The organism is Citrobacter sp. RHBSTW-00944, assembly GCF_013615435.1.
GTDB lineage: Bacteria > Pseudomonadota > Gammaproteobacteria > Enterobacterales > Enterobacteriaceae > Citrobacter > Citrobacter braakii.
Map to the genome: position 1 here is coordinate 1,037,690 of NZ_CP055418.1, position 115,343 is coordinate 1,153,032.

General features: G+C 49.4%; 103 protein-coding genes, 3 pseudogenes and 1 CRISPR repeat array (2 of these 107 running past the window's edge). Of the genes and pseudogenes, 58 read left to right on the forward strand and 48 right to left on the reverse strand.

Going from position 1 to position 115,343, the window contains the following annotated elements; all coding sequences use genetic code 11:
* The 3 genes in view from gcvA to rlmM are tightly spaced (at most 18 nt apart) and all read left to right on the forward strand, a layout consistent with a single transcriptional unit that may run on beyond the window.
* Positions 1-260 carry the final stretch of a glycine cleavage system transcriptional regulator GcvA gene (gene gcvA, locus HV334_RS04835; protein ID WP_016154260.1) on the forward strand. It extends 658 nt beyond the left edge of the window, so the window shows 260 of its 918 coding nt (coding positions 659-918); the start codon falls outside the window, past its left edge; its stop codon occupies positions 258-260.
* Positions 261-278: 18 nt separating this feature from the next.
* Positions 279-674 carry a DUF423 domain-containing protein gene (locus HV334_RS04840; protein WP_003034037.1) on the forward strand — a complete coding sequence of 132 codons (396 nt, stop codon included), beginning with the start codon at positions 279-281 and terminating at the stop codon, positions 672-674.
* Entirely contained in the window at positions 667-1,767 is a 1,101-nt protein-coding gene (gene rlmM, locus HV334_RS04845) for a 23S rRNA (cytidine(2498)-2'-O)-methyltransferase RlmM (RefSeq protein ID WP_003034040.1), read from the forward strand. Before HV334_RS04840 ends, rlmM begins: the two co-directional genes overlap by 8 nt.
* A 35-nt stretch (positions 1,768-1,802) precedes the next feature.
* Here the strand turns inward: rlmM and fucR are convergent, their stop codons facing one another.
* The 4 genes from fucR to fucI all read right to left on the reverse strand — a co-directional run bounded on the left by fucR (position 1,803) and on the right by fucI (position 6,306).
* A complete protein-coding gene (fucR, locus tag HV334_RS04850) occupies positions 1,803-2,531 on the reverse strand; it encodes an L-fucose operon activator (RefSeq protein WP_094760837.1) in 729 nt (242 codons plus the stop codon).
* 57 nt (positions 2,532-2,588) lie between these two features.
* Positions 2,589-3,011 (reverse strand): L-fucose mutarotase, encoded by a 423-nt coding sequence (gene fucU / locus HV334_RS04855; RefSeq protein ID WP_019077593.1) that lies wholly within the window; start codon positions 3,009-3,011, stop codon positions 2,589-2,591.
* 1 nt (position 3,012) lies between these two features.
* The gene (fucK, locus tag HV334_RS04860) at positions 3,013-4,431 is read right to left on the reverse strand and encodes an L-fuculokinase (protein ID WP_181221233.1); all 1,419 of its coding nucleotides are present in this window, start codon (positions 4,429-4,431) and stop codon (positions 3,013-3,015) included.
* A 99-nt stretch (positions 4,432-4,530) separates the two neighbouring features.
* Positions 4,531-6,306 carry an L-fucose isomerase gene (gene fucI / locus HV334_RS04865; protein WP_047357907.1) on the reverse strand — a complete coding sequence of 592 codons (1,776 nt, stop codon included), beginning with the start codon at positions 6,304-6,306 and terminating at the stop codon, positions 4,531-4,533.
* Between the two features lie 463 nt (positions 6,307-6,769).
* On the opposite strand from fucI, the gene HV334_RS04870 reads away from it, so the two are divergent.
* The 7 genes from HV334_RS04870 to fucO all read left to right on the forward strand — a co-directional run bounded on the left by HV334_RS04870 (position 6,770) and on the right by fucO (position 14,932).
* Positions 6,770-8,269: a sugar ABC transporter ATP-binding protein gene (locus HV334_RS04870; RefSeq protein ID WP_046276142.1), complete on the forward strand. Its 1,500-nt coding sequence runs from the start codon at positions 6,770-6,772 to the stop codon at positions 8,267-8,269.
* 3 nt (positions 8,270-8,272) lie between these two features.
* Positions 8,273-9,256, forward strand: a complete 984-nt coding sequence (locus HV334_RS04875) for an ABC transporter permease (RefSeq protein ID WP_003034055.1) — start codon at positions 8,273-8,275, stop codon at positions 9,254-9,256.
* Between the two features lie 73 nt (positions 9,257-9,329).
* Positions 9,330-10,280, forward strand: a complete 951-nt coding sequence (locus HV334_RS04880; RefSeq protein WP_016157361.1) for an ABC transporter substrate-binding protein — start codon at positions 9,330-9,332, stop codon at positions 10,278-10,280.
* 53 nt (positions 10,281-10,333) lie between these two features.
* Positions 10,334-11,914: an FGGY-family carbohydrate kinase gene (locus HV334_RS04885; protein WP_047414355.1), complete on the forward strand. Its 1,581-nt coding sequence runs from the start codon at positions 10,334-10,336 to the stop codon at positions 11,912-11,914.
* Between the two features lie 66 nt (positions 11,915-11,980).
* Entirely contained in the window at positions 11,981-12,967 is a 987-nt protein-coding gene (locus HV334_RS04890) for a LacI family DNA-binding transcriptional regulator (protein WP_181221234.1), read from the forward strand.
* 141 nt (positions 12,968-13,108) lie between these two features.
* Positions 13,109-13,756 carry an L-fuculose-phosphate aldolase gene (gene fucA / locus HV334_RS04895; protein WP_003034062.1) on the forward strand — a complete coding sequence of 216 codons (648 nt, stop codon included), beginning with the start codon at positions 13,109-13,111 and terminating at the stop codon, positions 13,754-13,756.
* Positions 13,757-13,783: 27 nt separating this feature from the next.
* Positions 13,784-14,932 (forward strand): lactaldehyde reductase, encoded by a 1,149-nt coding sequence (gene fucO / locus HV334_RS04900; protein WP_181221235.1) that lies wholly within the window; start codon positions 13,784-13,786, stop codon positions 14,930-14,932.
* Between the two features lie 91 nt (positions 14,933-15,023).
* On the opposite strand, the gene xni is transcribed toward fucO, so the two are convergent.
* The 5 genes from xni to queF all read right to left on the reverse strand — a co-directional run bounded on the left by xni (position 15,024) and on the right by queF (position 21,516).
* Complete coding sequence (xni, locus tag HV334_RS04905; RefSeq protein ID WP_181221236.1) at positions 15,024-15,779, reverse strand: flap endonuclease Xni; 756 nt, start codon at positions 15,777-15,779, stop codon at positions 15,024-15,026.
* Positions 15,780-15,916: 137 nt separating this feature from the next.
* Complete coding sequence (locus tag HV334_RS04910) at positions 15,917-17,284, reverse strand: L-serine ammonia-lyase (protein WP_016154248.1); 1,368 nt, start codon at positions 17,282-17,284, stop codon at positions 15,917-15,919.
* Positions 17,285-17,337: 53 nt separating this feature from the next.
* On the reverse strand, positions 17,338-18,627 hold the full coding sequence (locus HV334_RS04915) for an HAAAP family serine/threonine permease (RefSeq protein ID WP_016154247.1): 1,290 nt from the start codon (positions 18,625-18,627) through the stop codon (positions 17,338-17,340).
* Positions 18,628-19,189: 562 nt separating this feature from the next.
* On the reverse strand, positions 19,190-20,554 hold the full coding sequence (gene ppnN / locus HV334_RS04920) for a nucleotide 5'-monophosphate nucleosidase PpnN (protein ID WP_003840366.1): 1,365 nt from the start codon (positions 20,552-20,554) through the stop codon (positions 19,190-19,192).
* A 113-nt stretch (positions 20,555-20,667) separates the two neighbouring features.
* Positions 20,668-21,516, reverse strand: a complete 849-nt coding sequence (gene queF / locus HV334_RS04925; RefSeq protein WP_016154246.1) for an NADPH-dependent 7-cyano-7-deazaguanine reductase QueF — start codon at positions 21,514-21,516, stop codon at positions 20,668-20,670.
* A gap of 68 nt (positions 21,517-21,584) precedes the next feature.
* On the opposite strand from queF, the gene syd reads away from it, so the two are divergent.
* From syd to HV334_RS04965, 8 genes are all read left to right on the forward strand, one after another.
* On the forward strand, positions 21,585-22,130 hold the full coding sequence (gene syd / locus HV334_RS04930; RefSeq protein WP_181221237.1) for a SecY-interacting protein: 546 nt from the start codon (positions 21,585-21,587) through the stop codon (positions 22,128-22,130).
* 631 nt (positions 22,131-22,761) lie between these two features.
* A complete protein-coding gene (locus HV334_RS04935) occupies positions 22,762-23,091 on the forward strand; it encodes a YqcC family protein (protein ID WP_181221238.1) in 330 nt (109 codons plus the stop codon).
* A complete protein-coding gene (gene truC / locus HV334_RS04940) occupies positions 23,091-23,873 on the forward strand; it encodes a tRNA pseudouridine(65) synthase TruC (protein WP_003825671.1) in 783 nt (260 codons plus the stop codon). The genes HV334_RS04935 and truC overlap by 1 nt, the downstream gene beginning before the upstream one ends.
* Before the next feature lie 19 nt (positions 23,874-23,892).
* Positions 23,893-24,342: a flavodoxin gene (locus HV334_RS04945; RefSeq protein ID WP_047499385.1), complete on the forward strand. Its 450-nt coding sequence runs from the start codon at positions 23,893-23,895 to the stop codon at positions 24,340-24,342.
* Positions 24,343-24,707: 365 nt separating this feature from the next.
* A complete protein-coding gene (gene gudP / locus HV334_RS04950; protein ID WP_016154241.1) occupies positions 24,708-26,060 on the forward strand; it encodes a galactarate/glucarate/glycerate transporter GudP in 1,353 nt (450 codons plus the stop codon).
* Positions 26,061-26,062: 2 nt separating this feature from the next.
* Positions 26,063-27,403: an enolase C-terminal domain-like protein gene (locus HV334_RS04955; RefSeq protein ID WP_029139643.1), complete on the forward strand. Its 1,341-nt coding sequence runs from the start codon at positions 26,063-26,065 to the stop codon at positions 27,401-27,403.
* A gap of 20 nt (positions 27,404-27,423) precedes the next feature.
* Positions 27,424-28,764 carry a glucarate dehydratase gene (gudD, locus tag HV334_RS04960; protein ID WP_103284169.1) on the forward strand — a complete coding sequence of 447 codons (1,341 nt, stop codon included), beginning with the start codon at positions 27,424-27,426 and terminating at the stop codon, positions 28,762-28,764.
* 81 nt (positions 28,765-28,845) lie between these two features.
* The gene (locus HV334_RS04965) at positions 28,846-29,988 is read left to right on the forward strand and encodes a glycerate kinase (protein WP_016154238.1); all 1,143 of its coding nucleotides are present in this window, start codon (positions 28,846-28,848) and stop codon (positions 29,986-29,988) included.
* 59 nt (positions 29,989-30,047) lie between these two features.
* Here HV334_RS04965 and barA read toward each other — a convergent pair whose 3' ends face one another.
* Complete coding sequence (gene barA, locus HV334_RS04970) at positions 30,048-32,795, reverse strand: two-component sensor histidine kinase BarA (protein ID WP_181221239.1); 2,748 nt, start codon at positions 32,793-32,795, stop codon at positions 30,048-30,050.
* A gap of 57 nt (positions 32,796-32,852) precedes the next feature.
* Here barA and rlmD point away from each other — a divergent pair, with 57 nt between their 5' ends.
* From rlmD to eno, 5 genes are all read left to right on the forward strand, one after another.
* Positions 32,853-34,151 carry a 23S rRNA (uracil(1939)-C(5))-methyltransferase RlmD gene (gene rlmD / locus HV334_RS04975; RefSeq protein ID WP_181221240.1) on the forward strand — a complete coding sequence of 433 codons (1,299 nt, stop codon included), beginning with the start codon at positions 32,853-32,855 and terminating at the stop codon, positions 34,149-34,151.
* 107 nt (positions 34,152-34,258) lie between these two features.
* The gene (gene relA / locus HV334_RS04980; protein WP_016154235.1) at positions 34,259-36,493 is read left to right on the forward strand and encodes a GTP diphosphokinase; all 2,235 of its coding nucleotides are present in this window, start codon (positions 34,259-34,261) and stop codon (positions 36,491-36,493) included.
* 130 nt (positions 36,494-36,623) lie between these two features.
* The gene (gene mazG, locus HV334_RS04985) at positions 36,624-37,415 is read left to right on the forward strand and encodes a nucleoside triphosphate pyrophosphohydrolase (protein WP_181221241.1); all 792 of its coding nucleotides are present in this window, start codon (positions 36,624-36,626) and stop codon (positions 37,413-37,415) included.
* Positions 37,416-37,639: 224 nt separating this feature from the next.
* On the forward strand, positions 37,640-39,277 hold the full coding sequence (gene pyrG, locus HV334_RS04990; RefSeq protein WP_016154233.1) for a CTP synthase (glutamine hydrolyzing): 1,638 nt from the start codon (positions 37,640-37,642) through the stop codon (positions 39,275-39,277).
* A gap of 87 nt (positions 39,278-39,364) precedes the next feature.
* The gene (eno, locus tag HV334_RS04995) at positions 39,365-40,663 is read left to right on the forward strand and encodes a phosphopyruvate hydratase (protein ID WP_003034129.1); all 1,299 of its coding nucleotides are present in this window, start codon (positions 39,365-39,367) and stop codon (positions 40,661-40,663) included.
* 47 nt (positions 40,664-40,710) lie between these two features.
* Here the strand turns inward: eno and HV334_RS05000 are convergent, their stop codons facing one another.
* The 3 genes from HV334_RS05000 to HV334_RS05010 all read right to left on the reverse strand — a co-directional run bounded on the left by HV334_RS05000 (position 40,711) and on the right by HV334_RS05010 (position 43,176).
* Entirely contained in the window at positions 40,711-41,346 is a 636-nt protein-coding gene (locus tag HV334_RS05000; RefSeq protein ID WP_047499393.1) for a LuxR family transcriptional regulator, read from the reverse strand.
* 249 nt (positions 41,347-41,595) lie between these two features.
* Entirely contained in the window at positions 41,596-42,111 is a 516-nt protein-coding gene (locus tag HV334_RS05005) for a fimbrial protein (RefSeq protein ID WP_153690061.1), read from the reverse strand.
* 39 nt (positions 42,112-42,150) lie between these two features.
* On the reverse strand, positions 42,151-43,176 hold the full coding sequence (locus HV334_RS05010; RefSeq protein ID WP_181221242.1) for a fimbrial protein: 1,026 nt from the start codon (positions 43,174-43,176) through the stop codon (positions 42,151-42,153).
* A 60-nt stretch (positions 43,177-43,236) separates the two neighbouring features.
* Here HV334_RS05010 and HV334_RS05015 point away from each other — a divergent pair.
* A protein-coding gene (locus HV334_RS05015; RefSeq protein WP_095033700.1) for an IS1-like element IS1B family transposase occupies positions 43,237-43,934 on the forward strand; the annotation gives its coding sequence in 2 pieces (ribosomal slippage) (positions 43,237-43,486 and positions 43,486-43,934; 699 coding nt in all).
* An 87-nt stretch (positions 43,935-44,021) separates the two neighbouring features.
* On the opposite strand, the gene HV334_RS05020 is transcribed toward HV334_RS05015, so the two are convergent.
* The 7 genes from HV334_RS05020 to HV334_RS05050 form a co-directional block, all read right to left on the reverse strand.
* Positions 44,022-44,522 carry a fimbrial protein gene (locus HV334_RS05020; RefSeq protein WP_052138005.1) on the reverse strand — a complete coding sequence of 167 codons (501 nt, stop codon included), beginning with the start codon at positions 44,520-44,522 and terminating at the stop codon, positions 44,022-44,024.
* Positions 44,523-44,553: 31 nt separating this feature from the next.
* Positions 44,554-45,090 carry a fimbrial protein gene (locus HV334_RS05025; RefSeq protein WP_047499395.1) on the reverse strand — a complete coding sequence of 179 codons (537 nt, stop codon included), beginning with the start codon at positions 45,088-45,090 and terminating at the stop codon, positions 44,554-44,556.
* Between the two features lie 39 nt (positions 45,091-45,129).
* Positions 45,130-46,098: a fimbrial protein gene (locus HV334_RS05030; protein ID WP_181221243.1), complete on the reverse strand. Its 969-nt coding sequence runs from the start codon at positions 46,096-46,098 to the stop codon at positions 45,130-45,132.
* Between the two features lie 67 nt (positions 46,099-46,165).
* A complete protein-coding gene (locus tag HV334_RS05035) occupies positions 46,166-48,745 on the reverse strand; it encodes a fimbria/pilus outer membrane usher protein (RefSeq protein WP_181221244.1) in 2,580 nt (859 codons plus the stop codon).
* A gap of 59 nt (positions 48,746-48,804) precedes the next feature.
* Positions 48,805-49,482: a fimbria/pilus periplasmic chaperone gene (locus tag HV334_RS05040; protein ID WP_103766733.1), complete on the reverse strand. Its 678-nt coding sequence runs from the start codon at positions 49,480-49,482 to the stop codon at positions 48,805-48,807.
* An 85-nt stretch (positions 49,483-49,567) separates the two neighbouring features.
* Positions 49,568-50,098 (reverse strand): fimbrial protein, encoded by a 531-nt coding sequence (locus tag HV334_RS05045; RefSeq protein ID WP_047499397.1) that lies wholly within the window; start codon positions 50,096-50,098, stop codon positions 49,568-49,570.
* 400 nt (positions 50,099-50,498) lie between these two features.
* Positions 50,499-51,131, reverse strand: coding sequence for a winged helix-turn-helix transcriptional regulator (locus HV334_RS05050; RefSeq protein ID WP_049282606.1), 633 nt, complete (start codon positions 51,129-51,131; stop codon positions 50,499-50,501).
* A gap of 383 nt (positions 51,132-51,514) precedes the next feature.
* Here HV334_RS05050 and HV334_RS05055 point away from each other — a divergent pair, with 383 nt between their 5' ends.
* Positions 51,515-52,171 (forward strand): winged helix-turn-helix transcriptional regulator, encoded by a 657-nt coding sequence (locus HV334_RS05055; RefSeq protein WP_046276166.1) that lies wholly within the window; start codon positions 51,515-51,517, stop codon positions 52,169-52,171.
* Positions 52,172-52,284: 113 nt separating this feature from the next.
* On the forward strand, positions 52,285-52,956 hold the full coding sequence (queE, locus tag HV334_RS05060) for a 7-carboxy-7-deazaguanine synthase QueE (protein ID WP_016154229.1): 672 nt from the start codon (positions 52,285-52,287) through the stop codon (positions 52,954-52,956).
* A 52-nt stretch (positions 52,957-53,008) separates the two neighbouring features.
* Here queE and HV334_RS25230 read toward each other — a convergent pair.
* From HV334_RS25230 to queD, 3 genes and pseudogenes are all read right to left on the reverse strand, one after another.
* Positions 53,009-53,134, reverse strand: a pseudogene (locus HV334_RS25230) (hypothetical protein); the annotation flags it as partial.
* Between the two features lie 119 nt (positions 53,135-53,253).
* Positions 53,254-53,322: pseudogene (locus HV334_RS25235) on the reverse strand (carbohydrate kinase); the annotation flags it as partial.
* 81 nt (positions 53,323-53,403) lie between these two features.
* Positions 53,404-53,766 (reverse strand): 6-carboxytetrahydropterin synthase QueD, encoded by a 363-nt coding sequence (gene queD / locus HV334_RS05065; RefSeq protein ID WP_016154218.1) that lies wholly within the window; start codon positions 53,764-53,766, stop codon positions 53,404-53,406.
* A gap of 305 nt (positions 53,767-54,071) precedes the next feature.
* On the opposite strand from queD, the gene cysJ reads away from it, so the two are divergent.
* The 11 genes from cysJ (at position 54,072) to cas2e (ending at position 67,546) form a co-directional block, all read left to right on the forward strand.
* Positions 54,072-55,871 carry an NADPH-dependent assimilatory sulfite reductase flavoprotein subunit gene (cysJ, locus tag HV334_RS05070; RefSeq protein WP_094760822.1) on the forward strand — a complete coding sequence of 600 codons (1,800 nt, stop codon included), beginning with the start codon at positions 54,072-54,074 and terminating at the stop codon, positions 55,869-55,871.
* Complete coding sequence (gene cysI, locus HV334_RS05075) at positions 55,871-57,583, forward strand: assimilatory sulfite reductase (NADPH) hemoprotein subunit (RefSeq protein WP_181221245.1); 1,713 nt, start codon at positions 55,871-55,873, stop codon at positions 57,581-57,583. The genes cysJ and cysI overlap by 1 nt, the downstream gene beginning before the upstream one ends.
* Before the next feature lie 83 nt (positions 57,584-57,666).
* Positions 57,667-58,401: a phosphoadenosine phosphosulfate reductase gene (gene cysH / locus HV334_RS05080; RefSeq protein WP_103928530.1), complete on the forward strand. Its 735-nt coding sequence runs from the start codon at positions 57,667-57,669 to the stop codon at positions 58,399-58,401.
* Between the two features lie 222 nt (positions 58,402-58,623).
* Positions 58,624-61,284 (forward strand): CRISPR-associated helicase Cas3', encoded by a 2,661-nt coding sequence (cas3, locus tag HV334_RS05085; protein WP_181221246.1) that lies wholly within the window; start codon positions 58,624-58,626, stop codon positions 61,282-61,284.
* 488 nt (positions 61,285-61,772) lie between these two features.
* A complete protein-coding gene (casA, locus tag HV334_RS05090) occupies positions 61,773-63,329 on the forward strand; it encodes a type I-E CRISPR-associated protein Cse1/CasA (protein WP_181221247.1) in 1,557 nt (518 codons plus the stop codon).
* On the forward strand, positions 63,326-63,880 hold the full coding sequence (gene casB / locus HV334_RS05095; protein WP_075847520.1) for a type I-E CRISPR-associated protein Cse2/CasB: 555 nt from the start codon (positions 63,326-63,328) through the stop codon (positions 63,878-63,880). The genes casA and casB overlap by 4 nt, the downstream gene beginning before the upstream one ends.
* Before the next feature lie 12 nt (positions 63,881-63,892).
* Positions 63,893-64,948 (forward strand): type I-E CRISPR-associated protein Cas7/Cse4/CasC, encoded by a 1,056-nt coding sequence (cas7e, locus tag HV334_RS05100; RefSeq protein ID WP_137367382.1) that lies wholly within the window; start codon positions 63,893-63,895, stop codon positions 64,946-64,948.
* Positions 64,949-64,957: 9 nt separating this feature from the next.
* A complete protein-coding gene (cas5e, locus tag HV334_RS05105; protein ID WP_049282613.1) occupies positions 64,958-65,686 on the forward strand; it encodes a type I-E CRISPR-associated protein Cas5/CasD in 729 nt (242 codons plus the stop codon).
* The gene (gene cas6e, locus HV334_RS05110; RefSeq protein ID WP_181221248.1) at positions 65,686-66,336 is read left to right on the forward strand and encodes a type I-E CRISPR-associated protein Cas6/Cse3/CasE; all 651 of its coding nucleotides are present in this window, start codon (positions 65,686-65,688) and stop codon (positions 66,334-66,336) included. The genes cas5e and cas6e overlap by 1 nt, the downstream gene beginning before the upstream one ends.
* Positions 66,333-67,256 carry a type I-E CRISPR-associated endonuclease Cas1e gene (cas1e, locus tag HV334_RS05115; protein ID WP_019077561.1) on the forward strand — a complete coding sequence of 308 codons (924 nt, stop codon included), beginning with the start codon at positions 66,333-66,335 and terminating at the stop codon, positions 67,254-67,256. Before cas6e ends, cas1e begins: the two co-directional genes overlap by 4 nt.
* Positions 67,253-67,546, forward strand: coding sequence for a type I-E CRISPR-associated endoribonuclease Cas2e (gene cas2e, locus HV334_RS05120; protein ID WP_019077560.1), 294 nt, complete (start codon positions 67,253-67,255; stop codon positions 67,544-67,546). Before cas1e ends, cas2e begins: the two co-directional genes overlap by 4 nt.
* Before the next feature lie 96 nt (positions 67,547-67,642).
* Positions 67,643-68,892: a CRISPR direct-repeat array (repeat unit 29 nt; unit sequence GTGTTCCCCGCGCCAGCGGGGATAAACCG).
* Positions 68,893-68,926: 34 nt separating this feature from the next.
* On the opposite strand, the gene HV334_RS05125 is transcribed toward cas2e, so the two are convergent.
* A complete protein-coding gene (locus tag HV334_RS05125) occupies positions 68,927-69,973 on the reverse strand; it encodes an aminopeptidase (RefSeq protein ID WP_019077559.1) in 1,047 nt (348 codons plus the stop codon).
* 254 nt (positions 69,974-70,227) lie between these two features.
* Between HV334_RS05125 and cysD the strand changes: the two genes are divergently transcribed.
* From cysD to HV334_RS05175, 10 genes are all read left to right on the forward strand, one after another.
* A complete protein-coding gene (gene cysD / locus HV334_RS05130; protein ID WP_003034152.1) occupies positions 70,228-71,136 on the forward strand; it encodes a sulfate adenylyltransferase subunit CysD in 909 nt (302 codons plus the stop codon).
* Positions 71,137-71,145: 9 nt separating this feature from the next.
* A complete protein-coding gene (gene cysN / locus HV334_RS05135; protein WP_115190298.1) occupies positions 71,146-72,573 on the forward strand; it encodes a sulfate adenylyltransferase subunit CysN in 1,428 nt (475 codons plus the stop codon).
* The gene (gene cysC, locus HV334_RS05140) at positions 72,573-73,178 is read left to right on the forward strand and encodes an adenylyl-sulfate kinase (RefSeq protein ID WP_181221249.1); all 606 of its coding nucleotides are present in this window, start codon (positions 72,573-72,575) and stop codon (positions 73,176-73,178) included. The genes cysN and cysC overlap by 1 nt, the downstream gene beginning before the upstream one ends.
* A gap of 47 nt (positions 73,179-73,225) precedes the next feature.
* Positions 73,226-73,549 (forward strand): DUF3561 family protein, encoded by a 324-nt coding sequence (locus tag HV334_RS05145; RefSeq protein ID WP_016154211.1) that lies wholly within the window; start codon positions 73,226-73,228, stop codon positions 73,547-73,549.
* A 215-nt stretch (positions 73,550-73,764) separates the two neighbouring features.
* The gene (gene ftsB, locus HV334_RS05150; RefSeq protein WP_003034163.1) at positions 73,765-74,076 is read left to right on the forward strand and encodes a cell division protein FtsB; all 312 of its coding nucleotides are present in this window, start codon (positions 73,765-73,767) and stop codon (positions 74,074-74,076) included.
* Positions 74,077-74,094: 18 nt separating this feature from the next.
* Positions 74,095-74,805, forward strand: coding sequence for a 2-C-methyl-D-erythritol 4-phosphate cytidylyltransferase (gene ispD, locus HV334_RS05155; RefSeq protein ID WP_181221250.1), 711 nt, complete (start codon positions 74,095-74,097; stop codon positions 74,803-74,805).
* The gene (gene ispF, locus HV334_RS05160) at positions 74,805-75,284 is read left to right on the forward strand and encodes a 2-C-methyl-D-erythritol 2,4-cyclodiphosphate synthase (RefSeq protein WP_016154209.1); all 480 of its coding nucleotides are present in this window, start codon (positions 74,805-74,807) and stop codon (positions 75,282-75,284) included. The genes ispD and ispF overlap by 1 nt, the downstream gene beginning before the upstream one ends.
* Entirely contained in the window at positions 75,281-76,330 is a 1,050-nt protein-coding gene (gene truD / locus HV334_RS05165; protein WP_049282617.1) for a tRNA pseudouridine(13) synthase TruD, read from the forward strand. Before ispF ends, truD begins: the two co-directional genes overlap by 4 nt.
* Entirely contained in the window at positions 76,311-77,072 is a 762-nt protein-coding gene (surE, locus tag HV334_RS05170; protein ID WP_047499412.1) for a 5'/3'-nucleotidase SurE, read from the forward strand. The genes truD and surE overlap by 20 nt, the downstream gene beginning before the upstream one ends.
* On the forward strand, positions 77,066-77,692 hold the full coding sequence (locus tag HV334_RS05175) for a protein-L-isoaspartate(D-aspartate) O-methyltransferase (protein ID WP_003034172.1): 627 nt from the start codon (positions 77,066-77,068) through the stop codon (positions 77,690-77,692). The genes surE and HV334_RS05175 overlap by 7 nt, the downstream gene beginning before the upstream one ends.
* A gap of 32 nt (positions 77,693-77,724) precedes the next feature.
* Here the strand turns inward: HV334_RS05175 and HV334_RS25240 are convergent, their stop codons facing one another.
* Positions 77,725-77,952 carry a hypothetical protein gene (locus tag HV334_RS25240; protein WP_225622947.1) on the reverse strand — a complete coding sequence of 76 codons (228 nt, stop codon included), beginning with the start codon at positions 77,950-77,952 and terminating at the stop codon, positions 77,725-77,727.
* On the opposite strand from HV334_RS25240, the gene nlpD reads away from it, so the two are divergent.
* Positions 77,855-78,937, forward strand: a complete 1,083-nt coding sequence (gene nlpD / locus HV334_RS05180) for a murein hydrolase activator NlpD (protein WP_230330220.1) — start codon at positions 77,855-77,857, stop codon at positions 78,935-78,937. The genes HV334_RS25240 and nlpD overlap by 98 nt on opposite strands.
* Positions 78,938-78,999: 62 nt before the next feature.
* Positions 79,000-79,992 (forward strand): RNA polymerase sigma factor RpoS, encoded by a 993-nt coding sequence (rpoS, locus tag HV334_RS05185; protein WP_000081498.1) that lies wholly within the window; start codon positions 79,000-79,002, stop codon positions 79,990-79,992.
* 79 nt (positions 79,993-80,071) lie between these two features.
* Here rpoS and mutS read toward each other — a convergent pair whose 3' ends face one another.
* On the reverse strand, positions 80,072-82,639 hold the full coding sequence (mutS, locus tag HV334_RS05190; RefSeq protein WP_181221857.1) for a DNA mismatch repair protein MutS: 2,568 nt from the start codon (positions 82,637-82,639) through the stop codon (positions 80,072-80,074).
* Between the two features lie 159 nt (positions 82,640-82,798).
* On the opposite strand from mutS, the gene HV334_RS05195 reads away from it, so the two are divergent.
* Together HV334_RS05195 and HV334_RS05200 are read left to right on the forward strand one after the other, a co-directional pair.
* Positions 82,799-84,253: a tyrosine-type recombinase/integrase gene (locus HV334_RS05195; RefSeq protein WP_001530776.1), complete on the forward strand. Its 1,455-nt coding sequence runs from the start codon at positions 82,799-82,801 to the stop codon at positions 84,251-84,253.
* A gap of 11 nt (positions 84,254-84,264) precedes the next feature.
* Positions 84,265-84,840: a hypothetical protein gene (locus tag HV334_RS05200; RefSeq protein ID WP_004114867.1), complete on the forward strand. Its 576-nt coding sequence runs from the start codon at positions 84,265-84,267 to the stop codon at positions 84,838-84,840.
* Positions 84,841-84,929: 89 nt separating this feature from the next.
* Here HV334_RS05200 and HV334_RS05205 read toward each other — a convergent pair whose 3' ends face one another.
* A complete protein-coding gene (locus tag HV334_RS05205; RefSeq protein ID WP_016239675.1) occupies positions 84,930-85,496 on the reverse strand; it encodes a helix-turn-helix domain-containing protein in 567 nt (188 codons plus the stop codon).
* Positions 85,497-86,478: 982 nt separating this feature from the next.
* Between HV334_RS05205 and HV334_RS05210 the strand changes: the two genes are divergently transcribed.
* Entirely contained in the window at positions 86,479-86,904 is a 426-nt protein-coding gene (locus tag HV334_RS05210) for a hypothetical protein (RefSeq protein WP_004114857.1), read from the forward strand.
* A gap of 145 nt (positions 86,905-87,049) precedes the next feature.
* Here the strand turns inward: HV334_RS05210 and HV334_RS05215 are convergent, their stop codons facing one another.
* From HV334_RS05215 to HV334_RS05260, 11 genes are all read right to left on the reverse strand, one after another.
* Positions 87,050-87,370 carry a hypothetical protein gene (locus HV334_RS05215; protein ID WP_000860569.1) on the reverse strand — a complete coding sequence of 107 codons (321 nt, stop codon included), beginning with the start codon at positions 87,368-87,370 and terminating at the stop codon, positions 87,050-87,052.
* Between the two features lie 26 nt (positions 87,371-87,396).
* Positions 87,397-87,783 carry a hypothetical protein gene (locus tag HV334_RS05220; RefSeq protein WP_000713577.1) on the reverse strand — a complete coding sequence of 129 codons (387 nt, stop codon included), beginning with the start codon at positions 87,781-87,783 and terminating at the stop codon, positions 87,397-87,399.
* A 48-nt stretch (positions 87,784-87,831) separates the two neighbouring features.
* Positions 87,832-88,104: a hypothetical protein gene (locus tag HV334_RS05225; protein ID WP_004114852.1), complete on the reverse strand. Its 273-nt coding sequence runs from the start codon at positions 88,102-88,104 to the stop codon at positions 87,832-87,834.
* A gap of 189 nt (positions 88,105-88,293) precedes the next feature.
* Complete coding sequence (locus tag HV334_RS05230; protein WP_060617312.1) at positions 88,294-89,523, reverse strand: relaxase/mobilization nuclease domain-containing protein; 1,230 nt, start codon at positions 89,521-89,523, stop codon at positions 88,294-88,296.
* Positions 89,520-89,924 (reverse strand): hypothetical protein, encoded by a 405-nt coding sequence (locus HV334_RS05235; protein ID WP_001594377.1) that lies wholly within the window; start codon positions 89,922-89,924, stop codon positions 89,520-89,522. The genes HV334_RS05230 and HV334_RS05235 overlap by 4 nt, the downstream gene beginning before the upstream one ends.
* 178 nt (positions 89,925-90,102) lie before the next feature.
* The gene (locus HV334_RS05240) at positions 90,103-91,047 is read right to left on the reverse strand and encodes an ankyrin repeat domain-containing protein (RefSeq protein WP_021554038.1); all 945 of its coding nucleotides are present in this window, start codon (positions 91,045-91,047) and stop codon (positions 90,103-90,105) included.
* Between the two features lie 15 nt (positions 91,048-91,062).
* On the reverse strand, positions 91,063-91,503 hold the full coding sequence (locus HV334_RS25475; protein WP_001044498.1) for a hypothetical protein: 441 nt from the start codon (positions 91,501-91,503) through the stop codon (positions 91,063-91,065).
* 356 nt (positions 91,504-91,859) lie between these two features.
* Positions 91,860-92,846, reverse strand: coding sequence for an ankyrin repeat domain-containing protein (locus tag HV334_RS05245; RefSeq protein WP_073544700.1), 987 nt, complete (start codon positions 92,844-92,846; stop codon positions 91,860-91,862).
* 492 nt (positions 92,847-93,338) lie between these two features.
* Positions 93,339-96,578, reverse strand: coding sequence for a type I restriction endonuclease subunit R (locus tag HV334_RS05250; RefSeq protein ID WP_096862067.1), 3,240 nt, complete (start codon positions 96,576-96,578; stop codon positions 93,339-93,341).
* A 58-nt stretch (positions 96,579-96,636) separates the two neighbouring features.
* Complete coding sequence (locus HV334_RS05255; RefSeq protein WP_132467376.1) at positions 96,637-97,860, reverse strand: restriction endonuclease subunit S; 1,224 nt, start codon at positions 97,858-97,860, stop codon at positions 96,637-96,639.
* Positions 97,857-99,404 (reverse strand): class I SAM-dependent DNA methyltransferase, encoded by a 1,548-nt coding sequence (locus HV334_RS05260; protein WP_096862068.1) that lies wholly within the window; start codon positions 99,402-99,404, stop codon positions 97,857-97,859. The genes HV334_RS05255 and HV334_RS05260 overlap by 4 nt, the downstream gene beginning before the upstream one ends.
* A 256-nt stretch (positions 99,405-99,660) precedes the next feature.
* Here HV334_RS05260 and HV334_RS05265 point away from each other — a divergent pair.
* A pseudogene (locus HV334_RS05265) lies at positions 99,661-99,885 on the forward strand (integrase core domain-containing protein); the annotation flags it as partial.
* A gap of 682 nt (positions 99,886-100,567) precedes the next feature.
* Positions 100,568-100,927, forward strand: a complete 360-nt coding sequence (locus HV334_RS05270) for a hypothetical protein (protein ID WP_004114822.1) — start codon at positions 100,568-100,570, stop codon at positions 100,925-100,927.
* 30 nt (positions 100,928-100,957) lie between these two features.
* On the opposite strand, the gene HV334_RS05275 is transcribed toward HV334_RS05270, so the two are convergent.
* From HV334_RS05275 to HV334_RS25245, 5 genes are all read right to left on the reverse strand, one after another.
* Positions 100,958-101,392 carry a hypothetical protein gene (locus tag HV334_RS05275; protein WP_004114820.1) on the reverse strand — a complete coding sequence of 145 codons (435 nt, stop codon included), beginning with the start codon at positions 101,390-101,392 and terminating at the stop codon, positions 100,958-100,960.
* 898 nt (positions 101,393-102,290) lie between these two features.
* A complete protein-coding gene (locus HV334_RS05280; RefSeq protein ID WP_031275127.1) occupies positions 102,291-102,773 on the reverse strand; it encodes a Mov34/MPN/PAD-1 family protein in 483 nt (160 codons plus the stop codon).
* A complete protein-coding gene (locus HV334_RS05285) occupies positions 102,766-104,640 on the reverse strand; it encodes a ThiF family adenylyltransferase (RefSeq protein ID WP_004114814.1) in 1,875 nt (624 codons plus the stop codon). Before HV334_RS05285 ends, HV334_RS05280 begins: the two co-directional genes overlap by 8 nt.
* On the reverse strand, positions 104,633-105,787 hold the full coding sequence (locus HV334_RS05290) for a hypothetical protein (protein WP_004114812.1): 1,155 nt from the start codon (positions 105,785-105,787) through the stop codon (positions 104,633-104,635). The genes HV334_RS05285 and HV334_RS05290 overlap by 8 nt, the downstream gene beginning before the upstream one ends.
* Positions 105,788-105,803: 16 nt before the next feature.
* On the reverse strand, positions 105,804-106,178 hold the full coding sequence (locus tag HV334_RS25245) for a hypothetical protein (protein ID WP_123912595.1): 375 nt from the start codon (positions 106,176-106,178) through the stop codon (positions 105,804-105,806).
* Between the two features lie 1,226 nt (positions 106,179-107,404).
* Here HV334_RS25245 and HV334_RS05300 point away from each other — a divergent pair.
* From HV334_RS05300 to HV334_RS05310, 3 genes are all read left to right on the forward strand, one after another.
* A protein-coding gene (locus tag HV334_RS05300) for an IS1-like element IS1B family transposase (RefSeq protein WP_095033700.1) occupies positions 107,405-108,102 on the forward strand; the annotation gives its coding sequence in 2 pieces (ribosomal slippage) (positions 107,405-107,654 and positions 107,654-108,102; 699 coding nt in all).
* Positions 108,103-108,179: 77 nt separating this feature from the next.
* Complete coding sequence (locus tag HV334_RS25250) at positions 108,180-108,368, forward strand: helix-turn-helix domain-containing protein (protein WP_256434395.1); 189 nt, start codon at positions 108,180-108,182, stop codon at positions 108,366-108,368.
* 183 nt (positions 108,369-108,551) lie between these two features.
* A complete protein-coding gene (locus HV334_RS05310) occupies positions 108,552-109,394 on the forward strand; it encodes an EAL domain-containing protein (protein ID WP_227021122.1) in 843 nt (280 codons plus the stop codon).
* A 108-nt stretch (positions 109,395-109,502) separates the two neighbouring features.
* Here the strand turns inward: HV334_RS05310 and sitD are convergent, their stop codons facing one another.
* Genes sitD through HV334_RS05330 form a run of 4 tightly spaced genes read right to left on the reverse strand, consistent with a single transcriptional unit; the run spans position 109,503 to position 112,940 of the window.
* On the reverse strand, positions 109,503-110,354 hold the full coding sequence (gene sitD / locus HV334_RS05315; protein WP_049282629.1) for an iron/manganese ABC transporter permease subunit SitD: 852 nt from the start codon (positions 110,352-110,354) through the stop codon (positions 109,503-109,505).
* Entirely contained in the window at positions 110,351-111,208 is an 858-nt protein-coding gene (gene sitC / locus HV334_RS05320; RefSeq protein ID WP_016154199.1) for an iron/manganese ABC transporter permease subunit SitC, read from the reverse strand. The genes sitD and sitC overlap by 4 nt, the downstream gene beginning before the upstream one ends.
* Before the next feature lie 2 nt (positions 111,209-111,210).
* A complete protein-coding gene (gene sitB, locus HV334_RS05325) occupies positions 111,211-112,026 on the reverse strand; it encodes an iron/manganese ABC transporter ATP-binding protein SitB (protein ID WP_019077551.1) in 816 nt (271 codons plus the stop codon).
* Positions 112,023-112,940 carry a metal ABC transporter substrate-binding protein gene (locus HV334_RS05330; protein WP_181221251.1) on the reverse strand — a complete coding sequence of 306 codons (918 nt, stop codon included), beginning with the start codon at positions 112,938-112,940 and terminating at the stop codon, positions 112,023-112,025. Before HV334_RS05330 ends, sitB begins: the two co-directional genes overlap by 4 nt.
* A 188-nt stretch (positions 112,941-113,128) precedes the next feature.
* Between HV334_RS05330 and HV334_RS05335 the strand changes: the two genes are divergently transcribed.
* A complete protein-coding gene (locus HV334_RS05335; RefSeq protein WP_003825888.1) occupies positions 113,129-113,473 on the forward strand; it encodes a nitrous oxide-stimulated promoter family protein in 345 nt (114 codons plus the stop codon).
* A 106-nt stretch (positions 113,474-113,579) separates the two neighbouring features.
* Here the strand turns inward: HV334_RS05335 and flhA are convergent, their stop codons facing one another.
* Positions 113,580-115,343, reverse strand: the 3' portion of a protein-coding gene (flhA, locus tag HV334_RS05340; protein ID WP_137352612.1) for a formate hydrogenlyase transcriptional activator FlhA. 315 nt of this gene lie beyond the right edge of the window; only the last 1,764 of its 2,079 coding nucleotides appear in the window; its start codon lies off the right edge, out of view; the stop codon is at positions 113,580-113,582.

Below are 115,343 nucleotides of genomic sequence, written 5' to 3' on the forward strand. Positions count from 1 at the left end.
TCAGCCATAGCGCCATGGTGCTCCAGGCTGCTATCCATGGACAGGGAATTGCGTTGGCTAATAACGTCATGGCGCAATCCGAAATAGAAGCCGGACGTCTGGTCTGTCCGTTTAATGATGTTCTGGTCAGCAAAAACGCATTTTATCTGGTTTGTCATGACAGTCAGGCAGAACTGGGTAAAATAGCCGCCTTCCGTCAGTGGATTCTGGCGAAAGCGGCCACGGAACAAGAAAAATTCCGCTTTCGTTATGAACAATAATTTACGTAGGGTATTCACATGACCAGCCGTTTTATGCTGATTTTTGCCGCCGTAAGTGGCTTTATCTTTGTGGCGTTGGGCGCCTTTGGGGCACATGTTCTGAGTAAAACCCTCGGTGTCGTTGAGATGGGGTGGATCCAGACTGGCCTCGAGTATCAGGCGTTCCATACGCTGGCTATATTTGGCCTGGCCGTCGCCATGCAGCGGCGTATTAGCATTTGGTTTTACTGGAGTAGCGTGTTTTTGGCATTAGGAACGGTGCTGTTTAGCGGCAGCCTGTATTGCCTCGCGCTCTCTCATTTACGCCTGTGGGCGTTTGTTACCCCCGTCGGCGGTTTCAGCTTCCTTGTGGGCTGGGCGCTGATGTTAGTGGGCGCTATTCGATTGAAACGTAAGGGCGTTAGCCATGAATAAGGTTGTATTGTTGTGTCGCCCAGGTTTTGAAAAAGAGTGCGCCGCAGAAATTACGGATAAAGCAGGACGCCGGGAAATCTTCGGTTTTGCCCGCGTGAAAGACAATGCGGGTTACGTCATCTTCGAATGCTATCAGCAGGACGATGCCGAAAAGTTAGTGAAAGAGTTGCCGTTTAGCTCGCTGATTTTTGCCCGTCAAATGTTTGTGGTGGGCGAACTGCTGCAATATTTACCGCCGGAAGACCGCATTACGCCGATTGTCGGCATGTTGCAGGGCGTGGTAGAGAAAGGCGGCGATCTGCGCGTTGAAGTTGCTGATACCAATGAAAGCAAAGAGTTGGTTAAATTTTGCCGTAAGTTTACCGTACCACTGCGCGCGGCGCTGCGGGAAGCGGGCGTGCTGGCAAAATATGAAACGCCAAAACGTCCGGTGGTTCATGTGTTCTTTATCGCACCAGGCTGTTGCTATACCGGCTATTCCTGGCCTGACAATAACTCACCGTTCTACATGGGCATTCCGCGTCTGAAGTTCCCGGCCGATGCGCCGAGCCGTTCAACACTGAAGCTGGAAGAAGCGCTGCACGTGTTTATTCCTGCCGATGAGTGGGATGAACGTCTGGCTAACGGAATGTATGCGGTGGATTTAGGGGCATGCCCGGGCGGTTGGACCTATCAACTGGTTAAACGCAACATGTGGGTTTACTCCGTGGATAATGGTCCGATGGCGCAAAGCCTGATGGATACCGGACAAGTTACCTGGCTGCGCGAAGACGGATTTAAGTACCGGCCAAATCGCAATAACATTTCGTGGATGGTTTGTGACATGGTGGAAAAGCCCGCGAAGGTTGCCGCCCTGATGGCGCAGTGGCTGGTCAACGGCTGGTGTCGTGAGACTATCTTCAACCTCAAGCTGCCGATGAAAAAACGCTACGAAGAGGTGTCGCAAAACCTGGCTTATATTCAGGCACAGCTTGACGAGCATGGCGTAAATGCCCAGATTCAGGCGCGTCAGCTGTATCATGACCGTGAAGAAGTCACCGTGCACGTCCGTCGCCTGTGGGCTGCTGTTGGTGGTCGTCGCGACGAGCGATAAGGTAAAATTGCAGGCTGGATGAAGGCGTAAATGCCTCATCCGGCCTGCATTGTTTCAATCAGCGGCGTATCTGAAATAATATGCGTCACATCATCCAGATGCCCAATTCGGGCCTCCCCCGAACGATTAAATTTACTTTTATCGATCAGCAATAATGACTGCGCTGCGCGCTTAAGCAGAATGGACTTGAAGTCGGCATTGGTCGCGTTAGAGTCCCAGAGTGCGCCGTCGCTGTCGATCCCTACGCAGGAAAAAATAAACAGATCGATCTCGAGTGGTTTGAGCTGCGAGATGAGCGAGGGGTTAACATAGCAACCGTATTTACGCTCAAGGCGACCGCCGGAGCTGATGAGCTGAAGGTGTTCGCGTTTAGCCAATTCCTGGCAAATGGGCTGGCTGTTGGTAAAGACGTGAATGTTGATGTCCGGTAACTGTCGCGCCAGGTACCAGCACGTTGAGCTGGCGTCCAGGGCTATCACCATACCTTCTTCGATCCATGCCAGCGCTTCGCGGGCAATATTCGCTTTGTGGGCATAGTGGCTTTTGAGTCGCATATGAAACGGGTCGCCGCTGTCCTGATTTTCCCGATGAATCACTTTGGCCCGCCCGTGATTGCGCAGCACTTTTCCCTGGGCTTGTAACTCGCTGAGATCGCGGCGGATGGTCTCTTTGCTGACCTTAAGTTGCAAAGCAAGGGTTTCGGTTGTCAGATTTTTGTGGTTGGTAAGCAGATCTACGATTGCCTGCTGGCGCGCCGCTTTCATGTTCTGATCCTCATCTTATGATGAATGCCCGTAGCTGACGGGCATTCAGACCAGAGATTACGGGGTTACTCCTTTTTTTAATAGAATATTCCCGTACTTTGCCCGCTCTCCTGTGATAACGATCGCAAACGCCTGTTGCGCGCGTTCATAGAAGGCATAGCGGTCAATACGCGTGATGTCCGGGCAGGGGGTTTGCAGTGAAAGCGCCTGACGATAGCGGGCCTCGACGTCAGGATCGAGGGCATCGCCTTCAACAGCCGCCATCATCACCAGCGGTGGGGCATAGCTGTCCAGTTCAAAGAGCGGAATAATCGCCTGTAGCAGGTCGCTGACCAGCAGACCGTCGGCGCGGATAACCTGCGGTCCCATGCTGTGGGCCGGGAAGTGGGCATCGGAAAATATAATCTCATCGCCGTGCCCCATTTCAGCCAGTACCTTCAGCAGGTCGGGCGAAATTAAGGGAGATATTGTTTTGAGCATATTACTCAACTCCTGTTAGTTCGGATTCGGTTTGCGGATAGAAGTAACGGTACTGGTAGCGTACCTGCCCGCGTGCCTGTTCCGGTGAGGCAAATTCCCCAATGCCCGACCACGCAAACATTGCGGCACCTGCCACGGTGGTTTCGGCGTCATCCAGCACTTTGACAGGTATCCCGAGAACATTCGCTTTGATCTGATTCCACAACGCGTTGCGGCTTCCCCCACCAACCAATAGCAGTTCAGTGGCCTGGAAATGACCGATTTTTTCCAGCGTATGGAGGTTTCGCTGCAGCTGTTCTGTCAGTCCTTCCAGCGCGGCGCGATAAAAGTGCCCACGGGTGGTATTGAGCGTAACCCCTTGCCAGCCCGCATTCTGACAGGCCAGCAGGTCGCAGTGCATCTTCACGCCTTCGGCGCCTGCCGGGATGGCCCTGGCTTCGTCAATCAGCGTCTGCCAGGGGGTGTCGGCAGTCCACAGCAGCTTACGCACCCACTCGAGTACACCGGAAGCCAGCCACTGCATGCCGGGGTTATTCAGTCCAGCCTGGCTATCCAGCTCACAAGTGGAACCCGCATATTGGCTGAGCTGGGAGGTATCCACCTGCGCACTGCGCACCATCAGAATTTCCCATGTGCCGGAAGAGAGCACCGGTTCATCTGGTTGGGCTCCAGCGCCAAATAGCGCAAACTGCGTGTCGTGTCCGGCAGAGATGACCGGAATTCCCGCCGTAAGCCCGAGCAGGCTGGCAGCCTCTGGTTGCAAAGCCCCAATCTGTTCGCCTGCTTCAACCAGGCGCGGGAACAGACGGCGCGGTATGCCCGTAGCCTGCAAAATGTCATGACTAAAATCGCGCTGCCGGATGTCCAGCAGCTGGCTGGTGCCCGCCATGGTGATATCTGTAGTGAACTCGCCGGTTAAACGGTGGTTGATAAGCGACGAGATAAACAACCAGGCGTGCGCCTGCTCCAGATATTGCGGATGGTTTTCTTTCAGCCACACCAGTTTATACAGCGTGTTGAAGCTAAATGCGCCGACGCCGGAAATCTCCTGCAATTGCTGCGGTGATATGTAGCGGTGAATATTCTCCATCACCGCTGCGGTGCGTGGGCATTTCCAGCTAATCACCGGATACAGCTGCTTGCCGTTCTTATCAACCAGCGCGCCGTCTACGCCAAAAGTGGTGACGGCGATCCCGCGGACATGGCAGGCGGCCAGTTGCGTGCAGAGGCGCTGACAGCAATCGGCGAAGTGTTGCAAAATTGACTCCAGCGACCATTGATGCCAGGTACTGTTTTCTGTTGCGATGTCACTGGCGTTCGGGGTTGCTGCGCGGGCGACAATCTTTCCCTGTCGGTCAACGGCGATAGCCCGCACGTTGGTCGCGCCACAGTCGAGAACCAGGATAACGTCTTGTTTCATAATCGCTCCCCAAACGTAGCCGGATGGCGCAGCGCTTACCCGGCCTACAAAATTCACCGCGCAGGCCCGGTAAGCTTGCGCCACCGGGCCAGAGTCGCATTAACGCTTATACAGCGGGCCGTAGTTCTGGCAGGCGCGATAATCCTGGCCTTCCATATCCATACCATGGGCTGCCCAGGCTGAAGGGCGGTAAATTTTTTCGTCTTCCACGTTGTGCATACAAACCGGGATACGCAGCATGGCGGCGAGCGTAATAAAGTCCGCGCCCACGTGACCTATCGTCAGTACGCCGTGGTTTGCGCCCCAGTTAGCCATGACGGAATAGACATCGCTGAACGGGCCTTTACCGGTTAAGCGCGGGGCAAACCAGGTGGTTGGCCAGGTGGAGTTGGTGCGCGCATCAAGCTGGTCGTGCATCTCTTTCGGCAATTCCACGCTCCAGCCTTCCGCGATTTGCAGCACCGGGCCCAGGCCTTTGATGATATTGATGCGGGTCATGGTGAACGGCACGCCGCCCTCGGTCAGGAAGCGAGAAGAATAGCCGCCGCCGCGGAAGTATTCGTGAATAGCCGGACACCATTCGGTAGCCGCCAGGCAATCATCCGCCTCTTTCTGTGAGATTTCCCAGTGCGGCTTCATGGTCGGTTTCCCTTCGCCGTCGCGCTGTTTGCAGGAGCCATCCAGCGCTGCCGAGCCGGAGTTAATCAGGTGAATAATACCGTGCTCAGCAAGGCCGGTCAGCGGTTTACCCGTGACACGTTCAACCGCCTCTGGCGACCAGTAGGTGCGCACATCGGCAAAGACCTGCGCTGTGCCGGTGAGTTGATGACCAAACAGCATCGCCACGCCGTTCAGGCTGTCGTTTTCGGTGGCGACAACGAACGGTTCGCGAATGCCGTTCCAGTCAAAGGAGCTGTTGAGCAGTGCTTCGGCGGTATCGCCATTCGGGTATTGATCGGTCCAGTGACGCTGGCCCTGGAAGCCTGCGGCAATCGCGTTGTACCCCAGCGACTCTTCAACCCGACCTTTGTCTGCCAGTTTCTGGTTACCCTGCATCATGTCGCGAATGCACATGGCCATCAGCAGGCTCTCTTTCAGCACCGCACGGCTCTGCTCTGCGTTACGCTTATATTGCTGTGCGTTCTGATCTTCACCGTAGCGGAAGTTTTTATCCGCCCACGCCAGCGCCATTTCCAGCTCAGCTTCGTCATAGATTTTTTGGTCGATGCGACGACGCAGTTCGGTCATATCAACGGGTTGAACCTTCATTCCCAGCCAGGATTCAAAGAAGTTATGATCGACAATCGAGCCAGCAATGCCCATTGAAACGCCGCCTACGGACAGGTAGCTTTTGCCTTTCATACTGGCAACCGCCAGGCCCGCGCGGGCAAAGCGCAGCAATTTTTCTTCGACATCGGCAGGGATCGTGGTGTCACCGGCATCCTGTACGTCATGGCCGTAAATAGAGAAGGCGGGAAGTCCTTTTTGATTATGCGCAGCCAATGCTGCGGCCAGATAAACTGCGCCGGGACGTTCTGTTCCGTTAAAGCCCCAGATAGCTTTCGGGCGCATCGGATCCATGTCGATGGTTTCGCTACCGTAGCACCAGCATGGGGTAACAGTAATCGTCACGCCTACGTTCAGGCTGCTGAATTTTTCTTCACAGGCGGCAGATTCAGCCATCCCGGCAATGCAAGTGTCGGCAATCACACATTCAATTTGTGCACCACAGGCGTGACGAAGTTTCTCTGTGATCAGCGCAGCAGTGGCTTTAGCCATATTCATGGTTTGCTCTTCGAGCGATTCACGAACACCCATACGGCGCCCATCAATCACCGGACGAATTCCAATTTTCGGTAAGCTATTTTTGTTCATTCGAGGTTCCTCATCTCACTTTATGCCGTGCTGCAAAAGCGGATGTTGAACACCACCGTCGCAGTTGGCTGAATAACCCATTTTTGCTAACTCGAGTTAGCTTAGGTATTAGAGAGTTTTTTGCACAACTTTTTTGTTGTGGAACTGTGAGAGGCTTCACGAGAAGTGGTTAAAATTCGATCTGCGTCAAATAAACCAGGACGGGTATTTTCAATAAATTCTTTTTAAATTAATTGGTTGTAATAAATTGTCTGTTCAGCGTCACAGTTTTAAACCAAATGATTTGGCTATTTTGAGTAGCTAAAATAGCTTTAAAAGGCACTTCGCTAACTCGAGTTAGCATAATTGATAAAACGCATATGAACTTATAGGTAGTATTCGCATTAACGGTGACGATGGCTTCCTGGCAACGTTTTGCGCCTGATTCACTGATTGCAGTTTCTGTATATTGAGGAAAGCAGCAATGTCTGAAACATTTTTACAGATGAGTCATATTACGAAACGTTTTCCCGGCGTATTAGCGTTGAGTAATGTGGATTTTGCTTTACGCAAAGGAGAGGTTCATGCGCTGCTGGGTGAGAATGGCGCAGGAAAGTCTACGTTGATGAAGATTTTATCCGGTGTTTATCAGCCTGATGAAGGGGATATTATTTTTGAGGGACAACCTGTTACTTTTGCGAACCCGTTAAGTGCACAAAGCGCAGGTATCACCATCATTCACCAGGAGTTTAACCTTTTCCCTGAACTCACGGTGGAAGAAAATATATTTATTGGCAGGGAGTTTTGCAAAAATAATCGCTGGCGTCTGGATGAAAAACAACAGCGACAGGCAGCTATCGATATTTTGCAAAAATTAAACCTGAATATCTCTCCAGAAACGCTGGTGGCCGATCTGACCGTCGCGCAACAACAAATGGTTGAGATTGCTAAAGCGATATCGGTGAATGCCAAGATTCTTATTATGGATGAACCGACGGCAGCACTGACTGAAACGGAAATTGACAGCTTATTTCAGGTAACTCGTTTGCTGAAAGAACAGGGAACGGGCATTGTTTATATCTCGCACAGATTAGAGGAACTGGCGCTGATCGCCGATCGCGCGACGGTGATGCGGGATGGTCAGTTTATTGCCACTGTGGATTATGATGCGGTTAAAATTAGCGATCTGATTGCCATGATGGTTGGGCGCGATCTTGGCAATATCTATCCTCGCCGCGAACCTTTGGCTCAACGCAAACCGGTGTTGGAAGTAAGCGGTCTGACGCGCAATGGCGTATTGAACAATATTGATTTCACTCTGTATCAGGGCGAAATTTTGGGCTTCGCCGGTCTGATGGGGGCAGGACGTACTGAGCTGGCGCGGGCGATTTTTGGTGCGGATCCCATTGATGGCGGAACCCTCAAGCTGAACGGTAACGTGACGGTAATTAAAGATATTCCTGATGCTATCAAACAGGGTATCAGCTATTTAACCGAGGACAGGAAAAAAGAGGGGCTGGCATTAGGACTGTCCGTTGAGCGCAATATTATGTTGGGCAATTATCCTGAGTATTCCGATCGTTATGGCAACGTGGACAGCAAACGTTGTCAGAAAACCAGCGAAGAACAGGTGAAAGCCCTACGCATTAAAACACCACATTTAGAACAGGCTGCTCTGAATTTAAGTGGTGGTAATCAGCAGAAAATTATTATTGCCAGATGGGTGTGTAAAGACACCGATATTCTCATCTTTGATGAACCCACTCGCGGTATTGATGTGGGTGCCAAACTTGAGATTTATGAATTAATGAATCGACTGGTGGCAAAAGGGAAGTCAATTATCATGATCTCCTCTGAATTACCGGAAGTGCTGGGTATGTGCGATCGCATTTTAGTGATGCGTAATGGACGTATTACCGGGGAGTTAGCTTCTGATGACGCCACACAAGAAAAAATCATGCAATATGCGACGTTAGAGGACTAATTTATGACTATCTCTGTAACCTCTTCAGACAGCAATAATAAGAAAATAAAAATTAACAAAGAACTTTTAATGCGCCTTGCGCCGCTTTTGAGTCTGATTATTTTAGTAATATTTTTTAGCTTTGGTTCGCCATTTTTCTTTAACACTGAAAACATCATGACAATCGCTCTGCAAACTTCAGTGATTGGCATTATGGCGATTGGCGTTACCTTCGTCATTATCACGTCAGGAATCGACCTTTCTCTTGGCTCGGTGGTGGCCTTTTCGGGTGTTGCGGTGGGCATCAGCGCCACGCTGGGATTGCCTCTGCCCGTATGTATTCTGGCCGGGGTGCTGGCCGGTGGATTATGCGGCTATATCAATGGTCTGCTGGTCACCAAAATGACTATCCCACCTTTTATCGCCACGCTGGGCCTGATGATGTCCGTCAGAGGCATCAATATGGTGATGACAGATGGTCGTGCGATTTATTTCGCTGATTACCCCACCTTCAAAATGCTGGCCCAGGGACGTTTGTTCGATGTGTTGCCTTATCCCGTTTTTTACCTGGTGGTGGTGGCGCTAATCGCCGCCTACATCCTGAAGAAAACGGTGATTGGTCGCTATGTTTACGCTGTGGGTAGCAATGAGGTGGCCGCACATCTTTCCGGTATTAAAGTTCAACGCGTCAAAATTTTCGTCTACGCCTTTTGCGGTCTGCTGACCGGGATCGCCGGCGTTATTCTGGCCTCACGTCTGAACTCTGGTCAGCCAACGGTTGGCGTGGGTTATGAACTGGAAGCCATCGCGGCGGTTGTTATTGGCGGTACGAGCCTGATGGGAGGAATTGGCACCATCGGCGGGACTATCATCGGCGCATTCATTATGAGCGTGTTGAAAAATGGTCTGAACCTGATGGGGGTTTCCCAGTTCTGGCAAATGGTGGCCATGGGCGTGGTGGTCATTGCTGCGGTTTATCTCGATACATTACGCAAAAAAATTCGTTGATTTACGCTCCCGGAAGTCACGGGGCATCATAACCCTGACGTTTAGGGTGACTCACTCAGAACGGAGTAAAACAATGAGAACCAGGAATTTTGTCTATGCGTTATCCCTGCTGGCCTGTATGACATCCAGCGTATTGGCTAAAGATATGAACCTTCCGGTGGTCAGTAAAGGTTTCCAGCATGAATTCTGGCAAACCGTAAAAATGGGGACGGAAGCGGCAGCAAAAGAGTCGGGTGATAAAACCAGCTATGTCGGCCCGGCGGATGAAACTCAGATTGCCGAGCAGATTCAGCTAGTTGAAAACGCGATGGCGCAAAAACCCAATGGGCTATTGCTGGCAGCGTTAGATGCCAATGCGCTGGCGCCATTAGTTGAGACCGCAAATTCACGCGGCATTAAAGTTGTGACGTTTGACTCCGGCGTGAATTCCGATATTCCAGTGAGCTTTGTCGCCACGAATAACCGTAAAGCCGGTGCTGAAGCGGCGGATGCACTGGCTGCGGAAGTGGGCAGCAAAGGTAAAGTGGGCATTATTGCGCACGTAGCGGGGACCTCCTCAGCGATTGAGCGTTCGGAAGGGTTTATTGCCCGCATGAAGGAGAAATACCCGGAAATCCAGGTGCTACCGGTCCAGTACAGCGATGGCGATCCGCAAAAAGCGATGGATAAAACCATCGATATGATCCAGGCCAACCCTGATATTGCAGGGATTTATGGCACCAATGAAGGCTCAACGCTGGGCGTAGCAAACGCCATTGATAGTCAAAACCTGAAAGGCAAAGTGAAAGTGATTGGTTTTGATAGCACCGAGGCAATCATTGCTTTCCTGAAGTCTGGGGTCATTCAGGGCTTTGTCGTGCAGGACGCTTATCAGATTGGCTACCAGGGTATCAAGACACTAAATGCAGCGGTATCGGGTCAGTCTGTACCGAAAGAAATTGATATTCCGGTTAAATTCGTTAATGCGAAGAACATTGACACCCCGGAAATTGACAAGCTGTTACACCCATTTGGTAAAAAATAACCCCGTTGGGGCGAAGTGCTCGCCCCATCATTCGCCAGCGTCAGGGAGTTACTATGGGCAGTGGATATTTCCTCGGTGTGGATGTCGGTTCCGCCAGCGTCAGGGCTGGTGTCTTTGATGCCAGTGGCAAACGGCTGGCTTTTGCGACATATGCCATCTCGCAGTTTCGACCCGGTCCTGAGCGGGTTGAGCAGTCATCTGCAGAAATCTGGCAGCAGGTTTGCCATGCAGTGAAGGAGGCGGTGTCGTCATCCGGGGTTCGCATTGAGGAGATCCGCGCATTGGGATTTGATGCCACCTGTTCATTGGTGGCACTGGATGAACAGGGGCGGGGCCTGGCGGTTTCACCAGGCGAACCATCAGACCATAACATCATCATGTGGATGGATCATCGTGCGGCGCAGGAGACGCAACGTATAAACGCCACGCAGGATCCGGCTCTGCGCTACGTTGGCGGTGAAGTCAGCGTCGAAATGGAGCTTCCTAAAGTACTGTGGTTGAAAAACCATTTTCCAGCCACCTGGCAGAGTGCGTATCGCTTCTACGATCTGGCGGACTTTCTGGTCTCTAAAGCTACCGCCTGTGATGTTGCTGGTCTGTGCACGCTGACGTGTAAATGGAACTATCTGGCACATGAACAACGCTTTAGCCACTCTTTGCTTGACGCTGTTGAGCTAACGGATTTGTTGGGCAAAATCCCGTCGCGGATCCTGCCGCCAGGCGCTGCCGTTGGAACGCTTAGCGCCGATGCGGCCCAGGCGCTGGGGCTGACGACTGCAGTGGTCGTCGCCAGCGGAATGATTGATGCCCATGCGGGCGGAGTAGCGCTTGCCGGTGTTGAGCCTGAGGGGACGTTGGCGTTGATCAGCGGAACGTCAAATTGCCATATGCTGTGCAGCGAGCAGGAAATTCATACACCTGGTGTATGGGGGCCGTACTGGTCAGCCATGCTGCCAGGCTACTGGCTGACAGAAGGGGGGCAAAGTGCCGCTGGGGCGTTAGTCGACTGGACGCTTCAGGAGTCAGGAGCCAGCGCGGCGCTATTTCACAAGGCTGAGGCGCGGGGTTGCCATCCCATCGTTTTAGTTAATGAATGGGTTGCCGCACTTGAGGCGCAGGAGTCAGAGCCTGGTCGTTATTTGCATGTGCTGGCCGATCACCACGGCAATCGTTCACCGCGCGCGCGACCCGATGCCCGGGGGAGTGTTTGCGGTTTGACTCTTGAGCGAGGCGAGATGCAGGTTGCTCGTCTGTACCTGGCGACATTACAGGCGATCGCCTGCGGTACGCGGCATATTATGGAAGTGATGCGCGAAAACGGTCACACCATTTCCCGACTGACGCTGTGCGGCGGCGCAACGCATAATCCACTGTGGTTGCGAGAATATGCCGATGCCACCGGATGCGATATTCATCTGATGCAGGAAGAGGATGCGGTGACGTTAGGTGCGGCCATCACCGGCGCGGTTGCCTGCGGCGCGTGGGAAAATATTCCATCTGCATGCCAGGCGATGGTTCGATCAGGCGAGGTGATTAAGGCTAACCCGGCACGGCGCAACTTCTATGACCGCAAATATCAGGCTTATCTGATGATGTGGGATCAGCAGCAGGCGATTAACCAACTTATGCAGTAAGACAAAAGTTTAAAATACTTTTATGATTGTAGATTGACGTTTTTGGATGTGAACTGGGGCATATAAATGGCTAAAACAGTAGAACAGATAGCCAGCGATCTGAATTTATCGGTTACGACCGTACGACTGGTGCTGAACGGGAAAGCAGAGCAATATCGAATCAGTGTCAAAACCCAAACGCGTATTAATGAATATGTCGAGCGCTATGGTTACGTCATTAACCATTCAGCACGCAGCCTGAAATTGAATAAAACGGATACGTTGGGATTGATTGTGCCCAATATTTCCAACGTGTTTTTTGCCACACTCGCAGAAAAACTTGAGCAACGTTGTCGTCGTTCCGGTTATCAGCTAACGATTAGCTGTACCTATGACGATGTTGATTACGAAAATAAACTGACCAAAGCGTTAATAGCTCGCAATGTCGATGGCCTTTTTATTGTTCCCTCAACATTAGAGAATCAGCAGCACCATTTACGTCAGGTCAGAAAACCGATGGTGTTACTTGACCGTGATTTTAAGTATACCGATAACGCTCTGGTAGAAAGCCATAACATTTTGGGCGGCGAAAAATTGACGCAAAGTTTGTTTGACGCTGGAAAGTCGCCGATCTGGTTTTTGGTGGGAGATACCGGATTACCCAGCATCGGCGACCGTTTACAAGGTTATCTTAATGCATTGAACATGCATAGCGATTGGGTGCGCGAAGGGCCGGACAACACGCCCGAGGGTGGTTATCGACTGATGGATGAGTTGATCGGCGAACAGGGTTGTCCACAGGCATTTATCGCCTCATCATTACCCGTACTGGAGGGGGCCATTAACGCTATTCGTAATCGTTTTGGCACAATTCCACCTGAAATTAACATTGGGACATTCGATGAACACCCAATGCTGGGATTCCTCGCCAATAATGTCTGGTCAATGCAGCAGGATGAAAATGTTTGGGCGGAAAAAGCGTTCGATATGATGATGAGTGCTATTGATGACCAGCCAATTAAAGAAACTGTAAAAGTTGAGATGAAACTTATTAAGCGCGTAAGACAACCTTAATACGCCGCTATAAATAAATCGGCCTACTGAACCTGAATATATACGTTCAGTGGCTGCCTGTATCTGAAACCTGACCCGTCTTACTCTGCGGCTGCATTTTTCGCAATAAAGACGAGGGGAAACTGTACCCGGAGAATCATTATGGAAAGAATGCGTTTGTCGCGAGAAATCATTGAAACCTGCCTTGAAATGACCAGCCTTGGATTGAATCAGGGGACGGCGGGAAATGTGAGTGCGCGTTATGAAAATGGGATGCTGATCACGCCCAGCGGTATTCCTTACGAAAGACTTACTGAAAATATGATCGTGTATGTAGATAACGACGGGAAATATGATAAAGGACAATTACCCTCCAGTGAATGGCGTTTTCACCTGGCGGCATATCAGACGCGTCCGGATGCCAATGCGGTTGTCCATAACCATGCCGTACATTGCACGGCCGTTTCTATTCTTAATCGCCCTATCCCGGCAATTCACTACATGATTGCGGCGGCTGGGGGGAACTCTATTCCGTGTGCGCCTTATGCGACGTTTGGTACACGAGAGCTGTCAGAGCATGTGAGCGTCGCCCTGAAAAACCGTAAGGCAACGCTTTTACAGCACCATGGGTTGATTGCTTGTGAAGCGAATTTGGAAAAAGCACTGTGGTTGGCGCATGAAGTGGAAGTTCTGGCCCGCCTTTATCTGAGCACGCTGGCGATTGTTGACCCGGTGCCGGTGCTGGATGACGAGGAGATCGCCATTGTGCTGGAGAAATTCAAATCTTACGGATTACGCATTGAAGAGTAATTTCGCATAGCGAAAAGGAGAAATACGATGGCGAACAGAATGATTCTGAACGAAACGGCATGGTTTGGCCGGGGAGCTGTTGGTGCATTAACCGATGAAGTCATCCGTCGTGGTTATCGCAAGGCGTTGATTGTGACTGATAAAAATCTGGTGCAGTGCGGCGTTGTCGATAAGGTGACTTCCCGAATGGATGCTGCTGGTCTGGCATGGGAAATCTATTCAGGCGTTATTCCTAACCCAACCATTGCGGTGGTGCAGGAAGGGTTGGGTGTCTTTAAGCAAAGCGGCGCAGACTATCTGATCGCCATCGGCGGAGGCTCCCCTCAGGATACCTGTAAAGCGATTGGCATTATCAATAATAACCCTGAGTTTGCGGATGTACGCAGCCTTGAAGGGTTATCGCCAACGCGCAACCCGAGCGTGCCGGTTATGGCTATCCCCACCACCGCGGGAACGGCAGCGGAAGTGACCATTAACTACGTGATCACTGACGAAGAAAATCGGCGTAAGTTTGTTTGTGTCGACCCCCATGACATCCCACAGGTAGCGTTCATTGATGCTGACATGATGGACGGCATGCCAGCGGCGCTAAAAGCCGCCACCGGAGTGGATGCCCTGACCCATGCTATTGAGGGGTACATTACGCGGGCTGCGTGGGCGCTTACCGATGCGCTGCACATTAAAGCCATTGAAATGATAGCCGGGGCATTACGTGGTTCCGTTGCGGGCGATACCCAGGCCGGGGAAGCGATGGCGCTGGGCCAGTACGTGGCCGGGATGGGCTTTTCCAACGTTGGTCTGGGATTAGTGCATGGAATGGCACACCCGTTAGGTGCGTTTTATAACACGCCGCACGGCGTAGCAAATGCCATTTTGCTGCCGCACGTGATGCGCTATAACGCCGAATTCACCGGGGAAAAATTCCGCGATATCGCCCGGGTGATGGGAGTTAAGGTTGAAGGACTGACGCTGGCTGAGGCACGTAAAGCGGCAGTGGATGCCGTCTTCGCCCTTAACCGCGATGTAGGGATCCCACTGCATTTACGCGATGTTGGCGTACGTAAAGAGGATATTCCTGCGCTGGCGCAGGCGGCATTGGACGATGTTTGTACCGGGGGAAATCCGCGTGAAGCGAACCTTGGAGATATCGTTGAGCTGTACCACACCGCCTGGTAATTTTTCAGCGTGACGGCGTGAAAGCCTTATCCGGCCTACCGGGGTGTTCGACGTGTAGGCCAGATAAGCACAGCGCCATTCGGCAACAGACCTATCGCACCAACCGTAATTGCTGCAGGTTTCCGTCGATATGTAAGTCCGTTTGCAGCCGTGCGATATCGCGACACAGAAACGCCATCTCTTGGTGCATCTCTAGTTTCTTGCGCCACTTGTCCGGTACTTCATCAAGATGCGCGTAAATGCCTTCCAGATGTTGAAACTGTACGAGCAGCTGCGTGGCGCTTTTGGGACCAATACCTGCAACCCCCGGAACTTTCGAACTGCTGATCCCGGCCAGTCCCCAGTGATCAGGCAACTGCTGCGGCAGCACGCCAAACTCTTTCTCAATAAACGGTGCATCCAGCCAGCGCTTCTGGAAGTAGTCACGAATACGCAGCGTCGGGGAGAGCAACTGACAATAGCCTTTATCGGTTGAGACGATGGTAGCCTGATGTCCCGCCTGGCTCACTTTAACCGCCAGGGTTGCGGCTAAATCATCGGCTTCATTCCCGCTGGAGACCCAGCAACAGACGCCGCGCTGTTCAAAAGCGGCGCGTAAGGCGGGCATTTCCTGGTGCAATTCATCAGGCATCGGGGGGCGACCGGCTTTGTAGTCAGGCAACCGTTGGTGACGCCAGCCGCTGTTGCGCGCTTCATCATCGAATACCGCCACGGCGTGCGTAGGCTGACTGTGCACAATCAGCTGATCGAGCGCGTGCTGGCACGTCTCTACGCAGGGTGAGCCCTGTACGGCGTGAATGCGGCGGATAAGATTCAGTGCATCGACAATGAGCAGGTGGACGGCCACGGTGTTCTCCCTAACAAATAAGTTTGTAGGGTAACATTCACGGCGAGGGGAGGCGAGTGTTGCGAAATAGCGTTATCCGTAGGCCGGATGGCGGCGAGCGCCTCATCCGGCCTACAGATCCTGAAACGTGGTGGGACTTAGTCGCAGGTGACAATCTTCATCGCCAGACCGCCGCGAGATGTTTCACGGTATTTGGCGTTCATGTCTTTACCGGTTTCGTACATGGTCTCGATGACTTTATCAAGGCACACGCGCGGTTCGCTGGTACGGCGCAGCGCCATACGTGCGGCGTTCACTGCTTTAACCGAAGCAATGGCGTTACGCTCAATGCACGGTACCTGTACCTGGCCGGCAACCGGATCGCAGGTCAGACCCAGGTTATGTTCCATACCGATTTCCGCCGCGATGCACACCTGCATTGGGCTACCGCCCAGCAGTTCAGCCAGACCGGCCGCAGCCATGGAGCAGGCAACGCCGACTTCACCCTGACAGCCCACTTCGGCGCCAGAGATAGAGGCGTTCATCTTGTACAGTGAACCAATGGCGCTCGCGACCAGCATGTAGCGTGCCAGCGAGTTAGCGTTCACTTCGCGGATAAACTTGTCGTAGTACGCCAGCACGGCAGGAACAATCCCGCATGCGCCATTAGTTGGCGCCGTAACCACGCGTCCACCGGCAGCGTTTTCTTCGTTCACGGCCAGCGCGAACATGTTGATCCAGTCAACAACCGCCATCGGATCAGTGGTGGTTTTGTCGCTGCTGACCAGCATACGACGCAGCGCCGCCGCGCGACGTGGAACGCGCAGTTTGCCCGGCAATACACCTTCGGTGGTGATGCCGCGCTCAATCCCGCTGCGCATGACGTCCCAGACGTTGGCGAAGTGTTGTTCCAGCTCTTCTTTGCTGTGCAGCGCCAGTTCGTTTTGCATCATCAGACCGGAAAGCGACAGGCCGGTTTCCTGGCAATGACGTTGCAAATCAGCCGCAGATTTATACGGATACGGCACGTTTACCGGAGAGTTGTTCGGTAAACCAAAATGTTCTTCATCAACGATGAACCCACCGCCAATGGAATAGTAAGTCTGGCTATAAATGGCTTTTTCGCCCGCCAGTGCGGTAATACGCATCCCGTTTTCGTGCAGGGACAGATTGTCCGCATGGAAATTCATGCACTTGTCGACCGGGAACTCGACCTCATGTTGACCGTCCGCCAGCAGCAAACGTCCATGAGTATTCACATCCTGGATAAAGGCCGGGATGGCATCAATGTCTACGGTATCCGGCAGATTACCCGCCAGGCCCATAATAATCGCGATGTCGGTATGGTGACCTTTCCCCGTCAGAGACAAGGAGCCATAGACATCAACCACTACGCGGGTTACGTCAGTGAGAATTCCGCGTGCAATCAGGTCATCCGTGAATTGTTTGCCTGCTTTCATCGGGCCAACAGTGTGGGAGCTGGAAGGGCCAATGCCGATTTTGAAAATATCGAATACGCTAATCATGAGGCGTCCATTGTGTATCGAGGTGCGCCGCCCCGAGGAGCGGCGCAGGGGAATTAACTGAACAGAGAGTAGAAAATAGCGGAGATAGCGATCAGGCCCATAATCACAACGAAGACGTTGCTGATATGGCCGCTGTATTTACGCATTGCCGGTACTTTCTGAATTGCATACATCGGCATCAGGAACAGAATCATCGCGATGATAGGGCCACCCAGGGTTTCAATCATACCGAGGATACTTGGGTTCAGCGTCGCCACAATCCAGGTGGTTACCAGCATGAACAGCGCAGTGATTTTGTTCAGTTTGTTGATTTCGATGGTTTTGCCTTTGCCGCGCAGAGACTTAATTACCATACCGTTGAAACCTTCACGTGCGCCCAGGTAGTGGCCGAGGAAGGATTTGGTGATAGCGATAATCGCGATGATCGGTGCCATCCAGGCAATGATCGGCGCGTTAAAGTGGTTTGCCAGGTAAGACAGGATAGAGATGTTCTGCTCTTTCGCTGCGGCCAGATCCGCTGGGGTCAGGCTAAATACGCAGCTGAAGACGAAGAACATAACGGTCAGCACCATCATGATGTGAGCGAATGCCAGAATCTTAGAGCATTTCTTCTCAGCTTCATCACCGTATTCTTCACGCTTCGCCACGGCGAAGGAGGAGATGATTGGTGAGTGGTTGAAGGAGAATACCATTACCGGAATTGCCAGCCACAGGGTCAACAGCAGTCCGTTGCCGGTGGTTGCTGCAGAGTCAAAGGACAGGGTTTCCAGAACTGCACCGCTCCACTGAGGGATCAGGTACAGCGCCAGCAGCATCAGGGCGGCAACAAACGGGAATACCAGGATGCTCATCGCCTTCACGATCATCTGCTCACCGAAACGCACGATGGTCATCATGCCGACAATCAGGATCAGAGACAGGATTGCGCGCGGCGGCGGCGTAATTGCCAACTGGTGGGTCAGGAAGCTTTCGACGGTGTTGGTGATTGCTACGCTGTAGACCAACAGAATTGGGTAGATAGCGAAGAAGTAGAGCAGGGTAATCAGTTTACCTGCGCCTACACCAAAGTGTTCTTCTACAACTTCAGTAATGTCTTCACCCGGATTTTTACCGGACAGCACGAAGCGAGTCAGGCCGCGGTGTGCAAAGAAGGTCATTGGGAAAGCAAGGATCGCCATGATGATCAGCGGAATCATACCGCCTACGCCTGCGTTAATCGGCAGGAACAATACACCCGCGCCAATCGCCGTGCCGTAAAGGCCCAGCATCCACATGGTATCTGTCTTGCGCCATGCGCTGCGGGTCTGGCCCGTAACGATAGTGCTGGTTTGAGTGTTTTCCATCTATTTCTCCTGGAGGAAGCTTAAAAAGTCGGGTTTGGGATCAATCCAATGAGAAAATACCCGACTGTAAATCGAAATTCGTTGAGCGATTTTTTATATAATTTTTCGCCGTAATAATTTGCGGGCGGAAAGATACATTTTAGTAATGAATGTATCAGTGATCGCGATCCCAAATGCAATAATCCACCTTTTATGTGGATAAATTTGGACCATTAATCTGTTAAAAAATAGTCAAAGCGAATTTACGGGCGCGAAGGCTAACATTAACGACATATATCATGAAAGCGAAGGCGCGAAGATACGAGCGTTACGCTGTAAAAACTGTTGTTTTTAGAGGATTTTGGCGACTAATAATAATTTCCTAAGATAAATCACGGTTGGGTTTTAAAGGTAATCGTTTGCGTAGCGCGCTATTTTTAATGAAACATCATCGGTATTTATATGATCGTCTGAGCTATGTGACTGGTATCACTAAAAAAAGCCGGGAGGCTGATGCGCCAAACCCGGCTTTGATATGGACAAAACTGTCACCGCGATAGCGTCTGCTGGCGGCTGTTGGAGGTTAGGCGCAAATCTCGTAGCAAGGGATATACGCGGAGCCTGGTAACTTCATACGATGCTGTGCAACAAAGCCCTGCAGGAGATCGTCCATGCGGCGCATCATTTCGCGGTCACCGTGGATTTTGTACGGTCCAAACTCTTCAATGGCGCGGATCCCGACTTCCTTCACGTTACCGGCTACAATCCCCGAGAACGCACGGCGCAGGTCTGCCGCCAGTACTTCCACAGGTTGGTCCGGGTACAGCTTCAGGTTAGCCATGTTTTCATGGGACGGCTCGAACGGCATCTGCAAATCAGGCGCGATACGAATCGACCAGTTAAAGCTGTAGGCATCACCGGTGTCACGGCGGTTCTCTTTCACCAGCGGCATCGCTTTTTTCATCAGACGAGCCACTTCTGCTGCATCGTCTATGATAATGCGATAGTGGCGACGCGCATCTTCCCCCAGCGTGTGCACGATAAATTCGTCCAGCACGCGGAAGTAATCGGCGCTCTCTTTTGGTCCAGTCAGGATCAGCGGTAAAACCTGATCTTTGTTGGCCGGGTTCATCAGGATCCCCAGCAGATACAGCAGTTCTTCTGCTGTCCCTACGCCGCCTGGGAAGATGATTATACCGTGGGCGATACGCACGAATGCTTCCAGACGTTTTTCAATGTCCGGCATGATGATCAGTTCGTTAACCAGCGGGTTAGGCGGCTCAGCGGCAATGATTGACGGTTCGGTCATACCGATAAAGCGGCTGTCTTTGTATCGTTGCTGGGCGTGACCGACCGCAGCGCCTTTCATTGGCGCTTCCATCGCCCCCGGACCACAGCCGGTACAGATGTTCAGTTCGCGCAGGCCCAACTGGGTACCAACGCGACGGGCGTACAGGTACTCATTTTCGTTGATTGAGTGACCCCCCCAGCAGACGACCATGTTCGGCGCTTCACCCACGTGTAGCGCCCGGGCATTGCGCAGGATAGAGAATACCAGGTTGGTAATATGCACCGAGCTTTCGAGATCCAGATGCTGAAAGCGACCGGCGTTATGGATCTGGCCATTGACGAACAGAATGTCGCGCAGCACAGCAAACAGGTTGGCCTGCAGTGCGCGAATAATGCGTCCATCAACAAACGCATCTTCAGGCGGGTTGATCAGTTCCAGCTTTACGCCCCGTTCGCGGCGCAGCACGTTAATGTCGAAACTTTCAAAGCGTGACAGCAGCTCTTTGCTGTTGTCGGTCAAACTGCCGGAGTTCAGAACGGCAAGCGAACAGTTACGAAACAGTTGATACAGGTCGCTGCTGGCCGTGCGTTTAAGCATATCGACTTCCAGCTGCGACAACATGTCCATTGAGCCAAGCGGGCTAATATGTGTAATCAAGTAAACTCCTTATGGGACGCAACACGTCATTCCCTGTTGATTACAATAGCCCTGGCTTATGACCTTTCACAACCTTGCGCGCGGAATCCGGCACGCAAAATTGAGAAAAAAGATTACTGACGTACCAGGCGCCCCGTTGCTGGGGTGAAATCGGTGTTGGTGCGCCATGGGTTAATGTCCAGGCCGCCACGTCGCGTGTAGCGTGCGTAAACGCTCAGTTTCTCCGGCTGGCAGAAGCGCAGAATGTCATTGAAAATGCGTTCCACGCACTGCTCGTGAAACTCATTATGGTGACGGAAGGAGACCAGATAACGCAGCAGCTTCTCGCGATCGATTTTTCGTCCGCGATACTGAATCTGTATGGAGCCCCAGTCCGGCTGGTGGGTGATCAAGCAGTTAGACTTCAGCAGATGGCTGACCAGCGTCTCTTCCACCGCTTTTTCACCGCCAACGGCATTTTCCAGATACTCTGTGCTGAACTGGTAGTTATCGATGACGATATCCTGATTGTCGATACAGGTGCCGTTAAAGTGGGCTATCGGTTGTCCTTCCAGTTCGTCAAGACGGTACAGCGCTACGCTGACATCACCCTGAGCACAAGCGCGCAGATCGTTTTCCAGCGTCTGGCGTACCGCATCCCAGGAATCAAAACGCGTCTGGTTAAAACTGTTCAGGTAAAGCTTAAAGCTTTTCGATTCGATCAGATTTACGCTGGTGTAATCCAGTTCTACATGACCGACCGCTACCTGCGGTAAACCGTTGGCATTCAGCCATGACAGTTCATATAGCGTCCAGATATCGGCACCGTGAAAAGGCAGATTATCGGCCTGTAAATCCAGTGGGTCGCGGTTCAGGCTGCGTGGAACGCCCTGCAGCAGGCTGGCATCGTAATTGTCACGGTAATCTGTTGATTTACCGAGAGTCAGGCCGTCAAGCGCCTGATGATTTTCATAAGAGGACATGTTTCACCGTCATAAACCAGATACACTATGCGACAAGTGTATCCTGGCTTTTGTGAAGAGAGAAATCAGTGGACGAATTGACAGCGCAGGCGTTGACAGCCTTTACGACACGTTATTGCGACGCATGGTACGAAAACAACAACAGCTGGCCCCTCAGCGATGAGCTGTATGGCGTACCTTCTCCGTGCATCATTTCTTCCACAGACGATGCGGTATTCTGGCAACCTCAGCCTTTTGTCGGCGAAAAAAACCTCAATGCGGTTGAACGCGCCTTTGATATCGTGATACAACCAGCCGTTCACGCTTTTTACACCACCCAGTTTGCCGGGGACATGCACGCGCAGTTTGCGGATGAAAAGCTAACACTGCTGCAAACCTGGAGCGAAGACGACTTCAGGCGCGTTCAGGAAAACCTGATTGGTCACCTGGTTACGCAAAAGCGCCTCAAGCTGTCGCCTACGCTTTTTATTGCCACCCAGGACAATGAGCTTGACGTCATTTCGGTGTGCAATCTCTCCGGTGAAGTGTGCAAAGAAACGCTGGGAACCCGTAAACGAACGGTGCTGGCGGACTCACTTGCGGAATTTCTCACTCAGCTTAAGCCAGTTCTGTAATCTAGATTGCCCTGAACCTTGTGAGAGATCTCTTACAAACCCTGTAGGACATTGCCAGGTAATAAGTAAAGACTTAATGAACGGATAAAATAATTATTCCTTATTATTCATAAAGTTAATGTTTTATTGTCAGCTTTTATACGAAAATAATCTTAAGGGAGTGTCTGTAAGCATCTTGTAAGACAAGGCGAAACAGGCGATTCTATATCTGTCGACAAGGAGTCGCACAACGAAGAGAACATCAGGATGATGGCTCTTCGGCAGGACACACCAGGACGGTGTTACAAGGACAGGCTTCAGGATGAAGCGAAGCGGAAAGCGCTGGATGCGTTAAGGGACACCTCCAGGATGGAGAATGAGAGCCGGTCAGGATGTTCGGCGGGTCAGGATGGCCAGGACACTTCAGGATGAAGTTTTCACATCGGGGTGATGTGAGCAGGATGCACGAGTTCAGGATGAACAAGGTCGCAAGACCACAGGAAAAGTTGTCACGGATGAGCAGGGAGCACTAAAAGTAGCTGGAACGCTGCGAAACGAACCGGGAGCACTGTTTTTACAGTGCTCCCTTTTTTTATTTCCCTTCACTAGTGCTATTCTTCGCGCCAGATTTTTCATCATTGAGGTTAATTTCATGACGACTCATGACCGTGTGCGCCAGCAGTTACACGCGCTTGAAGCGCTACTGCGTGAACATAATCACTGGCGGTTGGATGAGCCTGCAGAGCATCTGTTTACCAGCACGCAGCCTTTTTGTATGGATACCATGGAGCCGGTTGAGTGGCTGCAATGGGTATTGATTCCCCGCATGCATACGCTGATTGATAACGCTCAGCCGCTTCCGCAGGCTTTTGCCGTCGCACCGTATTACGAAATGGCGTTGGCAGCCGATCACCCGCAACGCGAAATTCTCCTGACGGTATTGCAGGAATTGGATGCACTGTTTACAAGTGATAACGCCTGATGCTGGAGATTCTGTATCAGGACGAATGGCTGGTCGCAGTTAACAAACCTTCGGGCTGGTTGGTTCACCGCAGTTGGCTCGACCGGGATGAGAAAGTGGTGGTGATGCAAACGGTACGCGACCAGATTGGTCAGCACGTTTTTACCGCCCACCGACTCGACAGACCGACTTCCGGAGTACTGCTGATGGGACTGTCCAGCGAAGCCGGGCGGTTGCTGTCCCAGCAATTTGAACATCATCAAATTCAGAAACGCTATCATGCGATTGTGCGTGGCTGGCTGATGGATGATGCCGTGCTGGATTACCCGCTGGTCGAAGAACTGGATAAGATCGCCGATAAATTTGCCCGTGATGATAAAGGCCCGCAGCCTGCCGTCACCCATTATCGCGGTTTGGCGACGGTTGAGATGCCGGTAGCGACCGGGCGTTATCCGACGACCCGTTACGGATTGGTGGAACTGGATCCTAAAACCGGTCGAAAACACCAGCTCAGACGTCATCTGGCGCACTTACGCCATCCGATTATCGGCGACAGTAAGCACGGTGATTTGCGGCAAAACCGCAGCGCCGCTGAGCACTTTGGCTGTCAGCGTTTGATGCTTCATGCCAGCCAGCTTGCGCTGACTCATCCTTTCACCGGGGAACCGCTGGTTATTCGCGCCGGGCTGGATGATGTCTGGATGCAGGCGCTATCACAGTTTGGCTGGCGTGGACTTCTCCCTGAGAATGAAAGGGTTGAGTTCAGCGGGCTGTCAGGTCAGGATGAGCAGATAGATTCTTAAGTCCCAGGAGATTACGGTTATGGCGGAAATTGGAATTTTTGTCGGCACGATGTACGGAAACGCGTTGCTTGTTGCCGAAGAGGCCGAAGCTATTTTGACGGCGCAGGGTCATAAAGCTACGGTGTTCGAAGATCCCGAGCTCAGCGACTGGCAGGCATATCAGGAAAAATATGTGCTGGTGGTGACCTCAACGACCGGACAGGGCGATCTGCCGGATAGCATCGTGCCGCTGTTTCAGGGGATCAAAGATAATCTCGGTTTCCAGCCAAATCTGCATTACGGGGTAATTGCGCTGGGTGACAGTAGCTATGTTAATTTCTGCAATGGCGGCAAGCAGTTCGATGCACTGTTGCAGGAACAAAGCGCCCACCGTGTTGGGGAAATGCTGCTGATTGACGCCAGCGAGCATCCTGAACCGGAAAGCGAATCCAATCCCTGGGTAGAAAACTGGGGAACCTTGCTTAAATAACCTTGCGCCCGGCAGCGCTTTGTTTGCAAGGGCCTGTTACTCTCTTTTGGATCGTAGGCCGGGTAAGGCGTTGCTACCCGGCAACAAAACGCCCACCAAACGCCAATTTCGTGAAGCATCTTCCATTCCCTTAGGCTTATGCCATAAACAACCTCATTCACCTCCCGCAATGTTGTGTTTTTGCACGGTGAGGGTAAGAGGCACTCCTTCATATACTTTTCCCGTCAGTTCCCGAAAAGGCAGCGAGTCAGAATAAAACGGCCCTGAGCTGTACCAAAACTGCCACACACTAACCTCTCATTCTGATCACCCTACAGGTGCTGTACAGAATGAACTGGCGAAAGCCAAGATTCAGGAGTGCAATAATGAGTTCATTAAGTCAGGCGGCGAGCAGCGCGGAAAAACGCACTAACGCTCGCTACTGGATAGTGGTGATGCTGTTTATCGTCACATCCTTCAACTACGGCGATCGCGCCACCTTATCCATCGCCGGCTCGGAGATGGCCAAAGATATTGGTCTGGATGCGGTAGGGATGGGGTATGTATTCTCCGCTTTTTCATGGGCCTATGTTATCGGTCAGATCCCCGGCGGCTGGTTGCTCGACCGCTTCGGTTCAAAACGTGTTTACTTCTGGTCCATTTTTATCTGGTCCATGTTTACCCTGCTGCAGGGCTTCGTCGATATCTTCAGCGGCTTCGGCATTATCGTTGCGCTGTTTACCCTGCGCTTCCTCGTGGGGTTAGCCGAAGCGCCATCCTTCCCTGGCAACAGTCGTATTGTGGCGGCGTGGTTCCCGGCGCAGGAAAGGGGCACGGCGGTCGCTATTTTTAACTCGGCGCAGTACTTTGCCACCGTGATCTTCGCGCCAATCATGGGCTGGTTGACCCACGAAGTGGGCTGGTCGCATGTGTTCTTCTTTATGGGCGGTCTCGGGATTGTTATCAGCTTTATCTGGCTGAAGGTGATTCATGAACCGAACCAACATCCGGGCGTAAACCAAAAAGAGCTGGACTACATTGCCGAAGGCGGAGCGCTGATCAATATGGATCAGGCGGCAGCCAAAGCCAAAGTGCCGTTCAGCGTGAAGTGGGGGCAGATCAAGCAACTGCTGGGCTCACGGATGATGATCGGTATTTATATCGGCCAATACTGCATAAACGCGCTGACCTACTTCTTTATCACCTGGTTCCCGGTTTATCTGGTACAGGCACGCGGTATGTCGATTTTGAAAGCCGGTTTTGTTGCCTCGGTTCCGGCCATTTGCGGATTCGCAGGCGGCGTACTCGGCGGCATTATTTCCGACTGGCTGATGCGCCGTACCGGTTCGCTGAATATCGCCCGTAAAACGCCAATCGTACTGGGTATGCTGTTGTCGATGGTGATGGTCTTCTGTAACTACGTCAACGTGGAGTGGATGATCATCGGCTTTATGGCGCTGGCCTTCTTCGGCAAAGGTATCGGTGCGTTGGGATGGGCGGTGATGGCCGATACTGCGCCAAAAGAGATCAGCGGTTTGAGCGGCGGTCTGTTCAATATGTTTGGCAACATCTCCGGTATCGTTACGCCAATTGCTATCGGCTACATCGTAGGTACCACTGGCTCGTTTAACGGTGCGTTGATTTACGTCGGGGTGCATGCGCTGATAGCTGTAGTGAGCTATCTGGTGCTGGTGGGTGATATTAAACGTATCGAACTGAAACCTGTCGCAGGGCAATGATGATGACAACACAATCGAGTCCCATTATTACCGATATGAAGGTCATTCCGGTGGCCGGTCATGACAGCATGCTGCTCAATATTGGCGGGGCGCATAACGCATACTTTACCCGCAATATCGTCGTGCTCACCGATAACGCCGGAAATACCGGCGTCGGTGAAGCGCCGGGCGGCGAAGTGATTTATCAGACGCTGGTGGACGCGATTCCACAAGTGTTGGGCCAGGAAGTCGCGCGCCTGAATAAGGTGGTTCAGCAGGTGCATAAAGGCAACCAGGCCGCTGATTTTGACACCTTTGGCAAAGGTGCCTGGACCTTTGAACTGCGGGTTAATGCGGTGGCCGCGCTGGAAGCCGCACTGCTCGACCTGCTGGGCAAGGCGCTGAACGTGCCGGTCTGCGAACTGTTAGGGCCAGGCAAGCAGCGCGATGCAGTCACCGTGCTCGGCTATCTGTTCTACGTGGGAGATCGCAGCAAAACCGATCTGCCGTATCTGGACAGCACGCCGGGTAACCATGAGTGGTATCACCTGCGTCACCAGCAGGCGATGAACAGTGAGGCGGTGGTACGTCTGGCTCAGGCTTCGCAGGATCGCTACGGCTTTAAAGATTTCAAACTCAAAGGCGGTGTGCTGCCTGGCGAGCAGGAAATCGACACCGCTCGCGCGTTGAAACAATGTTTCCCGGATGCGCGTATTACGGTCGATCCTAACGGTGCCTGGCTACTGGATGAAGCTATCTCCTTGTGTAAAGGGCTGAACGATGTTCTGACTTACGCCGAAGATCCGTGCGGCGCAGAACAGGGCTTTTCTGGCCGCGAAGTGATGGCCGAGTTCCGCCGTGCAACCGGTCTGCCGGTAGCAACGAATATGATAGCCACCAACTGGCGTGAGATGGGCCATGCGGTGATGCTCAACTCGGTAGATATTCCACTGGCCGATCCGCACTTCTGGACCCTTTCCGGCGCGGTACGCGTGGCACAGCTATGCGATGACTGGGGACTGACCTGGGGCTGCCACTCTAACAATCATTTTGATATTTCCCTGGCGATGTTCACCCACGTCGGTGCCGCTGCGCCGGGCAACCCAACGGCGATCGACACCCACTGGATCTGGCAGGAGGGCGATTGCCGCCTGACCAAAAATCCGCTGGAGATTAAACACGGAAAAATTGCGGTACCCGACGCGCCCGGCCTGGGCGTGGAACTGGACTGGGATCAGGTACAGAAAGCGCATGAAGCCTATAAGGCGCTGCCCGGCGGCGCGCGTAATGACGCAGGCCCGATGCAGTATCTGATCCCTGGATGGACTTTTGACCGTAAACGTCCCGTTTTCGGCCGCCACTAATTTTGAATAAGGACTTAATTATGAGCGCACAATTTACTACCCCAGTCGTAACCGCGATGCAGGTGATCCCGGTTGCGGGCCATGACAGCATGCTGATGAATCTGAGCGGCGCACATGCCCCGTTCTTCACGCGTAATATTGTGATTATCAAAGATAACTCCGGTCATACCGGCGTGGGTGAGATTCCCGGCGGCGAAAAAATTCGTCAGACCCTGGAAGATGCCATTCCGCTGGTGGTGGGCAAAACGTTAGGTGAATACAAAAACGTACTGAATGCGGTCCGCAATACCTTTGCCGAGCGTGATGCCGGTGGCCGTGGTTTGCAGACCTTCGATTTACGTACCACTATTCATGTGGTTACCGGGATCGAAGCGGCCATGTTGGATCTGCTGGGTCAGCATCTGGGCGTTAACGTCGCATCTCTGCTGGGCGACGGTCAGCAGCGTAGCGAAGTTGAAATGCTGGGTTACCTGTTCTTCGTCGGTAACCGTAACGCGACGCCGCTGCCGTATCAGAGCCAGCCGGATGAGAAATGCGACTGGTATCGCCTGCGTCATGAAGAGGCGATGACCCCGGATGCAGTGGTGCGCCTGGCGGAAGCCGCATATGAGAAATATGGTTTCAACGATTTCAAACTGAAAGGCGGGGTGTTGGCCGGGGAAGAAGAAGCGGAATCTATTGTGGCGCTGGCGAAACGCTTTCCACAGGCACGTGTCACGCTCGATCCCAATGGCGCGTGGTCGCTGAATGAGGCGATTAAAATTGGTAAATACCTGAAAGGATCGCTGGCTTATGCGGAAGATCCGTGCGGCGCCGAGCAGGGGTTCTCAGGCCGTGAAGTCATGGCGGAATTCCGTCGTGCTACCGGTTTGCCGACCGCCACCAACATGATCGCCACCGACTGGCGTCAGATGGGACATACGCTGTCGTTGCAGTCCGTGGATATCCCGCTGGCGGATCCGCACTTCTGGACTATGCAGGGTTCTGTCCGCGTTGCGCAGATGTGTCATGAGTTTGGGCTGACCTGGGGCTCGCACTCTAACAACCACTTTGATATTTCGCTGGCGATGTTTACTCATGTTGCGGCGGCGGCGCCGGGCAAAATTACCGCTATCGATACCCACTGGATCTGGCAGGAAGGCAATCAACGCCTGACCAAAGAGCCGTTTGAAATCAAAGGCGGCATGGTGCAGGTACCGGCGAAGCCGGGTCTGGGCGTGGAGCTGGATATGGATCAGGTTATGAAAGCTCATGAGCTGTATCAGCAACATGGACTGGGAGCGCGCGATGATGCCATGGGAATGCAGTATCTGATCCCGAACTGGACGTTTGATAATAAGCGTCCGTGCATGGTACGCTAAGCGAACTGGGACCGCTCCCACAAAGGGGCGGTTTTTCTCCTGGTGTATGCTTAACACAGTCAACATGCGTAAGGATGCTTTATGAAAATAGTAATCGCACCGGATTCCTATAAGGAAAGTTTGAGTGCGCTTGAAGTGGCAACGGCTATTGAGCTGGGATTTCGTGAGATCTGGCCTGAGGCGAATTACGTGAAGATCCCGGTCGCGGATGGCGGTGAGGGAACGGTCGAAGCGATGGTTGCCGCAACGCAAGGCCACCTTGTGCATGTTGATGTTACCGGCCCTCTGGGTAAAACGATTCAGGCATTTTATGGTTTATCCGGGGATGAGCGTTCGGCGTTTATCGAAATGGCGGCCGCCAGCGGACTGGAGCAGGTTCCCGCAGGTTTACGCGATCCGCTGAAAACGACCTCCTGGGGAACCGGGGAGCTAATCCGTCATGCGCTGGACGCGGGCGTTGAACATATCATTATCGGCATTGGCGGCAGCGCCACCAATGATGGCGGTGCCGGGATGGTGCAAGCGCTGGGAGCAAAATTACTGGATGCGCAAAATAACGATATTGCTCATGGCGGGACTGGCCTTGAATCACTCGCCCGGATTGATATTTCTCAGCTAGACCCGCGTCTTGCCGCGTGCCGTATTGAAGTGGCCTGCGATGTGACTAATCCGTTGACCGGTGAAGAGGGGGCCTCTGCGGTCTTCGGTCCGCAAAAGGGGGCGACGCCGGAGATGATTCTTCGTCTTGATCGGGCGCTCACGCATTATGCGCAACTCATTGCCCGCGATCTGGACGTCAACGTGCTGGAACTGGCGGGTGGTGGCGCGGCTGGTGGTATGGGGGCGGCACTGTATGCGTTTTGCGGTGCGCAGTTACGCTGCGGTATTGAGGTCGTGACGGATGCGTTACACCTCGACGACTGCGTTGCGGATGCGGATTTAGTGGTCACGGGTGAAGGACGTATCGACAGCCAGACCATTCACGGTAAGGTTCCGGTTGGCGTGGCGAAGGTGGCAAAGCGTTACAACAAACCGGTTATCGGCATTGCTGGCAGCCTGACGGCTGATGTCGGTGTTGTACATGAGCATGGGCTGGATGCGGTTTTTAGCGTTATCTATACCGTTTGCACACTGGATGAGGCGCTGAAGAACGCGAGTGAGAACGTGCGAATGACGGCGCGAAACGTGGCCGCGACCCTGAAAGCGGGTCAGCAATTACGTTGAATGATGTGGCATGAAGGCCGGATAAGACGCGTGAGCGTCGTCATCCGGCAATCAGATCTTTACCCTAACAACTTCTTCGCTTCGCGCGCAACGTTATCCATTTCATCCAGAAGCTCTAAAAACTCAGGCTCCAGCTCTTCTTCTTTGCTCCCGTTACGTAATTGCTGCTCAATCAGCTGACACAGGTTTTTCATGCGGGGAACGCCGCTATAACCGCAACTGCCATGCAGTTTATGGATCATATCCACCAGTCCTTCAGGGTTTTCACCTACCAGCTGTTCTTCAATTTTGTTACGCACTTCGGGCAGAAAATCGAGCAGCATTTGCAGCATATCCCGCGCCAGCTCGTTTTTACCGGCGGCTTGCCTTAACGCCAGTTGCCAGTCGAGTGTGGTATTCGGATTGACGACCGGTTCAACAGCGAGCGCCCTCAGCGATGTGCTCGCGCCGGGTTTGTAGCGTAACAGCAGATTATGCAGCTTATCTTCTTCGATAGGCTTCGCCAGGTAATCGTTCATCCCGGCGCTGAGCAGCTTCTCTTTTTGCCCGGCCATGGCATGCGCGGTGACCGCAATGACCGGCGTCTGTTGTTGATGAGGAAGCTGGTGGATCAGTTCGCAGGCGCGAATACCGTCCATGTCTGGCATCTGAATATCCATCAGGATGAGATCAAACTGCATCTGTTTGGCGCGATCCACAGCCTGATGTCCGCTGTCGCAGAGCACGACGTGCTGCACTTTATCTTCCAGCAGAGCACCAATCAGCTTGAGGTTCGCCGGGTTGTCGTCCACCGCCATGACGGTCATCGCAATTTTGCTCTCGTCTAACAGTAGCGGAGCCGCGCTGTGGTTCAGTTGACAATACTCTGTCAACGCTGGCAGTAAGCGGGTTGAGGTTAGAGGTTTCAACAGGCACGCCGCCGCGCCGCCCTGCTTTAATTTCTCAGCGTTGATCTGCGCATGGCAAGGCAGAGCCAGTAACAAAAAGTCGGTCATCGCCGCTGCGCTTGCCAGCCGCTCATGCTGCATGGTGAGCGGTTCGCGTAAAGTGACCGGTATGCCAAGCAGCAGAATATCGTAGTGATCCTTCGGCAGCCCGGAGAATGAAGGGCTGTAAATCACCTCCAGCGGTGTTTCACTCAAGATATCTAACGTGCATTGCGCGGCAGTGGCGTTAGGTTCAACGTAGGCCAGTCGCTTACCAGCCAGACAGTGCGTGGTTGAGCGATCCACGAGAACGTTAGGGTTGAGATCGAGGCTGATATGGAACCAGAACGTGGAGCCCCGGTTCGGCTGGCTGTGGAAGGAGATATCCCCGCCCATTTCATTGACCAGCTTTTGCGTAATGACCAGGCCCAGTCCTGTCCCGCCGTGGCGGCGGGAAATACTGGCATCGGCCTGGCGGAAGGCCTGGAACAGGCGTGACTGATCGCGCTCAGGGATGCCAATTCCGGTATCGCGGATTTGCACTTCAATTTGCACTTTCGTGTTACTGAGGGCGCGTTTCTCGACCAGAATGTCGATATTGCCGCCTTCGGTAAATTTGATGGCATTGCCAACCAGATTAGTGATTACCTGCTGTAAGCGCAGCGGGTCCCCGATGACGTTGTCCGGCACGTCATTCTTAATATTTAGCGTCAGCTCAAGCCCTTTATCATGAGATGAGTGCGCTAACAGCGTGACGACGTCATCCAGCGTGCTACGCAGCGGGAATGGGATGCTTTCCAGAATCAGTTTGCCCGCCTCAAGTTTGGAGAAGTCGAGCACATCATTGATGATGGCCAACAGATTGTTGGCCGAGCGTTCAATCGTATTCAGGTGATCGCGCTGCGTCGTGTTGAGCTCGGTTTTAAGCGTCAGGCGGGTGAAGCCAATCACGCCATTCAGCGGCGTACGCAGCTCATGCGACATGTTAGCCAGAAACTCAGACTTAATACGCGCCGCTTCCTGGGCGCGTTTCTTCGCCAGATCCAGTTCGACGTTCTGGATTTCCATCTGCTCCAACGTTTCGCGCAGGTCAGAGGTGGCCTGGTCGATGTTGTGCTGCATCTCTTCATGGTAGGCCGCAAGTGACATCGCCATCGAGTTGATGCCATTTTTGAGCATATCCAGCTCGCCCAACATGAAACCTTCGACGCGGCTGTCGAGCTGGCCTCTACGTATTCGGTCAACGGTATTCACCATATTGCGAATCGGGCCAGTCACGTCGCGCATCAGACGCCAGCCAAAAATTAACGCAATACCGATACAAAACAGCATCATTACGCTGGAGATAAAGATCTCTTTATACTGCTGCAATCTTACTGACTTAAGGTCCAGTTCAAGCGCCACATACCCCAGCATATTTTCCGTATTTTTGGCGTCGCTGACTGCAGATTCATCCGGCGAATAGCTTTCCGATATAATTGGCGTTCGCAGGATCATAATATCCCCGAGCCGGGTGACGCTCAGCTTTCGGGGAAATGGTGAACCGGTTGCCAGCTGCATTTCAGACGGATCGAGATGAAAATTGGATGTGACAAACAGCCGGTTATTCTCGTCATAGACAGAAATTGCCCGCACGATATCGGAATGGCGACGATGCAGCACGCTGATAAGTTGGCCGATGGATTCTCTGTTTTGCAGATTCATGCCATATTCGCTGGAGACCGCGAGTGGCTCAATGATGCTGGCGCCAGCATCTTCCAGTTGACGCTGCAAGTCGTTATAGCGATGCACAACAAAAAAGATACTGAGCAGCAAACCAATCAGGACGGTCGGGGCCAGGATCAGAATCATCATGCGTGCGCGCAGGCTGTAGTTGGTCATGGAGTTCCGTTATGGGACAATTAGGGTCACACTGTTAAATAGAGATATATCTCGTCGATGGCGCAATTCTACTCTGCAAAACGACGCGTGACGACGCGTCAGATCATAACCGTTACCGTCAATGACCTTGATCCTTTCGGCCAGGGCGTTGCTCGCCATAACGGAAAGGCGTTGTTTATACCGGAATTGCTACCTCAGGAAAGCGCCGAGGTGGTGATTACCGAAGATAAAAAACAGTTCGCCCGCGCGCAAGTAAAACGACGTTTAAACGACAGTCCGCAGCGTGAAGTGCCACGTTGCCCGCATTTTGGCGTGTGCGGCGGCTGCCAGCAGCAGCATGCCAGCATCTCGTTGCAGCAGCGTAGCAAAAGCGCGGCGTTGTCGCGTTTAATGAAATGTGAAGTGTCGGATGTTATAGCTGATACCCCGTGGGGCTATCGTCGTCGCGCCAGGTTGAGCCTGAACTATCGGCCAAAAGAACAAAAATTGCAGATGGGGTTTCGCAAATCCGCATCCAGCGACATTATCGATGTCAAACAATGCCCTATTTTGGTGCCCCAGCTTGAAGCGCTCTTGCCCCACATCCGGGCGTGTCTGGAAAGTCTGCAAGGGTTACGCCATCTTGGTCATGTCGAGCTGGTGCAGGCGGAGAGCGGAACCCTGATGATTTTGCGCCACACGGCGCCATTAAGTGTTCAGGACAAAGAAAAACTGGAATACTTTTCGCATTCTCAGGGGCTGTCTTTGTTTCTGGCCCCGCAAAGCGAGATACTGGAATCAATATCAGAAGAGTCGCCCTGGTATGACTCAAATGGACTACGGTTAACCTTCAGCCCGCGTGATTTTATTCAGGTCAATGAAGGGGTAAACCAACAAATGGTGGCCCGTGCGCTCGAATGGCTTGATGTGCAACCTGAAGATCGCGTACTCGATCTGTTCTGTGGAATGGGTAATTTTACCCTGCCGCTGGCAACCCGGGCTGCAAACGTGGTGGGGGTGGAAGGGGTACCGGCGCTGGTGGAAAAAGGCCGGGAAAACGCGCTGAATAACGGATTACACAATGTGACATTCTTTCATGAAAACCTTGAGGAAGATGTTACCCGGCAGCCGTGGGCGAAAAACGGATTCGACAAAGTATTGCTCGATCCTGCGCGTGCGGGGGCTGCAGGTGTGATGCAACATATTATAAAATTAGAACCTATACGCGTTGTTTATGTATCCTGTAACCCGGCAACGCTGGCTCGTGACAGCGACGCTTTGCTCAACGCGGGATATGTCATACGGCGACTGGCGATGCTCGATATGTTCCCGCACACTGGACACCTGGAATCAATGGTCCTGTTTGAGCGTATGTAATAAATTTTGTACCCATTGGATTTCGGGTGGTAATGCAGCGTGAAAGACGAAAGACAATGGGTATGGCTTGTCGACTTCGACAGGCCAGGCCCCTTAAGGAGAGGACAATGGTTGCGGTAAGAAGTGCACATATAAATAAAGCTGGTGAGTTTGATCCAAAGAAATGGATCGCGAGTCTGGGGATCTCCAGCCAGCAGTCGTGTGAACGCTTAGCCGAAACCTGGGCGTACTGCCAGCAGCAGACACAGGGACATCCGGATGCGGATCTGCTGCTGTGGCGTGGCGTAGAGATGGTAGAAATACTCTCCATGTTGAGCATGGATATCGACACGCTGCGCGCAGCAATGCTGTTCCCTCTGGCAGATGCCAACGTGGTCAGTGAAGACATCCTGCGCGAGAGCGTGGGCAAATCCATTGTTCATCTTATCCACGGCGTGCGGGATATGGCGGCAATACGCCAGCTTAAGGCCACTCATACCGATTCAGTCTCATCCGAACAGGTCGATAACGTTCGCCGCATGCTGCTGGCTATGGTGGATGATTTCCGCTGTGTGGTCATCAAGCTGGCCGAACGAATTGCACATCTGCGTGAAGTGAAGGACGCTCCAGAAGATGAACGCGTTCTGGCGGCAAAAGAGTGCACCAATATCTATGCGCCGCTGGCCAACCGTTTGGGCATTGGGCAATTAAAATGGGAACTGGAAGATTACTGCTTCCGTTACCTGCACCCGGCTGAATACAAACGTATTGCCAAGCTGCTGCACGAACGTCGCATCGATCGCGAGCATTACATTGATGAGTTCGTCGGTCATTTGCGCTCAGAGATGAAAACGGAAGGCGTCAAAGCCGAAGTGTACGGACGTCCGAAACACATCTACAGCATCTGGCGCAAAATGCAGAAAAAGCAGCTGGCCTTCGATGAACTTTTCGACGTGCGCGCGGTGCGTATCGTGGCGGAGCGTTTACAGGACTGCTATGCCGCGCTCGGGATAGTGCATACTCACTATCGCCATCTGCCGGATGAGTTCGATGACTATGTCGCTAACCCGAAACCCAACGGCTATCAGTCAATTCATACGGTTGTGCTGGGACCGGGCGGCAAAACCATTGAAATTCAGATCCGTACGAAACAGATGCACGAAGATGCCGAACTGGGCGTTGCGGCACACTGGAAGTACAAAGAGGGCACCGCTTCAGGCGTAGCGCGTTCTGGTCATGAAGATCGTATTGCATGGCTGCGTAAGCTGATCGCCTGGCAGGAAGAGATGGCGGACTCTGGCGAAATGCTGGATGAAGTCCGTAGCCAGGTCTTTGATGACCGAGTGTACGTCTTTACGCCAAAAGGCGACGTTGTGGACTTACCTGCGGGCTCCACACCGCTCGATTTTGCTTATCATATTCACAGTGATGTGGGGCATCGTTGCATTGGCGCGAAAATTGGCGGGCGCATCGTACCGTTTACCTACCAGCTGCAGATGGGCGATCAAATTGAAATTATCACCCAGAAACAGCCTAACCCAAGCCGCGACTGGCTGAACCCTAACCTCGGTTACGTAACCACCAGTCGGGGGCGTTCGAAGATCCACGCCTGGTTCCGTAAACAGGACCGCGACAAAAACATCCTTGCTGGCCGCCAGATCCTCGACGATGAGCTGGCGCATTTAGGCATTAGCCTGAAAGAAGCGGAAAAGCACCTGCTGCCGCGCTACAGCTTCAATGAGCTGGATGAGCTGCTGGCGGCGATTGGTGGGGGGGACATTCGCCTCAACCAGATGGTGAACTTCCTGCAGGCGCAGTTTAATAAGCCAAGCGCAGCCGAACAGGATGCCGCCGCGCTGAAACAGCTTCAGCAGAAAACGCAGGCGCCGCAGAGTCGCCGTAAAGACGACGGTCGCGTGGTGGTGGAAGGGGTGGGTAACCTGATGCACCACATCGCGCGCTGCTGCCAGCCGATTCCAGGCGATGAAATTGTCGGGTTTATCACTCAGGGCCGCGGTATTTCCGTGCACCGGGCGGATTGCGAACAGTTGACCGAGCTGCGCTCCCATGCGCCGGAACGTATTGTTGATGCGGTTTGGGGCGAAAGCTACTCGGCAGGATATTCGCTGGTGGTTCGCGTCCAGGCTAACGATCGCAGCGGCTTATTACGTGATATCACCACGATTCTTGCCAACGAGAAGGTGAACGTGCTGGGGGTTGCCAGCCGGAGTGATACCAAACAGCAACTGGCTACCATCGATATGACCATCGAAATCTATAACCTTCAGGTGCTCGGGCGCGTGCTTGGCAAGCTGAACCAGGTGCCGGATGTGATCGACGCACGTCGTCTGCACGGTAATTAATTATTTTATAGGCCAGATAAGTTTGCATGCCTGGTGAGGCGCGTTAGCGTTGCCATCAGGCATTGCCATGTTGCCGGATATCGGCTGTCGTCTTATCGGGCTTCGCGTATTGAAATTTCAGGATATTCCAATGAACCAAATCGACCGACTGCTCGGTATTATGCAGCGCCTGCGCGACCCGGAAAACGGTTGTCCCTGGGATAAAGAGCAGACATTCGCCACTATTGCCCCTTACACCCTCGAAGAAACCTATGAAGTGCTGGACGCAATTGCGCGGGAAGACTTCGACGACCTGCGTGGAGAGCTGGGTGACTTGCTGTTCCAGGTGGTGTTTTACGCCCAGATGGCGCAGGAAGAAGGACGTTTCGATTTCAATGATATTTGCGCCGCCATCAGCGATAAGCTTGAGCGTCGCCACCCACATGTTTTTGCTGATGTTTCTGCCAGTAACAGCACTGAGGTGTTGACCCGCTGGGAGCAAATCAAAAGCGAAGAACGCGCTCAGAAGGCGCAGCATTCCGCACTCGACGATATTCCCCGTAGTTTACCGGCGTTAATGCGCGCCCAAAAAATCCAGAAACGCTGCTCTAATGTTGGCTTCGACTGGAAAACATTAGGACCGGTTGTCGACAAGGTTTACGAAGAGATCGATGAAGTCATGTTTGAGGCGAGGCAGGCTGTTGTCGACCAGGCTAAACTGGAGGAGGAAATGGGCGACATGCTGTTTGCGACGGTCAATATGGCTCGGCATTTAGGTACTAAAGCAGAGACCGCATTGCAAAAAGCGAACGAGAAATTTGAGCGCCGTTTTCGTGAGGTTGAGCGAATTGTAGCGGCTCGGGGTCTGGAAATGACTGGTGTTGATCTGGAAACTATGGAAGAAGTCTGGCAACAGGTAAAACGGCAGGAAATTGATCTCTAAGGGATTTCGTCGGTCAAGGGCGATTTGTGTGATTTTTTAAATAACAAGCGCTTGATTTACGTCAAAAACATTTACCCCAAAGGGGCTATTTTCTCACTCCCGATGTTTATGTGAGCCTGGTGAAGAGGAGGAATAATGAAAGTTTGTGGCGCTCGTCATGTTCGGGTATACTACTTTCCCGTCTTGGTAATTCCATCGTTTCACCCTAACTTCTCAGGTCCAGCATGACAACGAACTATATTTTTGTGACCGGCGGGGTCGTATCCTCTCTGGGTAAAGGCATTGCCGCAGCCTCCCTGGCAGCCATTCTTGAGGCTCGTGGCCTCAACGTGACCATGATGAAACTGGATCCGTATATCAACGTCGATCCAGGTACTATGAGTCCAATCCAACACGGGGAAGTGTTCGTTACTGAAGACGGCGCTGAAACCGACCTGGACCTGGGTCACTATGAGCGTTTCATTCGTACCAAAATGACTCGCCGCAATAACTTCACTACCGGTCGAATTTACTCCGATGTCCTGCGCAAAGAGCGCCGTGGCGACTATCTGGGTGCAACCGTACAGGTTATCCCGCACATCACCAACGCGATTAAAGAGCGTGTCCTTGCCGGTGGCGAAGGTCATGACGTCGTTCTGGTTGAAATCGGCGGTACGGTCGGTGATATCGAATCCCTGCCATTCCTGGAAGCGATTCGCCAATTAGCGGTAGATATCGGTCGTGAACACGCGCTGTTCATGCACCTGACTCTGGTTCCTTACCTGGCCGCTGCCGGTGAAGTCAAAACTAAACCGACTCAGCACTCGGTAAAAGAGTTGCTGTCTATCGGTATCCAGCCTGACATTCTGATCTGTCGTTCCGATCGCGCGGTTCCGGCCAACGAACGTGCAAAAATTGCATTGTTCTGTAACGTGCCAGAAAAAGCCGTTATTTCAATGAAAGATGTCGATTCCATCTATAAAATTCCAGGCCTGTTGAAATCCCAGGGCCTTGACGATTATATTTGTAAACGATTCAGCTTGAACTGTCCGGAAGCTAATCTGTCAGAATGGGAACAGGTTATCTACGAAGAAGCGAATCCGGCAGGCGAAGTGACTATCGGTATGGTCGGCAAGTATATTGAACTGCCGGATGCCTATAAGTCAGTTATCGAAGCATTGAAGCACGGTGGTCTGAAGAATCGTGTCACCGTCAACATTAAGCTGATCGATTCGCAAGATGTCGAAACGCGCGGCGTTGAGATCCTGAAAGGTCTTGATGCAATCCTGATCCCTGGCGGCTTCGGCTACCGTGGTGTTGAAGGTAAGATCGCGACAGCGCGCTTTGCGCGTGAAAACAATGTTCCTTATCTGGGTATTTGCCTGGGTATGCAGGTTGCGTTGATTGAGTTTGCACGTAACGTAGTGGGTATGGATAACGCCAACTCCACGGAATTTGTGCCAGACTGTAAGTACCCGGTGGTGGCCCTGATTACCGAATGGCGCGATGAAGACGGCAACGTTGAAGTCCGTACCGAGAAGAGCGATCTGGGCGGCACAATGCGCCTTGGCGCCCAGCAGTGTCAGTTGAGCGACGATAGCCTGGTTCGTCAGCTGTACGGCGCGCCGACAATTGTTGAACGCCATCGCCACCGTTACGAAGTCAACAATATGCTGTTGAAACAGATTGAAGCTGCGGGTCTGCGTATTGCAGGCCGTTCCGGTGATGATCAGTTGGTCGAGATCATTGAGGTACCGAATCATCCGTGGTTCGTGGCCTGTCAGTTCCACCCGGAATTTACTTCCACGCCACGTGATGGGCACCCGCTGTTTGCCGGCTTTGTGAAAGCCGCCAGTGAACATCAGAAGCGTCAGGCGAAGTAAGAAGTAAAAAAGTTAGAACGGCAATGCACCCATCCGGGTGCATTGTTTGTCTGGAGTTTTAGTTTAACTTGTACTGAGGAAAATCTAATGTCCAAAATCGTTAAAATCATCGGTCGTGAAATCATCGACTCCCGTGGTAACCCGACTGTTGAAGCCGAAGTACACCTGGAAGGTGGTTTCGTTGGTATGGCAGCAGCTCCGTCAGGTGCTTCTACTGGTTCCCGCGAAGCACTGGAACTGCGCGACGGCGACAAATCCCGTTTCATGGGTAAAGGCGTACTGAAAGCTGTTGCAGCTGTTAACGGCCCAATTGCTCAGGCTCTGCTGGGTAAAGATGCTAAAGATCAGGCTGGCATCGACAAGATCATGATCGATCTGGACGGTACTGAAAACAAATCCAACTTCGGTGCAAACGCCATCCTGGCTGTGTCCCTGGCGAACGCCAAAGCAGCAGCTGCTGCTAAAGGCCTGCCGCTGTATGCACACATCGCTGAACTGAACGGTACTCCGGGCAAATACTCCATGCCGGTTCCGATGATGAACATCATCAACGGTGGTGAGCACGCTGACAACAACGTTGACATCCAGGAGTTCATGATTCAGCCGGTTGGCGCTAAAACCCTGAAAGAAGCCGTACGTATGGGTTCTGAAGTGTTCCACAACCTGGCTAAAGTTCTGAAAGCTAAAGGTATGAACACTGCAGTGGGTGACGAAGGCGGCTACGCGCCGAACCTGGGTTCCAACGCTGAAGCTCTGGCTGTAATCGCTGAAGCGGTTAAAGCAGCTGGCTACGAGCTGGGCAAAGACATCACCCTGGCGATGGACTGTGCAGCTTCTGAATTCTACAAAGACGGTAAATATGTTCTGGCTGGCGAAGGCAACAAAGCATTCACCTCCGAAGAATTCACTCACTTCCTGGAAGAACTGACCAAACAGTACCCGATCGTGTCCATCGAAGATGGTCTGGACGAGTCTGACTGGGACGGTTTCGCATACCAGACTAAAGTTCTGGGCGACAAAATCCAGCTGGTTGGTGACGATCTGTTCGTAACCAACACCAAGATCCTGAAAGAAGGCATCGAAAAAGGCATCGTTAACTCCATCCTGATCAAATTCAACCAGATCGGTTCTCTGACCGAAACTCTGGCTGCGATCAAAATGGCGAAAGACGCTGGCTACACCGCTGTCATCTCTCACCGTTCTGGCGAAACTGAAGACGCTACCATCGCTGACCTGGCTGTTGGTACCGCTGCAGGCCAGATCAAAACCGGTTCTATGAGCCGTTCTGACCGCGTTGCTAAGTACAACCAGCTGATTCGTATCGAAGAAGCTCTGGGTGAACAAGCGCCGTACAACGGTCGTAAAGAGATCAAAGGTCAGGCGTAATCCTGTTCTTTAACTCTTAACGTAAAAACCCGCTGCGGCGGGTTTTTTTATGCGTTCAGCGGAACTTGAAGCAGATAAATCTGCTGGCTGTTTTTATCGGCAAGTTTCTGAAGGAAGCAAAATAGCGCATGATTCGTTCGCAGATTAAACTTTTTGCGGATGATGTATTTATGCACATAGAGCGTTTTCTCTGAGATTGACATGTTGCTGGCAATCTCAGATGTCGTTATCCCCTGATAGATAAAGGACATAATACGCCTTTGCTGCCTGGTCAGGACTTTATGTGGACAATGAAAACATAATGTTTTCCCCGGCTGTATTTGCTTTTTTCTTGATTCCCGCCAGGCGGTTAATACTTTCTCTTTGACTGTCGACAGTGAGTCCTGTCGGTGAATAAAAATGATCCGGGCAATGCAAAAGGGCAGATCGGAAGGGGAGTCAATCACCTCATCGGTTAAGCCAATAATAATGCCTGTTGTCCTGTTTTGCAGTTCAGGAAAACACATGAGATGCTCTCCTGGAGCCAGAGAAATAACGACGATATCTGCCTTATCAAAGTTTTGTTGGGAGTAAGATGTTAAAAAAATAATGTTATTGGCGGTTATTCCAAAGAATATCTCTATAAAAAAATGTTTCAATCCATCGCAATAAAATTCGTAAGGGTCCTGTATAAGTATTTTCATATTTAATATACCAGAAGCCAGCAGAGGCATTTATTAATAATAAGGGTATTTTTTATTAATTAAAATTAATTTGTACCAAAGAGTTAAACGTATTGGGAAGGGGGCAGATACCAGCCAGTAAAAAGGTCGCTGGACACAGGGGACAAAGTACCAGGATAGAATAATTCATTTGTTGCACCATGATAAATATCCTTTACACAGAAATAGTTCGGTTTACTGATGAGTCATTGTGAATTGCAAAAGGGTCACTTAATTGTAGGTAAAGTTGGCCTGAACGATACCAGAGATCGTCCCCGGCATCACATTACCTTTGGAATAGGTCCGGGCACGTAAATTGTATGTAACGGTACGATCGGCGAGGACTGATTGAGTAATATTTGTATTATTTCCTTTCAGGTAACCGGTGCTGACCTGGATCAGTTCTATCGCAACGTTCGCCGTTCCGGTATTTTTATAGCGTACCGGAAAGTCGGGATCTTCCGTTCCGGTAAACGTCACGACTACGCTGGTGGTTCCCACCGGGCAACTGGCAAGGTTAATGGTAAAATTAACCGGGGTAGAGGTTGTACCTGCCACTGCAATATCTGCAGCCGGGATGTCTCCTAAATTAACATTGATATTGCTGCCACTGGCTACGACACACGGGGACGCAATAACTTTCCCGGTAATATTAATATTGGTGGGTTCGGCCCCGGCAATACTGATTGTCGTCCCCAGATACAGTCCTGCCAGCGCCAGATGAATGTACTTTTTATGAATATTCATTTTAATTCTCTCCTTGTATAACTCTGATGGCGAAGTTGCTTACTGATAAGTAATATTGAGCGTCGCAGTGGCGTTAGCGCTGCCTGCGGTCACGTTGTTTTTCGTCTGAAAATAGCGTGCGGTAAAGGCTCCCGGAGGAAATTCCTGAACGCCTGTTGAGGTTTTCAGCACGATGTTGTTATTCAGCTTCAGGGGCGTATTGCCATACAGCAGTTGGATCCCGATTCCGCTCGCAACTCCTGACATTCCTGCTCCCGATAACGCCAGGATACTGTCATTGGCGGTCTCTGCACTTTGCGTCCCACTTAACGATGCGTTAATGCGGGCGCCCGCATCACAGTTCAGGTCTATTGTGAAAGTCCGATCGCCTTTGGTGGTTCCTGCTCCGGTAAAACTATCCGCTAATACCGGATCCAGGGGGACAGCGATACTCGAGTTATTTATGGTGCAGGCCTGGACCGTTACCACCACTGACCCCGCACCTGACCAGATGGGATTTAAATCCCACTGCCCGCTTTGATTATTTAACGAATAGCTTGAGGTTACAGACGGTATTGTCGTTATTGCTCCTGAGGCGACATTGGGCTTTGTTTTCACAAATTGCAGTGATGCTCCCATGGATAAACCCTGCGTGTCCTTGTTAAGTATATGGCAGGTGTAAGTCCGGGTTGAGTTTGAAATATGATCGTCAAACTGCACCGGGCAAAAGGACAGTGAGCCTGAATTCAGGGCGAAATTATAACGAACGCCAATTCCGTCGATATTCGTGGGATAGACATCGGTATAACCTGCAACGGGTGCTGAATTAACCTGTAAACGCAAGTACACATCTCTGTCGGCGTCAGGATCCCCGGTGCAACCTAGCCCCCATACTTCGCTGCTAATAGATCCAAACTTATGGCTGAAAACATTCATGGTGGCGTCATCACGTTGATAATTTAGCGCTCCTGAGAACGTATAATATCCGCCGGAATTAACACAGCTGGCCGCTTCAACAGGGGCAGTAAACGCACTGGTTAACCCAAATACCAAAGTGAATATATAATTCTTCTTTTTCTGTAACATAACGCGGTGATGCTGCCAACTTACTGATTTAGTGTATGATGGTGTTTTTGAGGTGCTCCAGTGGCTTCTGTTTCTATCAGCTGTCCCTCCTGTTCAGCTACTGACGGGGTGGTGCGTAACGGCAAAAGCACTGCCGGACATCAGCGCTATCTCTGCTCTCACTGCCGTAAAACATGGCAACTGCAGTTCACTTACACCGCTTCTCAACCCGGTACGCACCAGAAAATCATTGATATGGCCATGAATGGCGTTGGATGCCGGGCAACCGCCCGCATTATGGGCGTTGGCCTCAACACGATTTTCCGCCATTTAAAAAACTCAGGCCGCAGTCGGTAACCTCGCGCATACAGCCGGGCAGTGACGTCATCGTCTGCGCGGAAATGGACGAACAGTGGGGATACGTCGGGGCTAAATCGCGCCAGCGCTGGCTGTTTTACGCGTATGACAGGCTCCGGAAGACGGTTGTTGCGCACGTATTCGGTGAACGCACTATGGCGACGCTGGGGCGTCTTATGAGCCTGCTGTCACCCTTTGACGTGGTGATATGGATGACGGATGGCTGGCCGCTGTATGAATCCCGCCTGAAGGGAAAGCTGCACGTAATCAGCAAGCGATATACGCAGCGAATTGAGCGGCATAACCTGAATCTGAGGCAGCACCTGGCACGGCTGGGACGGAAGTCGCTGTCGTTCTCAAAATCGGTGGAGCTGCATGACAAAGTCATCGGGCATTATCTGAACATAAAACACTATCAATAAGTTGGAGTCATTACCACATAACGCATACTCTCACCGCTATTTCAGGTGACTATTCTCAGTAACCCATTTAGAGCAGGGTAGTTTTGTTTATCGGTAAGTAAAATTCATTTGTACCAGGGAATTAAACGTACCGGGGAGGGTAGTGTCAGAGACGATCACCCGACCAGCCAGTAAAAAGGTTGCCTTGCGCTGAGCGTCAACGGGGACGCTCATGCTGCTGCCGTTTCCCTGCACCTGCGCCTTGTTCGTGTCCCGGGCCATTTGCACGGCGGCGTTGGCGGCGGTCCCCGTATTGGCATACAACGTGGGATCTTCTGCTGCCGGTTGTCCGTTGAACGTCACGTCCACCGATGTCGTTCCTGCCGGGCATTTGAAAAGCCTTACCTCAAACGATTTCCACGCGGAAGCATTTCCGTCGGCGCGCATTTCATTTAAGCGGAGCTGGCCGAAATTAACGCTCTGGTTTTGCGAGGCGATATCGACTACGCAGGGAGAAGCCACAACATGACCACCGATATTGATCTCCGCAGCATATGCAGGGCACGCCAGACAAAGCGCCGGGAGAACATATTTCATTTGTTGCTGCATGATAAACACCCGTTGAGCAGAGAAGTCAGGTTTACTGATAGGTGAAGGTGACTTGTGAAACAGTCACTATCGTGCCGGGCATAACGTCTGCCGCTGCGGCAATGGCACGCGCGCCTATCGGGAAGGAGACTGTGCGGTCGGTTGCAACATTACGCTTTAATGTGGTTCCCGGACCTAAAAACTTACCGTTACCGGAACCCAGACTCTCTTTAAGCTGTACGTTAACATTGGTTGCCGTCCCGGTATTGGCATACTCCCCGGGGCTGTTCGCTGCTGGCGTTCCGGAAAAGGCCGCCGTTACCGATGTTGTGCCGAAAGGACAATCTTTTAAGATTAAATAAAAGATTTTGAATGTTGTGACGTTACCAGGCTGTGCCAGGGCGGTGGCCTGAATATCATCACCCAAATTAACATTGAGCTGTGATTTGGTGGTGTCAACGGTACAAGGTGAGGCGACGACTTTGCCGGTAATATTAATATTGACCGGATTGGCCCCGGCAATATTGATTGTTGCCGCTAAATACAGCCCCGCCAGCGCCAGATGAATGAATCTTTTATGAATATTCATTTTATTCCTCTCCTTGTATAACTCTGATGGCGGAGCCGTCTACTGATAAGTAATATTGAGCGTCGCTGTGGCGTTAGCGCTGCCCGCGGTCACGTTGTCTTTCGTCTGAAAATAGCGTGCGGTAAAGGCTCCCGGAGGGAATTCCTGACCGCCTGCTGAGGTTTTCAGCACGATGTTGTTATTCAGCTTCAGGGGCGTATTGTCATACAGCAATTGGATCCCGATTCCTCTCGCAACCCCTGAGGTTCCGGCCCCTGATAACGCCAGGATACTGTTATTGGAGGTCTCTGCACTTTGCGTCCCACTTAACGATGCGTTAATCCGGGTGCCCGCATCACAGTTAAGATTGATGGTAAAGGCAGTATCGCCTTTAGTTGTACCTCTTCCTGTAAACGCACTGCCTAAAGCATCAGGCAACGGTACGGTAATCGTTGAACTGTTTAGCGAACAGGCTAACTGAATAACCTGACCTGCGACGATACTTCCCCTGACAACCTCAAGGTTGTCATAGGTTTTTTGAAAATACAGTCCGCTATCAATATTTTTTGATGTTATCGGTCCGGTCTTATATAGCTCCACCGTTACGCCCTGACCCAGCCCGGAGCCATCGACAGGGATTGCACCCTGTCCCATTGTTCCTGTCCTGGGTGGGTTATCAAATGTATCTTGCGTGAACGCCGTATAATAGACCTTTATCCCGACGCCGGGGATGCCCGTATTATAGATATGGGGAAAACCGCTAATTGCATCGCGAAACATGGATACTGAAATTAATTCTCCCCCCTGACAACCGAGCCATGAGCCAGTAAAGGGCGGAAATAATTTTATCGTACCGATCTTCTGACCCACAGGAATATCACGTTGCGCATAGATTGTACCAATATCTATATTATCCCAGGCCATAACCCCCTTTTGTTGTTCGATACTGCAGGTGGCAAGCGCAGGAAATGAGCTGCATATCAGAAAAGCAGCGCTCCAGATAATTTTCTGAAATTTTATTTTGCTCATTGGTATACCTCAATACGCAACAGGTATCAGATAAAAAATTAATTTTTTGAACGGCTAAGTTATTTACTTAATGACATCGCTCGCTAATGATCAGAATATCGCTATTTTCCGGCGGCGCTTTATCCAGGGAATAATTCACCTGACACTGCTGCTCTGCACCGTTCCCCCATTTCACTCTTAGTTCGCCGCTGTCGGCCAGACCGGTCAGATACACCTGTCCGCCATCGCCAACGATAAATGCCTGGGCGCTTTTCTGCGCGGTATCGCTGACCGTCGCGCCAAATGGCACCGGCATTCCACCCTGTCGCAATAGCGTCATCATCACGCGCTGGCCCACGCTGGCGTTAAAGCTGGCCTGCACCACGGCTCCCCGCGTCGGCACCACGTTGCGGGTGGTCTGCGTCAGCTCCACGTTATCGGGCAGCGTCAGCGTATTCAGCTGCACCTGGTTTTTACGGTAGGGCGAGGTATAAGGCACGATGGCATAGCCGCGCCAGTCGGTTTTCACCCCGCTCTGATTGCTCACGCCAACCCCGGAGGCTCCCGGTGCCTGAACCAGTGCCATGGTTTCACCCAGCGGTTGGCCGAAGGTGACGCCGCTGGCGTGCGCGACTATCCCGCCCTGTAGCCCGTAGTTCAGCCGCTGGCTGTTTTTGTCGTAAGCATATCCTGCAGTGACTTCAGCATAGGTTCCGCGATAGTCGGCGTTCAGATTGCCGCCGTTGCCCGTCCCCTGGCTGCCGTAACCCTGCTGGATGCTCCAGCTCAGGTTATTGCCCTCAAGCGTCGTACCATTGAGACCCACGGTGTGATTGGTGCTCCCTTTCTGGCTGCTGCTGACGTTCCACGACGCGTGGGTATTACTCAACCAGTGGCTCAGTGGAATGCTGACGTTCAGTGAGAACACCTGGTCGCGCTCATAGACCTTTTCTTTGCCGGAGCCCCCGCTGCGCGACGTCGAGTTAATGTTATAGCTGTAATTAAGCCCGTAGCTGATGCCGTTCCAGCTATTGTTGTAACCGGCGCTCATCGACCGCAGGGTCCGGCCGCTGTTCCAGTAGTCTTCATTTATCAGGCTCAGCGACAGCGAACCCGCTCTTTCCCACAAATTCTGGCTCAGCGACAGTTCAGTACGGTTACGCCTGCGCTCGAAAAACGTCGGGGTGTTCCCGCCGCGCCAGGTATCCATGACTTCTGCCAGCGTGTAATAGCCATCGGTCGAGTAGCGATAACCGGCAATGGCGAAGTTAGTCCCGGTTTCGACAATATTTTTGCTGTAGCGGATCCGCCATGACTGGCCTTTCTCCTTCGGCTGGCTCTGTATCTTCGACCAGCCCTGGGTGACGTCCAGCGAAAGCGCGCCAATTTCCCCCAGATTTTTACCGACGCCCAGCGCCAGCGACTGATAGTGGTCCGCGAACTGGCCGCCGCCATAGAGGGTAAAACCCCGGGGCAGGCCGTAGATCAGCGTCGCCTGGCTAAACGGCGTCTTTTCCACGCTGCGGTCATACGAACGATACTGGCCGCTGGTCAGTGAATATTTCAGCCGCTGTTCACGCTGGAGCACCGGCAGCGAGGCAAACGGTACGACGAGATTCTGCTCGCTACCGTTATCTTCTTTAATCGTCACATAGAGATCCCCGCTGCCGCCGGTGGCGTACATGTCGTTGATTTCAAATGCGCCTGGTGCCACATAGCTCTGATAAATAACATACCCGTTCTGGCGGATAATCACCTGCGCATTGGTTCGCGCGATGCCTTTGATCGCCGGTGCATAGCCCTTCATGCTGTCGGGGATCATCTCCTCGTCGGACGCCAACTGCGCGCCGCGAAAAGGAACGCTGTCGAAAATATCGGACGGGGAGGCGCTGTCTCCCAGCACCAGCTGGCTCTTCAGGACACGAATATCACGGGACAAATAGGTATAGACGGTGTCCCAGCTGTCGCGACCGTTATTCTCCCGCTGAAAAGTCGTGTAATTACGCAGCCGCCAGGGACCGATATTCATGCCGGGACGCAGGTTGGCGTACTGGGTCGTACTGTCCGTGCCGCTACGATCCCGTGCCCGGGTACTGGCACCGTTCACGCTGTAATTAAGCAGCAGGGCGGTGATCCCATCATCCCACTGCGTTTCAGGAACGTAATCGCGTGGATTCATCACAATGGCGGCCTGCGGAATGCTCAACAGCAGTTGCTGCGCGCTAAAGCGAAACTCTGCGCGAGCCTGGGGGATCGCGTCCAGCCTGGCGCACGGCGCGGCGGCATCGCCCAGATCCGGGAACAGGTCGGTTTTTACTCCCATCGCGTTAAGCTGGCTCACGCTCAGGCATGGCGACAGGAGCGCTTTCCCGTCCGGGCCGGGCTGCATGCTGAACTCCACTTCCCGGGTTTCCTGAAACTGGTTGTTAACAGATATATCGACCCGGTAAACGCCCGGAGCCTGGCCGTTTTCCTCTTCAAATACGCTAAGATCGGTCTTTTCCTGATGCGGGTTGTCAATTTCCAGCATCAGCGGATTAAAATATTCCCTGGCGTGTGAGGCAAAAGTCGTTAAATTTAATAGTAAAAAGGGTGTCGAAAAAAGATAAATCAGCCTGCGGATATTATTGGTTTGTGGATATTCGCGCAGGTTTTTTGGGCTCCCCATCTGTGTAGTCCTTCCCTGAAGGGTAAATAATTAACGCCGGATTCCTGTGCTGTTATTTATCAGAACGAAGCACGATGAAGCTCGCCGATTCCGCCGTAATCATTAATAATTTTCCAGCTCACGCTATTACCCGCACCGCTGGGTAATTCAAAAATGGCGCTACTCTGCGGCGCAATATACCGGGCATCTTCCAGCTCTTTACCTGCAACGGTAACGCTCTGAAAATTCATATAAAATGAGGTCGGGTTACTCACCTCCAGCCGGTTGCCGCGGCGCTGCCAGGAAAGCTTATGGGTTAACACTTCCGCGGAGCCTGTTAAACCTTCAGGGCGATAGATCAGTTTGATGCGCGTCTTGACCGCGATCTGCAGCAGGTTTTTACCCTGATCTTTTTCTATCGAGGGGATACTCTTAATATTCAGCCAGTACAGCGATTCCCTGTCCTGCGGTAGATTCCCGCCCGCCCGCACGACGCGCAAGACATTTTCCTGCCCGCCGTCCAGACGAAATAACGGCGGGGTGATCACAAACGGCGTTTTCTCTGCGCGATTAATTTCCGGTTCGACCCAGCTTTGCACCAGATAAGGTGCATGGTCCGGGTTGCTCACATTAATTGAAGACTCTTTCTTACTCCCATCGTAAATTAAGCGGGTGCCACCCACAATCAGGCCAGCCTGGGCTAACCCGGAGGTTATTATTAGTGCAGTCAGCAAGGTGAGAGGAATAAGTTTCATCATTAGTCATTCATTAAAAGAGTGAGGACGGACCGACAATAATCCATCGGTCCGAATAACAATTTCGTTATGCAGGTATGACGGGCTATTAATTATAAACAATGGTGAAACTTGCCATTGAATTAGCCTTGCCTGCGGTCACCGTTGTCGATGTGGCGATATAGCGCGCAATAAAATCCAGATTATTCACCACGCCGGTACCTGACGTCAGAGGGTATTGTTTGGATGCGTTATACAGCGGAATCGCGGTATTGGCATCGTCGTATAATTGAATCCCCACGCCGCCTGCCACGCCAGTTTCTGCGGTCAGGGCCAGCACGCCAGGACTCCCTGTCACCGGGGAGCCGTCAAACTTCACGGCCGCCTTGGTTGCGCTTACCGGGCAATCCGTGAGCTGCAACGTGAATTTGGTCGGTGCAGCAGTAGAGCCTGCGTTGGTAAAGGCGCTCTTACTGACCTGACCTAGTGTCACCGTCAGCGGACTGGCCGGACTATTGGTGACTTTACAGGCGGCATCAATAATCTCGCCGTTAAAATTCACCTCCCCATCAGCTGCCATCGCTGAAACTCCAGCCAGAGACGAAATCAGCACTCCCAGTGGCAGTAATTTGCTTTTCATGATCTATTCCTTGAGTATATTCAATTTATTAGTATTAATGTATTGCCAGGCAAACGGCAGCTTTTTGAAATTTATCAATAGAATATCGTCCCGTTTCCAGGCTCACAGATCTCTAATGATAATATTAATAAGAATGACAGTTCCCTGCTTTTATATTTAAAACGGGTTTGTCAAACGTTATAATTTGTATGAGATTATTCTTGTACATTTCAAAATATCCGGCAACACTTTTTTGGGTGTAATTTTACACCCTGTGTGTTTTCCGCGATAAAAGGGTTATGCCAGAGGGGTGGTAAGTCTTGGGAAAATAGCGACTGTCAGTTAACAAAACAAGAACATATTATAAGGGTAAACATTTCATCGAAGAGAGTACGTTATTTTTCTTCGTTGATACAATAGGTTAGTACTTTAACGGAAGATGCTCGATTGTCAAAAGGATGCCGTTTTCAATGCTGATATAGCCCCCCTTTTTAAGCTGTGCGAGGATTTTCATAATGCTGCTACGTGAAAGGCTGGTTTTCTGCTGGATATACTGCGCGGCAGAAACATCATGTCTGTATTCCGCTGGTTCACTCATCAACTCCTGTAACTGAACGCGGACAATTTCATAGGCACAGGTGGCCATGAGCCTGGTATTTATCGTATACAGTCGTGAGGTGACTCTGAGGCTATGGCAGGCCAGCAGCCTCCAGAGATTGTGCTCGGTGACGAACTGGTTGACCTTATCGGTACGGGTAATGGCGATCTCAGAGGTACTGTGGGTCTGAATAAACATCCCCGCCTCGGCGTAAAGTGTTCCACTGAGACCCATGATCCCTGGCACATACAGCGTGCCCAGCAGAATTTCACTCGTCTGATGATAGACGTTGCACACGCCGCTTCGTACCAGATAGCAGTACGCAACGCCATTATTATAAAGATATAACCGGGTGTTGGGAGGATACATAGCAAAAGTCGCCAGAGGAGCCAGGCTTTCCAGCAGTTCGGTGGTAGCGGAGAGGTTCAGACTGCGATCCGGATGTTCGGTATCCATAACATACTCCTCATGTTGATTGACGCTCACTTAAAATTTGACTCAGAATTATCCGATAGATCTTAATCTTATTTCTTTTTAAATCAATATCTTCAAAGTAATATTTAATCTTGTTTATATAACAAAATAATTCTGATAAGTAATTTATGGTTTTATTACTTATTTCCTTTTACTAAAATGGCTGTAATATCAAATTGGATGATTTTTAAGAAGAATGAATTCAGTACCCATAATAGTATTATGGATATTTATGCAAGTTGTTTATGGGTGTAATTTTACACCCATAAACAACTTTTAAAAATCTAAAACAATTATCATAATTATCGTTTATGTGAGGGGAGTGCGTTAGGGGGATGTTCATAAGCCTATGGAGGGATTTATTTGTGAATAATAAAAAAAGAGCCACCTCAATAAGTTACAGCATCAGACACAAAAAGCCTCTGGCTGATATCAATCAACTGATAAGCATCCTTACACCTTCAGCCAATAAGTTGACGCTCGCCAATAAGCAGTCACTTAACTTTAGAGTGGAAGGGGAGCATAAATGTTTTTTACTTCATCACGGTAACATTACACTTTATCGCCATGCCGACGGTATTGCCTTAAATTCAGAATCAGCTCCCTACATATTTGGCTTAAGTACGCAGTTGCTGGAGCATGATTATTTCTATATCAGAACGAATGAGACTTCTGATATTAGCGTTCTTTCTATTGCCGATGCCAACCGGATTATCGACAGGAGTAACCTGTGGAAAGGCGTAGCCGCGCTATTAATTTATAGTGCGACAAGAATGTTCGATCACTGCACGAAGATCTCGGCATTATCTTCTTATGAGATTATATGCTATCAGCTCTATGAACTGATGGATGAAACAGAAGAGGTGAGAAATAATGTCAGCATTGTTTCTTATATTTTAAGCCGTACCTTTCTGTCACGCAGCAGCATCATGAAGATACTGGCTCAGTTGAAGACCGGAAATTATATCGAGACTGAAAAAGGCCTGCTCAGAGCGATAAACAACATACCTTCAAAATATTAAATCATCACCGCTGGCGATGGCACCTGAAGCCACAGAGGCGCGGCGGCTCCCGTACATGACCTGATGACCGAAATCTGCGATACTTATGCTTTATCCCCCTCACAGAGATGACTATGCAGTACCCGATTAACGAGATGTTCCAGACCCTGCAAGGTGAGGGTTACTTTACCGGCGTCCCCGCCATTTTTATTCGTTTACAGGGATGCCCGGTTGGCTGTGCCTGGTGCGATACCAAACACACCTGGGATAAGCTTGAGGATCGGGAAGTTTCCCTGTACAGCATCCTGGCTAAGACCAAAGAGAGCGATAAATGGGGCGCGGCGAGTAGCGAGGATCTGCTGGCGGTCATTGTGCGTCAGGGCTATACCGCCCGTCACGTGGTGATAACCGGTGGCGAGCCCTGCATTCATGACCTGATGCCGCTGACAGACCTGCTGGAAAAGAACGGCTTTAGCTGCCAGATTGAAACCAGCGGTACCCACGAAGTGCGCTGTACGCCGAATACCTGGGTGACCGTATCGCCGAAGGTGAATATGCGCGGCGGTTATGATGTGCTGTCGCAGGCGCTGGAGCGTGCGAATGAAATCAAACATCCGGTTGGTCGCGTTCGCGATATTGAAGCGCTGGATGAACTGCTGGCTACGTTGAGCGACGACAAACCGCGCATCATCGCCTTACAGCCAATCAGCCAGAAAGAAGATGCCACGCGTTTGTGTATTGATACCTGTATCGCGCGGAACTGGCGTCTGTCGATGCAGACCCATAAGTATCTGAATATTGCCTGATGATAATGGGTTTATCGGCCTGCATTGAGTGCTACATGCAGGCCGGACAACCTTATGCGTTCGACCAGCTCTGAATCGAATTAACGTTATCCAGGCCGCCATGCAACACTTCATACGACTTTTTCAGGATCACATCGGTGTGCTGGGTTAAATCGCGGAAAATCCCTTTGTTCAGCGCCAAAGTCTCTTTAATGCCTAATGCCTAATGCCATTGCGGTTGTCGAGGGACGAGGCAGGAATCCATAACGCTCGGCCAGCAGGTTATTGCCCCTTCCGCCAGTACCACATAGCGGTCACGCAGCGTAAAGCACAAGCGGTGCCCGCTATCCCTGCACCGATAATAATAATATCGAAATCGTCAGACATGTTGTGCTCCAGATATCCAGAGCACATAACCCTAACAGAGTGTTAGTTAAGGAAAATTGACCGTCGCCACAGACGATACAATCATTCCCCGCGATACACGCAGCCTGCTGTGCAGGTCTCTTTCACCATTACGGCACTCAGCAGAGGGACAACCGGTTTAACCTGATCCCAAATCCATTTTGCCAGAACTTCACTGGTTGGGTTTTCTAAGCCAGGAATATCGTTCAGATAGTAGTGATCGAGTCTGTTGTAAGTTGGCTTAAACGCGGCTTTTAACTCAGAAAAATCCATGATCCAACCGGTATGCGGATCGACTTCACCGGTAATTTCAAGACGCACCATAAATGAGTGACCATGCAGGCGGCCACACTTATGCCCTTCCGGTACATGCGGCAGGCGGTGAGCGGCTTCGAAGGTGAAATCTTTAAACAAGGTGGTGGACATTTTTTACTCTCAAGAATGCGAAAAACCGCCGTAGGGTACCGTAAAGAGCGAATTTTATCATTAGTTAAAAGGGTGCTGAGTATCAGAACGACCGATTCATGATGGTAATATTTAATAATTATTGATATATCATATAGTTATCCAATCTGTTTTGCTGTTAATAACTATAACTAAAACAGGTTAGTTCATTTGGTTATTTGTTATTTCTATCCCTTCTTTAATTGTTACTATCCCCGCCGTTAACCTTATCTTCAGTTTGGGTTTTATTGCTGAAATCCGCTTTGCTTACTGGAACATGACAACGCATGACGACACAGGCCCCACCTTCCGCTCTGCTACCGCTAAACCCGGAGCAACTGGCACGCCTTCAGGCGGCCACGACCGATTTCACTCCCGCACAGCTTGCGTGGGTTTCTGGCTATTTTTGGGGCGTGCTGAATCAGCAGCCAGGCAGCAATGCGGCGACTCCTGCGCCTGCTGCTGAAATGCCTGGCATTACGCTTATCTCCGCCTCGCAAACCGGTAATGCGCGTCGTGTGGCGGAAGCCCTGCGCGATGATCTGATCGCTGCAAAGCTCAACGTCACTCTCATCAATGCTGGCGACTATAAATTCAAACAAATCGCCAATGAGAAATTGCTGATCGTAGTGGCGTCGACGCAAGGGGAAGGTGAACCGGCGGAAGAAGCCGTAGCGTTGCATAAATTCCTGTTCTCGAAAAAAGCGCCGAAGCTTGATAACACCGCTTTTGCCGTGTTTGGTCTTGGTGACACTTCTTACGAGTTTTTCTGTCAGTCAGGAAAAGACTTCGATGCAAAACTGGCTGAGCTGGGCGGTGAACGCTTGCTTGACCGCGTGGATGCCGACGTCGAATACCAGGGCGCGGCAGCCGAATGGCGTGCCCGTCTGGTTGATGTCCTGAAAGCGCGTGCGCCTGCGGCATCGTCTGTGCAAGTTGCTGCGAGCGGTGCGGTAAACGAAGTACACACCAGCCCGTACACCAAAGAAGCGCCGCTGACGGCGTCGCTTGCGGTGAATCAGAAAATCACCGGTCGCGACTCGGAAAAAGATGTGCGCCATATTGAAATCGATCTCGGCGATTCCGGCCTGCGCTACCAGCCGGGCGATGCCTTAGGAGTCTGGTATCAGAACGATCCTGAGCTGGTCAAAGAGCTGGTTGAATTGCTGTGGCTGAAAGGAGATGAACCGGTCACGGTTGACGGCAAAACCCTGTCGCTCACCGAAGCGCTGCAGTGGCATTTCGAGCTGACGGTTAACACCGGCAATATCGTCGAGAACTATGCCACTTTAACCCGTAGCGACTCTCTGCTGCCGCTGGTGGGCGACAAAGCGCAATTGCAGCATTACGCCGCAACCACGCCAATCGTCGATATGGTGCGCTTCTCCCCAGCGCAACTGGACGCCCAAACGTTGGTTGATCTTCTGCGCCCGCTGACGCCGCGTTTGTATTCTATTGCCTCTTCCCAGGCGGAAGTGGAAAGCGAAGTGCATGTCACCGTGGGCGTGGTGCGTTATGACATTGAAGGTCGGGCCCGTGCTGGCGGTGCGTCCAGTTTCCTCGCCGATCGCGTGGAAGAAGAGGGCGAAGTGCGTGTGTTCATCGAACACAACGATAACTTCCGCCTGCCGGCTAACCCGCAGACACCGGTGATTATGATTGGACCGGGCACGGGGATTGCGCCATTCCGTGCATTTATGCAGCAGCGTGCGGCTGACGGAGCCGAAGGCAAAAACTGGCTGTTTTTTGGCAACCCACACTTTACCGAAGATTTCCTGTACCAGGTGGAATGGCAGCGCTACGTCAAAGAAGGTGTGCTGAGCCGTATCGATCTCGCCTGGTCCCGTGACCAGAAAGAAAAAATATACGTACAAGACAAACTGCGCCAACAGGGTGCGGAACTGTGGCGCTGGATAAACGACGGTGCCCACATTTATGTCTGCGGCGACGCCAATCGCATGGCGAAAGACGTTGAGCAGGCTTTGTTGGAAGTGATTGCCGAATTCGGTGCTATGGATATCGAAGCGGCGGATGAATTTTTAAGTGAGCTGCGCATTGAGCGCCGTTATCAGCGAGATGTCTACTAATGAGCGAAAAATACCCAGGACCATTGGTGGTCGAAGGCAAGCTGTCCGACGCTGAGCGTATGAAGCTGGAAAGCAACTATCTGCGCGGTACGATTGCCGAAGATTTAAACGACGGCCTGACCGGCGGCTTCAAAGGCGATAACTTCCTGCTGATCCGTTTTCACGGTATGTACCAGCAGGATGACCGCGATATCCGCGCCGAACGAGCCGAGCAAAAGCTGGAGCCGCGTCATGCGATGCTGCTGCGCTGCCGTCTGCCGGGTGGGGTGATCACCACCAAACAGTGGCAGGCGATCGACACGTTCGCCCATGACAACACGATTTATGGCAGCATTCGTCTGACCAACCGTCAGACCTTCCAGTTTCACGGCATTCTGAAGAAGAACGTTAAGCCGGTACACCAGATGCTGCATTCGGTCGGGCTGGACGCGCTGGCGACCGCCAACGACATGAACCGTAACGTTCTGTGTACCTCTAACCCGTACGAGTCCGAGCTGCATGCCCAAGCCTATGAATGGGCGAAGAAGATCTCCGAACATCTGCTGCCGCGTACTCGCGCCTATGCAGAAATTTGGCTGGATCAGGAGAAGGTAGCGACCACCGACGAAGAGCCGATCCTCGGTCAAACCTATCTGCCGCGTAAGTTTAAAACCACGGTCGTAATCCCGCCGCAGAACGACATCGATCTGCACGCCAACGACATGAACTTCGTAGCGATTGCCGAAAACGGCAAGCTGGTGGGCTTTAACCTGCTGGTCGGCGGTGGCTTATCGATTGAGCACGGCAATAAGAAAACCTACGCCCGCACCGCGAGCGAATTCGGCTATCTGCCGCTGGAGCACACGCTGGCGGTGGCGGAAGCGGTTGTTACCACGCAGCGCGACTGGGGTAATCGTACCGATCGTAAAAACGCCAAAACCAAATACACGCTTGAACGCGTTGGTATCGACACGTTCAAAGAGGAAGTGGAGCGTCGCTCGGGTATTAAATTTGAGCCGATCCGCCCGTACGAGTTCACCGGTCGCGGCGATCGTATTGGATGGGTAAAAGGGATCGACAATAACTGGCACCTGACGCTGTTTATTGAAAACGGCCGTATCCTGGATTATCCGGGCCGTCCGCTGAAAACCGGCCTGCTGGAGATCGCGAAGATCCACAAAGGGGATTTCCGCATCACCGCCAACCAGAACCTGATCATTGCTGGTGTGCCGGAAAGCCAAAAAGCGAAGATCGAGAAGCTGGCGCGCGATCACGGATTGATGAATGCGGTGAAGCCGCAGCGTGAAAACTCGATGGCCTGCGTGTCGTTCCCGACCTGTCCGCTGGCGATGGCGGAGGCCGAACGTTTCCTGCCATCGTTCACTGATAAAGTGGAAGCTATTCTCGAAAAACACGGTATTCCTGACGAGCATATCGTGATGCGCGTTACAGGCTGCCCGAACGGCTGCGGCCGCGCGATGCTGGCGGAACTGGGCCTGGTGGGTAAAGCGCCGGGGCGCTACAACGTGCACCTTGGCGGTAACCGCATGGGCACGCGCATTCCGCGTATGTATCGCGAAAATATTACGGAATCGGAAATTCTCGACTCCGTTGACGAACTGGTTGGGCGCTGGGCGAAAGAGCGCGAAGCGGGTGAAGGCTTCGGTGATTTTACGGTGCGTGCGGGCATCATTCGCCCGGTGCTCGATCCCGCCCGGGATTTCTGGGAATAAGGTGAAATTGACTTATCGGGTCTGCTGAATCTGTAGGCCTGATAAGCGCAGTGCCATCAGGCAAGGTAAACAGCGAGGAATTTATGTCCAAACTCGATCTCAACGCGTTGAACGCGCTGCCGAAGGTTGAACGCGTTATGGCGTTGGCACAAACCAACGACCAACTGGAAAAATTGAGCGCAGAGGATCGCGTGGCGTGGGCGCTGGAAAACCTGCCTGGTGAATATGTACTGTCATCAAGCTTTGGTATCCAGGCTGCAGTAAGCCTGCACTTGGTGAATCAGATTCACCCGGATATCCCGGTGATCCTCACCGATACCGGCTATTTGTTCCCGGAAACCTACCAGTTTATTGATGAGTTAACAGACAAACTCAAGCTTAATCTGCAAGTCTACCGGGCGAAGGAGAGCGCGGCCTGGCAGGAAGCGCGCTACGGCAAACTGTGGGAGCAGGGCGTTGAAGGCATTGAGAAATACAATGAGATCAACAAAGTCGAGCCGATGAACCGCGCGCTTAAAGAACTCAATGCGCAAACCTGGTTTGCCGGTCTGCGCCGCGAGCAGTCGGGCAGTCGGGCGCATTTGCCGGTGCTGGCTATCCAGCGCGGCGTGTTTAAAGTGCTGCCGATCATCGACTGGGACAACCGTACCGTTTACCAGTACCTGCAAAAGCACGGCCTGAAATACCATCCACTGTGGGATCAGGGCTATCTGTCAGTTGGTGATACCCATACCACCCGCAAATGGGAGCCGGGTATGGCGGAAGAAGAGACGCGGTTCTTCGGATTGAAGCGCGAGTGCGGATTGCACGAAGGGTGATAAATAGCGAACACCAAATCAATAATTCTACTCCCGGCGTTGCCGGGATTTTTTTATATTTTAGCCAAGTTTGTTATTAATTATATTAAAATTCAATGTAAGTTAGAATATACATCATATTATCTAATTAATTGAATTATAAGATATATTGAGCCGTGTCACGAATTGTTTTCTGTAAATACGTAATGATACGAAGACAATTCCTGATTAGCTGGATACGCGGTGTCGATATATTTTTATTGGGGAAAAAGCCGGCAAGTTGAAAAAGATGGTGGCGACGATTACCACCTGCTGTGCTGGCATTCACTGGACGTAGCGGCAGTAGGCTACTGGATGGTGAAAAATAATCTCTACGGGCTTGCTGTTTATTTCCAGAGATTGGGAATAACGAATGTTGAGCAAGCCGCACAATTTTTTGCCTGGTTATTGTGTTGGCATGATATCGGTAAGTTTGCCAGTTCATTTCAACGGCTGTATAGCCATCCCAACCTGCCCGTTCCTTCCGAACGGCGAAAAAACTATGAATCAATCCACCACACGACGCTGGGACACTGGTTATGGAACAGTTGGTTAAGCGAGTTCCCTGAACTATTGCCGGGCTCTCCACTTTCTTCCCGCAAGTTGAAGCGGGTTATCGGTATGTGGATATCGGTGACGACAGGCCATCATGGGCGCCCGCCGCAGGGGATTCGCGAGCTGGATAATTTTCTGCCGCAGGACAAAGATGCGGCCCGGGAATTTTTAACGCGTATTAAATCGCTGTTTCCGCTGATTGATATTCCGCTATTCTGGGATGAAGACGAAGGTATTGTGTTATTCCAGCACCTCTCATGGCCGATTTCTGCTGCGGTAGTTCTGGCGGACTGGTGTGGTTCGTCCTGCCGTTTTTTCCCTCGCATCGCCTGTTCGATGCCCATCGAAAAATACTGGCCGCTAGCGCTGGATAAAGCGAAGGCCGCGCTTGCTACGATACCGCCTCCTTCTGCGGTTGCTCCTTTCTCCGGTATTCAAACGCTTTTCCCCTTTATTCAGCAGCCCACGCCTTTACAGCAAAAGGTACTTGAGCTGGATATTGATAAAGACGCGCCGCAACTATTCATTCTGGAAGACGTAACGGGCGCAGGTAAAACCGAGGCCGCGTTAATTCTCACCCATCGATTGATGGCGGCAGGAAAAGCGCAGGGGTTGTATTTTGGATTGCCGACGATGGCAACCGCGAATGCCATGTTTGATCGCCTGTCGGAGAGCTGGCTTTCGCTGTACAGGTCGGGTTCTTGCCCCAGTCTGGTGCTGGCGCACAGTGCGCGCGGTTTAATGGACAAATTTAATCAATCAATTTGGTCGACTGAGTCGTCAGGTTCGGAGGAGCTGGATGATAAGCAGCCCTTAAGCCAGGGCTGCGCCGCCTGGTTTGCCGACAGTAATAAGAAAGCGCTGCTGGCTGAAGTGGGCGTCGGCACGCTCGATCAGGCCATGATGGCGGTGATGCCGTTTAAGCATAACAACCTGCGGTTGCTGGGCCTTAGCGACAAAATTCTGCTGGCCGATGAGATCCACGCTTACGACGCCTATATGTCGCGGATTCTGGAAAGTCTGATTGAGCATCAGGCCCGCAGCGGCAACAGTACGATCCTGCTTTCTGCCACGCTCTCACAACAGCAGCGCGATCGGCTGGTGGCCGCATTCGCGCGCGGGGCAGGAAGCCGAGCTGAAGCGCCTTTATTGAGTTATGACGATTATCCCTGGTTGACTCAGGTTATAGGGCAGGAGGTGGTTTCTCAGCATGTGGCGACGCGCAAAGAAGTTGAGCGCAGTGTTAATGTCGGTTGGCTCTATAGCGAGGAGTCCTGCATCGCGCGAATTGAACGAGCGGTAAGCAAAGGCAAATGCATCGCGTGGATTCGCAATTCGGTGGATGATGCCATTCGGATTTATCGGCAGCTACTCGCCAGAGGCCGTGTTCAGGTCGAACATCTCTCATTATTTCATAGCCGATTTGCTTTTTATGACCGGCAGCGGATTGAGACGCAGACATTGTCGCTATTTGGTAAAGGGGAGAGTACGCAACGTGCCGGTAAAGTTCTTATCGCCACTCAGGTGATTGAGCAGAGTCTCGACATCGATATGGACGAGATGATCTCTGATTTAGCGCCAGTGGATCTCCTGATCCAGCGAGCGGGACGGTTACAGCGCCATATCCGCTATCGCAACGGCAGAGTGAAAGGTAGTGGTCAGGATGAACGCGATGCGCCGGAACTGGTGATCTTCGCACCAGAGTGGGATGGCGCCCCGCAAGAAGATTGGTTTTCCTCTGCCATGCGTAACAGCGCCTATGTCTATCCCGATCATGGCCGCCTATGGCTGACACAGCGCGTGCTGCGGGAGCAGGGAGCCATTCGGATGCCGCAATCTGCCCGGTTGTTGATTGAGTCGGTATACGGTGAAAATGTGGTAATGCCTGACGGTTTTGCGAAAACAGAGAATGCGCAGGAAGGAAAATATTATTGCGATCGGGCGTTTGCCGCGCAGATGTTGCTGAACTTTGCACCGGGATACAGCCCTGAAAGTAGCGACTTCCTTCCGGAGAAGTTGTCGACTCGTCTGGCGGAAGAGTCCATCACGCTATGGCTGGCGAAAAGGGTTGATGGCAACGTCACCCCTTATGCCTCTGGTGCTCATCCCTGGGAGATGAGCGTGCTGCGAGTGCGCCAGAGCTGGTGGGAAAAGCATAAAGATGAGTTTGAACGGCTGGAGGGAGAGGTGCTGCAGAAATGGTGTGTGGAGCAACATCAGAATATGGAGTTTGCCGTGGTGATTGTTGTGTCGGAGGATGCAAACAGCGGCTATACGGCGAGTGAAGGATTGATTGGTAAAGTTGATTAGATTGCCCGGAACCAGATGGCTCCGGGACTTATCCCCGCTGGCGCGGGGAACGTTACAGAACTTAGCTTACAAGTTTTCCCAATAAGCGGTTCAACCCTTAATAAAGGGAACAGATCAAGTGTAGCAGGCATGTCGTAAAGTGTCTTTTGAGGATTTTTATTAAGTCTTCCCTATAAGCATTTGTTTTTTGTTTTTCATGGGGTATTATCACTACAATTCTTCTGGGGATGGACTTCCGGGCCCTTCATAAGAAGATATGCCCCGAAGCCCAATCACGTTTCTCAGCTTGATAGCGTTCTTTCAGGGATTGGTTGTTTCAATAGTAAATAAGGAATCTGTCATGGAAGAAAAATCAAACCGATGCAAACGGTTGTTCTGTCGGTTGAAGATTCAGTTAGGTAATAAGCTGTCAGCAAGCTTTCAACTGTCAGTTCATTAACACTCCAGGGAACATTAGCGCTATGGATGGCGCATCGTAAGGAAAAGGTATGTTTCCAATAAATTTACTGACAACGCCCTGGCTTCCCGTGCGCTTTAATGACGGCTCCCTGGGCAAGTTGGCCCCCGCCAATCTGGCGGATGAAAATGTGGTGGATATCGCCGCAACGCGAGCTGATTTACAGGGGGCGGCCTGGCAATTTCTGCTGGGATTGCTGCAATGCAGCATTGCGCCAAAAAATAGCGCCCGCTGGGACGATATTTGGGTGGAGGGATTAACGGAAGAAACGCTTCGTGAGGCGCTGACCCCCTTAGAGCATGCCTTTCAGTTCGGTGCTGAATCGCCCTCTTTTATGCAGGATTTTGAACCGTTAAGAGGCGAAAAAGTTTCTATAGCTTCGCTGTTGCCGGAAACACCCGGGGCGCAAACCACCAAATTTAATAAAGACCATTTTATCAAACGTGGCGTCACAGAACGTTTTTGCCCGCATTGCGCGGCGTTGGCGCTATTCTCACTGCAACTCAACGCGCCATCCGGCGGTAAAGGCTATCGTACCGGTCTGCGCGGTGGTGGGCCGATGACCACGCTTATCGAGTTACAGGAATATCAGGGTACCCGGCAAACGCCGCTGTGGCGCAAGCTGTGGCTTAACGTGATGCCGCAGGACGCCGCAGAACTTCCTCTGCCAGATTTATATGATGCGTCGATTTTTCCATGGCTCGCCGTTACGCGCACCAGCGAACAAGCCAGTGCTGTGACGACGCCGGAGCTGGTTAATAAGCTCCAGGCGTACTGGGGTATGCCGCGCCGTATCCGTCTGGATTTTGCCACCTCGCAGTCTGGTTTTTGCGATATGTGCGGCGCTGACAGCGACGAGTTACTCAGCGCGATGACCGTCAAAAACTACGGCGTTAACTATGAAGGCTGGCGACACCCGCTGACGCCGTATCGTCTGCCGATAAAAGAGAGCGATGGGTTCTTTTCCGTGAAACCACAGCCTGGCGGGCTTATCTGGCGGGACTGGCTGGGGTTAAGCCAGGACAACCAGACGGACACGAATAAAGAATATCCGGCGCTGGTGGTCAAAGTGTTTAACGCTCGCAGCCTGAAGGACATAAAGGCGGGTTTGTGGGGCTTTGGGGCGGATTTCGACAATATGAAAATACGCTGCTGGTATGAACATCACTTTCCGATACTTATGACGGAAAATTTGATCCCTCATTTGCGTAAAGCCATGCAAACGGCTACCCGACTCCTCAGCCTATTACGTAACGCCCTAAAAGACGCCTGGTTCGCCGATGCCAAAGGCGCGCGCGGCGACTTCAGTTTTATTGATATTGATTTCTGGAATCTGACGCAGGGACGTTTTTTGACCCTGATTCACGATCTTGAAAATGGCCAGGAGCCGGGTGACAGGCTGAATAAATGGCAAAGGGAGCTGTGGCTATTTACTCGCCGTTACTTTGACGATCGTGTCTTTACCAACCCCTATGAAGATAACGACCTGAAGCGCAGCATGATGGCACGCAAAAAATATTTTACGACATCGGCGGAAAAGCAAAGCGCAAAAACCGTCAGGGACAAAAAGCAGGAGGCTGCTGAATGAGTATTGTGAAAGAAGATCACAAAGCCAGGCTGCGCAAATGGCATGAGGAGTTGCAGGAGAAGCGCGGCGCGCGTGCCAGTCTGCGGCGCAGCATAACGGTAAACGATGCCTGTCTGTCTGAAGGATTTCGCTCCCTGCTGATGCAGACCCATACGCTGTGGAAAATTGAAGGGCAGGAGTGGCGGGTTACCGCGCTGGCGCTGGTTGCTGCACTGGGCGCAAATGTGAAAACGATTGATGAACGCCTGTGTTTTGCCGCGCAGCTTGGGCAGATGACGGGCAATAACCCGGTCATGTCGGAGAAGCGGTTTGCGATATTGTCTGCGGTAAAAACGCCGGATGAACTGCTGCGTCAGCTGCGACGTGCGGTGAAGCTGTTAAAAGGCTCTGTAAACCTGATTTCGCTGGCGGAAGATATTTTCCGCTGGTGTCAGGAAAACGACGATTTGCAAAACCATCATCGCCGTCAGCAGCGACCCACCGAATTTATCCATATCCGCTGGGCGCTGGAATACTATCAGGCTGGCGAAACCGATAACGAAGAAAATTAATAGGGACTCCAAATGACAACGTTTATTCAGCTCCATTTACTGACCGCTTATCCTGCTGCCAATCTGAACCGTGACGATACCGGTGCGCCGAAAACGGTAGTGCTTGGCGGAGCAACACGTTTGCGTATTTCTTCCCAGAGTCTGAAACGCGCATGGCGCACTTCTGAATTGTTTGAGCAGGCGCTGGCCGGGAATATTGGTATTCGCAGTGGGCGTATTGCGCGTGAGGCGGCGAATATCTTGATAGAAAAAGGTATTGATCCGAAAAAAGCGGTTGAATGGGTAGAGGGTATCGCAAACTGCTTTGGTAAAGTAAAAGCAGATAAGAAAGCGAAAGATGTGCTGACCAACGCCGAAACCGAGCAACTGGTGCACATTAGCCCGGCAGAGTTTGATGCGGTAATTACCCTGGCTCATCGTCTGGCAGAAGAAAAACGTGCGCCAAAAGAGGAAGAGCTGGCGCTGCTACGTAAAGATCGCATGGCCGTCGATATCGCGATGTTTGGCCGCATGCTGGCCAATAAACCAGAGTTCAATATAGAAGCAGCCTGCCAGGTTGCGCATGCCTTCGGCGTCAGCGAAACGATCGTCGAAGACGATTTCTTTACTGCCGTCGACGATTTACGCGCTTCTTCAGATGATGCGGGCGCAGGTCACTTGGGAGAAACCGGTTTTGGTTCAGCGCTGTTTTATACCTATATCTGCATTGACAAAGATCTGCTGGTGAAAAATCTGCACGGTAATGAAGAGCTGGCTAATAAAACATTGCGGGCCTTTACCGAAGCGGCGCTGAAAGTCTCGCCAACCGGCAAACAAAACAGCTTTGCCAGTCGCGCTTATGCCTCTTGGGCGTTGGCGGAAACGGGAACCGATCAGCCTCGTTCCCTGGCTGCGGCATTTTATAATCCGATCAACGGCACCAACCAACTGGATGTGGCGGTAAAACGCATTACCGAGCTGCGTGAAAATATGAAGAAAGTCTATGGTGAGCAAACCAAATCAACCCACTTTGATGTTATGCAGCAACAGGGAAGCATGAAAGACGTCCTGGACTTTATCTGCGAGTAAGGGGCGGCTATGAGCCAATATCTGGTTTTTCAGCTTCATGGGCCAATGGCTTCCTGGGGCGTCGATGCGCCCGGCGAAGTTCGCCATAGTCACGAGCTTCCCTCTCGTTCGGCATTACTGGGGCTGCTCGCGGCAGCGCTCGGTATTTGTCGTGATGAAGAGGAGCGGTTAAACGATTTCAATCAGCATTATGCTTTTCTGTTGTGTGCCAGCCAGGAACCCCGCTGGGCACGAGATTATCACACAGTCCAGATGCCAAGAGAGGTGCGTAAAGCGCGCTATTTTAGCCGCCGGGAAGAGCTGCGCGATCCTGAGTTGCTCAGTGCGCTGATTTCCCGGCGAGACTATTACACCGATGCCTGGTGGATGGTTGGCGTTGCAATGACGCCGGACGCGCCTTATTCGCTGAAGCAGATCCGGGAAGGATTGCAACATCCTGTATTTCCTCTGTATTTGGGGCGAAAAAGCTATACGCTGGGGTTGCCGCTCGCGCCGGTACTGCTGGAAGGAAGCGCGCCGGATGTCTTACGTGAGGCATATCGTCAGTATGAGAGTAAATTCAAAGCGCTGAAACTTCCTCTGGCGAAATTACAGAATGAATGCTGGTGGGAAGGGGATCACGACGGCTTAACCGCGAATAAAATTTTGCGCCGCCGTGACAGGCCGTTGAGTCGCCAACAATGGTTGTTTGGCGAACGTTCCGTGAATCAAGGGCCATGGCTCAGCAAGGAGGAATAGTGTACCTCTCAAGAATAACGTTACATACCAGCCAGCTTTCGCCTTCACAGTTGCTGCATCTGGTTGATCGTGGCGAATACGTTATGCACCAGTGGCTGTGGGATCTTTTTCCTGGTGGAAAGGATCGGCAGTTCCTTTATCGTCGTGAGGAGTTACAGGGTGCTTTTCGCTTTTTTGTTTTGTCACAGGAACGGCCAGCAGAAAGCGCTTTTTTTGACGTGCAGTGCCGCTCGTTCAGCCCTGCGTTAAGCGTTGGTCAGACGTTGCGATTTAACCTGCGTGCTAATCCGACAATTTGTAAAGCAGGTAAACGTCATGATTTGCTGATGGAAGCAAAGCGCCAGGTCAAAGCGCAGATGGGTAGTCAGGACATCTGGCTCTGTCAGCAGCAGGCGGCGCTGGCGTGGCTGTCTCGCCAGGGGGAGCAACATGGATTCTCATTGTGTGAGAGTAATGTTGATGCCTATCGGCAGCAGCAGATACGGCGCGAGAAAGCCCGCCAGATGATTCAGTTCAGCAGCGTGGATTATAGTGGCGTGCTGGTGGTCAACGATCCTGAACGATTCCTGCAACGTCTGGCGGTGGGATTCGGTAAAAGCCGGGCGTTTGGCTGCGGCATGATGATGATCAAACCGGGAGATGGTGAGTGACGTTTGTCCCGCTAAGCCCGATTCCCTTAAAAGATCGTACCTCAATGATCTTCCTCCAGTATGGTCAGGTTGACGTACTGGATGGCGCGTTTGTCTTGATCGATAAAAGCGGTATTCGCACGCATATTCCGGTGGGGTCGGTAGCCTGCATTATGCTGGAGCCGGGAACGCGAGTCTCTCATGCCGCAGTGCGACTGGCATCAATAGTCGGGACATTGCTGGTGTGGGTTGGGGAAGCGGGTGTGCGCGTTTACGCTTCCGGCCAGCCCGGTGGGGCACGGGCTGACAAGCTGCTCTATCAGGCCAAATTAGCGCTGGATGATGATTTGCGGCTGAAAGTCGTGCGAAAAATGTATGAATTGCGTTTTCGCGAGCCGCCCCCAGCGCGTCGTTCAGTTGAACAGTTACGCGGTATTGAGGGGGCCCGTGTGCGACAGACCTATGCCCTGCTGGCAAAACAATACGGCGTAAAATGGAATGGTCGCAACTATGATCCTAAAGACTGGGAAAAAGGCGATGTAGTCAATCGATGTATTAGCGCCGCGACGTCATGTCTTTATGGGATTTCAGAAGCGGCTATCCTGGCGGCTGGCTATGCACCTGCCATTGGTTTCATTCACAGTGGTAAACCGCTTTCTTTTGTTTATGACATTGCCGATATCATTAAATTCGACTCTGTCGTGCCGAAGGCATTTGAAATTGCTGCCCGCCATCCTGTAGAGCCAGATAGAGAGGTGAGATTGGCCTGTCGCGATATATTTCGTAGTTCTAAGCTGACGAGCAAACTGATACCTCTGATTGAGGAAGTCCTTGACGCTGGCGAAATAGACCCTCCGCAGCCTGCGCCAGATATGCTGCCGCCTGCAATACCGGAACCGGAATTGTTTGGAGATGGTGGTCATAGGGGGCGTGGTGGATGAGTATGGTTGTCGTTGTAACGGAAAACGTTCCGCCGCGTCTGCGAGGGCGTCTCGCTGTCTGGCTGCTGGAAATCCGTGCGGGTGTTTACGTTGGTGATACCTCTAAGCGAATTCGGGAAATGATTTGGCACCAAATCATACAGTTGGGCGGAGCGGGAAACGTTGTGATGGCCTGGGCGACAAACACTGAGTCAGGTTTTGAGTTTCAAACCTGGGGAGAAAATCGCCGTATTCCGGTAGATTTGGATGGACTTAGACTAGTGTCTTTTCTTCCTTTTGATAATCAATAGGTTGAGTGTTCTTTAATAAAAAGGAATTGTTGTTCCCAAGTTGGTAGATTGTTACTTGATGAAAATTGCAATAGAAAACAGTTATATATATTTAGTGTGTTCCCCGCGCCAGCGGGGATAAACCGTTGATCCAGATGATTTCTGCCGAATCACTAAAGTGTTCCCCGCGCCAGCGGGGATAAACCGATTCAACCGGGTGCCCGGATGGGGCGCGGGTGGTGTTCCCCGCGCCAGCGGGGATAAACCGACTAAAACCTCATTTTATCGTTCACTAACAGAGTGTTCCCCGCGCCAGCGGGGATAAACCGGTGGGCTGTGTGGGGGCGCTTCGGCGCGCCGGGTGTTCCCCGCGCCAGCGGGGATAAACCGAACGGACGTTTCTACCCGTCAGCCGAAATCAAGTGTTCCCCGCGCCAGCGGGGATAAACCGTCACAACACAACGCGACACATATGAAATTTCCGTGTTCCCCGCGCCAGCGGGGATAAACCGCCCTTCCCCGCTTTTCGGCGCGGCGGAGTATCGTGTTCCCCGCGCCAGCGGGGATAAACCGGTGGCTACCTGCGGTTGTTCAGTTTCTACAGCGTGTTCCCCGCGCCAGCGGGGATAAACCGGTGGCTACCTGCGGTTGTTCAGTTTCTACAGCGTGTTCCCCGCGCCAGCGGGGATAAACCGGGGTGGAATGTATGGGGTGGCATCTACTACGCGTGTTCCCCGCGCCAGCGGGGATAAACCGTAAGTTATTTCAGTGTCATCACTCATATCATTGTGTTCCCCGCGCCAGCGGGGATAAACCGACGGGGCGGCGAGGTGAGCAGTGTCGCCTGAGGTGTTCCCCGCGCCAGCGGGGATAAACCGCCAGATTCGGAGGAAAAGCGGATAGCGCCACCGTGTTCCCCGCGCCAGCGGGGATAAACCGCCTGACTGCGACGTCACGCGGCAATGTCAGCCCGTGTTCCCCGCGCCAGCGGGGATAAACCAGCGGGTCGGGGTTTTTAAAGTTTTTGAGAACCGTGTTCCCCGCGCCAGCGGGGATAAACCGTAGGGGAGCAGAGGTGTCAATTTTTCTGGCAGGTGTTCCCCGCGCCAGCGGGGATAAACCGTGGGATGCTAAATTTGTATTCACGCAGGATGAGTGTTCCCCGCGCCAGCGGGGATAAACCGGAAGCGGATCTGGCCGAGTTGCATGAGGTGCAGTGTTCCCCGCGCCAGCGGGGATAAACCGCGGTGATTTCCGGTAAATAATGGGGGAGGTTGGTGTTCCCCGCGCCAGCGGGGATAAACCGATCGCGCCGTTACAATGTTAATCTCGATTGGTGTGTTCCCCGCGCCAGCGGGGATAATCCACTTTGAAAGCAGAAATATTATGGGGCTGGATGGGTTACGAGGATTTTCCCGCCTTTGCCAGTTCTTTTACCAGCGGGAGCATAATGCGTACCACGTCGCGGCTACGGTGCTCTATCCTGCCCGGTAAGGCTTTATCGATATGCTGCTGGTTATCCAGTCGCACATCGTGCCAGCTGTTGCCTGCCGGGAACGAGGCGCTTTTGGCGCGCTGTTGATAGCCATCTTTCTTGCCCAGACTCCAGTTGGTTGCTTCAACGGAGAGCACGGCAATGCCCGCATCGTCGAAGACCTCTGCATCGTTACAACATCCAGTACCTTTCGGATAGTTTTTGTTCAGTCCCGGATTGGTGCTGGCTACGATACCGCGGCTGTGCGCGATGGCCAGCGCCCGGTCACGCGTCAATTTTCGCACCGCTTCCGGGGTTTTCTTACCGCTATTGAAATAGAGCTTATCGCCGACGATCAGGTTATCGAGGTTGATAACCAGCAGCGTATTTTTCTTCTCGGCGGCGCTCATTCGCTTCAGGATGTTCTCCGCGCCCAGTTTGCCTTCTTCCTCGCCGCTGGTGGCGATAAATCGAATGCCGTACTGCGTCGGCACGTCTTTGAGTTTTTCCGCCAGTTCCAGCATCACGCCAAGCCCTGCGGCGTTGTCATCAATACCTTGCAGGGTCAATCCACCCAGATTGGCATCGGAATCAGCGTCGCTCTGTGCGGCGTAGGTGTCGAGGTGCGCCATGATAATAATCTGTTGTGGCGCTTTACCCTCGTGTGCGGCAATAACGGTACTCCCCGTGACGTTATGCCAGTTTTTACGGTTATTTTTGGCGGTATAAACATAACGGCTATTAAACGTTCGAATATCACTGCTGTAGCCCATCTGCTGAAATTGCTGACGAATATAATCAGCAGACAACATTTCTGCCGGAGAGCCCGTTACGCGGCCTGGGAAAAACGTTGCGATATATCGAGCCTGGGTATTTGCGATATCTCCAGGTTTGGAAGATGTTGCCTGTGCGGGAAGGATAAAGCACGCGCCGAGCGCCAGGATTGCAAGAAGGGGGCGCGTTGCGGAAAACATAATGAGTCCTTAAATACCAAGCAGAAATTTTTAGCCGCTAGTATGAAACCGTGATCGAGGTAAAACAATTTCATTTGCTCCTAAATGCCCTAAATTCGGTAGCTTAAGCACTTTTTGATATTTGCTTTTCCGGATCGTTATTCCTTTGAGGAACTACTCATTCCAATTCGTAATTTCATTCGCCCTCTTGCCCTCCCTATAGTCAGGTTATCTGAGCATCGTTAGCAAAATAACGGCATTACATAGGAACGGTTATGGATCAAAAACGACTTACCCACCTGCGGCAACTGGAAGCGGAAAGCATCCATATTATTCGTGAGGTGGCCGCCGAGTTTTCGAATCCGGTGATGATGTATTCCATCGGCAAAGATTCCAGCGTAATGCTGCATCTGGCGCGTAAAGCGTTTTATCCTGGCACGTTGCCGTTCCCTCTGCTGCACGTTGATACTGGCTGGAAATTCAGCGAGATGTACGAGTTTCGTGACCGCACGGCGAAAGCCTACGGTTGTGAACTGCTGGTGCATAAAAACCCGGAAGGGGTGGCGATGGGCATCAACCCGTTTGTTCACGGTAGCGCCAAGCATACCGATATTATGAAAACCGAAGGGTTGAAGCAGGCGTTGAACAAATACGGTTTCGACGCCGCGTTCGGTGGCGCTCGTCGTGACGAAGAGAAATCGCGTGCCAAGGAGCGCATTTATTCTTTCCGCGATCGTTTTCATCGCTGGGACCCTAAAAATCAGCGTCCGGAACTGTGGCATAACTACAACGGACAGATTAACAAAGGCGAAAGCATTCGCGTATTCCCGCTCTCCAACTGGACTGAACAGGATATCTGGCAGTACATCTGGCTGGAAAATATCGACATCGTGCCGCTGTACCTGGCGGCGGAGCGTCCGGTGCTGGAACGCGACGGCATGCTGATGATGATTGATGACGACAGAATCGATCTGCAACCGGGTGAAGTGATTAAAAAACGCATGGTGCGTTTCCGTACGCTCGGCTGCTGGCCGTTGACAGGCGCGGTGGAGTCGAATGCGCAGACGCTGCCGGAAATCATCGAAGAGATGCTGGTCTCAACCACCAGTGAACGTCAGGGCCGCGTGATTGACCGCGACCAGGCGGGCTCCATGGAGCTGAAGAAACGTCAGGGGTATTTCTAAGGAGCCGCCATGAACACGACACTTGCACAACAAATTGCTAATGAAGGCGGCGTTGAAGCCTGGATGGTCGCCCAGCAACACAAAAGCCTGCTGCGTTTTTTAACCTGCGGTAGCGTGGATGACGGGAAAAGCACCCTGATTGGTCGCCTGCTGCACGACACGCGTCAGATTTATGAAGACCAGCTTTCATCGCTGCACAACGACAGTAAACGTCACGGTACTCAGGGCGAAAAGCTCGATCTGGCGTTATTGGTTGACGGCTTGCAAGCCGAGCGCGAGCAGGGCATCACCATCGACGTGGCTTACCGTTATTTCTCTACCGAGAAGCGTAAATTTATTATTGCGGATACTCCCGGCCATGAGCAGTACACCCGCAACATGGCGACCGGTGCGTCGACCTGCGACCTGGCGATCCTGCTGATCGATGCGCGTAAAGGCGTGCTGGATCAGACCCGTCGTCACAGCTTTATCTCCACGCTACTTGGGATCAAACACCTGGTGGTGGCGATCAACAAAATGGATCTGGTGAACTTTAGCGAAGAGACATTTAACCGCATTCGCGAAGACTATCTTACTTTTGCTGAACAGTTGCCGGGCAACCTGGATATCCGGTTTGTGCCGCTCTCTGCGCTGGAAGGCGACAACGTGGCTTCACAAAGCGCCAGCATGTCGTGGTACAGCGGTCCGACGCTACTGGAAGTACTGGAAACCGTTGAGATCCAACGCATAGTTGATACTCAGCCGATGCGCTTCCCGGTGCAGTATGTGAACCGACCGAATCTGGATTTTCGTGGTTATGCCGGGACGCTGGCCTCCGGTAGTGTGAAGGTAGGGCAACGCGTCAAAGTACTGCCATCCGGCGTTGAGTCGAGCGTGGCACGGATCGTAACCTTTGATGGCGATTTACAGCAAGCGCATGCGGGTGAAGCGATCACCCTGGTATTGAAAGATGAGATCGATATCAGCCGGGGCGACCTGCTGCTTGATGCCGGTGAAGCGTTACCTGCGGTACAAAGCGCTGCCGTTGATGTGGTGTGGATGGCGGAACAACCGTTGTCGCCTGGGCAGAGCTACGACATCAAAGTCGCCGGTAAGAAGACCCGCGCACGCGTTGATAACGTGCAGTACCAGATTGATATTAATAACCTGACCCAACGTGATGTTGAAGCGTTGCCGCTAAACGGCATCGGTCTGGTTAATCTGACCTTTGATGAGCCGCTGGTGCTGGATACCTATCAGCAGAACCCGGTTACGGGCGGGCTGATTATCATTGACCGCCTGACCAACGTTACCGTTGGCGCGGGGCTGGTACGTGAGCCAATCGTCCAGGATCACGCCGCGGCTTCTCAGTTCAGCGCGTTTGAGCTGGAGCTTAATGCGTTAGTGCGTCGCCATTTCCCGCACTGGGGCGCGCGCGATCTGCTGGGAGGAAAATAATGGCGCTGCATGACGAAAACGTCGTCTGGCATGTCCATCCTGTTACACCGCAACAGCGGGAACAACGCCACGGTCATCGTGGTGTTGTGCTGTGGTTTACCGGGCTGTCTGGTTCCGGTAAATCCACGGTAGCAGGGGCGCTGGAAGAGGCGTTGCACAAGCTGGGAGTGAGTACCTATTTGTTGGATGGCGATAACGTGCGCCACGGCCTGTGCAGCGATCTTGGGTTTAGCGATGCCGATCGTAAGGAGAATATTCGTCGGGTTGGCGAGGTGGCTAACCTGATGGTGGATGCGGGTCTTGTGGTGTTGACCGCCTTTATCTCTCCACATCGCGCCGAACGCAAAATGGTCCGTGAACGCGTTGGCGAAGGGCGTTTTATTGAGGTTTTTGTCGATACGCCGCTGGCAACGTGCGAATTACGCGATCCAAAAGGGCTGTATAAAAAAGCGCGGGCGGGTGAGTTGCGCAATTTCACCGGAATTGATTCGGTATACGAAGCGCCTGAATCGCCAGAGATTCACCTTGATGGTGAACAATTGGTAACAAATTTGGTACCCCAATTATTAGACCTGCTGAGGCAGGAAGATATTATCAGATCCTGAGACACCCGAGCTTGTATGCCCGGTCAGTCACGGTCACAGGATTAGATATGCGTAACAGCCATAACATTACTATTACAGAGTCAGATACCTTCGCCGCCGACGATGAAACCACCTGGTCACTACCGGGTGCCGTGGTCGGTTTTATCGCGTGGCTGTTGGCGCTGGGGATTCCGTTTCTGATTTATGGCCCTAACACACTCTTTTTCTTCATTTATACCTGGCCCTTTTTCCTCGCATTGCTGCCCGTGGCGATTGTCGCGGGTATTGCGCTGCATTCCCTATTGAAGGGGCTGTTGCTGCTGAGCATTACCTGCACCCTACTGGTGGTTGGGGCGATGTTTGGCGCGCTATTTCTGTGGTTGTTGGGTTAGGCAAACGCCTTTTTTTAACAATCGCTGATGTTGCTCACTCTCTGGTCATAATTCAAACCGTAACCAACAATGAGATTATGTTCTCCTTACACGGGGTATACGTAACAACGGGCAAATGTGGTACATTTGCCCGCGTTGTCGCGGCATTCCCGACCGTTGATGTAAAGTTGTCTGCGGAAGTTATGGGATGTTAATGCCGTTTTTCAGGGGGCAGGATGGGTAAACTAACGCTGCTGTTGCTGGCTTTATTGGTCTGGCTGCAGTATTCGCTGTGGTTCGGTAAGAACGGCATACATGACTATAGTCGCGTCAACGATGATGTTGCTGCGCAGCAAGCTACGAACGCGAAACTTAAAGCGCGTAACGATCAGCTTTTTGCCGAAATTGACGATCTCAATGGCGGACAAGAGGCTATTGAGGAGCGCGCGCGCAACGAACTCAGCATGACTAAGCCGGGCGAAACCTTTTATCGTCTGGTGCCTGACGCGTCTAAACGCGCTCAGACTGCAGGGCAAAACAATCGATAAACCGTCCAGGGATTTAACATGGCAGCCACTTTATTGGACGTTTGCGCCGTGGTGCCGGCTGCCGGGTTTGGCCGCCGAATGCAAACAGAGTGTCCTAAGCAGTACCTCTCTATTGGCAATAAAACCATTCTTGAACACTCGGTTGATGCGCTGCTGGCTCATCCCCGGGTGACGCGAGTCGTTATTGCTATCAGCCCAGGCGACAGCCGCTTTGCCCAACTTCCACTCGCCGCGCATCCGCAAATTACCGTAGTGGATGGCGGCAACGAGCGTGCCGATTCTGTCCTTGCTGGTTTGCAAGCCGCAGGTGAGGCCAGTTGGGTACTGGTGCATGACGCCGCGCGTCCGTGTCTGCACCAGGATGATTTAGCCCGTTTGCTGGCAATCAGTGAGACCAGCCGCACCGGCGGGATCCTGGCGGCACCAGTACGCGACACGATGAAGCGCGCGGAGCCGGGCCGAACAGACATTGCCCATACGGTCGATCGCACCGATTTATGGCACGCGTTGACACCGCAGTTTTTCCCTCGCGAGCTGTTGCACGACTGCCTGACCCGTGTGCTCCACGAAGGCGCAACCATTACGGATGAGGCCTCGGCGCTGGAATATTGCGGCTTACACCCTCAGCTCGTTGAAGGACGGGCTGATAATATTAAAGTAACGCGTCCAGAGGATTTGGCGTTGGCCGAATTTTATCTGACCCGGACTACCCACCAGGAGAAGACATAATGCGAATTGGACACGGTTTCGACGTACACGCTTTTGGCGGAGAAGGCCCAATTATCATTGGTGGTGTGCGCATCCCGTATGAAAAAGGATTGCTGGCGCATTCTGATGGCGATGTGGCGTTACACGCGCTAACCGATGCTCTGCTGGGCGCGGCTGCGCTGGGGGATATCGGTAAACTCTTCCCTGACACCGACCCGACCTTTAAAGGTGCCGATAGTCGTGAATTATTGCGAGAAGCCTGGCGGCGTATTCAGGCCAAAGGCTATACGCTTGGTAATGTGGATGTGACAATTATTGCTCAGGCGCCGAAGATGCTGCCGCACATTCCGCAAATGCGCGTGTTTATTGCCGAAGATCTCGGCTGCCATATGGATGATGTTAACGTGAAAGCGACCACCACGGAAAAACTCGGTTTTACCGGGCGTGGGGAAGGGATTGCCTGTGAAGCGGTGGCGTTACTCATTAAGGCACCGAAATGACTGTGTTTGACGATCTGACGTATCTCCATGGCAAACCACTGGGCCATGGCGTCCTGAAAGCGAATCCGGAAGACTTTGTTGTTGTCGAAGATTTAGGCTTCGAACCGGATGGCGAAGGCGAGCATGTTTTGGTGCGCATCCTGAAGAACGGTTGTAACACCCGTTTTGTGGCTGACGCGCTGGCGAAATTCCTGAAAATTCACGCCCGTGAAGTGAGCTTTGCCGGGCAGAAAGATAAGCATGCGGTCACGGAACAGTGGCTGTGCGCGCGCGTACCGGGCAATGCAATGCCTGATCTAAGCAAATTTGAGCTCGAAGGCTGTAAAGTTCTGGAGTACGCGCGCCACAAGCGTAAGCTGCGTTTAGGGGCGCTGAAAGGCAACGAATTTACGCTGGTGTTGCGTGAAGTGAGCGAGCGAAATGACGTTGAAGCGCGTTTGCAGGCGATTAGCGAACGCGGCGTACCGAACTATTTTGGCGCTCAGCGTTTTGGTATCGGCGGTAGCAACCTGCAAGGGGCGCTGCGCTGGGCACAAAGCGATGCGCCGGTGCGCGATCGCAATAAACGCAGTTTTTGGTTGTCGGCGGCCCGTAGCGCGTTGTTTAATCAGATAGTCAGTGAACGCTTGAAAAAAACAGACTTTAATCAAGTTGTTGACGGCGATGCGCTACAATTATCCGGACGCGGAAGCTGGTTTGTCGCCACACAGGAAGAACACACAGAATTACAGCGTCGCGTCGATGAGAAAGAATTGATGATCACAGCGGCATTACCGGGCAGCGGTGAGTGGGGAACTCAGCGCGACGCACTGGCGTTTGAAAAAGCCGCTGTTGCTGATGAAACCGCGCTGCAAGCTCTGTTATTGCGCGAGAAAGTCGACGCGTCGCGTCGCGCTATGTTGCTGTATCCACAACAATTAAGCTGGAACTGGTGGGATGACGTAACCGTCGAGTTACGCTTCTGGCTACCGGCAGGTAGCTTCGCCACCAGTGTTGTAAGGGAACTTATTAACACAATGGGTGATTATGCGTATATTGCTGAGTAACGATGATGGGGTCCACGCACCCGGTATACAAACGCTGGCGAAAGCGCTGCGTGAGTTTGCTGACGTACAGGTGGTTGCCCCGGATCGTAACCGCAGTGGCGCGTCTAACTCGCTGACGCTGGAATCCTCACTTCGCACCTTTACCTATGATAACGGCGATATCGCCGTACAAATGGGTACGCCCACCGACTGCGTCTATCTGGGCGTGAACGCATTAATGCGTCCGCGTCCGGACATTGTCGTTTCTGGTATCAACGCGGGTCCTAATCTGGGTGATGATGTTATCTATTCCGGTACCGTTGCGGCGGCAATGGAAGGCCGTCATCTGGGATTCCCGGCGCTGGCTGTCTCACTTGATGGCCATAAATACTACGATACTGCTGCCGCAGTAACCTGTCGTATCTTACGGGCGCTGAGTCGTGAACCGCTGCGCACCGGTCGCATTTTGAATATCAACGTGCCGGATTTACCGCTGGATCAGATTAAAGGTATTCGCGTCACGCGCTGCGGCAGTCGCCATCCGGCGGATCAGGTTATTCCACAGCAGGACCCACGCGGTAATACGCTGTACTGGATCGGGCCACCGGGCGAAAAGTGCGACGCCGGGCCGGATACGGATTTTGCCGCCGTCGATGAAGGCTATGTTTCTATCACGCCGCTGCATGTCGATTTAACCGCATACGGCGCGCATGAAGTGGTTTCTGACTGGTTAGACAGCGTGGGAGTCGACACGCAATGGTAAGCAGACGCGTACACACTCTTCTTGAACAATTACGTGCGCAGGGCATCAGAGATGAGCTTGTCCTCGATGCGCTCGCCGCCGTGCCGCGTGAAAAATTCATTGATGAGGCGTTTGAACATAAGGCCTGGGACAATATTGCCCTGCCGATTGGTCAGGGGCAGACGATTTCGCAGCCTTATATGGTTGCGCGAATGACCGAACTGCTTGAGCTAACGCCGCAGTCTCGGGTGCTGGAAATTGGTACTGGCTCTGGCTACCAGACGGCGATTCTGGCGCACCTGGTGCATCATGTGTGCTCCGTTGAGCGCATTAAAGGTTTGCAATGGCAGGCGCGTCGCCGCCTGAAGCAGCTTGATTTACATAATGTTTCGACCCGTCATGGTGATGGATGGCAAGGCTGGCAGGCGCGAGCTCCGTTTGACGCTATCATTGTAACGGCAGCGCCGCCCGAGATCCCAACCGCATTGATGATGCAACTGGATGAGGGTGGCATTCTCGTCTTACCCGTGGGCGATGAGCACCAGTTTCTGAAGCGGGTGCGTCGTCGGGGAGGCGAATTTATTATCGATACCGTGGAGGCCGTACGTTTCGTTCCCTTAGTGAAAGGGGAGCTTGCGTAGATAGCGCTGCTGAATACCTGGAGTTTTCCTGGTTATTCTCGAAAGAGTAAGCGTATTGTGACGGTGCCTTGCACGGTGATTACGTCACTGGTTTTAACCAATTTTCCTGGGGGATAAATGAGCGCGGGAAGCCACAAATTTACCGTTCGCCGCATTGCGGCATTGTCACTGGTTTCACTATGGTTGGCAGGTTGTTCAAACACCTCGAATCCACCAGCGCCGGTCAGCTCGGTTAACGGTAGTGCATCAACGAACACCAGTTCTGGCATGCTGATTACGCCTCCACCTAAAATGGGCTCGACGTCGACAGTACAGCAGACGCCACAGATCCAGTCGGTGCAGCAACCAACCACACAGCCAACGCAAATCCAGCCTGTTGCTCAACAGCCTGTGCAGATGGAAAACGGTCGTATTGTATACAATCGTAAGTATGGGAATATTCCGAAAGGTAGCTACACGGGCGGCAGTACCTATACTGTTAAGAAAGGCGATACCCTTTTCTATATTGCCTGGATCACCGGGAACGATTTCCGTGACCTCGCACAACGCAATAACGTTCCGGCCCCGTATGGCCTGAATGTCGGTCAAACTCTGCAAGTGGGCAACGCGTCTGGCGCACCGATAACCGGTGGCAATGCCATCACCCAGGCGGATGCAGCACAGCAAGGAGTTGTGACCAACCCTGCACAAAATTCCACCGTTGCTGTTGCTTCGAAACCAACAATTACGTATTCTGAGGATTCAGGTGAACAAAGTGCTAACAAAATGTTGCCGAACAACAAGCCTGCTGGGACTGTGGTCACAGCGCCTGTAACGGCTCCAGCAGTTAGCACAACCGAATCAACTGCAAGCTCAACGTCGACTAGCTCGCCAATCTCTACCTGGCGCTGGCCGACTGACGGCAAAGTGATCGAAAACTTTGCGGCTACCGAAGGTGGCAATAAAGGGATCGACATTGCAGGCAGCAAAGGACAGGCTATTGTCGCGACCGCAGATGGACGCGTCGTCTATGCCGGTAATGCGCTGCGTGGTTACGGTAATCTTATTATCATCAAACATAACGATGATTACCTGAGCGCCTACGCCCATAACGATACAATGCTGGTCCGGGAACAACAAGAAATCAAGGCGGGGCAGAAAATAGCTACCATGGGTAGCACCGGAACCAGTTCAACACGCTTGCATTTTGAAATTCGTTACAAGGGGAAATCCGTAAACCCGCTGCGCTATTTACCGCAGCGATAATTAGGCGGAACCAGGCTTTCACGTGCTAGTTCCGTTAGGGATCACGGGTAGGAGCCACCTTTATGAGTCAGAATACGCTGAAAGTTCATGATTTAAATGAAGATGCGGAATTTGATGAGAACGGAGTAGAGGCTTTTGATGAAAAAGCCTTGAGTGAAGAGGAACCCAGTGATAACGACCTGGCTGAAGAAGAGCTGTTATCGCAGGGGGCCACACAGCGTGTGTTGGACGCGACTCAGCTTTACCTTGGTGAGATTGGTTATTCACCACTGTTAACAGCCGAAGAAGAAGTTTATTTTGCGCGTCGCGCACTGCGTGGAGATGTCGCATCTCGCCGTCGCATGATTGAAAGTAACCTGCGTCTGGTGGTGAAAATTGCTCGTCGTTATGGCAATCGTGGTCTGGCATTGCTGGACCTGATTGAAGAGGGCAATTTAGGGCTTATCCGTGCCGTCGAGAAGTTTGACCCGGAACGTGGGTTCCGCTTCTCAACATACGCAACCTGGTGGATCCGCCAGACGATCGAACGGGCGATTATGAACCAAACCCGTACGATCCGACTGCCGATTCACATTGTAAAAGAGCTGAACGTCTATCTGCGTACCGCGCGTGAGTTGTCGCATAAACTGGACCACGAACCGAGTGCAGAAGAGATTGCTGAACAACTGGATAAACCGGTTGATGACGTCAGCCGTATGCTCCGACTCAACGAGCGTATTACCTCGGTAGACACCCCGCTGGGTGGCGATTCCGAAAAAGCGTTGCTGGATATTCTGGCCGATGAAAAGGAAAACGGTCCGGAAGACACCACGCAAGACGATGATATGAAACAGAGCATCGTCAAATGGCTGTTCGAACTGAACGCCAAACAGCGTGAAGTGCTGGCACGTCGTTTTGGTCTGCTGGGGTACGAAGCTGCGACACTGGAAGATGTGGGCCGTGAAATTGGTCTCACTCGTGAACGTGTTCGCCAGATTCAGGTTGAAGGTCTGCGTCGTCTGCGTGAAATTCTGCAGACTCAGGGACTGAATATCGAAGCGCTTTTCCGCGAGTAAGCACAAGTTCTATCAAGAAAGGCCAGTCTCATTGAGACTGGCCTTTTTCTTTAGGGCTACCGCTATCGGGCTCTTTTTGCTACACCAGACTTTTCAACCGGTAGATCCACTCCAGCGCCTGGCGAGGCGTTAGCGAATCCGGGTCGAGGTTTTCCAGCGCATCAACGGCGGGTGACGTTTCTTCCGGTACTGACAGCAGCGACATCTGCGTGCCGTCGACCTGGGTTGCGGCAACATTTGGCGCGATGCTTTCCAGTTCGCGCAGTTTTTGCCGCGCGCGTTTGATCACCTCTTTCGGTACGCCAGCCAGGGCAGCGACTGCCAGACCATAGCTCTTGCTCGCCGCGCCATCCTGCACGCTGTGCATGAAGGCGATGGTATCGCCGTGCTCTAACGCATCCAGATGCACATTAGCGACGCCCTCCATCTTCTCCGGTAACTGCGTCAGTTCGAAGTAGTGGGTCGCAAATAAAGTTAATGCTTTGATTTTATTTGCCAGATTTTCTGCGCATGCCCATGCCAGCGACAGGCCGTCGTAGGTGGAGGTGCCGCGTCCAATCTCATCCATCAGCACCAGACTGTTCTCGGTGGCGTTATGCAGAATGTTGGCGGTTTCGGTCATTTCTACCATGAAGGTGGAACGACCTGATGCCAGATCATCCGCCGCGCCCACGCGGGTAAAGATACGATCGATAGGCCCGATCTCGACTTTCTGTGCCGGAACGTAGCTGCCGATATAGGCCAGTAGCGCAATCAACGCAGTCTGGCGCATATAGGTACTTTTCCCCCCCATGTTTGGGCCGGTGATGATCAGCATCCGTCGCTGAGGCGAGAGGTTAAGCGGGTTGGCGATAAACGGCTCGGTCAGCACCTGTTCAACCACCGGATGACGTCCCTCGGTAATACGAATGCCGGGTTTATCGGTGAAGATCGGACAGGTGTAATTCAGGGTATAAGCACGCTCCGCGAGGTTGACCAGCACGTCCAACTCCGCCAGCGCGCTGGCGCTCTGTTGCAAATCAGCCAGGTGTGGCAGCAGCATGTCGAACAGTTCGTCATACAGCTGTTTTTCCAGCGCCAGTGCTTTGCCTTTTGAGGTCAGAACTTTGTCTTCGTACTCTTTCAGTTCCGGAATAATGTAGCGTTCGGCGTTTTTCAATGTCTGGCGGCGTACGTAGTTAATTGGCGCCAGATGACTTTGCCCACGGCTGATCTGAATGTAGTAGCCGTGCACGGCGTTAAATCCTACTTTCAGCGTGTCCAGACCGGTGCGTTCGCGTTCGCGGATTTCCAGTCTGTCGAGGTAGTCCGTGGCGCCATCAGCCAGCGCTCGCCACTCATCAAGCTCTTCATTGTAGCCTGGGGCAATGACGCCGCCGTCACGGACGAGCACCGGCGGAGCTTCCACGACGGCACGTTCCAACAGTTCACGCAGCTCAGTAAACTCACCCATTTTCTCGCGCAGCATCTGCACGGGGGCACTGTCTACGTTTTCCAGTTGTGCGCGCAGTTCGGGTAATTGCTGGAAGGCATGACGCATACGGGCCAGATCGCGCGGGCGCGCAGTACGCAGGGCCAGACGCGCCAGAATACGTTCCAGATCGCCTACCTGACGCAGCACGGGTTGTAATTCGCTGGTGGTATCCTGCAGCGCGCCGATGGTCTGTTGGCGCTCGATGAGGATTTTGGTGTCGCGGACCGGCATATGCAGCCAGCGCTTGAGCATACGGCTACCCATCGGTGTCACGGTGCAGTCGAGTACTGAAGCCAGCGTGTTTTCCACCCCGCCCGCCAGGTTCTGGGTGATTTCCAGATTGCGGCGTGTGGCGGCGTCCATGATGATGCTGTCCTGCTGACGCTCCATGGTGATGGAGCGAATATGCGGAAGCGAAGTGCGTTGGGTATCTTTTACGTATTGCAGCAGACAGCCGGCAGCGCATAACCCGCGTGGGGCGTTTTCCACGCCAAAGCCAATCAGATCCCGCGTGCCGAACTGCAGATTTAACTGCTGACGGGCGGTATCAATTTCAAATTCCCACAGCGGACGACGACGCAGGCCGCGATGTCCCTCTATCAGCGAGGTTTCGGCAAAATCCTCGGCATACAGCAATTCAGCGGGGTTGGTGCGCTGCAATTCCGCGGCCATGGTTTCGCGGTCAGCGGGTTCACTGACACGAAAACGCCCGGAGCTGATATCCAGCGTAGCGTAGCCGTACCCTTTACTGTCTTGCCAGATGGCGGCCAGCAGGTTGTCCTGGCGTTCCTGCAACAACGCTTCATCACTGATGGTGCCTGGTGTGACAATACGTACCACTTTGCGCTCAACCGGGCCTTTGCTGGTCGCCGGATCGCCAATCTGTTCACAAATAGCAACGGACTCACCCTGATTGACCAGCTTGGCGAGGTAGTTTTCTACCGCATGATGAGGAATGCCAGCCATCGGGATTGGCTCGCCCGCAGATGCGCCGCGTTTGGTCAGGGAGATATCAAGCAGCTGAGACGCGCGTTTCGCATCGTCATAAAACAGTTCGTAAAAGTCGCCCATGCGGTAAAACAGCAGTATTTCCGGGTGCTGAGCCTTCAGCTTGAGATACTGCTGCATCATGGGGGTATGGATAGAGAAGTCCTTATCAATGTCTTCATTCATATTGATTTTACTCATTTTTTAATTCTTTCAAGTGCTCATATGGCCCCAGGTAAAACCCCTTTAAACCCACATAAACCCATAAATTTGTAGCTCACTTGTAGCCCAAAGCGTGATAGATTGGTTGTACTCCTTCTTTGGGTTACAAATGGTGGTGATACTTTGAAAACAACTCTCAATCAGGCTTTTATTATCAACAAGTTAAGTATTAATGTTAAGCCTGAGCTCAGTAGCTCTGGAAAAGTCGTTTTCGAAGCCAACCCTGACCAAAAACCTTACATAGTTTTTGACGATCATCGAGATTCACCCGTTGGCTTCGGTGTGAAGGTCAGTTTGACGAAAAAAACCTATGTAATCCAGCGAAGAGTAGCCTCTTCAGATCGTAATGTCAGTGAGGGTAAGAAGCCAAGCTCTGTCTTGAAAGTAAAGGTTGGGAATGTGTCCGATTTTCCGAGTATCGATCAAGCCCGTGAGGCAGCTCGGCAGTTGGTTCAGACAATGATTGCAACAAAGAGAAATCCCAACAAGATTAAAAGGGAACTCGATCTGGCTGAATTGACCGTGAGTGAAGCTTTTGCCCAATACAGGAGTCACTTACTTGGCAGAACCAAACCTGCTAAACCAAACACTCTCAATGTGTTAGACAAAGCTGAGAATCGGTTGAAAGAATGGCAAAACCTTCGAATCAAGGATCTTACTGGTAATGAAATCCTTCGAAAGTTTGACGAGATTGCTTCAAGAGCCAGAACAGCAGCAGAACAGACTTTTAGGTGGGCCAATGTTGCTGTAAAACACGCAATCGAGATTGAAGCTGGGAATGCTCAGACCCAGCAACGACAACCTTCGTTGTCCTATAATCCTTTTTCAATTTTAAAGGTACAGAAGAAGTTCAGAACACGATCTGAGCTGGAAGATAGCTATCGTGCCAAGGGCGTACGAAATCCATTGTCCCCCAAAGATACTTTGGGACGGTTTCTAGCTGCATTACACAATAAGAGAGGTTTTAATCGTTTGGGTTGTGATTATCTGTTGCTGACCATTTTGACAGGAGCCAGGAAAGAAGAGACAGCAACACTGTGCTGGCGAGAGGCCCTGACAGAAGAGGAAGTCAGAACGACAAGCTATGTCGATCTCGAAAACCGGGTTATTCGCTTTTACGACACGAAAAATCGTAACGACCATGAGCTTCCAATCTGTGATGCTACAAAGCGAATTCTGGAAGACCGACGAGATATCGTCAACGATACCGAAATACGGGCAGATAAACGCAAATGGGTTTTTCCGGCTCGTTCATCACGAAGCAAGGTTGGACATTATTCTGACAGTAAAAGCTTGCGCGAGTATATCTGTCAGGAAGCTGGAATAATGAAGCTGGGAATGCACGATCTGCGAAGAACTTTTGGCCGTGTTGCAGAAGAACTAACTTCGTATGCAGTGGTGAAAAGATTGCTTAACCACCGTAATACCACGGACCCTACTGAAAGATATGCTGAGCCTGATAACGAGCGAGTTTTTGAGGCACTTCAACGGATTGAGCTTCATATGCTGATGACAGTACCTGAGTTGTATAATACACTTTTGGCTTCGGCGAAATATCAACCATTGCCAACAAATTAGGGGGACAGGGAATGAGTGCAATCGATACTTTAAGGGAATATGCTGAAGTATGGCGGCTATTTGGTAGTATGCCAGATGATGCAACCCTGAGTGCTGAAGTTTCGGCCCTTTACCTTGGTGTAAGTGTCAAAACATTGGCTCGTTATCGCCAGACTGGTAATGGCCCTGCTTATATCCAATACCAGGCTGAAGATAGCAAAGCAAGAAATCAACGCGTAAATTATCTGTTGGGTGATTTAAAAACCTGGCGGGATAATCATAAAGTGAACAGCACAATGGAAGCAGCACAGGTCCGTGGGTTGGCTTTTGCTTCTTTGGCTGATTTTACCAAGCCAGAGCCTTTCTGGACTATTGATAATAAAATTTATTCTCATGCCCTTACTGTATCTGACGAAGTATTCAAGGAGCTATTAAATACCTCTCGCGCAGAAGTTATTTGGATCTCTCTTGAGAAAGTGTTGTTTGAGAACTGGCATGCTTCGAGAGAGCGCCAGAAATGGAATGACGTTTTTGTTAGTGTACTAAGTGGGATGGTTAAATCATGTGAAATTGAACAAGAACGTCATATACTTAATGATATTTTATGATTAATTTCATTCCCAATATAAAATTAAATTTATATTGGGAAATAGTCATTTGCGGAAGTATAAATTGTTCAACAGCATTATTTATTATTTTAATCAAATGGAATGCCGTCTGTAGGATATCTTCTTTTGGGATTTTTAACCGGCTTTGTTTTACTCCCTGCACGATAAAAGTTAAACGAATTGGCAAAGTCTTCTGTCTCCAGTCTGGACTTTCTAAATTTATCCATCAGATCTTCATTGAAACGACGAGGGATTCCTTTAACACACAAGTTTGAATTAAGGTATACTTGGTTATCTATGGCGTCACGAATAAGTATTTTTCTCTCAAATAACTCTTTGAATGCGCGTGAGACATTTGATTTATTCAGCCCAAGATCTTTGGCTATACGTGACTGTGAAAAATCAGGGATAATATTTCCATAATCAATTACTGAGAAGAGATAAAGCACAATTCTAAACGCTGTGGGCGTCAAATCCATCCTGGCGAGTGTGGCCATATTGCCTTTGAATATCATTGAGAAATCGTCTCTGAATGACGTTTTTTTATAGCTATTTGCTTTAATCTTTATTTCTTCCAGATCTTCGGGCATAACCTCTAATGCTTCTGCAATAATGGACTTTTGTTCTTTAGTTAATACAACGCTTGTGATTGACATGATGGCTCCTTTTTTATTGTTGTGATTACATATATGGCACATTTAATTTATTTGTCAACTTGGTTGGTAGTATTATTTAATTGTATTTACTTTGAGATTTTACGGTTTTTATTTAGTGGGAGATGGTTGGTTATCAAATTTAAAACAAGGGGTGCTAAATTTCACCATCACCTGTTATGTAATTAATGATTTTTGGTTCTGAAATTAATAACGGCAGGGTTTGTTTAATTATTTGATTTTATTGGTTAATTTTCAATTGTGTTCTGCAAGATAAAAGAGTGATAAAGAAATAAGAAACCACAGTTTTGCATTAGAACGATACTCAAGGCCTTGGTGTACCTGATGAAAACACTTTTATTATTGTTTTTCTTACATAATATCATTTCTTAAGTGAAGCCTGCGCAACTGTGTGTTGCGCCATTGGGCTTCAGAACATTACTACAGTATTTTCTGTAAGTATAAATACGCTTCGCGCACGAGTTCATAGACCTGAGGTTAACTGTCATTACAAATACGCTTCGCGCAAAAAATCAGGAGGCTGAGTTGATCGGGAAAGCGAACACAGATACATGATTTGCCCATTTGCTGAGTACGGCTCACGCCGGGACCCTTCGGAAAAACCCTTTCTGCTTCAGCGAGTGAGTGCTGTGGGCACTCAGCGGCGCTGCCAGGGAAACAAAATTATGGTTTTCACCGGTTTGGTAAAAATAATTAACATTTATCGGTAGTCGGGGCGTAAGCCAGTGCGTAGCACGCTCTCAAAAATATTCCTGTGGTTTTTTTATCTGAAATATGGAAATGACTCAGATAATTGAAATATGAAATAGTAATGCAATCTGGAGGACTCAATATCTCCACAGTGAAAGCTGTTTTAAGTGAGAATAGAATAAATATTGTTTTATAAAAATATTTTTAAATTACTATTGATTTTATTTTTGAAGATGATAGTACTTAATTATAAAAACAAAAAATGGAGAAAATTATGAGTGCTATTGATGTTTTATCTCAGGAGGAAAAGTTTATACATGTTGTTGATAAATTTATAACCCATCATCACAACAGCGTTAATAACAATGTCTTTTACAAAAAACTTTATGTTCTCTTCGCCGGGTATCATCTGAAGTATTTTTATTCACGGGCGCAGTATCGCAATTCATGTTATCACGTTGATAATATTATGCAGATGTTTACAGGAGTCGTTTCAACCCTGAACACAACTCTGCTCAGGAAGCTTGCAAACAGCAATACATTGCTGCATTGCCTGAATTCACTTGTGAATTATATTTCAGGCAATCTGGACGAAGCAGAGCATATTTATGCTGATTTGCTGGCTCAGTATGAAAAGAAACGCATTGCAGGCTCTCTGGCTTATACTCCGCCAGGCTCAGTGATCAGGAAAAGACTTTGATAGCGGCAGCAGCGTGTACAAGGAATGGGATGCTGAATGGTGGAGAGAAATGGAGCTGGCGTTTCCGGCAGGTCAAAATCGAGTATTAAAAAGGCAGGAGCCACCCAGTTGGCGTCCCGCCTGTCGTGATGGCTTTAAGGTGGGTTTACTTATCAACGACCTGCCAGCCATCATCCGTTTTGACAAGGGTTACAGCAGCAGTACGCTTTTCGTTATCGACAATAGCCGTCACATTGCATTTATAACTTTTATCAGAGACTTCTACGCAGTCATGCTTTTTGACTGATTTTAATTCGCGCAGTGCGTCTTTTGGGACATCCTTGCCTGCTATAGATTTCACGAAAGCATTCGCCTGCGCAACGACCTTATTCATGGCAGTGTAAATATCCTGTTCGGAAGGTTCGCTGTTACAGCCACTCAGCAACGATGCAGCGGTAACGAGTGTGATAACGGCATAAGTTTTCATAAATAATTCCCTGGCTGTAACGTGAGTTATTGAATCAGACCTGTATTCATTCTGCTTGTATTTTCAGAGAACGACCATTTGCTGACCGTTTCTCCTTTAAATTCGATTTCCAGCGTTTTGGCCTGCGTCTGTGAGCCCCCCGTCAGCAGCCCGACAACGGGAATAAATGTGGTGGCATCAAACTGATTGTTATCCATCGAATAAGTCCATTCTTCATTTCCACTATCAAGTGTAGTCTTGGTTTCGGGCTCGCCTAATGCGGTAATTATTTCTGATTTCGTTGTTTTATTTTTGATGATTTTTGACTGCAGACTTTGTGATGTTTCGTTTTTGAGATGCTGATTGCCTGATGTCGAACAGCCAGAAATAAGTAAAGCGGAAATAAAAAACGCAGAAGTAATGAATTTTTTCATAGGTCCCTCATGTTAATTTTTTATGTTTGCTGTGGTGTGAAATTAATATCACCGTATAAAGATAACTCTGTCTGCATAGGTCTTTTTAATTATGCAGATAAGAATAATAACGCTGGCAAAAAACGTAATGACTGAGACAGGAGTACTGCCGGTCAATGAAAATACTAACCAGGCGAGAGCTAATGCCACGAATTGAAAAAGGAATGCCACACTGAGCGGACTTTCACCATAGGCCACTTTTGCATGGCAGCCTTTGCAAATCCGCACGCCGTGCGGGCTTTGTGTAAAGCAGAAGGGGCAGCTAATCGTTTTATTATCCATCATGACTCCATGGCCTGATTTAAGGTGATGTATTTTTGAACATTTTCGATGAATGACCCGCTTTAGTAAAATTGCTTGTACCGATCGATGATTGCTTTGTGATAGGTTTTAACTATCGTAATCAAATTATCGATCTATATAAACGATCAATAATTTATTGACTATCATTGCATTATAAACTAAGGATTCTTATGGTGTGAGGTGCTGGTTATTACTAACTGATTGTTCCTGAAGGGAATGACCGGCTGTGAAAGGAATGGGTTCTAATAGGTGCAGATGAAGAATCTTGCGGAAATGATGTATTGTGGCATGCAGCAGTGACAGTCCCTTGCGCCTTAGAAGTACAACAATTTGGCTGAGTAGTAAAAGCCACGCCTTCAGGCGACGCTGGCGGGGTATCTGACGGGTTGTATTGTGCAGCTTGCTCCTGAGCTGAATGATACCCACTGTCTCCTGTTGTCTTTCCAGACGAATTTTTTCTTCAAGCTGATGGATTTTCTCCAGAATCGTTTCCCGGTTTGCAGCCTGTTCTTCAGACTCGCATGATGGCATTGGCATTGGCATTGGCATTGGCACTGTTAATGGCACAGGTGCAGGTACTGTTGGCTTTTGTGCTTGTTTCAGTAAAGTCAGATGTTCCGGTACGAAATCAATCAATGTTTGCAGGGAAGACCAGCCATATTTTTTACCCAATTGAGAGGCTTTAAAGGCAATACCTTGGTACTGAAATGAAAAGCCGTTCATTTTTCCCGTTGAGGCGATATTGGGTTTGCAGCTGACGTCTACCTTTTCCAGCATAGCGATAAAAGTCAGCAAATCAGGGCGGCCGGTTAACGCATTATCAATCAGGCTCTGCAGAGTGGACCTGGGGCAGGGAGTTGTCGTTCTTTCAGCCATCATCAGCTCGTTGCGGGAAGGCTTTCTTTTCTCCTGACTATGACTACTGATTGCAGATGTGGTTTGAGTGAGTTTGTGGACTTTCTCCAGCTCGCTGATAATCCGGGTACTGATAAGATTTTCATTTTTCCCAAGGTACAGCTTCCCACCGACCATGTTAATTCTGTTAGCTATTATATGGATATGCTGCCCGTCCGAATCATCGTGCATGATATAGCAGCGAAGATGGGTTTCAGTGAATCCCATCCGGGTCATATAATCGTCAGCGAATGCCGCCCATTGTCTGACTGACAGTGTTTCTCCCTTTGGCAGGCGAAGCGAATTATGCCAGACAGGTTTGGCGACACCGGGGCGCAGTAGTCTTGTGCCTTCAAATTCACTGATAAGTTCAGCAGCAGTGCTTCCCGTCATGTTGCCACCGATAATATAAGGCGTGATTTTGTGGTGAGATCCTGACTTAAGGCTATAGAGAACCACACCTGCAAACTGTTTACCCCGCTTTATTTTCTGCATGCCTTTCACTGGTCTTGCTCCAGAAAGGTTGATGGAATAAGGTGATCCCTGAGAGTTTTGATTTGTCTGCGCAGGGCGAAGAGTTCTGTACGGGTCAGTTCGCTGTCAGGGCTTTTGCTGTCGAGATGATTCAGCAGGCGGTTTAAATCCTGTGAAAGGTTGCCGAGTTTAATCCATGCTTCACGATTGATTTCAGGTAATACCGGTGGGAGTTTGTTGAGGGATGCCATTCTTAGCCATTCCCCTTTTTTATAAGGGCCTCTTTTACTATCGAGAATAGATAATTCTTCTTCGTTTAACCGAACGCTGACGCAGTGAGTTCGAACTTCATTAGGTGAATATTTTGCTGTATGGAATTTACCTCTTCTTGAGCTTCTTGATAGATCTTCTTTACTTTCATTTTTATGCATATCTAACCTTTTTTTTATATGTGTTCATGATCTACAGTTAGCGCATTGGTAAAATAAGTCAAGGCAGTGTCGAAATTTATAAATAAGAGAGGTGGAGCAGATTGCTAATTAGGTAATCTGCTCTGGGTAAAAATAGGGTTCATATTAAATTCATTATGACAGTGAGGAGGGGCGGAGGTTACAATCTACGTTTTACTGGCATTAAAGAGATTGTTTGTTTCATAATTTCGCTAAGTTTCTTTCTCTCATGTTCTGCTATATATTTACAAATCTCATCATGTCGAATATGCTGTTCCAGTTGTTTTTTATCTATTTTGATGTCATTGCGGATAAACCATTTAATGGTTTCAATGTCCCCGCGTAAATCATAACCTCGCAGTACAATATGGCGAAAATGTGTTTTGCTGATATCTGTCTTCTTCTTTAGTTCACTGAAGAAAGAGCTCATTTCATTTTCATTGGCACTTAGATAAACCTGGCAGTTATCAGAGATAGTAAAGTTAAGGTTTTTCTTCTGAAGCAAATCCATTATCTGCAGACTTTCGCTGTTGAGGTAGTTGAAAATTACTGGACTGCTATCCTTCATACTAATATGACGAATGAGCATTTTGGCTTTGAAATCGCCTAATGAATAGCAAATTTCAAAAATACCGTGACCCTGGTTATCTCTGTGGTTTATATCGCAACCGGCCTGTACCATCAAATCAAAGATAGAGTGATTTTTTACGTAAAAAAGTATTGTTCTTCCGCATTTATCCACATTGTTGACATTAATTCCAGCATTGATCAGGGTTTTGCAACAGGATATATTATCAGCTAACGAGCATAAACAGGTTTGGCCGAGACCATTTTTGTGGTGTATATCTACGCCGGAATCAATCAATTTTTTCAGTATGTGAGGATTTCGCTGGTTAAACAAAACATTGTGACCATAGTTGTCAGCATGGTTAAAATCTATTCCTGCTTTAACCAGAGTGTCAATCATTCTTGGGTTTTTACAGTAAAACAGTATATTTCTTCCAAACGAATCCAGTGTATTAATATCGGAGCCTGCATTAATGCAAGCCTGAATGTCTTTTGGAGTTTTACAAGAGAGTAATGCATTTATTGCGTTGTTATTCATAATTTTTCTCCTCTGTTAAGCGACTAATCTGATATAGTTGTCATGGTTGGTTTTATATTCCTTTATTTTTTTAATGTCTTCGTAAATTCGAGCGAGTGAAAACCATGAGATCTCTTTCAACATGTTTTTGTTGCTTACATACAAAATGTTACCACCGCGAAATGAAAAAGCATTATGGAATGTACTTTCATTCGTCGTTTTGAGAAATCGTATGAAATTTTTTATTGTCTCTTTTTTGTTCATGTTATAAGAGGTGAATGTATAGATAGAGAATACGGTTAAAATATTTCTCTTCGAGACCATATGTCTTGAGAAATAATCGAAATAAAATCTTTGCTCCTGAGTGTCACTTTTGCAGAAAAAAGAAAATTGTGGATTATATAATCTATAAAGATCTGCGTTCTTTTTTGTTTTGGCGAGATAGTTAGTCAGGCTTGGATAGTTTGTTTTATTCATTTTAGTTCTCCTTTATTTAATTAACAAAGGAAATATATATTATTAAATAAACAAAATGCAAATATATTTTTATATTTATTTAATTAAATAGATATATTTTTATTATATTTCATATAAGGTGTTGTTTTTCATTGTTATATTATTTTTATCAAAAAGTGCTGTGTTTTATCTGATTGATTTGGTTTGAGAGTAGTGATTGATATTGTATGAATTGGCGATGAGGGTGTTTTAAAAAATAAATTTATCAAAGTGCTAAGGTGCAATGTGGGGCTTTGTATTAAATTAATGATGTTAGCGCCCCTTGGCTATCTAACTAAAGGTTAAAGCCAAGGGGAGAGTGTTCAGGCATATTCAATTCATAATCTTTTTTTTGTAATTGCTTTACAGGTAACTGGTTGAAGCGTTGTTCGTAAAACCTTTTGCTCTCTCTGTGATTTTTCCTGGAGGATTTCTTCATAGAAGTAGCGTTCTTTTAGTGATTCTACATCAACTTTTATATCATGACATATTAACCATTTAATTAGCAGTCTTCCTACATATTGAGTCAGTAGATATGTACTGTTTATGTAAAACCAAACATGACTAATGTCTGTCAGTTTCTTTAGTTGTAAAATTAATTTTTTAACGTCGGCATTTGTTGGTGTGATAATGCACTTATCACTTATCTCAAATTCATTTTTTTGCTTTATAAGTAACGACAAGAGCTCAATTGATTTAAATGTAATGTTCGTGAATACAATTTTTGAACTGTCTTTAAGATGAATATTACGGATAAGAAAACGAATGTAGTTATCGTTTTTAGATTCCCAGTGAGTATATTTACCAACTATGCTGTGGTTTTCTGACTGCCAGTAATCGAATGCTGTCTGCCCGCTTAAATTTTTATGATTAATGTCGCAACCAGCCTCAATGAGTGCATCGTATACATATCCTTCAAATGGAATGAAAAGAAAGGAATTGCCATAGCTATCTTTGGTATGGATATCTAGTCCTGCTTTGATAAGATATTTTACTAACCCTGGTGAAACATCAATATGTTGAATCGCAAGGGTGCCTGACTTATTCCGGTGGTTAACATTAATACCATTGCTGACAAGAAGTTCCACTGTTTCAACATTTTGAGCATAGAATAATGCATTATTACCTTCATTATCCAAGTGGTGAATGTCAATGTCAGCGTCAATCATTGCCTGTATAGCTTCAGGTACATTACAGGTAAAAAGAGCAGTTTGGCCTTTACTATTGCATATATTTATATCCATGCCAGCCTTAAGGCAACGAAGGACACCATTTTTAGACTTTACACGGAATAGGTTATTTTTATTATTTTCGCTTGATATCATTGTTTATCTCCTTTTTTGTTGTTTTCAAGATATTAATGACACCAGATTGTACGGTATTCAAATTTATTTTTGTTTTATTAGTAAGCGAGCTGGCATCTCGCCTACAAACTAAGGGCATTATATAAGTGGTTAAAAACTCTAAATGTTCATGGTTTTCATTGCTGATATCCGAGACAGTGCATGCAACAGACCAACCCGAACCAAAGCTATTTGCAAGGACTATTAAAATAATTGCACCAATAAAGATGAAAATCAAACTAACTATGAAAACGATATTTCTCACTTTCAATGACGAGATTGAGAGAGTAAAGTTTTTCGTGAAAATATAGTCCCACACATTTTTATCAAAACCTTATCGTAGGACATAATTAATAATGATAAAAATAAAAGTCACAGTGATAGTATATATAGTACTGTTTTAAGATATGGCCTGCTATCCATTAGCTTCTCCTGTATAACTTAAAATAGTTTGTATGTTAAAATTTAGGGGAATCATTTTCCTAATTCTCCAGCTAAAAGTTCAGCCTGCTTCAAAATGGTCTCTGTGGCGAGCAAGGACATATCGGGTGGATAACCATATTTTTTGAGCAGACGTTTTACCACCACGCGAATTTTTGCTCTTGCTGCTTCTTTCACTGTCCAGTCAAGACTGACATTGTTGCGGATAGCCTCTGTAAGTACGACTGCCAGTTCTCGTAGTTTTTCCTTTTCCATTAACTCGCGAGCACTGTCGTTATCTGCAACAGCAGAATAGAAGGCATATTCATAAGCGCTGAGGTTTAACTGGCTGGCAAGGCTGTCAGATTCCTGGATAGTCTTGGCAAGCTTGATTAGCTCATCAATTACCTCCGCTGCGGTCAGTACCTTGTTCTGGTAGCCATTGATTGCAGAGGTCAGCATATCAATCAGTTTTTTGCCTTGGGTGATACTTTGATTCGAGCGAACCTTAATCTCGTCAGAAAGCAGTTTTTTAAGCGTTTCCAAAGCAATATTTCTGTGTTGGTAATCCTTCATTTCCTGAAGGAATTCTTCAGAAAGAACGGAAATATCTGGTTTTTGTATCCCAGCAGCGTCAAAAATATCAACAACTTTATCGGTAACCAGAGCCTGATCGATAGTCTGTTTTACCCGAACTTCCAGACTGTCATTGTGTTCTTCTTCTGATCCGTCTGAGTTTTCAGTAAATTTATTCAGTCTGGCTTTTACTGCCTGGAAGAATGCTACTTCGGGTGCCGCTTCCATTGCTTTATCGTGCGGTGTCGCCAATGCAAATGCCTGCGACAAGGCTGCAACCGCAGCCAGGAAACGCATTTTACCTTTACCGTTATCCAGCCCTAAAATATGGTTTTCTGATTCAAGAATAATTGTCAGGCGTTGTGAAGTAGTTGCGGCAAAGTAAGCTTTGTAATCGTAGCCATGCATCATGCCTTCCAGGATTTCCAGCTTTTCCTGCATGAGCGTTACAGCTTCTTCCTGAACCTCAGCAGGATCTCCACGTCCACCTGCATCAGAGTAAAAGGAGAGGGCTTCTTTTAAATCAGAGGCAATGCCCAGATAGTCAACAACCAGACCGCCTATCTTATCTTTATACACACGGTTCACACGGGCAATTGCCTGCATGAGGTTGTGGCCTTTCATTGGTTTGTCGATATACAGCGTATGCATGCTGGGAGCGTCGAAGCCGGTTAACCACATATCACGCACTATCACCAGTTTCAGCTTGTCGTCGTCATCCTTCATACGATTAGCCAAAACCTGACGTTCTTTTTTTGTGGTGTGGTGTTTAGCGATTTCTGGTCCGTCAGCAGCAGAAGAGGTCATGACGACTTTAATCACGCCATCATTTAGATTATCGCTGTGCCATTCAGGTTTTAACTCTATGATTTCTTTATAAAGTTCAGCAGCAATACGACGGGACATGGTGACAATCATGCCCTTGCCATGATCGGCATTAGATTTTAAGCGCTGTTCAAAGTGCTGAACCATATCCGCCGCAATAGCTTTAATACGTTTTGAACTGCCAATCAAACCTTCGATTCTGGCCCATTTAGACCGTTCTTTCTGGGTAAGCGTCAGCTCGTCTTCGTTAAACTCATCGTCGAAGTCTTCAATTAGCTGGCGACCTTCGTCACTGATGGCAATTTTGGCAAGACGGCTTTCATAGAAGATACGCACGGTTGCACCGTCTTCTACGGCCTGTGAGATATCGTAGATATCAACGTAGTTACCAAAAACAGCAGGTGTGTTTACGTCCGTTTTTTCTATGGGGGTTCCGGTAAAGCCAAGATAGGTAGCATTGGGCAAGGCATCACGCATATATTTGGCAAAGCCGTAAACGGTGCGTTTACCTGTTACGTTGCCTTCGCTGTCTTTCACGTCAACTTCTTTGGCGCTGAAACCGTACTGGGAACGGTGTGCTTCATCAGCGATAACGACAATATTAGTTCTGTCGGACAGCAACTCATAGATATTGCTGCCATCATCAGGCTGGAATTTTTGAATAGTAGTAAACACCACACCGCCAGAGGCGACACGCAAATATTCTTTGAGTTCTTCCCGGTTGTTGGCCTGTTTTGGTGTCTGACGAAGTAGCTGAGTGGCAGAAGAAAACGTACCGAATAGCTGATCATCCAAATCGTTACGGTCAGTGATCACTACCACTGTTGGATTATTCAGCGCCAGTACAATCTTCCCGGTATAAAACACCATCGAAAGCGATTTACCGGAACCCTGGGTATGCCACACGACCCCCGCTTTACGATCTCCGGTTTTTTGCGCATTAACAAGAACTTTACTGTTACGTCCCTGCTGGCGCAGTGCTACTTCGGCAGAGGGGGAATCTGCATTTACACCTGAGGCACGAATAGTGGAAAGTACTGCTGCATTAACCGCGTAGTACTGGTGATAAGCAGCCATTTTTTTAACGGTACGGATACTGATAATCCCTTTGCTGTCTTCATGTTTGCTGGCTTCAAACACGATAAAGTGGCGGATCACATCCAACAGCGTTACAGGATTAAGCAACCCCTGTAATAAAACTTCGAGCTGTGGTTGGGTACTGGTAGCTTGTGTTTTACCATTAGCGGTTTTCCATGTCATATAACGACTGAAATCGGCGGAAACCGTTCCCGCTTTGGCTTCCAGTCCGTCTGAAACAACATTAAAGGCATTGTAGGTAAACAGGCTGGGGATTTGGTTCTGATACGTTTTTATCTGGTTATAAGCACCTGCAACCGTTGCATTTTCGTCAGCGGCATTTTTAAGTTCGATAACGACTAACGGCAGACCGTTAATGAATAAAATAAGGTCTGGTCGGCGGGTATGATTGCCTTCTTTAATGGTTATCTGGTTCACAACCAAAAATTCATTATTCGTGGGATCGTTAAAGTCGATCAGGCAGGCCAGCTCTCCTTGTGTATTACCATCCTTGCTGACTTCGATATTGATTCCTTCGGTCAACAGGCGATGAAAGGCCAGATTGTTTGCCATTAGATCAGGTGTGCTGATCTGCATCACCTGTTTTAGAGTTTCCTCGCATTTCTGCTCACTGAGGTGTGGATTTAGTCGTTGCAAGGCAGTACGCACCTTATCTTCAAGGATAACCTGCTGATAGCTACGTAACGGATTGATGCCACTGGGTTCAATGTCCGGGCCGTAAACGTACTCATAACCCAGCCCTTGCAGGTATTCAATCGCCATTACTTCAATATCGGATTCGGTCATCTTTGCCATGCGTACTGTCCTTATTGCTGCTTAACCAGATAGCGGGTTGTGAGCCCGCTTAATTATTTTATGCTACTGATGCGATTGCTTCTTCTACATACTGAACCTGTACTTCACCGCTCATCAGTTTGGGAAGAAGAGTGTCTCGAAGGTTTTCAATTATATTAATTTGTTTTGAATTAAATTTTAACTTATCAAATAAACTTGAAATGGATTGATGAAATATTTTCAACTCATTTTCTGAAGGGGAAAGAAATGTTATGTTAGAAAAATCCCCAGTGTTCAAGTTTAATGTTGCAGTACCGCCACTTGCCAGATTATTTAATTCATCACCCATGCTTTTCATTAAAAGATACAAGAAATATTTATAATATTCCTTGTTAGGAATAATGGAGTTAATTTGTTGGTTTGTTTGCATGCTTACATCAGTTATACAGACTAAACCAACAGTAGCGATACAGCTAACACATATACTTCCTGGTGGAATTGTTTTTTTTGATTGGCTATGCTCCCCTGCAAATGAAAGATTATCAGTTGATTTGAATACAAAAACCTTGCCATGCATGTCAGGGATTTTTAGAAAAGGAACATCATTACCAAAATACAAAGAATTCTTTTTTGAAGGCGTTTTACCACAAATTATACTTCCAAAAGAGGACAGTTTTTTTTCCGTCCAGTGTATCTGCGCGTCCTCAATAAACCACTGCCTAAACAGGGTTTCGGCCATGGATTCCAGAGTTTTATTCTGGCGATGAAGCAAGTCTATTTTGTCATCAAGAGATGAAAGGACAGAAGCTATAGCTTTCTGTTCTAACTTTGTGGGTAATAAAAATTCATATTCACATATTTTTTTGGGAGAAGTATGCATTACAGAAGTACCACTTGCAGAGTTTGCAATAAACTCTTGGTACTCACGAGTACGCATCTTCCAATACAAATACATCTTGTCTAAGTCATTATTTAAAATTTGTACTAATCCAACTCGTTGATTATGAAGGTAAATGTTATTGTCATTAGGAACTAATGCAGCATAACCAAGAGTATCTGTTTCCTTACTTAAGTCGGTCATTGTAACTATCAGTTCACCACCATTGAACCTATATTGTTCAGGATAGGTTTCACCTGAGTAGTATTTGAATTTAGAGGATTTGAAGCCACCTCCAATATTGAAGTTTCCTGGCGTTACAAGGATTTTTTTTGTTTCTTGTGAAGTGATAAATTTACCGGGGAAAGCATATCCGTGTTTAATCGTAACAAAGTCACCAAGCTTCACTACATTTTTAAAAGTCATAAAACCACCTTTGCCAAATTATCAGCGATAGCTTTATTTAATCGTGATTCTTCTTCCAATTGTGCTTCAAACTCCGCTTTAAGAGCCGTAAAGCGTTCTTTAAAGTCGAAGTCGTCTTCTTCATCAGCAAGACCAACATAACGACCAGGTGTCAGCACATAGTCAAGTTTAGCAACTTCATCAATGTCTACTGACGCACAGAAACCCGCAATATCTTCATATTCGCCACCTTTGTTACGCCAGATATGGTAGGTGTCTGCGATGGTTTTAATATCGTCGTCAGAAAGTACTTTGGTACGACGATTAATTAAATGACCGAGATTACGGGCATCAATAAACAGAATTTCTTTACTACGATCACGATACTGGTTGCTGTTATGACGGTCACGGCGCATAAACCATAATGCAGCAGGGATCTGAGTATTCAGGAACAGCTTTGCCGGTAAGTTGACGATACAGTCAATCACATTGGCATCTTTTACCAGTGCAGCACGAATATCACCTTCACCAGAGCTTTTAGAAGTTAATGCCCCTTTTGCCAGAACAACACCCGCTTGCCCTTTAGGAGACAAGTGATACAAAAAATGTTGCATCCATGCAAAGTTAGCGTTGCCAGCAGGTGGAATGCCATATTGCCAGCGGGCATCACCACGAAGCTGCTCACCAGACCAGTCGGAAACGTTAAACGGTGGGTTAGCTATGATAAAATCAGATTTCAAATCTTTGTGAGCATCGTTAAGAAATGAACCTTCATTATTCCAGCGAACGTGTTCAGAATTAATCCCACGAATTGCCAGGTTCATTTTTGCCAGACGCCAAGTGGTCTGGTTGGACTCCTGCCCATAGATCGAAATATCGTCAATATTTCCCTGATGTGCTTCTACAAATTTTTCTGACTGAACGAACATACCACCAGAACCACAGCAGGGATCAAAGACACGGCCTTTATAGGGTTCCAGCATGTTAACCAGCAGGCTTACAATAGATTTTGGCGTATAGAACTGGCCGCCTTGTTTGCCTTCTGCCAGTGCAAATTCACCTAGGAAGTATTCGAATACGTGACCTAAAACGTCAGCAGAGCGTGCTTTGGCATCTCCTAGTGCAATGTTGCCAATCAGATCTATCAGCTCACCCAGAACAGTGGCGTCGAGGTTTTGTCGGGCATAGACTTTCGGCAACACACCTTTTAACTGTGGATTGCCCACTTCGATAAGCTCCATCGCATCATCAACCATCTTACCGATTTCAGGAAGCTTGGCCTTAGAAATCAGATAGTTCCAACGTGCAAGCTCAGGGACAAAGAAAACGTTGTAAGCGGTGTACTCGTCTTTGTCTTCCGGATCAGCACCTGCGAACTCGCCTTTACCGGCTTTCAGCAACTCATAATGAGATTCAAAAGAATCAGAAATGTACTTAAGGAAAATGAGGCCTAGTACGACGTGCTTGTACTCGGCTGCATCAATGTTTTTACGCAGTTTGTCTGCCGCTTTCCACAGGATGACCTCTAACGGGTCTGTTTTGATTTCTTTAGGTTTTCTGGCCATTAGCGTAACCTTATGAAGGGGGAAGATGGCCCTATTTTGCCTTAAAGTTCCGCTTGTTACGAGCTTATACAGCGATTAATTATTATCTGGTTTTAGTGTGTTCGTGTAGCTCAGCAAGTGCAATGACTCATGGAGTAAATGCTTTGTAGCGGGATTGTAGATGTCAGGTCATTGCCGTCAATGGAGCCAGTGTCATTGGCATAATTGCTGCACAGCCGATGCCACGCGCACATTCGCTAGTTCACTGTGGTTCATCGTGTGTACTACACCAGTACGCAGTCCGGGAAGTAACGGCATGGCAGAATCGTTTGTAAAGACGTTCAAGCGGGATTATGTGTACGTAGATGATCTGCTGGATGCAGTCTAAATGATGGAAACAATGGCAGAATAGATAGAGGATTATAATAATCTGCATCCACACAAGGGGTTGAACATGAAATCGCCACGCGAATATCGTGATGCCATATTAGCAGTTAATTAGCCGTGTCCGTTTTAGCAGGGACAACTCCAGTATTCAAAAAAGCTTTCTTAGTGCATATGCATGAGGTGAATAGATGTACAGGCTATGACAAACCATAGTTGTAATTTTTAATGTTTAAAATTCTCCGTTACAGTAGGACATTCCTTGTACATTAAATTCCATCTAAGGTTGAATTTTTAATTTAATAAGGTCGCAATCTAAAATGATGTGTATGGGGTTATTTGTAAGATGATTTTTTATTTTTGATAGTGGTGATTAAGGGAGCGGGTAATGTTTGTCTATTCAAAAATATAGAGATTCTAGGTTGGTAGCAGTTTGGCTTCTTTTCTAACCGAAGGGCAGAAAAGCAAGGGGAACTCGAAGAAGCAAGCGCAGCGGCTTCGCAGAGTTAGCCCTTGCTTCATTTCGCTATAATAATAAAAAATCGCAGTGCCTGATATTTTATATAAAGATATACAGCTTAACTTGCATTTATTTTAAAGCTTCTCTTGCAGCACAGAAGATGCTATAAATTTCCGCTTCGGTTGAATAGATGACACTGTATGGTGCTTATAATTAAAAAATTATTCACTCAAGCAATTCTTTTTATAATAAATATTATTTATTTCACAAAAATGCTTGACATTCTTTCTTAAAGTGATTAATTGTAATGTTGTATAAATTTAAAACAAGAGGTTAAATAATGACTGAATATAATACGGCCTTCAATGAAGTAGACTTGCTTATGAATGAGATGCTTGAAAAATTAAATATATCATTAAATGAAACGAATTTATATCCAACTGATGATATGTTTCGGATAATTGTGCAAGAGATTGATGTTGAAAATTTAAAAATACTATCTTTTATTTATAACGAAGGATCTCAAGAGGTTATAGACAATATGACTCCCGTAATAAAAGAATTCATGTACTGGTGGGGAGATAATTTAGATTATGGTACTATTAATATCCAATCTCTAATTGCAAAAAAAGAAGAAAAAATAATTTCTTCAATCATATTAGAAAATTCAGATAAAGCTAAAAAAATAAAAAGAATTTGATGGTTAATTGCAATCCTGACAATCATGCTCTCATGACCATTTTTTAGAGGGATGAGGGGCTGTTGCATTCACTTCATAGGAATACCTACTCATAGAGGCTGTCTGGCACGAGCGAAGCTCTTTGATCTGTTTCTTGACTGCGAAGATCTCTGTTTTAGCTAACTCACTATTGCTACTTTTTGCATCAAGATGGCTTATAAGGCGGTTCAGCTTTTGGGATATGTTAGACTGTGATTTCCAAGCTTCAACATTGATAGCAGGAACGACAGGAGGAAGCCTATCAAGAGAAGTTAAACGAAGCCATTCGCCTTTGCTTTTGTCACCTCTGTTTTTATTGAGAATAGCCAATTCTTCTTTATTAAATCGAACACTGACACAATGTATTCGCAAAGATTGAGCAGGGGGGATATGATTATTGACTGGTTTAAAATCATTTGTATAGGATAAGGTTATTGTATTACTCATAGAAACTCCTTTTCATATGTGTATTCGCTTTATGGTGAGCAATCCTTGCACACCCATAATACAGTTATAATAGGAATGCAATTTATGTCAATTAGTTAGATAAGACTTTGACTTTCTTTCTTTTTCAACCGAAGGGCGAAAAACAAGGAGACTAAACGAAGCTCCGCTTCGTTTAGTCATACCTTGCATCTATATAGATGCTATTGACATACTCATATAATGTTGTATCAATGGATTATTGTTAAAATAGATGAGGCCTGATTATGATTAATAATAAAAAAATACTATATCTGTTGGCTTTTATGTTCCTGTTATCATTCATATACACTTTTTTCGTTAATGAACTATTAGCTAACAGCAATAGTCTTGGTGAAACATTTATAATTTTACTACCTATATATTATATTATTGTATTCCCTTTTGTTTTCTTTCCTGTAAAAAAGTGTAGCAACTGAAAATATTAACTACACTTTTAAGAATTGAAATATGATTAGTTTATGAATCTACTGACGAAAGCCGAAATTATTTTTGCGAACGACAATGCTGCAATTATTACGAGAAGTGCATAGCCTAACCCGCTTTGAAGGAATATAGGAAAAAGGTCATTTTGGACACCAGGTAAAGAATCAACGCATAAACTTATCGCAGCCGAAGCTGTCGCAAATGAAAATAGCCACTCAGCTTGTACTTCGTATCTTTTATAAAATACAGAAAAACCTAATGACAAAATTGCAGGGGGAATTAAGAGTATATATTTAGATAAGCTTTCATTAGAGTGATACTTATGATTAATTATTACCCCAAGAACAACGAAGCCAGCAAAAATAAATAACAGTATTAATATGATTAACCACCGTGGATATGATTTACTTGTGCTATTCATATAATTACAACCTTTTTATTTGTTTGGTTTTTGATATGTGAATTTATATAACATCTTCCCATCTGCTGCTGATAAATAACAGTGTGAAATATTTTCTTTGTTTGGGATTATTAGCATGAGAAAAAAAGGTCTTGTATGACCTGATTTGATAAATAAGTCTTGGATACTGCGGATATCTGTTCCTGATGGGCTTGCCATTCCTTCGTTATGTGTATGCCAATCACCTAAGTAGTGGAAACCCTGCTTGAATAACGATATGATATCTTCTTTGGCTTTTTTCTCATCTAACTTGAAATAATTTCTTTTCCTCAAGTCAGTAGAGCCTGGTGTAGTTATTTTATTGATTTCAATCTCAGAATCATTGAGATTATTGGAAAATAGCATACCTCCTGATTCTTTACTAAAACAGTGGGTTTGACGATGAGAAAATAATTCATCTACTATGCTTTGGCTGATGCATATTTTGAAATCTAATTCGGCACAATGAAATTTATGCATCACTTTTTTCCCAATTAGAATTTTCAAAAATCAAAGGTATAATACAATCACCCTTTCCTGGGTTTCCGAATTGTGCAATCCATTTATCATTCCAGTTACCACCAAGTTCTAAAAGCTCTGCTTCTCTTCCTATGTAACTATATGCAAAAGATTTATTTGAAAAACGATCCATGATTAGATCTATTACAGTTCTTGCCGTTAGAGCATGTAAATTAGTCAAAGGGATAGCTCCGTATGGTTGGAACTCTCCGGCACATGCTGCTATTCTTTTACGAGTATTTTCTTTCCAGTAAGTAGCAGGATATTTTAATGCACCTATATTTTTGCCTTCTGTAATATGCCAGCTATTAAAAGCATTAGAATCCACTTGGTTGACTATTACATGCCCCGCCATTGCATGAGCTTCAACAAATGCAAAGACAATAGCACCGAGAATGTCTTCCGACTGTCTTTTAATTAACTGCTGTTCAGTATTCCAATGTGCAGTGCAGCTTACTATAATATCGGCTTCTGCAATTTTTTTGTTATTCTTGGAATCTTCTGTCCAATCTTCATTAAAAGCTTCTATATAGACATTTGGAAACTCTTCCCGTAGCCTTGAGGCAAGAGCTAATGCTTTATTTTTATAAACAGAATCAAATCCTAATAGATGACGAGAGGAGTTTTCACTCTTCATTAAATCATCATCCCAAAGCATCATTTTTCTAATGCCTGATTGAAGTAACAGTCTTGATACCGAAGATCCTACTGAACCACATCCGACGATAGCTACTTTATGTTCAGAGATTTTCTTGTAAGTTTTGTTATGCTCACGACCCGTTAACCAAGAATCGTCAGAACGGTCTACTATAAGATTTTCTGTTTTAGTTTGGCCTATTCTATTTTTTAAAATCTTTCCATCAATGTAATTTCTATAACCATCTAATAAAGCTGTATTTCTGAATCGACCCCGACTAATACCTCTGGTATCAAAGCGGTCAGTGGCAAGATCACTAACTCCCTTAGGAATCTGTATTCCTATAATATTCATCCCAGAAGGCGTTGGGAATGAAACTAGAATTATGGGCTTGACATTGAACATATTAGCACAAGATCTTAAGATCAATTCAATAGTGCTTTCTGGATCTTCCTGTTGCTGATTTATGAGTTCAAAAAAATCCCTTGCAGTTTTGGGATACTGACTCGGATACCAGGCTTCATTGAAGAATATCAATGGAATTGAAACTACTTTAGAGAGTTGCTGTTGCCTTATTCGTTTATCTTTTGAATTACTTCCATCCGATTCTAATGGCAATATTTTTTGGTTTTCCAACCAGTTAATTAATTCTTTTTGTGTGTCAGAATATATTACTCCAAATTTCCGGGTCCGATAACCGAAAACCAACCTTGTGTTTTTATTTGTTAGATCACACTGGCTTATAAGTCGATCTATTTTATTACATTGATAAATCCAATAGTTCTGGAACTCATCAATAAAATCCTCATTTAAATCACCATTTATTCCTTTTCTTAGCATTAGTATAGCATCGTTTAGTAAATCGACTGCATAGGTCATATCATTATGATCGATGATATAACTGTCAGGCCAAACACATAACTTGCCATTTTTTTCCAAGTGTGGGAGTTGGCAAACATCAATTTTTGGTGAGGAAATAAACACATCTGGGATGTCAAATTGACTAAGAGTTTTGTATCTTAGTTGCAATACAATAGGTTCATTACTAAATTCTAAATCAGTTACTAATTCCCAAGCACAAACATATTTACCGTTGAATTTTGATAATTCATTCGTAGAAAGCTTCCTTGCACCATAAGGTGCAAGGATAGTGCTCAACTGATCTATCTTTTTATTAAGACAATCAGGCATAACCACCACCACCTTGTCTATTTACAGCGGCACTTGATGATTCGGCCATACCTAATGCAGATGCAGCAATTTTCTTAATACCGTTATCGGAAATTTCAATCTCTAACGGAATATTCTCTCCATTCTTTTTATGGTCTGACACACATAAAAACTGACCTTGCACATCATCTACTATTTTTTCATATTCTTCTTTGGCTCGGTATGCTGGAGGATCTTTTTCGTCATTTTCAATTGTTTTAGAGCTTGAAATTATAAATGCTTTTTCTTTTGCTCTATTAAAAACTTCCATAGCTTTCTCGGAAGTTTTAGCATCATCTCCTTTTTTGCTTAAACTATCATGAGATAGACTATGCCAAGAACAGTGATGTGGTGCTTGTAAAATGTCATAATCTAACCATGACATAGAATATTTATTGGTTAAACGATCTCTAACACCTTCCCAACAAACGACTTCTGCATCACCACCACTTAAAAAGTGTGCAGTTTTATTGTCACCTTTAATTTCAAAATTTATTATTACGCTGGAATGATTTTTACCTAATTTATCTTCCAACTCATCAAGATCTTTCTTGGGTGAAGGACCCAATAAATGAGCTTCAAAATATGAAGAATAACTTTGATTAATCCAGCGGGTTGTTTGGTCTAATTCTAATAGGATACCTGGTATGTCGTCTGTTTTCCCATCTTCGTCTTTTCCTAAGACCAGAACTTGGTTTCCAACTCCATCCAAATAATTTTTTTCTTTATAAAGATTAACTCTTCTCTTAACTTCTTTATTCAAAGCTATTGCATCATCGCATAACGGATGATTTTGTGCATGGTGTCGCCTGAATACAATTGGACTTGACCAAATCTCATTTATAAAAATTTTATCGTTCTTCTCACTCCAATCTTCTGGTTTTCCTAAATGAAAGTGGTCAGCCACCCCATCACAATGATCTGAATCAGGGTGAGTCCAAATAAAAAGATGGACAAACAAACGACCTTCGTTATTTCGAGGAAGCTTTTCTCTGAGTTGGGTGCGAACATCAGGATGTTCTTCACCATCCCTGATGCGACAATCTATTAAAATATTTTTATCATCTTCCGTTTGGATGAGGGTCATATCCCCATTCCCAACGGGAAAGAAGCATATCTTTGCAGACATATCATATCCTTTTTAATTATTTCTGATCGGAATTATCACCCGATCTTGCTGTGCGAGATTTTTCAATCCCAAAAATAGCCATACCAACATCTTCAATTTTGCCAACGAACTTATCGACATTCAACCCTGCAAAGAAGGCAAATGCCATATATCCGTAGTCACCACCACTGCCATTTTGTGATGCATCTAACACTATTAATCCAGCTTTAAGGAATAGATAAGCCACTACACCGCAGATGCCACTAACGATAGGTCTTAATACATACCAAACATGCCAACGGTCATCCCAACAATTCCTAACACATTTGTTTAGATATACTCCACGAATGCAGTAAAGAGTTCCACCAAGAACACCTATCAATCCACAACGAATCATGAGCTTCTTACTCATGATCCATTCAGGGAATACATCGCCCTTTACTAATCCTGCATACACAAGCACAACAAGTAAGAGTAATGTGAAGAGATAACCGATTATCCTTTTCATATGTAGCCTATAAGTAACTTTTGAAGAGGGTTTTTATATTTATTCATTTTAGATCATGACATTAGATTGTCTAGAGAAGTACTGCTGCATCATGGGGGTGTGGGAGTCTAAGTTTTCTATTGTACTCATTGGTTTATGATGTCCATTTTCTTAATTTTTAATGAGTTAGTGATTTTTGTAGTTATCATTAAGTTTCACGTTGTCTCATCGAATATCATGAAATCCTACATTTAAAGGTGGGTTAAAGTGTACCTTGCCTACCTATACCTGGGTAAAATATAGGCATATACAGAGTAACCTACCTTGATGTTCATGACTGCATAAGGTGCATGATAACGGAGTCTTTATGGCAGGAAAACAAGAGGGAAAGCTACTTTCGTTTAAAGCGGTAGAAATGATGAAGCCAGGCGACAAAGATAAGTCCATAAATGACTCTGAGGTGTCTGTTAAATCCGTAGTGATTCAACTTGTACGACAACCGGGGCGATATCTCAGTCCGGAGGCCATTAGACAGGCCTCGTCGTGAGGATCGAATCTGCTTACAGATGTGGGGTCGATCCATTATTCTGGAATACACCGGTATCAGGACGATGTTTCATGCAATTTATCTGCTGGAGTTCCTCAATGGTATATTCGCGGTACAAGAAATACTGGATTTGGGTACCGTATCTGAGGTTCATTTTCTGAGCCAAGGCTGATACTCGCTGATACACTGCTTTCGTTGAGCAGTGCAGAAGTTGGGATGTGGCAGTAATATTTATTTGTCGGCGTAACGCACAGGCTACGGAAATCTCGGTATGGGTAAGGTTACGTAGCTCCCGCAAAGAATCAATTATGGTGAGTATATGATAGACAGTATATCTTCGGCCTTCATTAATATACTGGATAAACTCCGTTACAGAGGCGGTTCTGGAGATACCCTCCAGTGATGAAAGCACCTTTGATAACATTCCACGGCCTTTTACAAAAATGATAGAATAGCTGTCGGTCAGTTCATTGCAAATACGATGTTTAATATCATGTAAGCTGAAGAAAGATTCAATATCAATAATACATAAGTTCTCTTCGCGCAGGCGGTGATGCTGCCAACTTACTGATTTAGTGTATGATGGTGTTTTTGAGGTGCTCCAGTGGCTTCTGTTTCTATCAGCTGTCCCTCCTGTTCAGCTACTGACGGGGTGGTGCGTAACGGCAAAAGCACTGCCGGACATCAGCGCTATCTCTGCTCTCACTGCCGTAAAACATGGCAACTGCAGTTCACTTACACCGCTTCTCAACCCGGTACGCACCAGAAAATCATTGATATGGCCATGAATGGCGTTGGATGCCGGGCAACCGCCCGCATTATGGGCGTTGGCCTCAACACGATTTTCCGCCATTTAAAAAACTCAGGCCGCAGTCGGTAACCTCGCGCATACAGCCGGGCAGTGACGTCATCGTCTGCGCGGAAATGGACGAACAGTGGGGATACGTCGGGGCTAAATCGCGCCAGCGCTGGCTGTTTTACGCGTATGACAGGCTCCGGAAGACGGTTGTTGCGCACGTATTCGGTGAACGCACTATGGCGACGCTGGGGCGTCTTATGAGCCTGCTGTCACCCTTTGACGTGGTGATATGGATGACGGATGGCTGGCCGCTGTATGAATCCCGCCTGAAGGGAAAGCTGCACGTAATCAGCAAGCGATATACGCAGCGAATTGAGCGGCATAACCTGAATCTGAGGCAGCACCTGGCACGGCTGGGACGGAAGTCGCTGTCGTTCTCAAAATCGGTGGAGCTGCATGACAAAGTCATCGGGCATTATCTGAACATAAAACACTATCAATAAGTTGGAGTCATTACCCGCTACATCTGCAACGCTATTTTCAACGAGAAAAATTGCAATCGCATCGCACTATCCGTGAATTGATTATTGAACACCTGAAATATATTTGGTCGATGGAGCCTGAGACGCGTGAAAACACATCTGTGTATACATTCATTCTCGCTCGAAATCATATCTCACGCAGTGCTATCCACAAAGTATTGCAGGAGTTAGTGAGTGACGGAAAAATAATTATGAAGCGAGGGAAACTCTCTTTTTTTGTATGTTAAAGTTAACATTAAAAGCATCTGACGTGTTTTTTTGCACTCAGCTGGAATGATAATGAAAAAACTGGGTTTGTGATTTTTGTTAATTATCAGTATGTTGGTTTTTGTCTTTTTCTTCACCGCTGATGCCAGCTACGCGGAATGTCCATTTTTATCTATAAATTAGTATTTATTTATTAATTTGATATGAATATGATGTTCCCTCCAATAATAACAAAAGTCATATCGCCAATGACCAACGGCAGGCCGGAAAACCTTGAGGCACAGCATAGCCGACTGTTTGGCAACCCTACTACCGATACAACGGATGTTCGCGCTGCACTGCAAAACGCGTTGGATCACAATACCTTTGTCCTGCTGGCCCAGCCTATCGTCAGTACTCGTGGTGATGAATCCTATCATGAGATATTGATCCGCATGCTCAATGAGCACGGGGAATTTCTTTCCCCTGACCATTTTCTGTCGGTTGCACGCGACACAGGGTTAGCACCCGATATCGATCTTTGGGTTATTGAGAACACCCTGAAGTACATGCGCTACCATCCGCTGAGTTGTTTTTCCATTAACCTGGCGCCAGTGACGCTATGTCGTTCAGGTATCGTTGCAAAGATAACTGCGTTGTTGCAGGAATATGTGGTGATACCGCAACGGATTATTTTTGAGATAACCGAGGCTGATACCCTGTCAGATAAAGAACACACGGCAGATACACTACGCTTACTACGTCAATTGGGATGTCGGATCGCGATTGATGACTTCGGTGCCGGGTTTGCAAGCTATGAACGCCTGATGAACATTGAAGCAGATATTTTGAAGATTGATGGGTCTTTCGTTCGTAGGATTATAAAATGTGAGGTTAGTCGCTATATCATCGAATCTTTCTGCCGGGTTGCGGCAATGAAAGGTATGCAGGTTGTCGCCGAGTTTGTTGAAAGTGCCGAAATCCAGATGCACCTGGAACACATGAATGTCGGGTGGTTACAGGGATACCACATTGGCAAGCCACAACCGTTGTTTACGTTAGAGTAATCTATAATCCGTTTATTTAAACGTATCATCACGATGCTGTAATCTGCCGATAATATAACCTCCTGGCGGAGGCTATATTAATATCAAGAACATTAGCTGACCAATAATTTACGGATCCTGCAGCTGAAGCTGATTCTCTAAACGCCTATCGCGCAGGGTTGCATAAATAAAGGTAATCACAAACAGCAGGGAAAATAGTACGACGATGGTGGGAGCCGGCGCGCTGTCGATGAAAAATGACACGTACACGCCCATAAATGAGGTAATGACCGACATCGCCACCGCCAGCCATAAGGCGTGGGAAAATTTCCGCGTCATTAAAATCGCGATGGCGCCAGGTGCAATCAGTAATGAAATTGACAAAATAATCCCTACCGATTTTAGCGTGGCGACAATCGTCAGGGCGATCATGCACAACAGGCCGTAATGTAGCAGTGCGGTGTTAAGCCCACTGGCCTTTGCCTGATGTGGGTCGAACGCATGCAGTAGCAAATCTTTCCATTTAAGTCCGATGATAAGCGCGATCCCCAGAGTAATAACCGCGGTTTGCATGATATCGCTTAACGATACGCCCAGCATGTCGCCGAACAGAATATGATCGAGATGGACTTCTGACTGGATAGAGACGTACAGCACCAGACCCGCACCAAACATCCCGGAGAAAACAATACCCATGATGGTGTCGCGCTTGATGCGGCTGTTATCGTCGAGGTATCCGGTCGCCACCGCGCAGAACAGACCGGCGATAAACGCGCCAATTGCCAGCGGGATGCCCGCAATCCACGCCAGTACAATCCCTGGGAAAACCGCATGACTCATGGCATCGCCCATCAACGCCCAGCCTTTGAGTACTAAAAATACCGACAGCAGCGCGCAAGGCACAGCGACGATGGTAGAGATGACCAGCGCATTAACCATAAAGCTAAACTGAAAAGGTTCCAGCAGCGTTGTTAAGATCATACTTGCTCCTTGTTCACCAGACGGGCGCGGCGGCGATTCGCCAGCAGACCGTGTTTTGGTGCGAAGACAAATGCCAGCAGGAACAGCAGCGTTTGCAGAACGACGATAATTCCGCCGGTTGCCCCGTCCAGCCAGTAGCTTAGCCAGGCGCCGAAAAAGCTGGTCAGGCTGCCGAGTGCCACGGCGATGGTGAGCAGGCGAGGAAAACGATCGGTCAGCAGCCAGGCCGTTGCACCGGGCGTAACCACCAGGCAAATCACCAGAAAGGCGCCGACGGTTTGCAGTGCGGCGATCGTGGAAACGGAGAGCAACGTAAAAAACAACAGTTTCAGCCGACCCGGATTCAGACCGATAGACCGCGCGTGGTTTTCATCAAAAAAGACCACCATCAGATCTTTCCACTTCAAAAACAGAATGGTCAGCGAAACCACGCCGATGATCGCCAGTTGCAGAATATCTTCCGGCGCAATCGCCAGGATGTTACCCAGAATAATGGTCTGGATGTTCACCGACATCGGATTAAGCGACACCATAAACAGCCCGATACCGAAAAAGGACGAAAAAATCAGCCCGATAATGGCATCTTCCTTCAGGCGTGAACGCTGATTGAGAAACAGCATGCTGCCCGCCGCCAGTCCACCGGAAAGAAATGCGCCCAGCGCAAAGGGAAGCCCTAACATATAGGCTCCGGCCACGCCTGGAACGATCGAGTGCGACAGCGCATCGCCAATCAGCGACCACCCTTTGAGCATCAGATAGCAGGAGAGAAATGCGCACAGGCCGCCGACCATCGCCGAAACCCACATGGCGTTGAGCATGTACTGGTAGCCAAACGGCTCCGTTAGCCAGTTCATGATTACTCCCCCTCGCTTGCCGCGCGTCGCGAAATAAACGGACGTTCATCATCGGTAATCACGTGTTGTTCACCGCCGCTTAGCGCGACGTGACGCAGAACGCCGCTGAATGCCAGTTCGAGATTCTCGTGGGTAAAGGTGGTTTCGGTTGGCCCACTTGCCAGCACCGTGCCCTTAATCATCACCGTGTAATCGCAAAATTCGGTGACGGATCCCAGATTATGGGTAGAGACCAGCATAGTCCGGCCTTCATCACGCAGTTCACGCAGCAGATCGATGATCCGGGCCTCGGTTTTCACATCCACGCCGGTGAAGGGTTCATCCAGTAAAATAACCTGCCCGTCCTGTGCGATGGCTCTTGCCAGAAAAACGCGTTTTTTCTGCCCGCCGGAAAGTTCACCTATCTGGCGATGGCGATAGTCCAGCATATCTACCCGCGCCAGCGCCGCATCCACGCAGTCGTGGTCGATTTGTTTTGGTCGACGCAGCCACCCCATATGGCCAAAGCGGCCCATCATCACTACATCTTCCACCAGTACCGGAAACGACCAGTCCACCTCTTCTGACTGGGGGACATAGGCGATCAGATTTTGTTTGAGCGCCTTATTAACCGGTTGTTGCAGAATAGATATTTCCCCTTTCGCCAACCGGACAAAACCCATCAGCGCTTTAAAAAGCGTTGATTTTCCCGAACCGTTTACGCCGACCAGAGCGGCAATTGAGCCGCCCGGAACCTGAAAAGTGGCATCCCGCAGCGCGGTGTGGCCGTTGCGATACGTCACCGTAACCTGATTCACGGTAATCGCAGATTGACTCATTTTCGGCTCCTTAACCCGTCGTTGATGCCGCTGAGGATGGTTTCTGTCGTCACGCGTAGTAAATCCAGATAGGTCGGTACCGGACCATCGGCAGCGCTGAGCGAATCGACATACAGCACGCCGCCGTAATACGCGCCAGACTCGCGGGCGACCTGACGCGCAGGTTTGTCGGACACGGTGCTTTCGCTAAATACGGTAGGGATTTGATGTTTTCTGATCGCATCGATCACTTTGCGTACCTGCTTGGGCGTGCCTTGCTGATCGGCATTGATCGGCCACAGATACAGCTCTTTCAGGCCGTTATCACGCGCGAGGTAAGAGAATGCGCCTTCGCTGGTGACCAGCCAGCGTTTATCAGCAGGGAGCTTCGCCAGTTCTGCATGCAGTGGCGCCAGAGTCTGCTGGATTTTCGCTTTATAATTCTCCGCATTTTTCTGGTAGGTTGCGGCATGGTCGGGATCGTATTTCATCAGCGCATCGCGAATGTTATCCACGTAGATAAGCGCGTTCTCCGCTGACATCCAGGCATGCGGATTCGGTTTGCCGTTGTACGGCCCTTCGCTGATACCCATTGGCTGCACGCCATTTGAGACCATGACCTCCGGTACGCCGGACAAATTTTGGTAGAAGCGGGCAAACCATAGTTCGAGATTAAGGCCGTTGGAGAGAATAAGCTGTGCGCCTTGCGCCCGTTTAATATCCCCCGGTGTGGGTTGATATTCGTGAATTTCTGCCCCGGGTTTGGTGATGGAACTGACGTCCGCCGCGTCACCTGCCACGTTGCTTGCCATATCGGCAATCACCGTAAAGGTGGTTATCACTTTGAACTTTTCTTTCGCCCAGGCAGGTGACAGCGTAAGCGCCGTTAACACGCTGGCAAGGAGAAATGACTTCAGATGGGGCAGATGCGGCATAGTATCCCTCACAACAAAGTGGTTAATTTATCATCGAATATAGCCTTTGCTATGTTATATAGCACATGGCATAAACAAATGAAAATAATTCTTATTTGCGTAGGGTGCTAAGGAATGTATCACCGCCAGGTAATAGTCCTGCGCTTAGTTAAGGTGTATTATTTATGCAACTTAATTGTGGAGGCATCATGTCCGGCAAACGTATTGCACGTGAGAAAATGACGATCCAGAGAATGATCTCGCTGTATGAGAGCCAGTGTCCGCAGGCTTCAGATGAACCGGGGCATTACGATGCGTTGTTTGCCTATGCGCAAAAGCGCCTGGATAAATGCGTATTTGGTGAGGAAAAACCGGCCTGCAAACAGTGTCCGGTGCACTGTTACCAGCCCGCTAAACGCGAAGAGATGAAGCAAATTATGCGTTGGGCTGGACCCAGAATGCTCTGGCGTCATCCGATTCTGACCGTGCGTCATCTGATTGATGACAAACGTCCGGTGCCGGAGTTACCCGAGAAATACCAGCGGAAGAAGTGATTTAGCAATTCTATGCCGGATGGCGGCTGCGCCTTATCCGGCCGACAAAGACAAACGCACCAGTGGCGTAGGCCCGATAAGCGTAACGCTATCGGGCAATAATCCGTTAAACCAGTGCGTCCTTATCAATGCCCAGGCGCTTCATGCGCGAGAGTAACGTTGTGCGTTTCAACCCCAGTCTTTGTGCCGCGCCTTTAGGACCGGCGACGACGCCATTGGTTTCTTTCAGAACGCGCATTATCAACTGGTATTCATCTTCGCCATCCTGCGCGACTTCGGTCGCCACCGGAGGCGTAGACGGCGCCATAGCGATTACATCCGGCAGGGACAGTTGCAGCACGTTGCCCCGGGTGAGCAGAACCGCGCGTTCTACGACGTTTTCCAGTTCGCGCACGTTACCCGGCCATTCCATGCTGCTCAGCGTACGCAGGGCTTCGGCGGGAATGCTGTCGATATTGCGCCCCATCCGGCGGGCAATTTTGAAGGTGAAGGCTTTCACCAGCAGCGGAATATCTTCCGGGCGCTCGCGCAGTGGCGGCAGATGGATCGGGAAGACGTTCAGTCGATAGTAGAGATCGTTACGAAACTCGCGATCGGCGACCATCTTTTTCAGATCGCGGTTAGTGGCAGCGATCAAGCGAACGTCGGTCTGGATCAGCTTATTGCTGCCCAGACGTTCAAACTCCTGCTCCTGCAGAACGCGCAGCAGCTTGGGCTGAAGCTCCAGCGGCATGTCGCCAACTTCATCGAGAAATAACGAACTTTTGTCCGCCAGTTCAAAGCGTCCAATCCGCTGCGTGCTGGCCCCGGTAAATGCGCCACGCTCATGGCCAAACAGATCGCTTTCCAGCAATCCGGCAGGCATTGCCGCGCAGTTCATTTTCACCATCCGACGGGCGTTACGTCCGCTCAGGTTGTGAATTGCTCGTGCAATCAGCTCTTTACCCGTCCCGGTTTCACCAAGAATCAGGACAGTGCTGTCGCTTTGCGCCACCATTTCGACCTGTTTGAGTACGCTGTACATCGCTTCGCTGCGGCCAATGATTTCTCCGAACTCACTTTCCACGTTGTTGAGTTGTTCAGTCAGCGCCAGGTTTTCATCGACCAGTCGCTCCTTCAGGCGGTGGATCTCCTGGTAGGCGAGGGCGTTATCCACGGCGATCGCCACGCGTTCTGCGATTTGGCGCAGCAGTTTGAGATTGGCGGTGGTGAATACTTTCTCTTCACATTGCGCCAGCTTAAGTACGCCGAGCATATTATTGCCGGACATCAGCGGCAGCAGGCACAGAGTCTGTAGCTGGTTGCCCCAGGTTTCGAACAACATTCTTTCGTAAGGGGCCAGGGTATCGCGTTCGCTCAGGTTAATCAGCAGCATCTCTTTACTTTTGAAGACCCGTTCAGAGAGCGTGCCGGCTTCGTCCACTTCACTTTGTTCGTGTGCCGGATGATGTTCATCCAGATAGTGAGTGGAATAAATGCTGAGCTTGTTTTTGCGATCGCTGCGTAACACGATGCTGATGGCATCAATGTCGAAGTAGTGATGGATCTCTTTGGCGACTTCGCTGACCAGCTCATCAATATCCAGACGTGAGAGCACAGCATTGGTGATGGCGACCAGGATGCGAAAGTTATCACGCTCACGGCACAGGAGATCGTAATCGACATTGTTGCTGACCCGGCTTTGAATTTGTTCAGCAACGACGCCGACTATTTGGGTGAAGGTCTGCAGCCGGTTGTACTCTTTTTCACTCCACGGTTGGTCTTCGTTACGGATAAATTCGCAACCGCCAAAGATTCGCCCATCTGCTGCCAGCGGTAGCAGGCAGTAGTGACCAAATTTAGAATACAGTCCGCCAGAGGCCAGCTGTGG

Excerpts from the sequence above, each read along its gene's own strand:
- HV334_RS04840 (WP_003034037.1), top strand. The coding sequence starts at position 279 with ATGACCAGCCGTTTTATGCTGATTTTTGCCGCCGTAAGTGGCTTTATC.
- rlmM (WP_003034040.1), top strand. The coding sequence starts at position 667 with ATGAATAAGGTTGTATTGTTGTGTCGCCCAGGTTTTGAAAAAGAGTGC.
- fucR (WP_094760837.1), bottom strand. The coding sequence starts at position 2,531 with ATGAAAGCGGCGCGCCAGCAGGCAATCGTAGATCTGCTTACCAACCAC.
- fucU (WP_019077593.1), bottom strand. The coding sequence starts at position 3,011 with ATGCTCAAAACAATATCTCCCTTAATTTCGCCCGACCTGCTGAAGGTA.
- fucK (WP_181221233.1), bottom strand. The coding sequence starts at position 4,431 with ATGAAACAAGACGTTATCCTGGTTCTCGACTGTGGCGCGACCAACGTG.
- fucI (WP_047357907.1), bottom strand. The coding sequence starts at position 6,306 with ATGAACAAAAATAGCTTACCGAAAATTGGAATTCGTCCGGTGATTGAT.
- HV334_RS04870 (WP_046276142.1), top strand. The coding sequence starts at position 6,770 with ATGTCTGAAACATTTTTACAGATGAGTCATATTACGAAACGTTTTCCC.
- HV334_RS04875 (WP_003034055.1), top strand. The coding sequence starts at position 8,273 with ATGACTATCTCTGTAACCTCTTCAGACAGCAATAATAAGAAAATAAAA.
- HV334_RS04880 (WP_016157361.1), top strand. The coding sequence starts at position 9,330 with ATGAGAACCAGGAATTTTGTCTATGCGTTATCCCTGCTGGCCTGTATG.
- HV334_RS04885 (WP_047414355.1), top strand. The coding sequence starts at position 10,334 with ATGGGCAGTGGATATTTCCTCGGTGTGGATGTCGGTTCCGCCAGCGTC.
- HV334_RS04890 (WP_181221234.1), top strand. The coding sequence starts at position 11,981 with ATGGCTAAAACAGTAGAACAGATAGCCAGCGATCTGAATTTATCGGTT.
- fucA (WP_003034062.1), top strand. The coding sequence starts at position 13,109 with ATGGAAAGAATGCGTTTGTCGCGAGAAATCATTGAAACCTGCCTTGAA.
- fucO (WP_181221235.1), top strand. The coding sequence starts at position 13,784 with ATGGCGAACAGAATGATTCTGAACGAAACGGCATGGTTTGGCCGGGGA.
- HV334_RS04910 (WP_016154248.1), bottom strand. The coding sequence starts at position 17,284 with ATGATTAGCGTATTCGATATTTTCAAAATCGGCATTGGCCCTTCCAGC.
- HV334_RS04915 (WP_016154247.1), bottom strand. The coding sequence starts at position 18,627 with ATGGAAAACACTCAAACCAGCACTATCGTTACGGGCCAGACCCGCAGC.
- queF (WP_016154246.1), bottom strand. The coding sequence starts at position 21,516 with ATGTCCTCTTATGAAAATCATCAGGCGCTTGACGGCCTGACTCTCGGT.
- HV334_RS04935 (WP_181221238.1), top strand. The coding sequence starts at position 22,762 with ATGACGACTCATGACCGTGTGCGCCAGCAGTTACACGCGCTTGAAGCG.
- truC (WP_003825671.1), top strand. The coding sequence starts at position 23,091 with ATGCTGGAGATTCTGTATCAGGACGAATGGCTGGTCGCAGTTAACAAA.
- HV334_RS04945 (WP_047499385.1), top strand. The coding sequence starts at position 23,893 with ATGGCGGAAATTGGAATTTTTGTCGGCACGATGTACGGAAACGCGTTG.
- gudP (WP_016154241.1), top strand. The coding sequence starts at position 24,708 with ATGAGTTCATTAAGTCAGGCGGCGAGCAGCGCGGAAAAACGCACTAAC.
- HV334_RS04955 (WP_029139643.1), top strand. The coding sequence starts at position 26,063 with ATGACAACACAATCGAGTCCCATTATTACCGATATGAAGGTCATTCCG.
- gudD (WP_103284169.1), top strand. The coding sequence starts at position 27,424 with ATGAGCGCACAATTTACTACCCCAGTCGTAACCGCGATGCAGGTGATC.
- HV334_RS04965 (WP_016154238.1), top strand. The coding sequence starts at position 28,846 with ATGAAAATAGTAATCGCACCGGATTCCTATAAGGAAAGTTTGAGTGCG.
- barA (WP_181221239.1), bottom strand. The coding sequence starts at position 32,795 with ATGACCAACTACAGCCTGCGCGCACGCATGATGATTCTGATCCTGGCC.
- rlmD (WP_181221240.1), top strand. The coding sequence starts at position 32,853 with ATGGCGCAATTCTACTCTGCAAAACGACGCGTGACGACGCGTCAGATC.
- relA (WP_016154235.1), top strand. The coding sequence starts at position 34,259 with ATGGTTGCGGTAAGAAGTGCACATATAAATAAAGCTGGTGAGTTTGAT.
- mazG (WP_181221241.1), top strand. The coding sequence starts at position 36,624 with ATGAACCAAATCGACCGACTGCTCGGTATTATGCAGCGCCTGCGCGAC.
- pyrG (WP_016154233.1), top strand. The coding sequence starts at position 37,640 with ATGACAACGAACTATATTTTTGTGACCGGCGGGGTCGTATCCTCTCTG.
- eno (WP_003034129.1), top strand. The coding sequence starts at position 39,365 with ATGTCCAAAATCGTTAAAATCATCGGTCGTGAAATCATCGACTCCCGT.
- HV334_RS05000 (WP_047499393.1), bottom strand. The coding sequence starts at position 41,346 with ATGAAAATACTTATACAGGACCCTTACGAATTTTATTGCGATGGATTG.
- HV334_RS05005 (WP_153690061.1), bottom strand. The coding sequence starts at position 42,111 with ATGAATATTCATAAAAAGTACATTCATCTGGCGCTGGCAGGACTGTAT.
- HV334_RS05010 (WP_181221242.1), bottom strand. The coding sequence starts at position 43,176 with ATGTTACAGAAAAAGAAGAATTATATATTCACTTTGGTATTTGGGTTA.
- HV334_RS05020 (WP_052138005.1), bottom strand. The coding sequence starts at position 44,522 with ATGCAGCAACAAATGAAATATGTTCTCCCGGCGCTTTGTCTGGCGTGC.
- HV334_RS05025 (WP_047499395.1), bottom strand. The coding sequence starts at position 45,090 with ATGAATATTCATAAAAGATTCATTCATCTGGCGCTGGCGGGGCTGTAT.
- HV334_RS05030 (WP_181221243.1), bottom strand. The coding sequence starts at position 46,098 with ATGAGCAAAATAAAATTTCAGAAAATTATCTGGAGCGCTGCTTTTCTG.
- HV334_RS05035 (WP_181221244.1), bottom strand. The coding sequence starts at position 48,745 with ATGGGGAGCCCAAAAAACCTGCGCGAATATCCACAAACCAATAATATC.
- HV334_RS05040 (WP_103766733.1), bottom strand. The coding sequence starts at position 49,482 with ATGATGAAACTTATTCCTCTCACCTTGCTGACTGCACTAATAATAACC.
- HV334_RS05045 (WP_047499397.1), bottom strand. The coding sequence starts at position 50,098 with ATGAAAAGCAAATTACTGCCACTGGGAGTGCTGATTTCGTCTCTGGCT.
- HV334_RS05050 (WP_049282606.1), bottom strand. The coding sequence starts at position 51,131 with ATGGATACCGAACATCCGGATCGCAGTCTGAACCTCTCCGCTACCACC.
- queE (WP_016154229.1), top strand. The coding sequence starts at position 52,285 with ATGCAGTACCCGATTAACGAGATGTTCCAGACCCTGCAAGGTGAGGGT.
- queD (WP_016154218.1), bottom strand. The coding sequence starts at position 53,766 with ATGTCCACCACCTTGTTTAAAGATTTCACCTTCGAAGCCGCTCACCGC.
- cysJ (WP_094760822.1), top strand. The coding sequence starts at position 54,072 with ATGACGACACAGGCCCCACCTTCCGCTCTGCTACCGCTAAACCCGGAG.
- cysI (WP_181221245.1), top strand. The coding sequence starts at position 55,871 with ATGAGCGAAAAATACCCAGGACCATTGGTGGTCGAAGGCAAGCTGTCC.
- cysH (WP_103928530.1), top strand. The coding sequence starts at position 57,667 with ATGTCCAAACTCGATCTCAACGCGTTGAACGCGCTGCCGAAGGTTGAA.
- casA (WP_181221247.1), top strand. The coding sequence starts at position 61,773 with ATGTTTCCAATAAATTTACTGACAACGCCCTGGCTTCCCGTGCGCTTT.
- casB (WP_075847520.1), top strand. The coding sequence starts at position 63,326 with ATGAGTATTGTGAAAGAAGATCACAAAGCCAGGCTGCGCAAATGGCAT.
- cas7e (WP_137367382.1), top strand. The coding sequence starts at position 63,893 with ATGACAACGTTTATTCAGCTCCATTTACTGACCGCTTATCCTGCTGCC.
- cas5e (WP_049282613.1), top strand. The coding sequence starts at position 64,958 with ATGAGCCAATATCTGGTTTTTCAGCTTCATGGGCCAATGGCTTCCTGG.
- cas2e (WP_019077560.1), top strand. The coding sequence starts at position 67,253 with ATGAGTATGGTTGTCGTTGTAACGGAAAACGTTCCGCCGCGTCTGCGA.
- HV334_RS05125 (WP_019077559.1), bottom strand. The coding sequence starts at position 69,973 with ATGTTTTCCGCAACGCGCCCCCTTCTTGCAATCCTGGCGCTCGGCGCG.
- cysD (WP_003034152.1), top strand. The coding sequence starts at position 70,228 with ATGGATCAAAAACGACTTACCCACCTGCGGCAACTGGAAGCGGAAAGC.
- cysN (WP_115190298.1), top strand. The coding sequence starts at position 71,146 with ATGAACACGACACTTGCACAACAAATTGCTAATGAAGGCGGCGTTGAA.
- cysC (WP_181221249.1), top strand. The coding sequence starts at position 72,573 with ATGGCGCTGCATGACGAAAACGTCGTCTGGCATGTCCATCCTGTTACA.
- HV334_RS05145 (WP_016154211.1), top strand. The coding sequence starts at position 73,226 with ATGCGTAACAGCCATAACATTACTATTACAGAGTCAGATACCTTCGCC.
- ftsB (WP_003034163.1), top strand. The coding sequence starts at position 73,765 with ATGGGTAAACTAACGCTGCTGTTGCTGGCTTTATTGGTCTGGCTGCAG.
- ispD (WP_181221250.1), top strand. The coding sequence starts at position 74,095 with ATGGCAGCCACTTTATTGGACGTTTGCGCCGTGGTGCCGGCTGCCGGG.
- ispF (WP_016154209.1), top strand. The coding sequence starts at position 74,805 with ATGCGAATTGGACACGGTTTCGACGTACACGCTTTTGGCGGAGAAGGC.
- truD (WP_049282617.1), top strand. The coding sequence starts at position 75,281 with ATGACTGTGTTTGACGATCTGACGTATCTCCATGGCAAACCACTGGGC.
- surE (WP_047499412.1), top strand. The coding sequence starts at position 76,311 with ATGCGTATATTGCTGAGTAACGATGATGGGGTCCACGCACCCGGTATA.
- HV334_RS05175 (WP_003034172.1), top strand. The coding sequence starts at position 77,066 with ATGGTAAGCAGACGCGTACACACTCTTCTTGAACAATTACGTGCGCAG.
- rpoS (WP_000081498.1), top strand. The coding sequence starts at position 79,000 with ATGAGTCAGAATACGCTGAAAGTTCATGATTTAAATGAAGATGCGGAA.
- mutS (WP_181221857.1), bottom strand. The coding sequence starts at position 82,639 with ATGAATGAAGACATTGATAAGGACTTCTCTATCCATACCCCCATGATG.
- HV334_RS05200 (WP_004114867.1), top strand. The coding sequence starts at position 84,265 with ATGAGTGCAATCGATACTTTAAGGGAATATGCTGAAGTATGGCGGCTA.
- HV334_RS05205 (WP_016239675.1), bottom strand. The coding sequence starts at position 85,496 with ATGTCAATCACAAGCGTTGTATTAACTAAAGAACAAAAGTCCATTATT.
- HV334_RS05210 (WP_004114857.1), top strand. The coding sequence starts at position 86,479 with ATGAGTGCTATTGATGTTTTATCTCAGGAGGAAAAGTTTATACATGTT.
- HV334_RS05215 (WP_000860569.1), bottom strand. The coding sequence starts at position 87,370 with ATGAAAACTTATGCCGTTATCACACTCGTTACCGCTGCATCGTTGCTG.
- HV334_RS05220 (WP_000713577.1), bottom strand. The coding sequence starts at position 87,783 with ATGAAAAAATTCATTACTTCTGCGTTTTTTATTTCCGCTTTACTTATT.
- HV334_RS05225 (WP_004114852.1), bottom strand. The coding sequence starts at position 88,104 with ATGGATAATAAAACGATTAGCTGCCCCTTCTGCTTTACACAAAGCCCG.
- HV334_RS05235 (WP_001594377.1), bottom strand. The coding sequence starts at position 89,924 with ATGCATAAAAATGAAAGTAAAGAAGATCTATCAAGAAGCTCAAGAAGA.
- HV334_RS05240 (WP_021554038.1), bottom strand. The coding sequence starts at position 91,047 with ATGAATAACAACGCAATAAATGCATTACTCTCTTGTAAAACTCCAAAA.
- HV334_RS25475 (WP_001044498.1), bottom strand. The coding sequence starts at position 91,503 with ATGAATAAAACAAACTATCCAAGCCTGACTAACTATCTCGCCAAAACA.
- HV334_RS05245 (WP_073544700.1), bottom strand. The coding sequence starts at position 92,846 with ATGATATCAAGCGAAAATAATAAAAATAACCTATTCCGTGTAAAGTCT.
- HV334_RS05250 (WP_096862067.1), bottom strand. The coding sequence starts at position 96,578 with ATGGCAAAGATGACCGAATCCGATATTGAAGTAATGGCGATTGAATAC.
- HV334_RS05255 (WP_132467376.1), bottom strand. The coding sequence starts at position 97,860 with ATGACTTTTAAAAATGTAGTGAAGCTTGGTGACTTTGTTACGATTAAA.
- HV334_RS05260 (WP_096862068.1), bottom strand. The coding sequence starts at position 99,404 with ATGGCCAGAAAACCTAAAGAAATCAAAACAGACCCGTTAGAGGTCATC.
- HV334_RS05270 (WP_004114822.1), top strand. The coding sequence starts at position 100,568 with ATGACTGAATATAATACGGCCTTCAATGAAGTAGACTTGCTTATGAAT.
- HV334_RS05275 (WP_004114820.1), bottom strand. The coding sequence starts at position 101,392 with ATGAGTAATACAATAACCTTATCCTATACAAATGATTTTAAACCAGTC.
- HV334_RS05280 (WP_031275127.1), bottom strand. The coding sequence starts at position 102,773 with ATGCATAAATTTCATTGTGCCGAATTAGATTTCAAAATATGCATCAGC.
- HV334_RS05285 (WP_004114814.1), bottom strand. The coding sequence starts at position 104,640 with ATGCCTGATTGTCTTAATAAAAAGATAGATCAGTTGAGCACTATCCTT.
- HV334_RS05290 (WP_004114812.1), bottom strand. The coding sequence starts at position 105,787 with ATGTCTGCAAAGATATGCTTCTTTCCCGTTGGGAATGGGGATATGACC.
- HV334_RS25245 (WP_123912595.1), bottom strand. The coding sequence starts at position 106,178 with ATGAGTAAGAAGCTCATGATTCGTTGTGGATTGATAGGTGTTCTTGGT.
- HV334_RS05310 (WP_227021122.1), top strand. The coding sequence starts at position 108,552 with ATGAATATGATGTTCCCTCCAATAATAACAAAAGTCATATCGCCAATG.
- sitD (WP_049282629.1), bottom strand. The coding sequence starts at position 110,354 with ATGATCTTAACAACGCTGCTGGAACCTTTTCAGTTTAGCTTTATGGTT.
- sitC (WP_016154199.1), bottom strand. The coding sequence starts at position 111,208 with ATGAACTGGCTAACGGAGCCGTTTGGCTACCAGTACATGCTCAACGCC.
- sitB (WP_019077551.1), bottom strand. The coding sequence starts at position 112,026 with ATGAGTCAATCTGCGATTACCGTGAATCAGGTTACGGTGACGTATCGC.
- HV334_RS05330 (WP_181221251.1), bottom strand. The coding sequence starts at position 112,940 with ATGCCGCATCTGCCCCATCTGAAGTCATTTCTCCTTGCCAGCGTGTTA.
- HV334_RS05335 (WP_003825888.1), top strand. The coding sequence starts at position 113,129 with ATGTCCGGCAAACGTATTGCACGTGAGAAAATGACGATCCAGAGAATG.